General features: G+C 67.1%; 105 protein-coding genes (2 of these 105 running past the window's edge). 54 read left to right on the top strand and 51 right to left on the bottom strand.

Features of this window, described 5'->3' with window-relative positions; genetic code table 11:
* Window positions 1-1115, top strand: the 3' portion of a protein-coding gene (locus tag E8M01_RS27510) for a multicopper oxidase family protein (RefSeq protein WP_136963073.1). It extends 409 nt beyond the left edge of the window; the window shows 1115 of its 1524 coding nt (coding positions 410-1524); its start codon lies beyond the left edge, outside the window; it ends in the stop codon at window positions 1113-1115.
* A gap of 140 nt (window positions 1116-1255) precedes the next feature.
* Here the strand turns inward: E8M01_RS27510 and E8M01_RS27505 are convergent, their stop codons facing one another.
* The gene (locus tag E8M01_RS27505) at window positions 1256-1465 is read right to left on the bottom strand and encodes a heavy-metal-associated domain-containing protein (RefSeq protein WP_136963072.1); all 210 of its coding nucleotides are present in this window, start codon (window positions 1463-1465) and stop codon (window positions 1256-1258) included.
* 165 nt (window positions 1466-1630) lie between these two features.
* On the opposite strand from E8M01_RS27505, the gene E8M01_RS27500 reads away from it, so the two are divergent.
* The 3 genes from E8M01_RS27500 (at window position 1631) to E8M01_RS27490 (ending at window position 6355) form a co-directional block, all read left to right on the top strand.
* Window positions 1631-4183, top strand: a complete 2553-nt coding sequence (locus E8M01_RS27500; RefSeq protein WP_136963071.1) for a heavy metal translocating P-type ATPase — start codon at window positions 1631-1633, stop codon at window positions 4181-4183.
* Between the two features lie 191 nt (window positions 4184-4374).
* Window positions 4375-5685, top strand: coding sequence for a M20/M25/M40 family metallo-hydrolase (locus tag E8M01_RS27495; RefSeq protein ID WP_136963070.1), 1311 nt, complete (start codon window positions 4375-4377; stop codon window positions 5683-5685).
* 349 nt (window positions 5686-6034) lie between these two features.
* Window positions 6035-6355 carry an antibiotic biosynthesis monooxygenase gene (locus E8M01_RS27490; RefSeq protein WP_136963069.1) on the top strand — a complete coding sequence of 107 codons (321 nt, stop codon included), beginning with the start codon at window positions 6035-6037 and terminating at the stop codon, window positions 6353-6355.
* Window positions 6356-6371: 16 nt separating this feature from the next.
* On the opposite strand, the gene ald is transcribed toward E8M01_RS27490, so the two are convergent.
* Window positions 6372-7487: an alanine dehydrogenase gene (gene ald / locus E8M01_RS27485; RefSeq protein WP_136963068.1), complete on the bottom strand. Its 1116-nt coding sequence runs from the start codon at window positions 7485-7487 to the stop codon at window positions 6372-6374.
* Window positions 7488-7621: 134 nt separating this feature from the next.
* Here ald and E8M01_RS27480 point away from each other — a divergent pair, with 134 nt between their 5' ends.
* On the top strand, window positions 7622-8086 hold the full coding sequence (locus tag E8M01_RS27480) for an Lrp/AsnC family transcriptional regulator (RefSeq protein WP_136963067.1): 465 nt from the start codon (window positions 7622-7624) through the stop codon (window positions 8084-8086).
* 100 nt (window positions 8087-8186) lie between these two features.
* Window positions 8187-9062 (top strand): glutaminyl-peptide cyclotransferase, encoded by an 876-nt coding sequence (locus E8M01_RS27475; protein WP_136963066.1) that lies wholly within the window; start codon window positions 8187-8189, stop codon window positions 9060-9062.
* 15 nt (window positions 9063-9077) lie between these two features.
* On the opposite strand, the gene E8M01_RS27470 is transcribed toward E8M01_RS27475, so the two are convergent.
* Window positions 9078-9731 carry a MarC family protein gene (locus E8M01_RS27470; RefSeq protein ID WP_136963065.1) on the bottom strand — a complete coding sequence of 218 codons (654 nt, stop codon included), beginning with the start codon at window positions 9729-9731 and terminating at the stop codon, window positions 9078-9080.
* A gap of 415 nt (window positions 9732-10146) precedes the next feature.
* Here E8M01_RS27470 and E8M01_RS27465 point away from each other — a divergent pair, with 415 nt between their 5' ends.
* Entirely contained in the window at window positions 10147-11937 is a 1791-nt protein-coding gene (locus tag E8M01_RS27465) for a peptide ABC transporter substrate-binding protein (protein ID WP_136963064.1), read from the top strand.
* A gap of 330 nt (window positions 11938-12267) precedes the next feature.
* Here E8M01_RS27465 and E8M01_RS27460 read toward each other — a convergent pair whose 3' ends face one another.
* Both E8M01_RS27460 and E8M01_RS27455 read right to left on the bottom strand, forming a co-directional pair.
* On the bottom strand, window positions 12268-12753 hold the full coding sequence (locus E8M01_RS27460; protein ID WP_136963063.1) for a flavin reductase family protein: 486 nt from the start codon (window positions 12751-12753) through the stop codon (window positions 12268-12270).
* Between the two features lie 82 nt (window positions 12754-12835).
* On the bottom strand, window positions 12836-14806 hold the full coding sequence (locus tag E8M01_RS27455) for a helix-turn-helix domain-containing protein (protein ID WP_136963062.1): 1971 nt from the start codon (window positions 14804-14806) through the stop codon (window positions 12836-12838).
* A gap of 95 nt (window positions 14807-14901) precedes the next feature.
* Here E8M01_RS27455 and E8M01_RS27450 point away from each other — a divergent pair, with 95 nt between their 5' ends.
* From E8M01_RS27450 to E8M01_RS27430, 5 genes are all read left to right on the top strand, one after another.
* Complete coding sequence (locus tag E8M01_RS27450) at window positions 14902-16209, top strand: LLM class flavin-dependent oxidoreductase (protein WP_136963061.1); 1308 nt, start codon at window positions 14902-14904, stop codon at window positions 16207-16209.
* A 77-nt stretch (window positions 16210-16286) separates the two neighbouring features.
* Window positions 16287-17366 carry a polyamine ABC transporter substrate-binding protein gene (locus tag E8M01_RS27445; RefSeq protein WP_170182108.1) on the top strand — a complete coding sequence of 360 codons (1080 nt, stop codon included), beginning with the start codon at window positions 16287-16289 and terminating at the stop codon, window positions 17364-17366.
* A 6-nt stretch (window positions 17367-17372) separates the two neighbouring features.
* Window positions 17373-18284 (top strand): ABC transporter permease, encoded by a 912-nt coding sequence (locus E8M01_RS27440; protein ID WP_136963059.1) that lies wholly within the window; start codon window positions 17373-17375, stop codon window positions 18282-18284.
* Entirely contained in the window at window positions 18281-19084 is an 804-nt protein-coding gene (locus E8M01_RS27435; RefSeq protein WP_136963058.1) for an ABC transporter permease, read from the top strand. The genes E8M01_RS27440 and E8M01_RS27435 overlap by 4 nt, the downstream gene beginning before the upstream one ends.
* A gap of 17 nt (window positions 19085-19101) precedes the next feature.
* Window positions 19102-20190, top strand: coding sequence for an ABC transporter ATP-binding protein (locus E8M01_RS27430; RefSeq protein ID WP_246088455.1), 1089 nt, complete (start codon window positions 19102-19104; stop codon window positions 20188-20190).
* A gap of 18 nt (window positions 20191-20208) precedes the next feature.
* Here E8M01_RS27430 and E8M01_RS27425 read toward each other — a convergent pair whose 3' ends face one another.
* Genes E8M01_RS27425 through E8M01_RS27410 form a run of 4 tightly spaced genes read right to left on the bottom strand, consistent with a single transcriptional unit; the run spans window position 20209 to window position 27798 of the window.
* Window positions 20209-22077 (bottom strand): acetyl-CoA hydrolase/transferase C-terminal domain-containing protein, encoded by a 1869-nt coding sequence (locus E8M01_RS27425; RefSeq protein WP_136963056.1) that lies wholly within the window; start codon window positions 22075-22077, stop codon window positions 20209-20211.
* Window positions 22074-24188 carry a 3-hydroxyacyl-CoA dehydrogenase NAD-binding domain-containing protein gene (locus tag E8M01_RS27420; RefSeq protein ID WP_136963055.1) on the bottom strand — a complete coding sequence of 705 codons (2115 nt, stop codon included), beginning with the start codon at window positions 24186-24188 and terminating at the stop codon, window positions 22074-22076. The genes E8M01_RS27425 and E8M01_RS27420 overlap by 4 nt, the downstream gene beginning before the upstream one ends.
* A complete protein-coding gene (locus tag E8M01_RS27415) occupies window positions 24188-25510 on the bottom strand; it encodes an acetyl-CoA C-acetyltransferase (protein WP_246088454.1) in 1323 nt (440 codons plus the stop codon). Before E8M01_RS27415 ends, E8M01_RS27420 begins: the two co-directional genes overlap by 1 nt.
* Entirely contained in the window at window positions 25507-27798 is a 2292-nt protein-coding gene (locus tag E8M01_RS27410) for an acyl-CoA dehydrogenase (protein ID WP_211596747.1), read from the bottom strand. The genes E8M01_RS27415 and E8M01_RS27410 overlap by 4 nt, the downstream gene beginning before the upstream one ends.
* A 316-nt stretch (window positions 27799-28114) precedes the next feature.
* On the opposite strand from E8M01_RS27410, the gene E8M01_RS27405 reads away from it, so the two are divergent.
* Window positions 28115-30022, top strand: a complete 1908-nt coding sequence (locus tag E8M01_RS27405) for a GGDEF domain-containing protein (protein WP_136963054.1) — start codon at window positions 28115-28117, stop codon at window positions 30020-30022.
* A 48-nt stretch (window positions 30023-30070) separates the two neighbouring features.
* On the opposite strand, the gene E8M01_RS27400 is transcribed toward E8M01_RS27405, so the two are convergent.
* Window positions 30071-30607: an RrF2 family transcriptional regulator gene (locus E8M01_RS27400; protein WP_136963053.1), complete on the bottom strand. Its 537-nt coding sequence runs from the start codon at window positions 30605-30607 to the stop codon at window positions 30071-30073.
* A 126-nt stretch (window positions 30608-30733) separates the two neighbouring features.
* Entirely contained in the window at window positions 30734-31930 is a 1197-nt protein-coding gene (locus tag E8M01_RS27395) for an NAD(P)/FAD-dependent oxidoreductase (protein WP_136964862.1), read from the bottom strand.
* 329 nt (window positions 31931-32259) lie between these two features.
* Between E8M01_RS27395 and E8M01_RS27390 the strand changes: the two genes are divergently transcribed.
* Window positions 32260-32484, top strand: a complete 225-nt coding sequence (locus tag E8M01_RS27390; RefSeq protein ID WP_136963052.1) for a hypothetical protein — start codon at window positions 32260-32262, stop codon at window positions 32482-32484.
* An 89-nt stretch (window positions 32485-32573) separates the two neighbouring features.
* Complete coding sequence (locus tag E8M01_RS27385; protein ID WP_136962205.1) at window positions 32574-32795, top strand: hypothetical protein; 222 nt, start codon at window positions 32574-32576, stop codon at window positions 32793-32795.
* 207 nt (window positions 32796-33002) lie between these two features.
* Here the strand turns inward: E8M01_RS27385 and E8M01_RS27380 are convergent, their stop codons facing one another.
* Window positions 33003-33317, bottom strand: coding sequence for a hypothetical protein (locus E8M01_RS27380; RefSeq protein WP_136963051.1), 315 nt, complete (start codon window positions 33315-33317; stop codon window positions 33003-33005).
* Window positions 33318-33851: 534 nt separating this feature from the next.
* Between E8M01_RS27380 and E8M01_RS27375 the strand changes: the two genes are divergently transcribed.
* From E8M01_RS27375 to E8M01_RS27365, 3 genes are all read left to right on the top strand, one after another.
* Window positions 33852-35027, top strand: a complete 1176-nt coding sequence (locus E8M01_RS27375; RefSeq protein WP_170182107.1) for a YadA-like family protein — start codon at window positions 33852-33854, stop codon at window positions 35025-35027.
* A gap of 29 nt (window positions 35028-35056) precedes the next feature.
* Entirely contained in the window at window positions 35057-35692 is a 636-nt protein-coding gene (locus E8M01_RS35625; RefSeq protein WP_246088453.1) for a hypothetical protein, read from the top strand.
* A gap of 169 nt (window positions 35693-35861) precedes the next feature.
* Complete coding sequence (locus E8M01_RS27365; protein WP_136963049.1) at window positions 35862-36950, top strand: helix-turn-helix transcriptional regulator; 1089 nt, start codon at window positions 35862-35864, stop codon at window positions 36948-36950.
* 197 nt (window positions 36951-37147) lie between these two features.
* Here E8M01_RS27365 and E8M01_RS27360 read toward each other — a convergent pair whose 3' ends face one another.
* The 4 genes from E8M01_RS27360 to E8M01_RS27345 all read right to left on the bottom strand — a co-directional run bounded on the left by E8M01_RS27360 (window position 37148) and on the right by E8M01_RS27345 (window position 40235).
* On the bottom strand, window positions 37148-37684 hold the full coding sequence (locus E8M01_RS27360) for a class I SAM-dependent methyltransferase (protein WP_170182106.1): 537 nt from the start codon (window positions 37682-37684) through the stop codon (window positions 37148-37150).
* A gap of 113 nt (window positions 37685-37797) precedes the next feature.
* Window positions 37798-38304, bottom strand: a complete 507-nt coding sequence (locus tag E8M01_RS27355; RefSeq protein ID WP_136963047.1) for a peptide deformylase — start codon at window positions 38302-38304, stop codon at window positions 37798-37800.
* Between the two features lie 112 nt (window positions 38305-38416).
* Window positions 38417-38632 (bottom strand): dodecin family protein, encoded by a 216-nt coding sequence (locus E8M01_RS27350; RefSeq protein WP_136963046.1) that lies wholly within the window; start codon window positions 38630-38632, stop codon window positions 38417-38419.
* A 427-nt stretch (window positions 38633-39059) separates the two neighbouring features.
* Window positions 39060-40235, bottom strand: a complete 1176-nt coding sequence (locus E8M01_RS27345; RefSeq protein ID WP_136963045.1) for a fructose 1,6-bisphosphatase — start codon at window positions 40233-40235, stop codon at window positions 39060-39062.
* Window positions 40236-40661: 426 nt separating this feature from the next.
* On the opposite strand from E8M01_RS27345, the gene E8M01_RS27340 reads away from it, so the two are divergent.
* A complete protein-coding gene (locus E8M01_RS27340; RefSeq protein WP_136963044.1) occupies window positions 40662-40988 on the top strand; it encodes a hypothetical protein in 327 nt (108 codons plus the stop codon).
* A 57-nt stretch (window positions 40989-41045) separates the two neighbouring features.
* Here the strand turns inward: E8M01_RS27340 and E8M01_RS27335 are convergent, their stop codons facing one another.
* A complete protein-coding gene (locus E8M01_RS27335; protein WP_136963043.1) occupies window positions 41046-41483 on the bottom strand; it encodes a universal stress protein in 438 nt (145 codons plus the stop codon).
* A gap of 217 nt (window positions 41484-41700) precedes the next feature.
* Here E8M01_RS27335 and E8M01_RS27330 point away from each other — a divergent pair, with 217 nt between their 5' ends.
* From E8M01_RS27330 to E8M01_RS27300, 7 genes are all read left to right on the top strand, one after another.
* Entirely contained in the window at window positions 41701-42618 is a 918-nt protein-coding gene (locus E8M01_RS27330; RefSeq protein WP_136963042.1) for a helix-turn-helix domain-containing protein, read from the top strand.
* A 275-nt stretch (window positions 42619-42893) separates the two neighbouring features.
* A complete protein-coding gene (locus E8M01_RS27325; protein WP_246088452.1) occupies window positions 42894-44144 on the top strand; it encodes an MFS transporter in 1251 nt (416 codons plus the stop codon).
* 48 nt (window positions 44145-44192) lie between these two features.
* Complete coding sequence (locus E8M01_RS27320) at window positions 44193-45080, top strand: dihydroorotate dehydrogenase electron transfer subunit (protein ID WP_246088451.1); 888 nt, start codon at window positions 44193-44195, stop codon at window positions 45078-45080.
* Window positions 45077-46027 (top strand): dihydroorotate dehydrogenase, encoded by a 951-nt coding sequence (locus tag E8M01_RS27315; protein WP_136963041.1) that lies wholly within the window; start codon window positions 45077-45079, stop codon window positions 46025-46027. The genes E8M01_RS27320 and E8M01_RS27315 overlap by 4 nt, the downstream gene beginning before the upstream one ends.
* Window positions 46024-47325 carry a Zn-dependent hydrolase gene (locus E8M01_RS27310; RefSeq protein ID WP_136963040.1) on the top strand — a complete coding sequence of 434 codons (1302 nt, stop codon included), beginning with the start codon at window positions 46024-46026 and terminating at the stop codon, window positions 47323-47325. Before E8M01_RS27315 ends, E8M01_RS27310 begins: the two co-directional genes overlap by 4 nt.
* Before the next feature lie 61 nt (window positions 47326-47386).
* Window positions 47387-48103: an orotate phosphoribosyltransferase gene (locus E8M01_RS27305; RefSeq protein ID WP_136963039.1), complete on the top strand. Its 717-nt coding sequence runs from the start codon at window positions 47387-47389 to the stop codon at window positions 48101-48103.
* A 118-nt stretch (window positions 48104-48221) separates the two neighbouring features.
* Complete coding sequence (locus E8M01_RS27300) at window positions 48222-48557, top strand: hypothetical protein (RefSeq protein ID WP_136963038.1); 336 nt, start codon at window positions 48222-48224, stop codon at window positions 48555-48557.
* Window positions 48558-48602: 45 nt separating this feature from the next.
* On the opposite strand, the gene E8M01_RS27295 is transcribed toward E8M01_RS27300, so the two are convergent.
* Window positions 48603-49421 carry a hypothetical protein gene (locus E8M01_RS27295; protein WP_136963037.1) on the bottom strand — a complete coding sequence of 273 codons (819 nt, stop codon included), beginning with the start codon at window positions 49419-49421 and terminating at the stop codon, window positions 48603-48605.
* A gap of 622 nt (window positions 49422-50043) precedes the next feature.
* Here E8M01_RS27295 and E8M01_RS27290 point away from each other — a divergent pair.
* Both E8M01_RS27290 and E8M01_RS27285 read left to right on the top strand, forming a co-directional pair.
* The gene (locus tag E8M01_RS27290; protein WP_170182105.1) at window positions 50044-51819 is read left to right on the top strand and encodes a peroxidase family protein; all 1776 of its coding nucleotides are present in this window, start codon (window positions 50044-50046) and stop codon (window positions 51817-51819) included.
* Window positions 51820-51876: 57 nt separating this feature from the next.
* On the top strand, window positions 51877-52314 hold the full coding sequence (locus E8M01_RS27285; protein WP_136963035.1) for a hypothetical protein: 438 nt from the start codon (window positions 51877-51879) through the stop codon (window positions 52312-52314).
* A gap of 75 nt (window positions 52315-52389) precedes the next feature.
* Here the strand turns inward: E8M01_RS27285 and E8M01_RS27280 are convergent, their stop codons facing one another.
* The 4 genes from E8M01_RS27280 to E8M01_RS27270 form a co-directional block, all read right to left on the bottom strand.
* Complete coding sequence (locus E8M01_RS27280) at window positions 52390-54435, bottom strand: AfsR/SARP family transcriptional regulator (protein ID WP_170182104.1); 2046 nt, start codon at window positions 54433-54435, stop codon at window positions 52390-52392.
* A gap of 437 nt (window positions 54436-54872) precedes the next feature.
* On the bottom strand, window positions 54873-56096 hold the full coding sequence (locus tag E8M01_RS35165) for a YcaO-like family protein (protein ID WP_170182103.1): 1224 nt from the start codon (window positions 56094-56096) through the stop codon (window positions 54873-54875).
* A 143-nt stretch (window positions 56097-56239) separates the two neighbouring features.
* Window positions 56240-56761: a hypothetical protein gene (locus E8M01_RS35160; protein ID WP_170182102.1), complete on the bottom strand. Its 522-nt coding sequence runs from the start codon at window positions 56759-56761 to the stop codon at window positions 56240-56242.
* A 222-nt stretch (window positions 56762-56983) separates the two neighbouring features.
* Entirely contained in the window at window positions 56984-57874 is an 891-nt protein-coding gene (locus tag E8M01_RS27270) for a D-Ala-D-Ala carboxypeptidase family metallohydrolase (protein ID WP_170182101.1), read from the bottom strand.
* A gap of 585 nt (window positions 57875-58459) precedes the next feature.
* On the opposite strand from E8M01_RS27270, the gene E8M01_RS27265 reads away from it, so the two are divergent.
* Complete coding sequence (locus tag E8M01_RS27265; protein WP_136963031.1) at window positions 58460-59242, top strand: hypothetical protein; 783 nt, start codon at window positions 58460-58462, stop codon at window positions 59240-59242.
* Window positions 59243-59275: 33 nt separating this feature from the next.
* On the opposite strand, the gene E8M01_RS27260 is transcribed toward E8M01_RS27265, so the two are convergent.
* Window positions 59276-62740 carry an indolepyruvate ferredoxin oxidoreductase family protein gene (locus tag E8M01_RS27260; RefSeq protein WP_136963030.1) on the bottom strand — a complete coding sequence of 1155 codons (3465 nt, stop codon included), beginning with the start codon at window positions 62738-62740 and terminating at the stop codon, window positions 59276-59278.
* Between the two features lie 169 nt (window positions 62741-62909).
* Between E8M01_RS27260 and E8M01_RS27255 the strand changes: the two genes are divergently transcribed.
* The 7 genes from E8M01_RS27255 (at window position 62910) to E8M01_RS27225 (ending at window position 68817) form a co-directional block, all read left to right on the top strand.
* Window positions 62910-63365 carry an Lrp/AsnC family transcriptional regulator gene (locus tag E8M01_RS27255; protein WP_136963029.1) on the top strand — a complete coding sequence of 152 codons (456 nt, stop codon included), beginning with the start codon at window positions 62910-62912 and terminating at the stop codon, window positions 63363-63365.
* A 445-nt stretch (window positions 63366-63810) separates the two neighbouring features.
* Complete coding sequence (locus tag E8M01_RS27250) at window positions 63811-64125, top strand: cupin domain-containing protein (RefSeq protein ID WP_136963028.1); 315 nt, start codon at window positions 63811-63813, stop codon at window positions 64123-64125.
* Window positions 64125-65108 carry a Bug family tripartite tricarboxylate transporter substrate binding protein gene (locus E8M01_RS27245; protein ID WP_136963027.1) on the top strand — a complete coding sequence of 328 codons (984 nt, stop codon included), beginning with the start codon at window positions 64125-64127 and terminating at the stop codon, window positions 65106-65108. The genes E8M01_RS27250 and E8M01_RS27245 overlap by 1 nt, the downstream gene beginning before the upstream one ends.
* Window positions 65109-65243: 135 nt before the next feature.
* Window positions 65244-66257 (top strand): ABC transporter substrate-binding protein, encoded by a 1014-nt coding sequence (locus E8M01_RS27240; protein WP_136963026.1) that lies wholly within the window; start codon window positions 65244-65246, stop codon window positions 66255-66257.
* Between the two features lie 11 nt (window positions 66258-66268).
* On the top strand, window positions 66269-67078 hold the full coding sequence (locus E8M01_RS27235; protein WP_215908809.1) for an ABC transporter ATP-binding protein: 810 nt from the start codon (window positions 66269-66271) through the stop codon (window positions 67076-67078).
* Window positions 67071-67832: an ABC transporter permease gene (locus E8M01_RS27230; RefSeq protein ID WP_136963025.1), complete on the top strand. Its 762-nt coding sequence runs from the start codon at window positions 67071-67073 to the stop codon at window positions 67830-67832. The genes E8M01_RS27235 and E8M01_RS27230 overlap by 8 nt, the downstream gene beginning before the upstream one ends.
* A gap of 25 nt (window positions 67833-67857) precedes the next feature.
* A complete protein-coding gene (locus E8M01_RS27225) occupies window positions 67858-68817 on the top strand; it encodes an amidohydrolase family protein (protein ID WP_170182100.1) in 960 nt (319 codons plus the stop codon).
* Between the two features lie 238 nt (window positions 68818-69055).
* Here the strand turns inward: E8M01_RS27225 and E8M01_RS27220 are convergent, their stop codons facing one another.
* The 4 genes from E8M01_RS27220 to E8M01_RS27205 form a co-directional block, all read right to left on the bottom strand.
* Window positions 69056-69958, bottom strand: coding sequence for a fumarylacetoacetate hydrolase family protein (locus tag E8M01_RS27220; RefSeq protein WP_136963023.1), 903 nt, complete (start codon window positions 69956-69958; stop codon window positions 69056-69058).
* Between the two features lie 19 nt (window positions 69959-69977).
* Window positions 69978-70379, bottom strand: a complete 402-nt coding sequence (locus tag E8M01_RS27215; RefSeq protein WP_136963022.1) for a RidA family protein — start codon at window positions 70377-70379, stop codon at window positions 69978-69980.
* A 14-nt stretch (window positions 70380-70393) separates the two neighbouring features.
* Entirely contained in the window at window positions 70394-71452 is a 1059-nt protein-coding gene (locus E8M01_RS27210; protein WP_136963021.1) for an Ldh family oxidoreductase, read from the bottom strand.
* 73 nt (window positions 71453-71525) lie between these two features.
* Window positions 71526-71924 carry a cupin domain-containing protein gene (locus tag E8M01_RS27205; protein WP_136963020.1) on the bottom strand — a complete coding sequence of 133 codons (399 nt, stop codon included), beginning with the start codon at window positions 71922-71924 and terminating at the stop codon, window positions 71526-71528.
* A gap of 280 nt (window positions 71925-72204) precedes the next feature.
* Here E8M01_RS27205 and E8M01_RS27200 point away from each other — a divergent pair, with 280 nt between their 5' ends.
* From E8M01_RS27200 to nadC, 4 genes are read left to right on the top strand one after another with little or no spacing between them, the layout of a single operon-like run.
* Window positions 72205-73239 carry an NUDIX hydrolase gene (locus E8M01_RS27200; RefSeq protein ID WP_136963019.1) on the top strand — a complete coding sequence of 345 codons (1035 nt, stop codon included), beginning with the start codon at window positions 72205-72207 and terminating at the stop codon, window positions 73237-73239.
* A gap of 58 nt (window positions 73240-73297) precedes the next feature.
* Entirely contained in the window at window positions 73298-74281 is a 984-nt protein-coding gene (nadA, locus tag E8M01_RS27195; RefSeq protein WP_136963018.1) for a quinolinate synthase NadA, read from the top strand.
* Entirely contained in the window at window positions 74278-75816 is a 1539-nt protein-coding gene (locus E8M01_RS27190) for an L-aspartate oxidase (RefSeq protein WP_136963017.1), read from the top strand. Before nadA ends, E8M01_RS27190 begins: the two co-directional genes overlap by 4 nt.
* On the top strand, window positions 75816-76721 hold the full coding sequence (nadC, locus tag E8M01_RS27185; RefSeq protein ID WP_136963016.1) for a carboxylating nicotinate-nucleotide diphosphorylase: 906 nt from the start codon (window positions 75816-75818) through the stop codon (window positions 76719-76721). The genes E8M01_RS27190 and nadC overlap by 1 nt, the downstream gene beginning before the upstream one ends.
* Before the next feature lie 10 nt (window positions 76722-76731).
* On the opposite strand, the gene E8M01_RS27180 is transcribed toward nadC, so the two are convergent.
* Together E8M01_RS27180 and E8M01_RS27175 are read right to left on the bottom strand one after the other, a co-directional pair.
* Entirely contained in the window at window positions 76732-77190 is a 459-nt protein-coding gene (locus tag E8M01_RS27180) for a YbhB/YbcL family Raf kinase inhibitor-like protein (protein WP_136963015.1), read from the bottom strand.
* A 129-nt stretch (window positions 77191-77319) separates the two neighbouring features.
* Window positions 77320-78183, bottom strand: a complete 864-nt coding sequence (locus E8M01_RS27175; protein WP_136963014.1) for a GntR family transcriptional regulator — start codon at window positions 78181-78183, stop codon at window positions 77320-77322.
* 277 nt (window positions 78184-78460) lie between these two features.
* On the opposite strand from E8M01_RS27175, the gene E8M01_RS27170 reads away from it, so the two are divergent.
* Window positions 78461-78847: a hypothetical protein gene (locus tag E8M01_RS27170; protein WP_136963013.1), complete on the top strand. Its 387-nt coding sequence runs from the start codon at window positions 78461-78463 to the stop codon at window positions 78845-78847.
* Complete coding sequence (locus tag E8M01_RS27165; RefSeq protein WP_136963012.1) at window positions 78844-79455, top strand: DUF6036 family nucleotidyltransferase; 612 nt, start codon at window positions 78844-78846, stop codon at window positions 79453-79455. Before E8M01_RS27170 ends, E8M01_RS27165 begins: the two co-directional genes overlap by 4 nt.
* 50 nt (window positions 79456-79505) lie before the next feature.
* On the opposite strand, the gene E8M01_RS27160 is transcribed toward E8M01_RS27165, so the two are convergent.
* The 11 genes from E8M01_RS27160 to E8M01_RS27110 form a co-directional block, all read right to left on the bottom strand.
* A complete protein-coding gene (locus E8M01_RS27160; protein ID WP_170182099.1) occupies window positions 79506-80597 on the bottom strand; it encodes a helix-turn-helix transcriptional regulator in 1092 nt (363 codons plus the stop codon).
* Between the two features lie 188 nt (window positions 80598-80785).
* A complete protein-coding gene (thiL, locus tag E8M01_RS27155) occupies window positions 80786-81799 on the bottom strand; it encodes a thiamine-phosphate kinase (RefSeq protein ID WP_136963010.1) in 1014 nt (337 codons plus the stop codon).
* Window positions 81800-82122: 323 nt separating this feature from the next.
* Window positions 82123-82605, bottom strand: a complete 483-nt coding sequence (nusB, locus tag E8M01_RS27150; protein WP_136963009.1) for a transcription antitermination factor NusB — start codon at window positions 82603-82605, stop codon at window positions 82123-82125.
* Complete coding sequence (ribH, locus tag E8M01_RS27145; RefSeq protein ID WP_136963008.1) at window positions 82605-83090, bottom strand: 6,7-dimethyl-8-ribityllumazine synthase; 486 nt, start codon at window positions 83088-83090, stop codon at window positions 82605-82607. The genes nusB and ribH overlap by 1 nt, the downstream gene beginning before the upstream one ends.
* Window positions 83091-83115: 25 nt before the next feature.
* Window positions 83116-83730, bottom strand: a complete 615-nt coding sequence (locus tag E8M01_RS27140) for a riboflavin synthase (protein WP_136963007.1) — start codon at window positions 83728-83730, stop codon at window positions 83116-83118.
* An 8-nt stretch (window positions 83731-83738) separates the two neighbouring features.
* Window positions 83739-84860, bottom strand: a complete 1122-nt coding sequence (gene ribD, locus E8M01_RS27135; RefSeq protein WP_136963006.1) for a bifunctional diaminohydroxyphosphoribosylaminopyrimidine deaminase/5-amino-6-(5-phosphoribosylamino)uracil reductase RibD — start codon at window positions 84858-84860, stop codon at window positions 83739-83741.
* 47 nt (window positions 84861-84907) lie between these two features.
* A complete protein-coding gene (nrdR, locus tag E8M01_RS27130; protein ID WP_136963005.1) occupies window positions 84908-85390 on the bottom strand; it encodes a transcriptional regulator NrdR in 483 nt (160 codons plus the stop codon).
* A gap of 15 nt (window positions 85391-85405) precedes the next feature.
* Window positions 85406-86713, bottom strand: coding sequence for a serine hydroxymethyltransferase (gene glyA / locus E8M01_RS27125; protein ID WP_136963004.1), 1308 nt, complete (start codon window positions 86711-86713; stop codon window positions 85406-85408).
* Window positions 86714-86852: 139 nt separating this feature from the next.
* A complete protein-coding gene (locus tag E8M01_RS27120; RefSeq protein WP_170182098.1) occupies window positions 86853-88124 on the bottom strand; it encodes a glycosyltransferase family 4 protein in 1272 nt (423 codons plus the stop codon).
* A gap of 223 nt (window positions 88125-88347) precedes the next feature.
* The gene (locus E8M01_RS27115; RefSeq protein ID WP_136963002.1) at window positions 88348-88560 is read right to left on the bottom strand and encodes a DUF6898 family protein; all 213 of its coding nucleotides are present in this window, start codon (window positions 88558-88560) and stop codon (window positions 88348-88350) included.
* A gap of 101 nt (window positions 88561-88661) precedes the next feature.
* A complete protein-coding gene (locus tag E8M01_RS27110; protein WP_246088450.1) occupies window positions 88662-89945 on the bottom strand; it encodes a L,D-transpeptidase family protein in 1284 nt (427 codons plus the stop codon).
* A 514-nt stretch (window positions 89946-90459) separates the two neighbouring features.
* Here E8M01_RS27110 and E8M01_RS27105 point away from each other — a divergent pair.
* From E8M01_RS27105 to E8M01_RS36015, 3 genes are all read left to right on the top strand, one after another.
* The gene (locus tag E8M01_RS27105) at window positions 90460-91299 is read left to right on the top strand and encodes an NAD(P)H-binding protein (protein WP_136963000.1); all 840 of its coding nucleotides are present in this window, start codon (window positions 90460-90462) and stop codon (window positions 91297-91299) included.
* 188 nt (window positions 91300-91487) lie between these two features.
* Window positions 91488-91889 carry a hypothetical protein gene (locus E8M01_RS27100; protein WP_136962999.1) on the top strand — a complete coding sequence of 134 codons (402 nt, stop codon included), beginning with the start codon at window positions 91488-91490 and terminating at the stop codon, window positions 91887-91889.
* 326 nt (window positions 91890-92215) lie between these two features.
* Window positions 92216-92602, top strand: a complete 387-nt coding sequence (locus tag E8M01_RS36015) for a DUF6894 family protein (protein ID WP_425467684.1) — start codon at window positions 92216-92218, stop codon at window positions 92600-92602.
* An 85-nt stretch (window positions 92603-92687) separates the two neighbouring features.
* Here the strand turns inward: E8M01_RS36015 and E8M01_RS35790 are convergent, their stop codons facing one another.
* Window positions 92688-92813, bottom strand: a complete 126-nt coding sequence (locus tag E8M01_RS35790; protein WP_281287807.1) for a hypothetical protein — start codon at window positions 92811-92813, stop codon at window positions 92688-92690.
* Window positions 92814-92831: 18 nt separating this feature from the next.
* Window positions 92832-93362, bottom strand: coding sequence for a transcriptional regulator LdtR (gene ldtR, locus E8M01_RS27095; protein WP_136962998.1), 531 nt, complete (start codon window positions 93360-93362; stop codon window positions 92832-92834).
* 501 nt (window positions 93363-93863) lie between these two features.
* On the opposite strand from ldtR, the gene E8M01_RS27090 reads away from it, so the two are divergent.
* Window positions 93864-94469, top strand: coding sequence for a hypothetical protein (locus E8M01_RS27090; protein ID WP_136962997.1), 606 nt, complete (start codon window positions 93864-93866; stop codon window positions 94467-94469).
* A 285-nt stretch (window positions 94470-94754) separates the two neighbouring features.
* Here E8M01_RS27090 and mmsB read toward each other — a convergent pair whose 3' ends face one another.
* The 5 genes from mmsB to E8M01_RS27065 form a co-directional block, all read right to left on the bottom strand.
* On the bottom strand, window positions 94755-95642 hold the full coding sequence (gene mmsB / locus E8M01_RS27085; RefSeq protein WP_136962996.1) for a 3-hydroxyisobutyrate dehydrogenase: 888 nt from the start codon (window positions 95640-95642) through the stop codon (window positions 94755-94757).
* 37 nt (window positions 95643-95679) lie between these two features.
* Window positions 95680-96150, bottom strand: coding sequence for a DUF6163 family protein (locus E8M01_RS27080; RefSeq protein ID WP_136962995.1), 471 nt, complete (start codon window positions 96148-96150; stop codon window positions 95680-95682).
* Window positions 96147-97250, bottom strand: a complete 1104-nt coding sequence (locus tag E8M01_RS27075; RefSeq protein WP_136962994.1) for an enoyl-CoA hydratase/isomerase family protein — start codon at window positions 97248-97250, stop codon at window positions 96147-96149. The genes E8M01_RS27080 and E8M01_RS27075 overlap by 4 nt, the downstream gene beginning before the upstream one ends.
* A gap of 13 nt (window positions 97251-97263) precedes the next feature.
* Window positions 97264-98403 carry an acyl-CoA dehydrogenase family protein gene (locus E8M01_RS27070; protein ID WP_136962993.1) on the bottom strand — a complete coding sequence of 380 codons (1140 nt, stop codon included), beginning with the start codon at window positions 98401-98403 and terminating at the stop codon, window positions 97264-97266.
* A gap of 100 nt (window positions 98404-98503) precedes the next feature.
* Window positions 98504-98794 carry a hypothetical protein gene (locus E8M01_RS27065; protein WP_136962992.1) on the bottom strand — a complete coding sequence of 97 codons (291 nt, stop codon included), beginning with the start codon at window positions 98792-98794 and terminating at the stop codon, window positions 98504-98506.
* A gap of 202 nt (window positions 98795-98996) precedes the next feature.
* Between E8M01_RS27065 and hemB the strand changes: the two genes are divergently transcribed.
* The 3 genes from hemB (at window position 98997) to E8M01_RS27050 (ending at window position 102821) form a co-directional block, all read left to right on the top strand.
* Window positions 98997-100043 (top strand): porphobilinogen synthase, encoded by a 1047-nt coding sequence (gene hemB, locus E8M01_RS27060; protein ID WP_136962991.1) that lies wholly within the window; start codon window positions 98997-98999, stop codon window positions 100041-100043.
* A gap of 124 nt (window positions 100044-100167) precedes the next feature.
* Complete coding sequence (locus tag E8M01_RS27055) at window positions 100168-101598, top strand: branched-chain amino acid ABC transporter permease (protein WP_170182097.1); 1431 nt, start codon at window positions 100168-100170, stop codon at window positions 101596-101598.
* The gene (locus tag E8M01_RS27050) at window positions 101595-102821 is read left to right on the top strand and encodes a threonine ammonia-lyase (protein ID WP_136962989.1); all 1227 of its coding nucleotides are present in this window, start codon (window positions 101595-101597) and stop codon (window positions 102819-102821) included. Before E8M01_RS27055 ends, E8M01_RS27050 begins: the two co-directional genes overlap by 4 nt.
* On the opposite strand, the gene E8M01_RS27045 is transcribed toward E8M01_RS27050, so the two are convergent.
* Window positions 102822-103085 carry a hypothetical protein gene (locus E8M01_RS27045; protein ID WP_136962988.1) on the bottom strand — a complete coding sequence of 88 codons (264 nt, stop codon included), beginning with the start codon at window positions 103083-103085 and terminating at the stop codon, window positions 102822-102824.
* Window positions 103086-103302: 217 nt separating this feature from the next.
* Between E8M01_RS27045 and E8M01_RS27040 the strand changes: the two genes are divergently transcribed.
* A complete protein-coding gene (locus tag E8M01_RS27040; protein ID WP_136962987.1) occupies window positions 103303-104073 on the top strand; it encodes an arginyltransferase in 771 nt (256 codons plus the stop codon).
* Between the two features lie 303 nt (window positions 104074-104376).
* On the opposite strand, the gene E8M01_RS27035 is transcribed toward E8M01_RS27040, so the two are convergent.
* Both E8M01_RS27035 and parC read right to left on the bottom strand, forming a co-directional pair.
* Window positions 104377-105411, bottom strand: a complete 1035-nt coding sequence (locus tag E8M01_RS27035) for an amino acid ABC transporter substrate-binding protein (RefSeq protein WP_136962986.1) — start codon at window positions 105409-105411, stop codon at window positions 104377-104379.
* A gap of 53 nt (window positions 105412-105464) precedes the next feature.
* Window positions 105465-107714, bottom strand: coding sequence for a DNA topoisomerase IV subunit A (gene parC / locus E8M01_RS27030; RefSeq protein WP_136962985.1), 2250 nt, complete (start codon window positions 107712-107714; stop codon window positions 105465-105467).
* Between the two features lie 264 nt (window positions 107715-107978).
* Between parC and E8M01_RS27025 the strand changes: the two genes are divergently transcribed.
* Both E8M01_RS27025 and E8M01_RS27020 read left to right on the top strand, forming a co-directional pair.
* Window positions 107979-109064: a hypothetical protein gene (locus E8M01_RS27025; RefSeq protein ID WP_136962984.1), complete on the top strand. Its 1086-nt coding sequence runs from the start codon at window positions 107979-107981 to the stop codon at window positions 109062-109064.
* A 165-nt stretch (window positions 109065-109229) separates the two neighbouring features.
* Window positions 109230-109763, top strand: a complete 534-nt coding sequence (locus tag E8M01_RS27020; protein WP_136962983.1) for a CreA family protein — start codon at window positions 109230-109232, stop codon at window positions 109761-109763.
* A gap of 72 nt (window positions 109764-109835) precedes the next feature.
* On the opposite strand, the gene E8M01_RS27015 is transcribed toward E8M01_RS27020, so the two are convergent.
* The gene (locus E8M01_RS27015) at window positions 109836-110681 is read right to left on the bottom strand and encodes a hypothetical protein (RefSeq protein WP_136962982.1); all 846 of its coding nucleotides are present in this window, start codon (window positions 110679-110681) and stop codon (window positions 109836-109838) included.
* A 361-nt stretch (window positions 110682-111042) separates the two neighbouring features.
* Between E8M01_RS27015 and cysS the strand changes: the two genes are divergently transcribed.
* Together cysS and cimA are read left to right on the top strand one after the other, a co-directional pair.
* Window positions 111043-112428 carry a cysteine--tRNA ligase gene (cysS, locus tag E8M01_RS27010; protein ID WP_136962981.1) on the top strand — a complete coding sequence of 462 codons (1386 nt, stop codon included), beginning with the start codon at window positions 111043-111045 and terminating at the stop codon, window positions 112426-112428.
* 122 nt (window positions 112429-112550) lie between these two features.
* On the top strand, window positions 112551-113303 hold the 5' portion of the coding sequence (cimA, locus tag E8M01_RS27005) for a citramalate synthase (protein ID WP_136962980.1). The gene runs 840 nt beyond the window's last position; 753 of the gene's 1593 nt are visible here — the first part of the coding sequence; its start codon is at window positions 112551-112553; the stop codon falls past the right edge of the window.

The following is a 113303-nucleotide window of genomic DNA, read 5'->3' as shown; positions in this document are numbered from 1 at the left end:
GGCATGGCATGCCGGTGCCTGCCGATCAGGACGGCAATCCGATGGACCCGGTGGCATCAGGGGCGGAACGGACCTACCGCTTCAGCCTTCCGGAAGGCAGTGCCGGGTCCTACTGGTACCACCCGCATCCCCATGGCCGGACGGCCAGCCAGGTCTATCGCGGGCTCGCCGGCATTTTCCTGGTCAAGCCGAAGGTCGATCCGATCCCCGTCGCATATGGCGACACTCCGCTCGTGTTCACCGACCTGCGCCTCGCAGCCGACGGGACCATGCCTGACAGCACGATGGTCGATCTGATGAACGGCCGTGTCGGCGACCATGTCCTGGTCAATGGCCAGAAGAACCCGTCCCTGTCGGTTTTGCGCGGCACGAAACGCCGCTTCCGCCTGTTCAACGCCACCAACGCGCGCTTCCTGCGGATGTCGTTCGAGGACGCGGCGATCACGGTCATCGGAACCGATGGCGGCCTGCTGGAGAAGCCCGTCCCGGCGGACGAGATTTTCCTTGCACCGGCGGAGCGGCTCGATGTGATCGTCGCGTTCGGCAAGGCCGGAAAGGCGACCCTGCGCACGCTCGACTACGACCGGGGCTGGATGGGGCCTCACCGGCCGGCCGATGCCTCGATGTCGCTACTCTCCGTCAATGTCGCGCAGGCGGCAGCCGAGCCGGCTCCGCCCTTGCCGGACAGGCTGCGCACGATCGAGGATCTCGGCGCCCCCGCGCAGACGCGCCGCTTCGTGCTCACCGAGACGATGGGGATGGACGCAAGCGGCATGACGATGGCGTTTCTGATCAATGGCGCGGCCTTCGACATGAAGCGCGTCGACATTGTCGCCAAGGCCGGCGAGGTCGAACTCTGGGAAATCGTCAACCAGGCCGACATGGACCACCCGTTCCATGTTCACGGCACACAGTTCCAATGGGTCGAACGGGAGCGCAACGGCAGGGTCACCAAACCCGCTTACCGGGCCTGGAAAGATACGGTCAACGTGGCGCATGGCGAAACGGTGCGACTGCTGATCCGGCAGGACCTGCCGGGGCAGCGCATGTATCACTGCCACATTCTCGAACATGAGGAGCTTGGCATGATGGGGATCGTCGACGTCAAGGCGTGACCCCCTTGGCGGAATCGATCCAGCGCGGGGCGGGCGATTGTTCCGCCCAGGGCCGGCCTCGAAGCGATTGAACCTTGACCGCCGCCGCAACCGTGAACCCGGTCGCGGCGGCGCTCCGTTTTTTATCGGCCGCGAGGCCTTCAGGCTGCGCCGCCGGCGATTTCGACGGCGGCATAACCGGCCGTCGCCAGCCTCTGGACAAAGGCTTCGGCGGATTTCGGCGAATGGATCTCGACGGTCCGGCTGACGACATCAGCGACCACCTCGGCCTTCGCATCAACCGACTGGATGGCCTTTGTGACGCTGCGCGCGCAGCCGCCACAGGTCATGTTCTCGATACGCAATTTCATCTGCGACCTCCTTTTTGCTGTCTGGTCGCTTCGGGATGTGGGGCGTCCAACCATGGCAAGGTCAAGGGCTGAAAAAAGCCGACTGCGCGCCCTTGACCTTCCCATGATTGGAAGGTCCATCTGGTATGGCGAGCCCCAAGAAGTCATTAAATCCAGGAGCATTCCATGAACCCGTCGCACGCCGCTCGCGCCGACCAAACAACCATCAGCCTGCCCATCGAAGGCATGACCTGCGCGTCCTGCGTCGGACGCGTCGAGCGCGCCATCAAGGCCGTGCCGGGCGTGATCAGGGCCAATGTCAACCTGGCGACCGAACGCGCCGAGATCGGTCTCGCGGGGCTGGTCGACCACAGCGCCCTGGTCAAGGCGATCGCGGATGCCGGCTACACCGTCGCGGCGGCAGCTCCCGTCGAGCTCGCCATTCAGGGCATGACCTGCGCGTCCTGTGTCGGACGCGTCGAACGCGCGCTCAAGGCTGTCCCCGGCGTCGTGTCGGCCGCCGTCAACCTGGCAACCGAGCGGGCCCGTATCGAGCGTGGCGCCGGCGTCGACACGGCCGCGCTCATCCAAGCCGTGAAGGACAGCGGCTACGAGGCCACGGTGGTCGACCCCGGCGCAACGGCTGATGACAGCGCCGCCGAGCGGCGCGACGCCGAAACGACGGAGCTACGCCGCGATCTCGCGATCGCCGCGGTGCTGTCCGCGCCGGTGTTCGCGCTCGAGATGGGCTCGCACCTCATTCCCGGCATCCACCACCTGGTCGCCGGCACGATCGGCATGCAGGCAAGCTGGTGGCTCCAATTCGCCCTGACGACCGTCGTGCTGTTCGGCCCCGGCCTGCGCTTCTTCAAAAAGGGCCTGCCCGCGCTCTGGCGCCTCGGTCCCGACATGAACTCGCTGGTCGCGGTCGGCACGCTCGCGGCTTATGGCTATTCGCTGGTCGCGACATCAGCCCCCGGCCTGCTGCCGGACGGCACCGTCAACGTCTATTACGAGGCGGCAGCGGTGATCGTCACGCTGATCCTGCTCGGCCGCACCCTCGAGGCCAAGGCCAAGGGCCGCACATCCCAGGCGATCAAGCGGCTCGTCGGCCTGCAGGCCAAGACGGCGCGTGTCCGGCGTGACGGCAAGGTCCTCGAAATTCCCGTCGGTGCCGTCGTCCAAGGCGATATCGTCGAAATCCGCCCCGGCGAGCGCGTGCCGGTCGATGGCGAGGTCGTCGACGGAACCAGCTTCATCGACGAATCCATGATCACCGGCGAGCCGGTCCCGGTCGAGAAGACCGCGGGGACCGAAGTCGTCGGCGGCACCGTCAACCAGACCGGCGCGCTTGGCATCAGAGCCACTGCCGTCGGCGGCGCGACCGTACTTGCCCAGATCATTCGCATGGTCGAACAGGCGCAAGGCTCCAAGCTGCCGATCCAGGCCGTGGTCGACAAGGTGACGATGTGGTTCGTGCCGGCCGTCATGGGCCTGGCCGCCCTCACCTTCCTGGTCTGGCTGTTCGTCGGGCCCGAGCCGGCGCTCACCTTCGGCCTGGTCAATGCGGTCGCGGTGCTGATCATTGCCTGCCCCTGCGCCATGGGCCTGGCCACGCCGACGTCGATCATGGTCGGCACGGGCCGGGGCGCCGAACTCGGCATTCTGTTCCGCAAGGGCGAGGCGCTTCAGCTGCTCAAGGAAGCCAAGGTCGTCGCCGTCGACAAGACCGGCACGCTGACCGAAGGCAAGCCGGCGCTGACCGATCTCGACCTGGCCATTGGCTTCGATCGGGCTCAGGTGCTGGCCAGGATCGCGGCCGTCGAAGCGAAATCCGAACACCCGATCGCACGGGCGATTGTCGCGGCCGCCGAAGCCGAGAAGCTCCATCTTCCCGCTGTCGAGACCTTCTCATCGGTGACCGGCTATGGTGTCCGGGCACAGGTCATGGGGTCACGGGTCGAGATCGGCTCCGATCACTACATGGTGCTGCTCGGCCTGGATCCGGCGGCCTTCGCAAGGACCGCGCAACGGCTGGGCGATGAGGGCAAGACGCCGCTCTATGCCGCCATCGACGGCAAGCTGGCCGCCGTCATCGCCGTCGCCGATCCGATCAAGGCGACGACGCCGGAGGCGATCAAGGCGCTGCACGATCTCGGCCTGAAGGTGGCGATGATCACCGGCGACAACCGGCGCACGGCTGAGGCGATCGCCCGGCGGCTCGGCATCGACGAGGTGGTGGCCGAGGTCCTGCCGGAGGGCAAGGTCGAGGCGGTCAAGCGCCTGAAGCGGGAGCACGGACGGCTTGCCTATGTCGGCGACGGCATCAACGACGCGCCCGCGCTCGCCGAAGCCGATGTCGGACTTGCCATCGGCACCGGCACGGATGTCGCCATCGAAGCAGCCGACGTCGTCCTGATGTCGGGGAGCCTCAACGGTGTTGCCACCGCCATCGCCTTGTCGAAGGCAACGATCGGCAACATCGGGCAGAACCTGTTCTGGGCCTTCGTCTACAACGCAGCCCTGATCCCGGTGGCGGCCGGCGCGCTCTACCCGGCCTATGGCCTGTTGCTGTCGCCGGTGTTCGCCGCGGGTGCGATGGCGCTGTCCTCGGTGTTCGTGCTCGGCAACGCGCTGCGCTTGAAGCGCTTCCGCCCGCCGCTTGCAGGCGAAGGCGCGTCGGCGGCAGCCGGGCGCAGCGCCGGCCGCGCACACAAGCCGCTGACGCCGGCGGCGTAAGCGAACGCGGGCCCGCGGAGACGCCAGGCGTGCGCGTTTGAGACCATTCGACCGCCGCCGGCCGCCGCCGGCGGCGGTTCTCGTCTGGCGATCGGGCCGAACCGAGCTGGCAGTCTTAAAAAACGCGACGAATAGCGGTTGAACCGAATGTCGGGCGTGCTCCACTGGCCGGACCATCAACGGAGCATCCCATGCCGGAAGCACAAGCGAACCTGAAGGCGGAACTGGCCGGTCTGATCGACGGCAACCGCCAGGAGATCATCGAGCTGCTTCGCCGCTTCCTGAGGATCCGCAGCGTCAATCCGCCGGGCGACACCCGCGAAGCCGCCGATTTTGTCCGCGCCATCCTCGACCGCTTCGGCGTGCCGCATCGTACCGTCGCGCTCGACCAGACCATGCCGAACATCGTCGGGCGCTGGGACGCTGCCGGCGCCGGGCGCCATCTGGTGCTCAACGGCCATCTGGACGTGTTTCCGGTGACCAATGAAGCGTTGTGGTCAGCCGAGATCCGCGACGGCAAGATCTATGGGCGCGGCGCCTCGGACATGAAGACCGGCACCCTCGCCTCGGTTCTCGCCTATTGTTACCTGCATCAGAAACGGCAACGCCTCGCCGGCGCCCTGACATTGACCGTGGTTTCCGACGAGCAGTCCGGCGGGCGCTTTGGCACCCGCTATCTGTTCGAGCAGATCCCTGAGGAGATCAGCGGCGATTGCTGCCTGAACGGCGAACCGGGCGGGCTCGGCAATATCCGCTTCACCGAGAAGGCGACGCTGCGCTTTTCGCTCGCCTCGCGCAGTGAAGGCGGCCATGGCGGCTATCCCCACCGCGCGCCCAATCCGATCGAGCGGATCTGCAAGCTGACCGCCCGGATCTACGCGCTCTATCACCTCAGGCTCGCCGAACTGCCGGCCGAGATCGATGCGATCCTGACCTCCAAGGCGTCGATCGCGGCGGCCGACGCCAATCTGGGGGTTGGCGCCGGCGACATCGCGCGGCGCATCACGGTCAATATCGGCATCATCAAGGGCGGACAGAAGGCAACGCAGATCCCGACCGACTGCGTCGCCCATCTCGACATCCGCATCCCCATCGGATCCGATCGCGATGCGATCCGCGCCGAGATTGCCCGCCTTGCGACGGACCATGGCTGTCAGATGCTGGTAAACGAGGACCACAGCTATCCCGCCAGCATGACCGATCCCTATGGCGAGATGGCCGGCATCCTGAGGGCCAATATCCGGGGCTTGCTCGGATCGGAGGCTCCGCCGGTTGCGAGCCTTGGTGGCACCGACACACGCTATTGGCGGTGGCGCGGCATTCCCGCCGTCATCTGCGGTCCCTCGCCGATCAGCATGGGCACCGATGACGAGCATGTCCTGGTCGAGGAGGCGATCGCGGTGGTCAAGCTTCATGCGTTGTGTGCCGCCGACTATCTCGACCCGGCGAGATCGGGGATTCACACAAGTCGCGAAGGCCAACCTCATCGGGATGTCACCTGACCTCCCCCTGCGGGCTACTGAGTTCACACATCTCGGCAATCTGTGGCTTGGCGCGGCGTTCCTCGCTTCGTCATGGCCGTGCTTGTCACGGCCATCCACGTCTTCCGCGGTCAAGGCAATCCGTGGATGGCCGGCACAAGGCCGGCCATGACGGATGGAGCGGCGCCAGGCTTGCCGCCGAAGCTGGCCGATGACGCGCACAATCCTCTGCCAACCCGGACACCGGGCTGATGACCGCGCCAAAATCAGCTGGCACTATCACGACGTCCCGACCCGACATGGCGACCCGACGAGGGCGCCTTCGCCATGTCGGCTCCCGCCCGGCCTTTCAGAGCGACAAGGGTTCCCGATGCCGACGATCACAGCCGAGAACGACATCGTCACGCATATCAATGTCTTCACCACCGCGCCCGAGCGGCAGCAAATGCTGGTCGATTCCCTGATCGAAACGGTCAACGCGGCGCGCGAGGTGCCCGGCTGGCTGTCCGCCAGCATTCACCGGAGTTTCGACGGCACCAAGGTGACCAATTACGTCCAGTTCGCCAATCACGCGGCGGCGGACGCGGTGCTGCGGCATCTGGCCAAAGGCGGCTTCCTGCAGCGCAATGCTGCGCTCGGCCAGGTCGCGCCCGGCCAATATGAAGTGGCCTATACGATCAGCGCGGCCTGACGACGCCGGGCTCGCGTCAGGCCGCGAGCGCTTCGCTCGCCGGCTGGAAGTTGAAGGCCAGGCTTTCGGCGACGGGCTTGCTGGTGACCCGGCCGCGATGGATGTTGAGCCCGTTGCGCAGATGCGGATCGTTGACCAGGGCTTTCAGCCCCAGGGTCGCCAGGGCGAGCCCGAAAGGCAGCGTCGCGTGGTTCAGGGCATGGCTCGAGGTCAGCGGCACGGCGCCCGGCATGTTGGCGACACAGTAGTGGATGACACCGTCGACCTCATAGGTCGGGGCATCATGGGTGGTTGGCCGCGACGTCTCGAAACAGCCGCCCTGGTCGATGGCGACGTCGATGATGACAGCGCCGCGCTTCATGCGCGGCAGCATGTCCCGGCGCACCAGCTTCGGCGCGCTGGCGCCGGGGATCAGCACCGCACCGACGATCACATCCGCCGCCAGGGCCTCCTCCTCGATCGCGTCAATGGTCGAGTAGCGCGTCTGGACCCGACCGCCGAACAGATCGTCCAGCTCGCGCAGGCGCTGGAGCGAGCGGTCGATGATGGTCACCTGGGTGCCGAGGCCAACGGCCATCCGCGCCGCATGGGTGCCGACCACGCCGCCGCCGATGATCATCACCCGCGCCGGCAGGACGCCGGGCACGCCGCCGAGCAGCAGGCCACGGCCGCCGGCATGGCGGCGCAGGCTGAAGGCCGCCGCCTCGATGGCGAGCCGGCCGGCAACCTCGCTCATCGGCGCCAGCAAGGGCAGGCCGCCGCGCGCGTCGGTCACCGTCTCATAGGCGATGGCCGAGCAGCCGGATTTCAGCAGCGCCTCGGCCTGCGGCCGGTCGGCGGCCAGATGAAGATAGGTGAACAGGATCTGGCCGGGCCTGAGCTGCGCGCATTCCTGCGGCTGCGGCTCCTTCACCTTGACCACCATGTCGGCCTGGGAGAACACGTCGGCCGCCCTGGCGACGATCCGCGCGCCGGCCTTTTCGTAATCGCCGTCGGTCGCGCCGATACCGGCGCCGGCGCCGGTCTCGACGATCACCTCCTGGCGGGCGGCGACATATTCGCGGACCGCGGCGGGCGTCAGTCCGACCCGATATTCGTGGGTTTTGATTTCCTTGGGGACACCGACCAACATGGCACCATTCCTCGACGGGGGACGGGCTGAAGGTAAGCGCGGATCCGCGCCGCTTCCCATCGTTCTTGGCCGGCGCTAAAGATATTGGCGCAGGATTCAAGCGCCTTTGTCGGCCATTGCGCAGGAAACCATCGATGACCCTCGACAAGTTCGATCTGGCGATCCTTCGCGCCCTGTCCACCAATGGCCGCATCAGCCATGTCGAACTCGGCCGGCAGGTCGGCCTGTCGCCCACCGCTTGCGCGCGCCGCCAGCAAGCCCTGGAAGAAGCCGGCGTGATCGCCGGCTATCAGGCCGAGATCGCGCCCGCCAAGCTCGGCCTGACGACCACGGTCGTGGTCCGCATCACCCTGGAGAAGCAGAGCGAGGAGGCGCTTGCCCGTTTCGAGGAGGCTGTCCGCAAATGCCCCTCCATCGTACGCTGCCTGCTGATGTCGGGCAGCGACGACTACACGGTGACCGTGCTCGCCCGCGACATCGCCGACTATGAGCGCATCCACAAGATGCAGCTCTCGCGGCTGCCGGGCGTCGCGCGGCTGCAATCGAGCTTTGCCATGCGCGCGGTGATCAATCGCGCCATTCCGATCGAGGCCTTGTGATCGAGGCCTTGTGATCGAGGCCTTGTGATGACTTGGGAGGTTCCGATGGGCTTTGCCGGTGTGGATAGTGTCGGCCATCCGCAGGGAGTAGGTTTCGATCATGCCTGAGACCGGCAACACCGCCGCTATCACCCATGCCGCACGGCGTGGCGCGCAAGCGATTTCGCGCCGCCGCCGGCTGGTTCTGGCCGGTGCCGCGCTGATCGCCGCCCTTGGCCTTGCCGCCTTCACGCTTGCGCCGCAGAACGACACCATTCCGGTCTACTCCTACGAGGTCGTGCGCGTCTTCCCGCATGATCCGGAGGCCTTCACCCAGGGGCTGTTCTACCGCGACGGCTATTTCTACGAGAGCACCGGCCTTTATGGCCGCTCGACCATCCGCAAGGTCGAACCCGAGACCGGCAAGGTCGTCCAGATGCAGCGCCTGCCCGCGCAATCCTTCGGCGAAGGCATCAGCGACTGGGGCGACCGGCTGATCGGCCTGACCTGGCAGGAGCAGCGCGGCTTCGTCTGGGACCTCGAGAGCTTCTCGCTCAGGCAGGAATTCCGCTATTCCGGCGAAGGCTGGGGCCTGACCCGCAGCGCCGATGCGCTGGTCATGAGCGACGGCACCGCGACGATCCGCTTCCTCGACCCCGCGACGTTGAGCGAGCGCAGCCGGATCACGGTGACCGCCAATGGCCGGCCCGTGGACCAGTTGAACGAGCTCGAATGGATCGATGGCGAGATCTTCGCCAATATCTGGCAGACCGACCGGATCGCGCGGATCAATCCCGCAACCGGTCATGTCACCGGCTGGATCGACCTGCAGGGATTGCTGACCTCGCAGGGCCCGGTCCGCGGCCGGCCCGACGTGCTGAACGGCATCGCCCATGACGGCAACGGCCGCCTGTTCGTCACCGGCAAGCTTTGGCCCAAGCTGTTCGAGATCAGGCTGGTCCGGCGCGGCAGCCCGCTGCGGCTGCCGCCGCGCTAGTGCCGACAGCGACCGCTAAAGCGCTTTAACAAAATCACTGATCCCGTTGAGCGTGATCTGGGTCCCGATGCACAACAGCAGGAAGGCTGCGATCCGGGCGAGAACCCGGGCACGCGAATGGCCGAGGAGCGCGACCAGCCGGTCCGCGAAGGCATAGGACAGCCAGACCGCGGCGGCGACGGCCAAGGCCGCCGCCGAGGCCCCGACGATGATCGGCGCATAGCCCGGCTGGTTCAGCGGCAGATTGGAGCCGAGCGCGATGGCGACCGAAATGGTGCCGGGCCCGGTGGTGAACGGCATGGTCAGCGGAAAGAAGGCGACGTCGTTGATGCCCTCGGCCTCGGAGGCCTGCTGCTGCTTGCGCTCCTCGTTGCGTTCGGGCGTCTGAAGCAGGCTCCAGGCGCTCGCCGCGACGACAAGCCCGCCGGCGATGCGCAAGGCCGACAGGCTGATGCCGAAGAAGCTCAGAACATAGGCGCCGCCCCAGAGAGCGCCGAGCATCACCAGGGCTGAATAGAAGGCAATCTTGCGGGCGAGTTCGCTGCGTTCCGCCGGCGATCGACCAGCTGCCACCTGGCTGAAGATCAGCGCCGCGCCGATCGGATTGACGATCGAGATCAGGCCGGAGAAGGCCAGGAGAAATGTTTGAACGGCGCCGTCCATCGGCATTTCCACTTTCAGGGATCACGACAGCTCGGGAACCATGCGCCCCCGCGCTCGTCAGTCGGAGCGGCTTGCCCGGCCCGCACCGCGTGGCGAGACCTGAAGCACTATGGACGGTGAATCACCGACCGGAAAGGCCGGGCGCGGACGGTGCCGGGACCGCGAGGCGGCACGGGATCGGGGCGCCCTGGCTGCCCGCCTCCCACGCCATAGTTGGAACCACAGGACATCGGCGACGCCCGCTCCTGCGAAGCCAAGGATGCGCGCGCGCCGGGCGCCACCGACAATCGGCCTCGGCCGGCGAGGTTTTGCCCGGGAATGTCTTGGCTATGTGCGCGCGACGAATACTCTCATCCGAGACGACGCCGACGGCGCCCGGCATGGCTGTTGCTTTCGACATCACAGACCTTCGGAGGGACCAATGAACGAGCATGCACTGCGCGGGCTGATCGGTCAGGTAAAGGGCGGGACCTTGTCGCGCCGCGCCTTCATTCAACGGATGGCGGCTGTCGGCCTCACCGCCCCGATGGCAACCCAATTGCTGGCCTTTTCCGGCGTCGCCCAGGCGCAGGTGGCGCGGCCTTATGCCCCGGCCAAGGCGGGCGGCGGCGGCCCCTTGAAACTGTTGTTCTGGCAAGCCGCGACGCTGATCAACCCGCATTTCGCCGTCGGCACCAAGGACCAGGAAGGCTCGCGCATCTTCTACGAACCGCTCGCCGGCTGGGACCAGCAGGGCAACCTCGTGCCGTTCCTGGCGCAGGAGATTCCAAGCCGCGACAATGGCGGGCTCGCGGCCGACGGCCTGTCGGTGACCTGGCGGCTGAAGCCCGGCGTCACATGGCATGACGGCCGGCCGTTCACCGCCGACGACGTCGTCTTCACCTGGGAATACGCGTCGAACCCGGCGACCGCCGCCACGACCATCGGCAGCTACAAGGACGTCAAGGCCGAAAAGCTCGACGATCTCACCGTCAAGCTGATCTTCCCGAGCCCGACCCCGTTCTGGGCCGATGCTTTCGTCGGTGCCGCGGGCATGATCATCCCCAGGCACCATTTTGCCGACTATAGAGGCGCCGCCTCGCGCGATGCGCCCGCCAACCTCAAGCCGGTCGGCACCGGTCCCTTCCGGTTCGTCGAATTCAAACCCGGCGACCTGCTGCGCGGCGAGCGCAATCCGGACTACCACATGGCCAACCGGCCCCATTTCGACAGCGTCGAAATGAAAGGCGGAGGCGATGCCGTCTCGGCGGCGCGCGCGGTGATCCAGACCGGCGAATATGACTATGCCTGGAACGTGCTGGTGGAGGACGAGATCCTGCAGCGCATGGAGAACGGCGGGCGCGGCAGGACCCAGATCGTGCCCGGCGGCAATATCGAATTCATCATGCTGAACACCACGGACCCGTGGACCGAAGTCGACGGCGAGCGGGCGAGCGCCAAGACCCGGCATCCGATCCTCGGCGACCCGGGCGTGCGCAAGGCGATCGGCCTGCTGGTCGACAAGGATTCGATCCAGAAGTTCATCTATGGCCGGACCGGCACGACGACGCCCAATTTCGTCGCGGCGCCTCCGCGGTTCAGTTCGCCCAATACGACATATGAATTCAGCATCGACAAGGCCAACCAGCTGCTCGACGCGGCCGGCTGGAAACGCGGCGCCGACGGCATCCGCGTCAAGGACGGCAAGCGATTGAAGCTGGTTTTCCAGACCTCGATCAATGCGCCGCGCCAGAAGAGCCAGGCGATCATCAAGCAGGCCTGTCAGCGCGCCGGCATCGACCTGGAGCTGAAATCGGTCACCGCGTCAGTGTTCTTCTCCTCCGACGTCGCCAATCCCGACACCTATTCCAAGTTCTATTGCGACATGCAGATGTACACGGTGACCATGCTGCAGCCCGATCCCGAGCGCTTCCTGCTGCAGTTCGTCTCCTGGGAAATCGCCAGCAAGGACAATAAATGGCAGGGCCGCAACATCACCCGCTTCAATGATCCCGAGATCGACCGGGCCCACACGCTGGCCAAGAGCGAGCTGGATCCGATCAAGCGCGCCGCCGCGCTGATCAGGATCAACGATATCGCGATCAACCAATCGATCGTCCTGCCGGTGGTCTCGCGCCCGAACGTCGCCGCCGTCAACAACCGGATGACGGTCAACCTGAGCAGTTGGGACAATGCGATGTTCCTGCTCTGCGACTGGCATCGCCCGGCGTGAGCGCCAGCGACCACCTCGGCAGGTCCGGTTGGCTCGGGGCATCTCGGGCCGATGCGACGGCGGATGGCCGGCGCCCGGGGGACACCCGGGGCGGGCCCGCCTCCCCCGATCGTCCTGCCGGATGCACACATCTCAAGACCGGCGGTGATGGGCCTTGCGTCCTTCGAAGGGCGCGCCGCAACCACCACCTTCACCTCGCCCCGGCGGGGAGAGGTGAAGGTGGTGGTTCTCGTGCGAGGCCTCGACGCACGACCGAGTGCTCCGCAAGCCACTGAAACAGCGTATATTTTCGAGCTGCATGAATCCGGCGCGCCCTCGCCCCGAAGCCTTCTACTGGCTGAGGCTGATGAAACTGCCGCGGCAGAAGCCGAGCGGCTCGGAGAAATTGACGCCGAAATCCTGCACCTCGCCGATCAGGATCAGATGATCGCCGGCATCGACCCGCTGGTGCAGGAGACAATCGAACCAGCTCAGGCAGTCATCCAGGATGGGCGCGCCGGTGGCCGCTTGCCGACAATCCACGCCGGCAAACCGGTCGGCACCGCGTGACGCGAACAGGGTCGCGACCCCGGTCTGCTCGCGGCCGAGAATGTTGACGGCGAACGAGCCCGCCTCCTGAAACGAGCCGATATTGGAAGAGCGCTTGCCGATGCAGACGAGAACCAGCGGCGGATCGAGCGACACGGAGGTGAAGGAATTCGCCGTCATGCCGCGCGGCGCCCCGGTGTCGTCACGGGTCGTGACGACGGTCACCCCGGTCAGAAACGTGCCAAATGCGCGGCGCAGATCGTCTTGGCTGAAATGCGCAGGGTCCATGTCTCGAGCGCTCCGACGTGACCGGCGCAGACTGGCCGAGAACGGCGCCGCCTCCTTCCTCCTGTGAAGGGGAACCGGTCGCTCATGTTTCCTCCGGTTCCTCTGAAACCGCGTGCGCCTCTCCCGGCACGATGATTTTCTGGAACTGCAGCGCCAGTTGCAGGGCGAAACGCTGTTCGGGCGTGTCGGTCTCCAGCCCGAACAGGTCCCTGAGCCGCGCCAGCCGGTAGCGCAGCGTCGTCACGTGCAGACCAAGCGCGTCGGCGCAAGGCTGGCTCCGGCAGCCGTGATCGAGGAAGGTGGAGAGCGTCTGGATATAGGCGGTGCCGTGGGTCTTGTCGTGTCTTGCCGCGGCGCCGATGAGGTCGTCGACGAAGGCCCGCATCTCGGTTCCGTCGACCGCCGACATCAACACGAAGAATGGCCCGAAATCCCGCGCGGTGACGACACCGCTGCGGTTGAAGCGGCGGGCGAGTTCACGCACCCGGCCGCAGTCGCGCCAGGCGCCAGCATAATCCGCCGGCTGGCGGCAGATATCGCTCTCGACGACGACCGGGGTCTCGCCAGCGGCGGTCCTGACCTCGTCGATCAGGCGCCGCGTCAGCGCCGCCATGTCCGTGCTCTTGCCGCGATCGGCCGGGTACCTGACGACGATCGCACCGGCCCGGGCGACGGCGGTGGCGAGCCGATCGAAGCGCTGCACGGCAGGTTCGATCGCGCGCCGGATTTCGGCGGCTGCCGCTGGTGCAAGCCTGTCGTCCCGCGCCAGGCTGACGACCAGCAGCCGCGCCGGCATGTCGAGGTCGATGCCGAGCCGGCGGGCCCGGTCGGCAATGTCGTGAAGCGCCCGGACCTTGCCGTCGAGCAGGTCGGCGAACAGATCTTCCAGGCTGCGGGCGGCGGCCGCGTGGGCGACATAGGACCGCATCATCTGGACACTCAGGCCGAAACGGGCGCTGTCGAGCAGCAGATGGTCGAGGTCGTTGAAGTCGGAGGTCCTCGAGAACAGGATCAAGGCCCCGACCCGCTCGCCGTCGACATTGAGCGGGCAGACGATGGCCGGCACCCGCAGCTTGCGGCCGCCGATCGAAACCTCCAGGTCGCGCGCGTCCAGCCGCCCGCCCGGAAAGGTCCGCCGGGCCAGATCGAGAAATTGCTGGCCGCCCTCGCCCGCCGTCATGGCTTGCCAGGTGATGTCGTCGATCTCCAAGGGCAGCGGCGAATGTTGCGTCAGGACCCGCCGCGACGTCAGGTCGACGATGACAAGCGGATTGGGCAGCATCGACGCCACCTTGGCGGCGGCGGCCTCGACCGAACCGTCGGCCAGCGCCTGATCGAGCAGCAGCCCATGGGCCGTCAGCGCGCTGCGCAAACGCTCACCGAAAGCCTGTTCCTCGGCCAGGGACCGCGCCTTGTTCATCGCGATCTCGCCGAGATGAACGACGAACTGGAGCAACGCGATTTCGGCCTGGGTGACCGCCACGATCGCGCGGGAACGCACCGACAGGACGGTGCGATGACCAGCGAGGTTGCGGTATTGCATGGGCAGGACGACCACGGTGCGATAGCCGTGCTCGATCGCCTCGCGGCGGTAGCCTGGAAACTGCCTCGACTTCTGCGCGTCGCGGATGATCACCGGCTCGTTGCCGGCGAGCGCCAGCCGGCTTGGGCTTTCGGCCAGCGACCAGCGGTCGCTCAGGCTGGCGCCGAGATGGCTCGGATCGTGTCGCGCGACGACCCGGGCATAACCCTCGTCGGTGTCGACGCTCATGATGCCGCCGGCGGCCCAGGGCGTGTCCTTGCAGACCGCCTCCAGCAAATGGCGCAAGGTCGTGTCGAGATCGCCGCTGGCATTGATGTGGCTGGCCGCCGCTCCGAGCGAGCGGAACAGCGAGGCCTGATCCGACGATGGAAGGCGCTGCTCGCTTGAGGGTTCCATCGCCGGATTCGTAGCACACACCGACGCAGAGCTGAAAGATCGCTTCCTACGAAAAGGAGGATGCACCCGTTGGACGCGCCGGGGATCATCCTTCACGAGACCAGGGGCCAGCATGCGAACCCCGGGGTTCGGCGACGCCAGGCGCGGTCGGTCGGCGTCCTCGCCGGCCGGTCGATCCGGCCGCCTGATGCATCGGGAGTGCTTTTGCTATGCAACGACGTCAGATGCATCTGATCGCCTACCTGAAGACCGGCCCAACCGCGATGCATGTCGGCGGCTGGCGGCATCCGGAATCGACGCTCAACGACATCCTGGATCCAAGCCGCTACGAACATATCGCGCGGGTGCTGGAAGCGGCCCGTTTCGACGGCTGTTTCTTCGCCGACCTGTTCGGCCTCTACGACATCCATGGCGGCAGCTTCGACGCCTATGTCCGGCGCGGTGGCCAGATCAGCTTCCTCGACCCGACCGTGGTCCTGCCGGTCATGGCCGCAGCGACCCGGCATCTCGGCCTCGGCGCGACCCTGTCGAGCAGCTTTCACACGCCCTATCACCTGGCCCGCTGGCTCGGCTCGCTCGACGTCATGAGCAAGGGCCGGGTCGCCTGGAACGTCGTCACCTCGGCGACCGACCTCGAGGCCCGCAATGCCGGCATGGACGAATTGCCGCCGCGCGACGAGCGCTACGATCGGGCGGACGAGGCCTTGGAAGCCTGTTTCGCGCTGTGGAACAGCTGGGACGCGGATGCCTTCGTGCTCGACAAGCAGGCCGGCGTCCTGGCCGACCCGGCCAAGGTTCACTACGCCAATTATCAGGGCCGCTGGGTCAAGACGCGCGGTCCGCTGTCGATCCCGCGCAGCCCCCAGGGCCGCCCCGTCATCATGCAGGCCGGCAGCTCGGACCGCGGGCGCGAGTTCGCCGCCCGCTGGGCCGAGGTCATCTTCACCATTCAGCGCGGCCGCGACGAGATGCGCGAATTCTATCAGGACGTGAAATCGCGCATGGAGAAGCGCGGCCGCCCGCCGTCGGAATGCGCGATCCTGCCGGCGGTTTCGGTCGTGCTCGGAGAAACCGAATCGATTGCACGCGAGCGGGCCGACTATCTCAACAGCCTGATCGATCCGGAGCTGAGCGTCGCCGCCTCGTCGAGCGGGCTCGGCGCGGACCTGACCAAGCTGAAATCCGATGTTTCGCTGGCCGGCCTGCAGGGCAACCAGGGCATGAAGGGAACCGAGGACATCCTGCGCCAGACCATGAAGGCCGATGGGCTGACGCTCGCCCAGGCGGCGGTCAAGCGCGGCACCGGACGCGAACTGGTGGGCACCGCGACAACCGTCGCCGATTGGCTCGAGGAGACGTTCGAGACCGGCTTCTGCGACGGCTTCGTGCTGGCGCCGACCATGTTTCCCGGAATGTTCGAGCAGTTCTGCCGCAGCGTGGTGCCTGAACTGCAAAAGCGCGGCCTGTTCCGGACCGAATATGCCGGCCGCACGCTTCGAGAAAATCTGCAGAACTGACAATGCGCCTTGCCGGTCGGCAGCCAAACCAAAAAGCCAAGCTGCCGGTCTCGTCAACACACAAGGGGAACAGGACGATGGCGACTTCTCATGGACGGCTGACGCGCCGCAAGGTCTTGCAGGCCTCGCTCGGATGGGGCGGCGCCATGGCGCTCGGCGGCGGCCTGCCCGTGCAGGCGCAGACCTCGGGCGAATTCCGGGGCAAGACGCTGGTCTTCGCCAGTTGGGGCGGCGCTTACCAGGACGCCCAGAAGGTCAGCTATTGCGATCCCTTCGCACAACTGACCGGCGCCCGCGTGGTCCAGGACGGCCCGATGAACGCGGCCAAGTTTCGCGCCATGATCGAGGGCGGCGCACCCGACTGGGACGTCGCCGACGTCACCATCGACTTCCTCTATGCCGGGGTCGGCGACCGCCTGTTCGAAAAGATCGACCGCGGCATCGTCGACACCAGCCGGATCGATCCGCGCTTCGTCCACGACTATGGCATCGGCTGCATCGCCTGGTCCTACAATATCGGCTACAGCACCAAGGCTTTCGCCGGGCGGGAAACGCCCAAGACCTGGGCCGATGTCTTCGACCTCAGGCGCTTTCCGGGCAAGCGGACGCTCGGCGACAATGTCGTGGCGACCGTCGAGGCAGCCCTGATGGCCGATGGCGTCGCGCCGGACCAGCTCTATCCGCTGGATGTCGAGCGCGCGCTGCGCAAGCTCGACACGATCAAGTCGCAGACCATCTTCTGGAGCACGAACTCGCAGTCGCAGCAGCTGTTCGTCGACGGCGAGGTCAATCTCGGCCTGATCCTCAACGGCCGAGCCTATGACGCGGCCAAAAAGGGCGCGCCGATCGCGATTTCCTGGGAGCAGAACATCCAGTCGATCGACTATCTCGTCGTGCCCCGCGGCAGCCGCAACCGCGACGCGGCGATGCGCCTGATCGACGTGATGACCTTGCCGGAGAACCAGGCGAAGCTCGCCAATATGATCGCCTATGCGCCGACCAATCCGGCGGCCTTCGGCGCGGTCGATCCACAGATCACACCCTGGCTGTCGACCGCACCCGACAACCTCAAGCGCGGCTTCGTCATCAATGCCGAATATTGGCGCGACAATCTGAAAAAGCTGCAGGAGCGCTGGGCCGCCTGGAAGCTGGCCTGATCCGCCGTGAGCACCTCGGGCGCCCTGATGCCGCACCAAGGCGAGGCTCCGCCGGCACGTCCGGCGGGCCGCGAACGGGCGGCGACCGGCCCGGCCGGCCGCTTCGACCGGCGGGTTTTCCTGCTCGCGCCGGCCGTCCTGCTGTTGATCGTTGCCTTCGTCAGCCCGGTCGGGCTCTTGCTGTCACGGGCCTTCACCCAGCCGCAGGTGGGGCTGCAGAACTTCGCCGACCTGTGGGAGCGGCGCGGCTTCCTGCAGGTCCTGTGGAACACGGTCATGATCAGCGCCACGGCAACGCCGATCTGCGTCCTGCTCGGCTTTCCCGTGGCCCACGCCATGACCCATGGCTCGGCGCGGCTGCGGCGCTGGCTGATCTTCATCGTGCTGGTGCCGTTCTGGACCAGCCTGCTGGTGCGCACCTTCGCCAATGTCATTCTGTTGCAGCGGAACGGCCCGCTGAACACCATGCTGGTCGGCCTTGGCCTCAGCGCCGAACCGCTGCCCTTGCTCTACAACATGACGGGCCTGCTGGTCGGTGCCGTCCAGGTGCTGCTGCCCTTCGTCATCTTCCCCCTGCATGCCGCCATGCTCCGGATCGATCCGGCCTATATGCAGGCCGCGCTGACGCTGGGCGCCGGGCCGATCCGGGCGTTCTGGCGGGTCTATCTGCCGCTGACCATGCCGGGGCTATTGACCGGGGCAACCCTCGTGTTCATCTCGACGCTTGGTTATTACGTCACACCGGCCATGCTCGGCGGGCCGCGCCAGACCATGATCGCCCAGCTGATCCAGGATCAGATCGCGCAATTCGGCAATTGGGGCATGGCCGGCGCCCTGTCGCTGCTGCTGCTCGCCGTGTCGGGCGTGATGCTCCTGCTGCTCCAGCTGACCGTCGGGCTGAAGGCGGTGGCGCGATGAAGGGCGATGGCCTCGACCGTTGGCGCACCCTGCGCGGCGCGATCTGCGTCGCCGTCGCGCTCTACCTGATCGCGCCGCTGGTGATCGTGGTGATCATCTCGTTCAGCGCCGCGTCGTTCCTGCAGTTCCCGCCGCCCGGGCTGTCGCTGCGCTGGTACCGCAACCTGTTCAACGATCCGGCCTGGACCGACGCCCTGACCGTCAGCATCCAGATCCTGATCCCGTCGGCGACCCTCGCGACCCTGCTCGGCACCGCCGCCGCCTATGCGCTGGTGCGCGGCCGGATCCCCGGCGCGTCGGTCATCGGCGCGGCGCTGATGCTGCCGATCATCGTGCCCGGCATCATCACGGCCGCCGCGCTGTTCGGCGCCTATCGCGGGCTCGGGCTGAACGGCACGCTGACCGGCCTGATCATCGGCCATGTCATCATCACCATGCCCTATGTCGTGGCCACCGTCAGTTCGGCCTTGCGGACGCTCGACCCCAGGCTCGAGGACGCGGCCGCGACGCTCGGCGCACCGCCGTTCCAGGCGTTCCGACGCGTGACCTTGCCGCTGCTGCTGCCGGCGATCCTGTCCGGCCTGCTGTTCGCCGCGGTCGCCTCGTTCGACGAACTGATCGTCTCGCTGTTCGTCAGCTCGGCCCGGGTCCGGCCGGTCGCGGTGCAGATGTGGTCGAACATCCGGGGCGACATGGATCCGACCATCGCGGCGATCGCCTCGCTCTGCTTCGCCTTCGCGCTGGTGGCGCTGCTTGTCGAATCGATCCTCAGGCGACGGACGGGAGTCGAACGAACGTGATGGCTGTTGGCAATGGCGTGGGGCAACCGGTCCTCGAACTGAGCGGCGTCAAGAAGAGTTACGGCGGCTATGTCGCGGTCGAGAGCGTCGACCTCGCGCTGCGCCGGGACGAGTTCCTGACCTTTCTCGGGCCCTCCGGCTCGGGCAAGACGACAACCCTGATGATGGTCGCCGGACTGCAGCAGCCGGATGCCGGATCGATCCGGCTCGGCGGCCAGCCGGTCGACCGGCTGCCGCCCTATCGGCGCGACATCGGCATGGTGTTTCAGAACTACGCGCTGTTTCCGCACATGACCGTGCGCCGGAACGTCGCTTTCCCCTTGGAAATGCGCCAGGTCGGGCGCGCCGAACGCGAGCGGCAGGTTGCCGATGCGCTCCAGCTGGTCGGACTTGCCGATTATGGTGACCGGCTGCCGCGCCAGCTCTCGGGCGGCCAGCAGCAGCGCGTCGCGCTGGCCCGGGCCATGGTCTATCACCCGACCTTGCTGTTGATGGACGAGCCGCTCGGCGCGCTCGACAAGAAGCTGCGCGAGCAGATGCAGCGCGAAATCAAGCGCATCCACCGCGAGCGGCGGATCTCGGTGCTCTATGTCACGCATGACCAGGAAGAGGCCCTGACGATGAGCGACCGCATCGCGGTGTTCAACAAGGGGCGGGTCGAGCAGATCGGCACGCCGGAAGAGCTCTATGAGCGCCCGGCGACACGCTTCGTCGCCGATTTCATCGGTGAGACCAATTTCCTGCCCGGACGCGTCACCGGCGCCGATGGCGCGCATTGCCGTGTCGACATTGCCGGCAGTCCGGTCGCGGCGATGTCGCCGGAACCGGCCCGGTCGGGCACGTCGGTGGTCGTCGCCATCAGGCCCGAGCGCCTCAGGCTGCAGCCGGCCACGCAGCATGACGGCGGCGTGACCGGCACCCTGACCGACGTGGTCTATCTCGGCAACGCCCGCCGGTCGGTGATCCGCCTGGCTGACGGCAAGGACTGTTTCGCGCTTCACCATGCCAATGAGGCGGAGGCCGCGAGCCTGACGCGCGGACAAGCGGTCAGCCTGTCCTGGGACGGCCGCCACGCCACCGTCTTCCCGAACGATCCGCCGGGGTGAACGGCGAGACGGTGCGTCTCAGCCGGCCTGCTGGTCCAGCGCCCAGGTCAGGACCCGCCGGTACAGGCGTTCCGACATTGTCTTGGGAACATCCAGGGCCATGCGCCGGAGCTCGGGACCATGCCGGTCCGGCGCCCCGCCGGCCATGAGCGAGGCGAGCAGGACCCAGGCCTGCGACCAGGAGCCGGCCATGCGGTCGCGCAGCAGCGCCAAAGCCGGCAGGAGCTTGCGCTCTTCGTCGGTGAAAGCCGTGCCGAACGGAAACGGCTGGCAGAACCCGCGCGCCTTGGCGGCCCGCAAAGCCCCGGCGATGCGCTCGCGCGTATTGTCCCGGTGCGCGTCCGGCAAACGGAAGCCGGCCTCCAGCTTGCGGCTCTTGCGGGCCTGCGCGGCAAGCTCGCCCTGGAATTTCTGGTCGGCGATCGCCAGCATCGCGACGATGCAGTCGCGGTCGGATCGGCCGCGAAGATCCGCCACGCCATATTCGGTGATCACGATATCGCGCAAATGCCGGGGAATGGTCGTGTGGTCGGAATTCCACAGGAGCCGCGAGTGGCGCTCGCCATGGAACCGGCGCCAGGCGTTCAAGGTGATGATCGAGCGGGCCCCGTCGAGCGCGAAGGCCTGGGCGACGAAATTATACTGGCCGCCGACACCCGACACCACGCGGCCGCCGCCGAGGCCGTCGGACACCACGTCGCCGAGCAATGTCACCATCATGGCGCTGTTGACGAAACGGGCGTCGACCCGGTCGCGACGCTTGGCCGCCTCATCGCCGAAGATCTCGTTGACGAAGGAGATCGGGCGCATCTGGAACAGGTCGCGCTCGGCGTCGGGCAGGTCGCGCAGGAAGCGATAGAAATCCTCGGAGCCGACGAAGAAGCCGGCATGCAGCAAGGCGCCGTCGGCGGCCCGGCGTTTCAGGATGCGCTCACGATAGAGCTCGGCGAAACCATCGACGAACATCTCGCTGGTCGCATAGAGGCCGAGGTCGAACCGCCCGGTCTCGCGCTCGCCGATGGTATCGCGGCCGTCGAGGCCCCGCAGCGTCTCGGCGAACAGCTCAGGGTCGCGATGGCGCATGATCAGCGCCGCCGTCACCGCGTCGCCGAGCGAGCCGATGCCGATCTGCAGCGTGCCGCCATCCTTGACCAGGCTTGCCGCGTGAATGCCGATGGCATGGTCGGCATCCGAGACCGGCTCCTTGGGCGGCGCGAACAGGCGCGGCTCCGCTCCCGGTGTCTCCAGCACGAGCTTGAACGCGCTTGCCGGCAAGGCCGCCTCGCCGGCCATGAAGGGCAAGGCTGAATTGACCTCGCCGACCAGCAGGAACTTGCGGCCGCTCGCCTTGAGCCGCGGCAGGAGATCGAGCGTGGTGTCGCTGTTGCAGGACAGGCTGTAGCGGGCCGCCTCGCCTTCGCCGCGCCGGGCGACCAATTGGGCGATGACATTGAGGCCGCGGTCGAAAATATAACGCGCGGCATGGGTGTAATTGGCGCTGATATAGGCCTGCTGCATCGCCGGCACCTCGAGCCAGCGGCCGGCCTGCAGGAAGAACTCGCTGACCGTCACATTGTCCGGCAGCGTGCCGTCGCGTAGCGCCCTGGCATAGGCCGGCACCTGGTAGCCAGCGAACAGCCGCTGGTTCAACGGCTCGACGAAGCGGCGCTCCATGTCGGAGGACCAGCGCGGCGGCTCCAGCGTCAAGGCGGTGAAGATATCGAGACGAATGGCCCGGTCGGCGGCGGCGCGGGCAAACAGCGCATCGGCGATCCGGACCGATTTGCCGAGACCGAGCGGCAGGCCGAGCACGATCCGGCCGTCCAGCTCATCGATGATGCGGTCGGCAATGGCAGCGGCATCGCTGTGGACGGCCGGCCCGCTCATGCCAAGGCCGGCCCCGGCTTTGCCAGATCGCGCCAGCCCTCGTCGGGCCGGAACCTGGCGCCGTGGACCGCTTCGAGACGGCTCAAGGCCGCGACGACCTCCTCGATGCCGCGCTCGCGGGCATAATGGATCGGCCCGCCCCGGAACGGCGCAAAGCCGGTGGCGAAGATCATCGCGCCATCCAGCGTATCGGCATCGGCGACGACGCCTTCGCGCAACAGCCTGACGCAGGTGTTGAGCATGGGCATGACCAGGCGGTCGGCCAGGTCGGCGTCGGGTGCCGGGGCTTCCGCCTTTACCGGTTTGCCGTCCTTGTCGTAGGCGTAGAGCCCCTTGCCGGTCTTGCGGCCGAGCTCACCCTTGGCGACCTTCTGGCGCAGCCAGTCGGGAATGTCGGGCAGCGGGTCGGCCAGCGACCGCTTCAGCATCTCGGCAACATGCAGGCCAATGTCGAGCCCAACCTGGTCGGCAAGCTCGATCGGCCCCATGGGCATGCCGAAATCCCTGGCCGCCTGGTCGATGGTTTCCTTCCGCATGCCCTCGTCGAGCATGACGAAAGCTTCGCTCAGATAGGGCGTCAGGGCGCGGTTGACCAAAAAACCGGGCGAGCTCCGGACCGGCGCCGGCAGCCGGTCGATCCGGCCGCAGAAGGCGCGCGCCCGGGCCAGCGTCTCCGGGCTGGCCTGATCGTGCGCAACGATCTCGACCAGTTCCATGCGGGTGACCGGATTGAAGAAATGCACGCCGACCAGCCGGTCCGGCAAGGCCAGGCCCTCGCGCAGGGTCTCCAAGGGGATGCTCGACGTATTGGTCGCCAGGATCGCGTCCGGTTTCATGACCGTGGCGAGGCTCGCAAAGACCTTTTTCTTGATCTCCGCATCCTCGGCGATCGCCTCGATGACGATATCGGCACGCGCTGCGCCGTCGCCGCCGAGGTCAGGCATCAGCCGATCGAGCGCATCCCGGCGCGCGATGCCGGAATGAAGCCGTTTGTCGTAGAAGGACGAGGCCCGTCCGATCGCCTTGCCGAGCGCCTTGCGGTCGAGGTCGGCCAGCGTGACGGTGAGGCCACGCGCCGCGCACCAGGCCGCGATATCGCCGCCCATGGTGCCGGCGCCAATGACATGGACGTGGTCGATCCGGCTGTCGCCCTTGCCCAGGGCCTTGAGCCCTTCACGCAGGAAGAAGACGCGGATCAGGTTCTGCGCGGTCTTGCCGGCGAGCAGTTCCGCGAAGGAGCGGATTTCCGCCGGCTGCATGGCCTTCTTGTCGCTGCCATGCTCCTCCCACAGCGAGATCAGCCGATAGGGCGCGGGATAATGCTCCGCCGGCGCCTGTTTCTCGGCTTCCGCGCGCATGCGCTTGCCGGCGAGGCGCCGGGCCGCGCCGAGAGCGAAGGCCGGGCTCATCCAGCCCCGGCCGGCGCGCTTCAGCCCACCTGATATCGCGGCACCCACGGCATGGGCGACGTGGCGCTCCTCGACCACGGCATCGACCAGCCCGAGACGCCTCGCCTTGGCGGCATGGACCGACCTGCCGGTCAGCATCATGGTCATCGCTTCGATGGGGTCGATCAGCGTGGGCAGGCGGAAGGTTCCGCCGAGCCCCGGATGCAGGCCGAGCAAGACTTCGGGGAAGCCGAAACTCGCGCCGTCGACCGCGATGCGGTGGCGGCAGGCAAGCGCCAGTTCCAGGCCGCCGCCGAGGCAATGGCCGTGGACGACGGCAACGGTCGGAATGCGCAAGGCGGCCAGCCGGTCGACGATGTCGTGGGCGCCGCGCATCCGCGCCTCGATCTCGGCGACATCGGCGACGCCGCGAAAGTCGCGGATATCGGCGCCGGCCGCGAAGCCGCCGGTTTTGGCCGAGCGCAGGACCAGCCCTTTCACGCCGAGACCGGCGATCTCGGCGAGCATGGTGTCGAGTTCCCGCATCACCTCTTCGGACAGGGTATTGGCGTTCTCGCCGGCCCGGTCGAGGATCAGCCAGGCGATGCCGTCGTCATCCTTCTTCAGGTGCCAATGGCGCAGGCGGGTCAGCGTCGCCGCCGGCCCCATCGCCATTTCACGAGCGGCGAGCACGCCGCGGACCGGCACGGATCTGTCGCGCATCACGCCACCTCCAGCAGCATGGCGCCGCCCTGCCCGCCGCCGATGCACTCGGTGGCAACGCCACGCTTCATGCCGCGCCGCCTGAGCGTATTGGCCAGATGCAGCACGATGCGGTTGCCGCTCGTGCCGACGGGATGGCCGAGACTGATCGCGCCGCCGTCGACATTGAGCCGGTCGTGATCGATCAGGCCGAAGGGCGTGTCGCGGCCGAGCACGGCGCGGCAGAAGCGCTCGTCGTTCCAGGCCGCGAGACAGCCAAGCACCTGGGCGGCGAAGGCCTCGTTGATCTCCCAGATGTCGATGTCGTCACGGCCAAGGCCGCGCCGCTCCAGGATCGGGGTCGAGGCCAGCACCGGCCCGAGCCCCATGATCGCGGGATCGAGGGCTGCCCATTCGCTGTCGACGATGCGCGCCAGCGGCGTCAGCCGATGTTTTTCGACCGCGGCTTCGGAGGCCAGGATCACCCAGGACGCGCCGTCGGTGATCTGCGAGGAATTGCCGGCGGTGACCTTGCCGTAGGGGCGCTCGAACACCGGCTTCAGCGCACCGAGCTTGTCCATCGTGCTATCCGGCCTGACGCCGTCGTCCTTCTCGAAGAGAGTACCGTCGCTGGCGATCGCCGGTATCACCTCATTGTCGAGGTCGCCGGCCTCCTGGGCACGGGCCAGCCTGCGGTGGCTTTCCAGCGCATAGGCATCGGCCGCCGCGCGCGAAATGGCGAAGAGGTGGCCAACCACTTCGGCGGTCTGTCCCATGTTCAGTTCGGTGATCGGATCGGTCAGGCCGCGCTCGAGGCCAATGACCGGCTGGAAGAAATCGGGCCGCAGGCCGCCGAGAGCCGCGGCCTTCTGCAAGGCCGACTTGGCTCCGGCAAAGCGGCCGAACCATTCCACCGCCTCGCGCCGCAGCACCAGCGGCGCATGGCTGAGGGCTTCGGCGCCGCCGGCCAGGATCAGATCGGCCTTGCCCGCCTCGATCGTCCGGAACGCCGTGTCGATCGACTGCATGCCCGAGCCGCAATTGATCTGCACGGTGAAAGCCGTCATCGCCTCGCCCAGGCCGAGGCGAAGGGCTGCCACCCGTGCCGGGTTCATTTCGTCGGCAATGACGTTGACGCAGCCGAGGATGACCGTGTCGAAAGCGGCGCGCGGAAACGGCTGGCGCAGCAGTAAAGGCCGGCCGCACTGGACCGCCAGATCGACCGGCGTGAACGGACCGGGCTTGCCGCGCGCCCTGAGGAACGGCGTTCGTGCGCCGTCGACCAGATAGACCGGCCGGCCGCCGTCGCGCGCCGCTGGCCCCGCATCCTCCGACATCGTCATTCCGCAGCCTCGCGCCCACCCGCCGCGAAGGCCTTGGCCCCCTCGGCCTTGGCATGATCGTGCTGCGCTGCAAGTGGCGCGACATCGTCCATGGGAAATGCGTCGACCGCAACCACCCGATCGACCGCCTGTTTCAGCCGGGCGAGCTGATCGAACTCGCCATCGTCGATGACGCCCTGGCGGCGCGCCTCCGCGGCATCGCGGATTTTCGCCTCGCGCAGCTTCCGGTCGATCGGTTCGGCCGCCACGACGAGCTGGAAGGCGTGCTCCAGATCGGCGAGCGGGTGATCCGCCCGTCCCTCGCCCCAATAGAGACCAGGCGTCAGGCGGTCGCGTTGCGCCGAGGGTTTCAGCAGGACCTCGGCGACCTGGTTGGCGAGGTCATCCGACGGTTCGCGGCGCGGTACGCCAAGGGGAAAGGCGATGAAACCGACGAGATGGGCAGCCCAGCGCGCCGGCAGATTGGCCAAAACGCCTTCGAAGGCCAGCGCGAGCCGGCCGGCGCCCTGCGCCATGATGTAGTCGACGATCGGCTGATCCTCGGCGATCCGTCCCTCGTCCTCGTAACGCTTCAGCACGGCGCCGAGCAGGTAGAGCTCCGAGAGGATGTCGCCGAGCCGCGCCGACAGCATTTCCTTGCGCTTCAGGGCGCCGCCCAGCGTCAGCAGCGCCAGGTCCGAGACCAGCGCGAAGGCCGCCGCATGGCGCGACAGCATCCGCCAATGATGCGCGAGCCCGACGCCGGCGGGCGCCGGCGCGAAACGACCGCCCGACCAGCCACGGCCCAAGGCCCGGAACGTGTTCGTGACGGCGTGGCCGGCATGGCCCCAGAAACTGCGGTCGAACTGATCCAGGCCCTTGGCCTTGTCGGGCTCCGACAGCGCCAGCATTTCCTTCAGCATGAAGGGATGCGAACGGATCGCCCCCTGGCCGAAAATCATCAGATTGCGGGTGAGAATATTGGCGCCCTCGACCGTGATGCCGATGGGCACCGAGCGATAGAGACCGCCGAGATAGTTTTTCGGGCCATCGATGATCGCCTTGCCGCCATGGATATCCATGGCCTTTTCGACCGATCGCCGCATGCGTTCGGTGGCATGATATTTCATGATCGCCGAGATGACCGAGGGCTTGTGGCCCTGGTCGAGTGCTGCGACCGTCAGCCGGCGCGCCGCGTCGAGCTGATAGGCATTGGCGGCAAGGTCGGCCAGGTGCAGCCGGATGCCCTCGAACTGGCCGATCGGCACGTGGAACTGGCTGCGCACCCGGGCATAGGCGCCGGTCGCCCGCGCGCACATCGCCGCGCCCGCGGCCGACTGGGACGGCAGTGAAATGCCGCGGCCGGCGGCCAGCGCCGTCATCAGCATCTTCCAGCCCTCGCCGATCTGCTTCTCGCCGCCGAGAACCCAGGACAAGGGGATGAAAACGTCCTCGCCGTGCAGCGGGCCGTTCTGGAAATGGGTCATTTGCGGAATGTGCCGCTCGCCATGGTGGACGCCCGGCGTCGCGGTCGGCAGCAGCGCCACGGTGATGCCGAGATCATTGCCGCGACCAAGGAGGTTGTTCGGATCCTGCAGCTTGAAGGCAAGCCCCATGACGGTGGCGACCGGGCCAAGCGTGATATAGCGCTTGTGGAAATTCAGCCGGATGCCGAGCACCTCCCGGCCCTCGTGCTGGCCGTGCTCGACGATGCCGATATCGGTCATGGCCGCGGCGTCCGAACCGGCATCCGCCGAGGTCAGGCCGAAGCAGGGAATTTCCGCACCTTCGGCGAGGCGTGGCAGCCAATAGTCGCGCTGCTCGTCGGTGCCGAAATGCACGAGCAATTCGCCCGGCCCGAGCGAGTTCGGCACCATGACCGTGACGCCGGCGACCACGCTTGCCGACGACACCGTGCGCACCACCTCCGAATGCATGGTGTTGGAAAAACCCAGGCCGCCGTAACGTTTCGGGATGATCATGCCGAAGAAGCGCTGCTCGCGCATGTAGCGCCAGACCTCGGGCGGCAGATCGCGGTCGTGCCAGGTGATGGTCCAGTCATCGACCATCCCGCAGAGTTCGCGGACCGGGCCGTCCATGAAAGCCTGCTCTTCGTCGGTCAGCCGCGCCGGCGCCATGGCAACAAGCTGCTGCCAGTCGGGATTGCCGGTGAACAGCTCGCCGTCCCACCAGACCGTGCCGGCTTCGATGGCGTCCCGTTCGGTCTCCGAGATCGGCGGCATGGCGCGCTTGGCCCAGTTGAAGATGGGCCGGGACAGGACGTTCATTCGGATCGAGCGCAGGATCATGGCCACCATCGTCGCATTTCGCCTGAACCTAGAATGCGGCAGGCCGCCGTTGGGTTCCCTCGGCGCCGATCGCCCGGCGCCGAACCCTTGAGGAAGCGTCATGATGATCGCGACCACGCGCCGGCCACCGCGACCTTGCCCGCGATGAACGGCCGCGCAATCGCAACAATCTTAACCAAGCGATTTCACCAAAACTTAGGGTCAGCACGGTAAAAAGATACCTGAAATTGCACTTCAATATTTAGTTGAACGCAGCGCAACGAAGACAATAAGAAGAACAATCATTGCTCGAGATACTAAATATCAAGGGACTATGATGACTCGAAAACCCGGCGATCTTCTTGTCAAATCGATCGCCTGCCTGAGGCGAAAGCCCGGTCGATCCACCGACCCCGGTCTTGGCCAATCCGGACTTGGCCAATCCGGTCTTGGCCAATCCGATCACAGCCTGCATCGCAAGCTCTGGATCGGCACCGGCATCGTGACGGTCTGCACGATCGTTCTGGCGATGAGCCTGCTGGTCCGGAGCTATGACGATTTCGTCACCGCACGCCGGAACCTGCACGACGTTTCGGACTATGGGCAGCTCCTGGAAACCGCCAACCTGCTCTCCGCCGAGCGCGGTCCGACCAATGGCGTGCTGGGAGAAGAAGCCTCCGTCGACAGCGCGTCGCGCCAGCGTCTCGCCCAGTTCCGCAGGGCCAGCGATGCCGCGCTCGCCCAGCTGACCGGCCACGCCAGAACGCCCGCGGCGTCGGACCATCTTCATGTCCCGCCGGCCATCCTGGACCGGGTGCTGCAGCAATTGACCCGCGCCCGCGCCGAGGTCGACCGGCTCGGCGCCATGCCGCTGCAGGATCGTCGCCTGGCCGAGATCCAGCATGCCATCGAGAGCATGTTCGCGGTGGTCGACCTGCTGCAGCCGGCCATAGGCTGGAAGGTCCAGCGGCTGATCGAACGCGACGCAAGCCTGGCCGGGCCGGTCCTCATCGGCCAGATGCTCGGCGATCTGCGTGAATATGGCGGCCGGATCGCGTCGCAGATCATGGCCCCGATCGCCGCGCGCCAGCCGCTGGCGCTCGCCAACCTGATCGACTTCAGCCGGACTCGCGGCCGCCTGCTCGAGCTTTGGCAATTGGTCGGCCGGCAGACCAATTCCGCCGCCGATCCGCGCCTCGCCGATGTCAGGCACACTGCCGAACAGCAGTTCTTCGGCCAGGGACTGACCATGCTCGACGATCTCGTCCAGGAAGGCCGCCGGTCCGGCGACTATTCGATGACACCGGCCGAACTGACCGCGCGTTTCGTGCCGACGCTACGGCCGCTCGAGCAGTTGCGCCGCGGTTTTCTCGACCAGACGATCGAACAGGTTTCGGCCGATCGCGACCGGGCGCTGCGCACCCTTGCGGCGACGGCCGGCCTGACCACGGCCATTCTGGCGATCCTGGCCGGCCTGATCGTCTCGGCGCAACGCTTCGTGTTCAGGCCGCTGCTGCTGGCCCGCAACATGGTGATCGCGCTGGCCGAGGATCGCGATGTCACCCCATCCGCCGATCCCTCGCGCGCCAGGGAAATGAACCGCCTGTTCGATGCGATCGAGGTGCTGCGCGGCAAGCTCAGGGAACGCGCGGTGCTGACCGGCCAATTGAAGCTGCTGGCCGAGACGGACGGCCTGACCGGCCTGTTGAACCGCGGCGCACTCGAACGGATCGGCGAGACCGACGCCGCCTATCAGGGGCTCGGCGGGGACATCTGCCTGATCCTCATGGACATCGACCATTTCAAGCAGGTCAACGACCGGCACGGCCATCTGGTCGGCGATCAGGTGCTCACCGATGTCGCCGGCCTGGTGCGGTCTGTGCTCAGGCCAGGCGATATCGTCGCCCGTTTCGGCGGCGAGGAGATCGCCATCCTGGTTGCGGGTGACGACATCGATGCCGCGGCCGGTCTGGCGAAGCGGATGCGGCTCGCGCTGCAGCAGCACGACATCGTGGTTGCGAGCGGCGGACGCCTGGCGGTGACGGCCAGTTTCGGCGTCGCCCGCGGCCGCCGCGGCAAGCAGGCCTGGCATCATCTGATCGAGGCTGCCGACGCCGCTCTCTATCGGGCCAAATCGGACGGGCGCAATCGCGTCCGCTGCGCGCCGCGGTCGTTGGCGGTCGTCCCGCAGGCGATCGACGCGCCGCTGCCGGAACAGCCGCGCCCCCGCGAGATCAGGCGCTGAACCGCGTCCGCAGACCGTCCCCGGGTGGCGCCTCCCCTCCCCATCGGCTCACGGTGATGCCGGGCGGCCGCGGCGGCGCGGCGGCGCCCGGTCGGCCAGCCATTTCGTCACCGCTTCGGCGAATTCAGGCGGTGTCTTGGCGGTGACGCTCGCCGCGATATCGGCCAGCGTGCGCTCGGCAAGCACGGCGCGCATGCGCGCCTCGGCCTCCAGCATGATGGCGTGGATCGAGCAGACGCCACGCGTCGCCCAGGTCTTCGGCTTGCCGCCAAACACCGCGCAGCGGCCGCGGATATCGCGGCATTCGAACAGCGACTTGTCGCCGTCGATCGCCGTGATGACATCCAGCACGCTGATCGCGCCGGCGCCCCGGGCAAGCCGGAACCCGCCGCGCGCGCCCTCGGTCGCGGCCACCAGGCCGGCCTTCTGCAGCTTGGTGAACAGCTTGGCGACATATTCGGCCGGCACGCCCTGCAGTTCCGCGAGGTCGCGGGTGCTCAGCGGCGGCGCCTCTTCATCGTCGCTGCCGACCAGGTAAAGCAGGCTGTGCAGGCCGTATTCGACCCCCGTCGTAATGTGCGCCATGACAACTCCGACATCTCCTGTCGTAGCCATAGAAGCAATCGCCGCAGGATCAAGCGCGGCGACCACGAGCGCAACCCTTGCAGACCCGACGCCGGCAAGCAGGACGGCGGCGAATGCGACGGCGGTTCAGCCGGGATCGGCCGCCGCCAGGGCCACCTTCCGATCGGCGGCCGGCGGGTAGATCCGCTGCGTGTTGATCATCCGCTTGATCGCCTTCGCCTCGGCGCCGACCAGCGTCACCCGGCGATCCCAGCCTTCCGAAAAGACCGCCCCCCAGGCGCCGAGATCGAGACAGGTGACATAGCGCAGCTGCCGGTAAGGCCTGGTCGGCAGGCCGATCAGGTCCGCCGCGACATTGTGCCCGGCGATCCGGCCCATGGTGGTTGCATGCTGGCACGACATCAGGGCGTGGTGGCCCTGGTCGTCGGTCAGGGCGAACGCGACGTCGCCGGTCGCAAAAACCGTGTCGTGGCCGGGAACGCGCAGATCGGCTGCGACATGCAGGCGGCCGAGGTGATCCTTTTGGCCGTCGATCTCGGAGGTCAGCGGGCTCGCCCGCAACCCCGCCGTCCAGATCACCGTCCGGGCGGCGATGTGGTCGCCGGTCGAGGTCGTCAGGCCCTCAGCGTCGATCGCGGTCACCGTCGTGCCGACACGCCTGACGATGCCGAGAGCGTCGAGCGCCTCGACGATCGCCGGGCGCGGCCCCGGACCGAGATCGGGGCCAATATCGGCGGCCTGTTCGACCACGATGACATTGATGCCGGTGGTGGCGCCCAAGGCCGCGCGCAGACGCGCGGGAAGCTCGGCGGCGATTTCGATGCCGGTGAAGCCGCCGCCGACCACCACCACGGTGTTGCGGGCCGGCGTGTCCGGCAATTCGGCCAGGCGGGTGAGATGGGCATCCAGCGCGCTGGCCTCGTGCAATTGATCGATGCTGTGGGCGAATTCGTGCAATCCCGGCAGATCCGGGCGATGCAGCCGGCTTCCGGCGGCGAGCACGAGCCGGTCGTAGGCGACCGTGAACCGGCCTCCCCCGGCATCGACGGCCTCGACGCTGGATGTCTCCGGATAGAGGCGCTCGACACGGCCCTGGATGTAGCGGATGCCGGCCGCTTCGAAGAGAGCCGCGAGCGGCGCGGTCATGCCGGCCGGCCCGGCCTCGTGCAGCCTCGGCCTGACATGCAGGACCGGCTCGGGCGCAATCAGGGCGATTTCGATCGCGCCGTCGGCCTTGCCTTGACTGTCGAGCAGCCGTGCCGCGCCCAGCGCCGACCACATGCCGGCAAAGCCAGCGCCCACGATGAGAATTCTCTGCGTCATGGCCGGCTCGTCTCCATCTTGCTCGGTCGCCACGGGGCTATAACTACGACTCGATGAGTCGTAGTTATAATGCATCGCCACGGCCGATCAAGCCGGTGAACGGGACTACCCCGCCTCTCCTGGGGTCTTCGCCTAAAATTGCATCAATGCACAAATGAAATGACTGATGTGCGACTTTGCATGCGTTTTCTCAATTTCGTGATTGGCACGTGATCGGCCGGGCTCCTATCTCCGGGATGTCGACGGCGGACACCTCCCGACGACAGCGAAACAAACATCCCGGATCTGGCGTGTCCCTCCCACCACCGGGTTTTCCAATGGAGACTGTCATGAAGAAGCTGATCCTTGCCGCCACCCTTTTCGCCCCGCTCGCCCTGGCCGCTCCGGCTCTTGCCGACGACAGCGCCGGGTTCGTCGAGACCCCTGCCGTTTCGACCTACGCCCCGAACCAGCCGCGCGAGTTCACCGCCCGCCACGGCCAGGTCTCGAACGCCGATCAGAGCCTGATCAGCCGCGAAGTCGTGCCGTCCTCGGCTTTCTCGTCCACGAACTGAGCACCGGCGCCGCTTGGCGCCTCGGCACACTCGAACCGTCCCGGCCTGAGGCGTTCACCGCCAGCCGGACAACACACATGGAGACCATCATGAAGAAGTTCATCCTTGCCGCGACCCTGGTCGCCCCGCTCGCCCTGGCCGCCCCGGCTTTCGCCGACGATACGGCCGGCTTCATCGCAACGCCGTCGGCCTCGGCCACTGCGCCGAGCCAGCCGCGCGAGTTCACCGCTCGCCACGGCCAGGTCTCGAATGCCGGCCAGAGCCTGATCAACCGCGAGGTGCCGTCTTCGGCCTTCTCGTCGGCGAACTGAACCTGGTCCAGCCGACCGCGCCTGCAGGCCGGCACCAAGCCGGTCCTTCCCAACACCAACGCCGGGGCGCAAACCCCGGCGTTTTCTGTTGTTCCGGCGCGGAAGCCGTATGATGGCTTCCATGCATGCCCGGCGTAACGCCGAGCGGCATTCGTTGCACCCGCGCAAGGCCCGTTCCGCGCAACCGATTTCAATCCGCCCACCCGCTCAGAAATAGCGGCAGACGCGGCCATAGCCATTCCACCAGCACCGCACGGCCAGACGGCGGGGCCGGACGTAATAGCGGCGAACGTAGTAGCGCCGGCGCACGATGTAATATTGCATCTCACGTGGCCCGTTGCCCGAGCGCGCCCCGGCAAGGCCCCGGCGCAGGTCGGCGACGTTGCGCGCCGGATCGGCCGCCGGGCCATCGGCGACGGGCGTGGCACCGGCGAATGCCGGGCCGGCATTGGCATGCGACGTCATGGCGGCGGCAACCAGGCCGCCACCAATGATGGCCAGCAGTGAACGACGAGCGATCATGTCAGCATCTCCAAGGGTTGGCCGGCAGCGGCCGGCTGATCGGGCATTGACGCCCGCCTTGGTAGGAGCGCTGGACATGGCCCGGAATTGATGCGGCTTGCTGGCGGTTGCGACAGGTTCCGCATCGGCGGGAACCGGCCGCCGGGCCGCTCGAAGGGCGTCCAGCCGCCGCCTCGCGCCCGATGAGGAGGCCCCGCCATCGCTGTATCGGCTTGTGGCAAACCGGCAACAGACCCCGCCGCAACACACCAACAGTCAGCATATGCTGACTGTTCATCGGCCTCCCCCTCCGCGCAGACTGCCCTATGGAAACCGATCACGTCGCCAGACCAGCGGCGACGTCGGGGCGGTTGCCAGGGGATGCGGGGGCCTGCTCGAATGACGGCAGAATGGCATCGGCCTGGATCCGGCCTCAGAGCCAGGGAATGCAGCGGCCCGCGACCGCCGCTTCCCTGGCTCGTCGTCCTGGCGGCCGTGATGGCGCTATCGGCTGTGATGGCTCCGACATCGGCCAGGGCAGGAAGTGTTTGCGGCGTGAGCGCCGACGGGTCCGCCCCGCTCACCGGACAAGGAGCCACAGCCGCGGGCGCGGTCGCCTTCGCATGTGGACCCGGCGCACAGGCTGACGGATTCATCGGAGAGAATACGGCTGTCGGCCGCGACGCGAACGCCCGGGGCGACCAGGCCGGCAATACCGCTCTGGGCTCCGACGCCTTCGCTCAGGGCAACCAAGCCAACAATACCGCTATAGGCACCGATTCTCGCGCCGGGGGCGATGCGGGCCACAATACCGCGGTCGGCTTCGGCGCGAACGCTGCGGGCATCGCCAGCAACAATACCGCGATCGGCGAATTCGCAAACGCTGGGGGCAGCCAGGCCAACAATGTCGCGATCGGCGGCGCGGCGACCGCTTCGGGCGCCAACCGCTCGAGCACCGCGGTCGGCTTTGACGCCAGGGCGACCGGCGTCGACACCGCGGCTTTCGGCGCCACCTCGCGGGCCACCGGCGTCAACGCTTCGGCCTTCGGCAGGGGCGCCCAGGCAACCGCCGACAATGCCGTCGCCGCCGGTTCCGGCGCGACGGCGAGCGGCACCGGCAGCGCGTCCTACGGCAATGCCAGCGTGGCCTCGGGCCTCACCGCGTCGGCCTTCGGCGCGGGCGCCCAGGCAACCGCCGACAATGCCTCCGCCATCGGCAGCGGCGCCGTGGCGGCGCACAGCAACGCCAGCGCCATCGGCCGGGGCGCGACGACGACACGCGCCAATCAGGTGATGGTCGGCAGCGCGAGCAACACCTATACGCTGGCCGGCATCGGTTCGGCCGCCAGCCGGGCGGCGCAGACCGGCCCGACCCAATTCGTCACCTCGGATGCCAGCGGCAATCTCGCGCTCAGCCCGATCAGCCCGGCGAGCCTGTCGGCGCTCGACGGCCGGATCGGCGCGCTCGAATCGGCGGTCGCCGGCCTGCAGGGCGATATTCGCCGGTCCTACGAAGGCACGGCGATCGCGCTCGCCATGGCGGGGGCGAACCTGCCGGACAGCAAGCGCTTCGCCGTCTCGGCCAATTGGGGCACGTTCCGCGGCGAACACGGCCTCGCGGCGACTGCCGCGGTGCGCTTGACCGACAATGCCTTCGTCCATGGCGGCATCGGCATCGGCACCAGCCGCGGCGGCATCGGTGGCCGCGCCGGCATCACCTTCGCCTGGTAGATGGGATGCCCGCGCGGCGCCAGAGCCCGATGAGGTCGCCCATCATCCTGCTGCTGGTCTGGCTTCTGCTGCCCAATGCCGCATTCGGCCAGCAGGCCCCGGCGGCATCACGGCCGGCCGGCGCGCCGCCCATTGCCGCCGCACCGACGGTGCCGAGGCCAGCACAGATCGACCGCAACGGCGTGCTGATCCTGATCCGCTCGACCATTCTCGCCGTGCATCATGCCAACCAGACCGGCAATTACACGGTGTTGCGCGACATGGGCGCACCTGGTTTCCAGAGCGTCAACACGGCCGCGCGGCTCGGCGAGATCTTCGCCAATCTGCGCGGCCAGAATTTCGACCTCTCCGGCGTCACCGTGCTGGAACCGCAGCTCACCGTCATGCCGCAGATCGAGGCGAACGGCATGATGCGCATGGCCGGCGTCTTCCCGTCCGTGCCCTTGCAGGTCAATTTCGAACTCCTGTTCGCGCCGGTCGAGGGCCGCTGGAAACTGTTCGGCATCGCGCTCAATCTCGGCCAGGCGACACCCGTGCCGCCGGCCGGCCCGGCGGACCCGGCGAGCAGTTCGCCGGCCGGTCCCCAGGCCGCGGCCGGCGCGGCGCCGGCGGCACAACGCCCGGCCCCGGTGCCGCTGCGGCCACCGCAAAGGCCGCCGCAATAGCCTGACCCGGCTCGAAAGACGCCCCTCGGCGTTCGAAACCGGCATGTGCAGTCGTGACATCCGGCGAAACCCGTGATCTTGTCACGGTGGGTCGCCAGCCTCGGTCTCTTCAGAGGATCGCGTCTCGTCGGTTCGAGGTTTGGCGCAGCAACCACCGCGGCGGCCCGGCATGACGTTCGACGACATTGCCGATCAGATCTATGAAGCGGCCTTCGTCCCGGAGCTCTGGCCTGCTGTGCTCGGAGCGCTGGGCGGGCTGACCGGCTCGGCATCCGGCGCGCTGATGGTGTTCGATGAAATCAAGCCGGTGCGCTTTCAGGCGACCGAGGTTTCCCACGACGAGATCGAGCGGTTTTGTACCAGCGACCTGTGGCGGCGCAGCGAACGCATCCAGCATTTCCAGGCCAATCCCTTCACCGGTTTCGTATCGGCCGAAGACTATTTCCCGCCGGGCCTGCTCGCGCGCGACGAGCCCCACATCAATCTGCAAGCGCTCGGCCTCGGCCAGCAGGTCGGAACGATCATTCCCATGCCGAGCGGCGAGCTTGTCGTCGTCGTGCTCGAACGATGGGCGAGAGACGGCCGCTATGATCCAACCGCCATCCCGGCGCTCGATCGCCTCTACCCGCATCTGGCGCGGGCCGGCCTGCTTGCCGCCCGGCTGGGGCTGGAGCGCGCGCGGGCAACGGTCGCAGCCCTCGATGCCATTGGCCTGCCCGCCGCCGTGATCAGGGCGTCCGGCCGGGTCCTGGCCGTCAACGGCCTTCTGCAGGCCATGCCGACGGTCTTTCTGTCGGTTGCCCATGGCGGCATGGCCATCACCGATGCCGCCGCCAACAGCCTCTTCCGGCACGCCGTCGCGGCCGCACGCGACGAGCACGATCCGGTGGTGCGGTCGATTCCCATTGCCGCGAAGGGCGGGCAGCCGGCGCTGATCGTTCACCTGCTGCCGCTCCGCCGCGCCGCGCGCGATATTTTCACCGACGGAGATGTACTGGTCGCCGTGACCGCGGTGAATGCCAGCGCCATCGTGCCCGAGCCGAGCATTCTCACGGGACTGTTCGATCTGACGCCGGCCGAGGCGAAGCTCGCCGCGGCGCTCGCGTCGGGACAGGCGCTCAGGGAAGCCGGTGCCGCGATGAGCCTGCGGTTCAGCACGACGCGCACCTACCTGGACCGGATCTTCCGGAAGACCGGCACCCATCATCAGAGCCAGCTCGTCGCCTTGCTGAAGGGCGCCGGGCCATTGCGGCGCTGAAGCGCGCCAGGGCGCGCGGTACTCGACAAGGCGACTGAATGGGCGTCGGCAGGCAGCCACTCCTGCGGCAGCGTCCGAGCGGCCATGGCGCCGTCGGAATTAGAAACGGCACGTGTCGTCACGAAAAGAGCAGGACAGACGCTCCCCCTCACCTGCCGACACGACAACATCTGCCGGCACTGCCGATCAAGATCAGATCATCGGTGGCTGGCGACCCCTTCGGGTGACAAAACGGCACGTGCCGTCACGCCGATCAAAGGCATGCCCGCCTTGCCTTCTGATGCCTGCAGTGCGAAGCCGTTGCTTTCGAGACTGGCTGTCAGCTTGTCCACGATGGCGGAGAGCTGCGCGGCCGAGGGTGGCTCATAGACCAGGTGCAGACGGCCGCCCGGCGCGAGAATGCGCCTGACGATCGCGAGCGCGCGCGCGGCCTCGATCCAGAACAGGTTGACGTTGACGGCAAAGACCGTGTCGAAACGCGCGCCGGCGAAGGCCGCGTCCGCCAGGCTCACCGCCTGGAAACGCGCCTTGCCGGACGCGACATGCCCGCGGTTTCTGAGCCGGGCGGCTTCGATCATGGCCGCCGAGCGATCGATCGCCAGGATGGATCCCGCCTCGCCCAGCCGCTCGCAGGCAAGGGCTACGGCCAGGCCGCGGCCGCAGCCGATCTCGAGCAGGCGATCGGCCGGCTGGATGGCGAGGCGTTCGACCGCAAAGGTCAGCCTTTGCGGCACGCCAGGATGTGAGGGGGTGATCGCAGCCTCCCATCGCAATGGCCGGTCGAGCGAACGGCCCGAGGCCGAGCATGCCGCGGCAAGGTGCCGAAAGAAACCGGGTCGCGCCGGTATCAGGCCCGGTCCCGGCGCTGCAGCTTGTCGAAGCGCTTGATGACCCGGTCCCGTTTCAGCCGCGACAGCCGGTCGATCCAGAAGATGCCGTCGAGCTGGTCGATCTCATGCTGCAGGCAGGCCGCGAGGAAACCATCCGCCTCGTCCTCTCGGGGGCTGCCGGCGAGATCGAGATAACCGACCTTGACCCGTGCCGGCCGCTCGATCGCCTCGGTCACCCCGGGCATGGAGACGCTGCCTTCGGTTTGCACAGCGGTCTCGGGCGAGGCCCAGGTGATTTCGGGGTTCACGTAGATCAGCGGCTCGGCTGCCGGATCCAGCCGGATGACCACCAGACGGATGAGATCGCCGACATGGGGTGCCGTCAGCCCGATGGCCGAGACTGCGGTCATCGTGTCCAGGATATCGTGCGCCAGGGCCCGCAAGGCCTCATCGCAAGCCGCGGCCGGCAGCGCCTTCAACCGCAAGCGCGGATCCGGATAGGCAATGACAGGTCGCGCCGGCACGGATCTCTCCCATGAACCGGCAAGGGTTAGCCCATCCGCGCGATCGCCGGAAGCGGCGGCTTCCACCGCCGCCGCCAGCCAGGCGCGCTCCGCTTTGGACAATCAATCAGCTTTAGCTGTTGGCTTCGTATTTGAAGGACACCTTGACCTTGGCCCGGTAGGCTTCGACCTTGCCCGCATTGATCTGCATGTCGAGCTGGACCACCTCGGCGATGCGCAGATCCCGCAGGCTCTCGCCGGCACGCTCGACGGCCGCACTCGCGGCCTTTTCCCAGGATTCGGTGCTGGTACCCACCAGCTCGATGACCTTGTAGACGCTCTCAGCCATGGTCGTTCTCCCTTGCCGATTGTTGTCATGCGCCGTGTTGTCATGCGCCGTGTTGTCATGCGCCGTGTTGTCATGCGTCTTGGCGGCAGGCCATGGAGAAAGATCCTGAGCGTTCCGGATCACGCTGAATTCCGGAGCGTCGCGAGCCTCCCGTCACAACCGGCCATTTCTGCGTTAGGGCATCACCGGTCCTGAACGGAATGCCCATCGACGATATCACGCGGCCGGCCGGCAGGCGACCGGACGCCCGGCCACGGCGCGGCACCGCATCCATGGGGGAGACAAAGGGTCCGGCCGCCGCGCGAAGTTTGGAGCAAGGTCCCGTTGACCCGCGCGGCTGGCCGGTTTGACGAGTCCAGCCAATGGCTTGCCCTGGCCTGTTGCGGTTTCGATTCAAGCCAGGGCCGCCTTGGTATCGGCTGACCTGTCAGCGCGCGGCGTGGACCACCGCCGAGCCTGGCTCGGCCCCACCGCCGTCGGGCCCGGTCTCGATCTGAAAACGCTTGACCAGATTGCCGACGGTGTCGCGGAAGCCGCCATATTCAAGCTCGGAATAGGGCAGCATGGCCGCACCCGACCAGCCCTGGCTGCGCATCTCGATGGCCTTCTGTTGCGCCCTGCGGCGCACTTCGTCCCAGGCCGGATTGGCGAAGAAGTCGGTATGGGCGTCGGTGAAGCGCCCGCTGCCCTCCATCGAGAAGCCGATGCAGGAGACGATCGGCAGGCAATAGGCGCCGGTCACCGCGGTGTTGAGCGGCACCGGCATCAGCGGCATGACATGCGAGCCGCGGGCGTCGCCGCCGACATAATGCGCCTTGACGAAGGGCGACAGCAGTTCCTCCGGGGCGGGGAAAATGCCCTGATTGCGGATCAGCGCGACCGGGTCGTCCTTGCCGGTATATTTGCCGGCGATCGAATGCAGCCGCTGCGCCGAGACAGCGGCGGCCTGCTCGCCATAGCTGCGCGAGATGATCGCATCGATGCCGAACCGCTCATTGTCGCGCAGCAGGGCGGCGATGTGATAGGCGTCCTCGGGCGCGTCGAGTTCGATGATGCTGTCGCCGGCGGTATTGTCCATGTCGATGATGCGGAAGCGGAAGCCCTCGATCATCTGCGGCAGCATCAGGCCGGCGCAATACATCGGATCGGCGAAAGCCAGGAACAGCGGCAGGTTGTAAGCGCCGGGCCCGCATTTGTCGGCCGCCAGCACCATGAAGGATTCCGCCGGCCGGTGCTTCGCCTGCAGGAGATCGAACTCGATCTCGGCGACACCCGGCCCGGCGCCGCGCAGATTGCCCGATGGCGCATCGACCAGCAGGTCCTGGCCCGCGCCATAGAGGCCGTACATTTTGGCGATCCCCGTCGCGCCCAGGAAGGCGTCCCAGGCGAAACCATGGATATCGGGATGGCCCTTGCCGTGGCGGTGGCTCATGACGATGGCGATGTCGTCGCCGGTATGACAGACGAACCCGTCGACCATGAGATCCCTGGCGATGGCTTCCGACACGGCGCTGCGCACACTGTCGAGCATCCTCGCCGATGGCATGGTGTGACCGCCGATCGATCCGACGTCGGCCTTGATGACGGAAATGGTGGTCCGCATGGCCTGTCTCCCTGGTGCCGGTCGCCGCGATCCCGCTCAGCCTCTCATGTCGGCGCGGCAAGCTTGTCGTTCTGCGCGTTCTGCTTCCGTGACCGGACGCAGCTGAACCCGCTCTCGAACTTACGAGCCTAACGGGCTTTCGGACCTCACGTTCCGCCAAGTCACCAATATCGTCGGTCATCGTCGCATGAGCGGCGTGCCGCGATCCTGGCGCTCCCGGCGCATCCGGGATAAGTTTGGACACCGGACAGAGGCAGTCCAACATCTGCGACACGGATGACGGCATCGTCACCGCCTGCCGATCGGGATCGCAAGCGATGCGATCGCGCGTTCGAACGCCGACCGGCCGCGCGCGCGGATGACATCCTGCTGCCGCGCCATCCCATGCCGGAGGCGAAGCTCGGCTGCTCGACCAAGGAGGACGCCATGAGCAGATCGATCATCAAGAAGCTGATCCTGGCCTTGGCTTTCAGCCTTGCCGCGGTGGTCGCCCTGGCATGGCCTTCGGCCGGCAACGCCCAGCGTGTCATCCTCGGCTTCGAGGCTGGCCCAGGCCCCTATTATGATGACGGCGACGATAACGCCTGGGGACCGCCGCCGGTCTATCGTCCCTATCGGCCCTATCGCTTCGTCGACGAGAGCTTCCCGTCGCGGCCCTATACCGCCTATCCCGCGACAACCTGCTGGGCGGAGCGGCTGTGGATCGAGACGCCCTGGGGGCCTCAACTGCGCCATGTTCGCATCTGTCGCTGAGGCGATGCCGGGTTCGTATCGCCGAGCCCGGCGCTGCTGCAAGGCCTCCGTGTCCGGTCACCGATAGACCAGCACCGGCGTCTTCGAATGGGTCAGCACCTTGACGGTTTCGCTGCCCAGCACCAGCGCGGAGACCCCGCGCCGGCCATGCGAGGCCATGGCGATCAGGTCGCAGCCCTTTTCGGCGGCGGTATCGATGATCGCCTGATAGGGATGGTCGTGCTCGACCTGGATGGCGCTGCAGGGAACGCCGCGTTCGCGGGCCTTCAGTTCGGCATCGGCCAGCCGATTGGCTGCGGCCTCCCGGGCGTGGCGCCGATATTCGGCGCGGCTGCTGGCGAGTTGCTCGGCTTCAGCCGAGAAGATGTGGAACGGCTCGACCACGGTCAGCACTGTGACCCCGGCGCCGGTCTCCTGTGCGAAGGCGATGCTTTTGTCGACGGCCATTGCCGAGAGCGGCGATCCGTCGGTTGGGATGAGAATGTGGTGGTACATGACACCCTCCCAAAGCCCCGCCTTGAAACATATCACCGACGGCGGCAAAAAACTTGAGGAAAATCAATAACAAGGCCTGGACCGCCCGCGCCTTTTGGCCGCAGGTTCGGCGATTCCGGCGGCCTCGTCCGGAGGCGTTTCGCCAGAGCCTCATCGCCGATTGCATCGGCAGGCTGCTCCGACCGACAATCGGGCCTTCGCAGAATCGGACCCGCCCATGGCCATCGACTATGTTCAGATCGGGCAGCGATTGCGGGCCCACCGCATGGGGCTCAATCTCAGCCCCGAAGAAGCCGCCGAAAGGCTCGGCGTGTCACGTGCGGCGCTGTACAATTACGAGAAGGGCGCGAGCCCGGTCAAAGTCGAGACGCTGGAGCGCATGGCCGTGGTTCTGGGCGTGTCGCTGCCCTCGCTGCTCGGCGTCGGCACCGAATATTTCTCCAGCGCCATCGCCTATTTCGAGCGACTGCGACAGATCGAGACCGCCTCCGAACGGGTGCTGGTCTATTACGAGCCGGTGACCTTCCTGATCACCTCGCAGGACTATCCGGCGAGCCTCAGGCGCATGCTGACGGAGGGCTTGCCCGAGGAACTTCCCGGCCGGGCCGCGGCACTCGCCGAGATCGACCGCCTGCTCGGCGTGCTCGCCGAACGGCGTGCCCTGTTCGCGCCGCCCGGCCCGAATGTCGCGAGCATTGTCGGCGCCACCCAGGTCCGCCGGCTGCTGCGCACCGGGCTGATCGGCAGCTACAACCTGTCCGACGCGGATCGCGACGAACGGCGCGCGCTGGCGGCCCGCGAGGTCGAGCTGGTCGCAGCGCTGATGGAGAACGAGCCGGTGGGCGTGCAGATCGGCGTGGTCGACGACACCCTGCCGAACCAGACCTTCGAAATCTGCCGGCTGAAGGATGGCGGTTCGCTGGTCGCCGTCAGCCCGTTCCGGCTCGGCGAATTGCCCAATGTCCGGCTGGGCGTCGCCTCGATCACCGGCGCGCCCGAGGCGGTCGCGCTCTATGAGCGGCTCGCCGCGCAACTGTGGCAGCGCGCCGCCAAGGGCGTGACCGGCGCGGCGCTGCTCCGGCGCTGCATCGCCGAGGCGCAAATGGATGAGTCTAAAAAAATGGAATCGTATTGATTTTTAGATTTTGCTGTGCAAAAGATCGTTGCTCAGCCGTGGCGACTGGGCTCCCCACTCCCTCGTTTCCGACTGATCTCTTGCCGCGCCGGCGTCATGTCCGGCCTGGCAAGCGGCGCAGATAAAGCGTCCCGAGGAGAGGGTGCGATACCCGAACTGACTGGACCAGCATGACCGGCGGCCGTGCGCGGCACTGCGTCGGTCCTCTTGTCATTGATCCCGCAGCTCTCGCCTTGCGCGCTCCAAAAAAAGTCTCGACGGAGGAAATTCAGGCCATGACCGCCACCCAGAACATCAGCCAAGCAGGACCTGCCCCAGCAGGCGTGGACAGCGTCGATTCCAAGGCCATGAAGGCACTCTGGGGCTCGGCCCTCGGCTATGCCATGGACGGCTTCGACCTGTTGATCCTCGGCTTCATGCTGCGCCCCATTTCAGCCGATCTCGGCCTGAGCGGCGCCCAGGCCGCATCGCTCGTCACGGCGACGCTGGTCGGCGCGGTCGCCGGCGGCCTGTTGTTCGGCATGCTGTCAGACCGGCTCGGCCGGGTGCGCGTGCTGACCTGGACCATCGTCCTGTTCGCGGTGTTCACCGGCCTCTGCGCCTTCGCGCAAGGCTATTGGGACCTGCTGGTCTACCGCACCATCGCCGGCCTCGGGCTCGGCGGCGAATTCGGCATTGGCATGGCGCTGGTGGCGGAAGCCTGGCCCGCCTCCAAGCGCGCCCGCGCCTCGTCCTATGTCGGGCTCGGCTGGCAGCTCGGCGTGCTGGCGGCGGCCCTTCTCACCCCCTTGCTGCTGCCGAGCATCGGCTGGCGCGGCATGTTCGCCCTTGGCGTCCTGCCGGCGATCGCCGCCTATTTCATCCGCAAGTCGTTGCATGAGCCCGAGGTCTTCGTGCGCCGCACCGCCGAGCAGCCGCGCGCCGGCTCGCCGCTCCGCCTGCTGGTCAAGGATCGCGACACCGCCAAGCTCAGCCTCGGCATGGTCATCCTCTGCTCGGTGCAGAACTTCGGCTATTACGGCGTGATGATCTGGCTGCCGAACTACCTGTCGTCCAGGTTCGGCTACGGCCTCACCCAGTCGGCCTTGTGGACCGCGGTGACCATTGGCGGCATGGCCATCGGCATCTGCGTGTTCGGCCATGTCGCCGACCGGATCGGCCGGCGCCCGGCCTTCCTCGCCTATATGCTGGGCGCGGCCATCATGGTCGTCGCCTATTCCAGGCTGACCGACCCGATGGTGCTGCTGGTTGCCGGCGCGGTCATGGGCTTCTTCGTCAACGGCATGCTCGGCGGTTATGGCGCGCTGATCAGCGAGCTCTATCCGACGGCGGCCCGCGCCACGGCGCAGAACGTCCTGTTCAATATCGGTCGCGCCGTCGGCGGTTTCGGTCCCTTGGCGGTCGGGGCGGTGGCGGTTGCCTATGGCTTCGAAACGGCCATCGCCTTGCTGGCGGTGCTTTATGTCATCGACATCGTGGCGCTCTGGTTGCTGATCCCGGAGCGACGCGGCGCCGAGCTCGCCTGACACCCCAGGGGCCGCGCTTCAGATCCTTTCATCTTCCAGGAGGCCATCATGGCCATCGAGCAATCCGTCTCGATGGCAACGGCGAAGGATTCGTTTTTCATCGCCGCTGCCGATGACGCGAGACCACCCAGGGACTGGACCGAGACCGTTGTCGCCGAACGCGGCGAGGTCCTCCTCAACCAGGCCGTCAATGCCGAATACCGGCACCTGGTCGTGCGCTGCGGACCGGTCGCCGCCAAGGCCGTCGCCGGGCAGTTCTTCCAGCTGCTCTGCCCACATCCCGAGGGCGAACAGCCGTTCCTCCGGCGGCCGATGAGCCTCTACGGCGTCGACCCGGCCAAAAGCGAGGTCGAGTTCCTCTACAAGGTGACCGGCGCCGGCACGCGCGGCCTCGCCCTGATCGCGCCGGGCGACCGGCTCGACATCATGGGGCCGCTCGGCAAGGGTTTCGATCTCGACCCGGGCCTGCGCCATATCGTGGCGGTCGGCCGCGGCGCCGGCCTCGCCACGCTCGCCCCGCTCGCCAAGGCGGCGCGGGCCAACGGCACCAGGGTCACCGCCATCTTCAGCGCGCGCCGGCCCGACCTGCTGGTCTCGGTCGACCTGTTCCGCGGCCACGGCGCCGAGGTGATCACCGTCACCGACAGCCAGGGCACCAGTGGTCCGGCCCATGTCGAACGCATCCTGCGCGGATTGATCGCCGATGGCAGGGCCGAGGCCTTCTTCACCTGCGGCTCCAGCCGGCTGATGCGGGTGCAGCAGCGGCTCGCCCGCGAATTCGCCATTGCCGGCCAGGTCGCCATGGAGCAGCAGATGGCCTGCGGCCTCGGCCTGTGCTTCTGCTGCGTGCGCGACTTCCATGTCGGCGGCGAGATCGTCCATCGCCGGGTCTGCTGGGACGGCCCGGTCTTCGACCTGATGGAGGCCTTGCCATGACGGTTGACCTCGCGGTCGGCATCGGCGGGCTCAGGCTCGCCAATCCGGTCATGCCGGCCTCCGGCACCTTCGCCGAAGGCCTGGACAAGGCGGTCGATTTCGACCGGCTCGGTGCCTTCGTGACCAAGACGATCACCCGCGAGCTGCGCACCGGCAATCCCCTGCCGCGCGTGGTCGAGCGGCCCGGCGGACTGATCAATTCGATCGGCATTCCCTCCAAGGGCGTGCCCTATTTTCTCGCGCACACCCTGCCCTATTACGGGCGTTTCCGGCCGCCGCTGGTGGTCAGCATTTCGGCGCCGACGGCGGAAGGCTTCGCCAGCCTCGCGGCCGAGCTGACGCGCCCCGGCATCGCCGCGATCGAGGCCAATATTTCCTGTCCGAATATCGAGGAGGACGGCAAGGCTTTCGCCATGCGCGCCGCCTCGACCGAAGCGGTGGTCCGGCAATTGCGCGCAGCGACCTCGTTGCCGCTCTGGGTCAAGCTCACGCCCAATACCGGCGACCTGCCCGAGGTGGCGCGCGCGGCCGAGGCCGCCGGCGCCGACGCGCTGGTCGTCGCCAACACCATTCTCGCCATGGCGATCGATCTTCAAACCTTCAGGCCGAGCCTCGGCAGCGTCATGGGCGGGCTCTCCGGCCCCGCCGTCAAGCCGATCGTGCTGCGCCAGGTGTTTCAATGCGCCCAGGCGGTCGATATTCCCGTCATCGGCTGCGGCGGCATTTCGACCGCCGAAGACGCCATCGAATATCTGCTCGCCGGCGCCAGCGCCGTGCAGGTCGGCACCGCGACCTTCGTCCAGCCGGCGGCGATGACCACGATCATCGACGGCATCGGGCGCTTCTGCGAAAAGCGCGACATCGCCCGCGTCGCCGATCTGATCGGCGCAGTGGTGACCGAGGAAGCCGACCAGCCCGATCTCGCGTGGGTGGCGCCGGCCGAATGACGTCAGTCCTCGCCAAGACGACCGAGACGCCGCGCGCGCTTGCCGGGGAGCGCGACCGGCGCCTCGCGGAACAGCTCTTCGCCGAGCTCGCCGCCGCCACCGGCGACGGCGTCGGTATCAGCAGGGAGAGCTTCGGAGCGGGCGAAAGCCTGGCGCTCGACATCATCGAGGCGAAAGCCCGTGCCCTTGGCCTCGCGACCGAACGCGACGCCGGCGCCAATCTGGTCGTGACGCTCGAAGGCCGCGAACCGGACCTGCCCTTTCTCGCCTGCGGGTCGCATCTCGATTCCGTGCCCCAGGGCGGCAATTTCGACGGCGCCGCCGGCTGTGTCGCCGGCCTCGCCGTGCTGGCCGGCTGGCGCGCCGATGGCATCCGGCCGCGCCGCACGCTGAAGCTGTTCTGCCTGCGCGGCGAGGAGAGCGCCTGGTTCGGCCGGGCCTATATGGGCTCGAGCGCATTGTTCGGCCGGTTGACGCCCGAAGACCTGAAGGCGCCGCATGCGGTCAACGGCCGGCCGCTCGCCGACGCGATGCGCGATGTCGGCGCCGACATGGCGAGGATCGCGCGCGGCGAGCCGCTGATCGACGCCGCACGTATCGCCGGCTGGCTCGAACTTCACATCGAACAGGGGCCGGTGCTGGTGGCGCGCGGCCTGCCGGTCGGCATCGTTACCGGCATTCGCGGCAATCTGCGCCATCGGGTGGTGGAATGTGTCGGCGAAGCCGGCCATTCCGGTGCGGTGCCGCGCTGGCTGCGCCGCGACGCGGTCTTTGCCTGCGCCGAGCTGATCACCCATCTCGATCGGCACTGGCGCACATTGCTGGAACGCGGCCGCGATCTGGTGGTGACCTCGGGCATTGTCGGCACCGATGCCGCCGAACATGCCATTGCCCGCATTCCGGGCCTGGTCCGGTTCAGTTTCGAGATCCGCAGCCAGAACCGCGAAACGCTGGACGCCTTCTACGACCTGTTCGTCTCGGAATGCCGAGGCATCGGCGAGGAACGCGGTGTCGAATTCCGCCTCGATCGCCTGATGGAATCGGCGCCGGCCGCCATGGACGAAGGCTGGATCGAACGGCTGCGCGCCGCGGCCCGGGCGCTCGGCCTGCCGGATGAGCCGATCCCGAGCGGGGCCGGCCATGACGCAGCCGTCTTCGCCAATGCCGGCGTGCCGAGCGCCATGATCTTCGTGCGCAACGAGCACGGCTCGCACAACCCGCATGAAGCCATGGCGATCGACGATTTCCTGGCCGGCGTCGCGGTGATGCGGCATGCGCTCACCGAGGCCATGTCATGACCCCGGCCATCGTTTTGCCGCGGGGCGGACGGCAGTTTCCGCACGGAGGCGAGGACAGGTCATGAGTGCCGGCAAAACAGCGCCTGATGCTATTGGCGAAGCGACCGCCCGGCTGCTGCTGGAAGCCGGCGCCGTGCAGGTGAGCCGCGGCCAGCCCTTCGTGCTGGCGGCCGGCTGGGCAAGCCCGGTCTATGTCGACTGCCGGCTGCTGATCGGCCAGCCGTCATGGCGCCAGACCGCAACCGCGCTCGCCGCGGCGGCGATCGCGCAGCGCCTGGCGCCTGGCCGGATCGAGGCGATTGCCGGCGCCGAGACCGCCGGCATCGCCTTTGCCGCCTGGCTCGCCGACCGGCTGGAGCTGCCGCTGCGCTATGTCCGCAAGCGGCCGCTCGGCATCGGCCACAACGCCCAGGTCGAGGGCGGCCCGGTCGACGGTCTCGAGGTGCTGCTGATGGACGACCTGACCACCGATGCCGCGAGCAAGGTCGCCTTTGCCCGGGGCTTGCGGGCGGCAGGTGCCACGGTCACGCAGGTCCTGACCATTTTTTACCATCAGGTCTTTCCGGGCGCCGCCGAACGGCTCGCCCAGGACGGACTGACGCTGCACGCCCTGGCAGGCTGGGACGACGTCCTGCGCGCCGACCGGGGCGAGTGGCTGGCCGCCGAGGACCGGCGAGAAATCGAACGGTTCCTGGCCGATCCGATCGCCTGGTCGACCCGCCATGGCGGCCGCTCCGCGCCGGGCGCGCGCCAGCCGGTCCGACGAGAAAGCTCCTGACCTCGAGCCCGGCAACGGCCGCGCATGTTGCGAAAGCCATCGCCCACCCCATTTTCATCGCCCTGCAACGTCAGCGGAACAGGGTTCCCGGCCATTTTTCCACTCAGGACACGGCATCATGAATGACCTGCTCGCCTGGCTGAAGCTCCAGAACACCGGCATCGGCACCTATATCGAATTCCAGAAGAGGACCCTGCGGCTCGCCGCTGCCTGCGCCGACCAGGCCGCGCTGTTCCAGCTCTTCGCCCAGCTTTCGGCCCGTTTCGTCATGACCTATGAGGACATGCCGATGGATGTCGCGATCGCCGACCATGCGCTGGTGCGCCTGACCCGGCTGGTCGAGGCCGCCGCCAAGAGCCCCGGCCTTTCGGCCGCCGAACAGCTTCGCCTGCTGAACGAGATCGCATCCGCCGATCTCGGTCGCGTGGAAGCGCTTGCCGGCGCAGGCGGCTGAGCACCACCAGAGGGCCTCAGCGGCCGCCACTGGCGCTGCGAAACGTCAGGGCGCGAGCATGACGAACTGCGCCGCTACCGGCCGCGGGATGCCGACGGCCACCAGCGCATCGATCATCTTCGCCTTGTCGGTCAGCCCGCCAATCGTCGACAGGAGCTCGCAGAGTTTCGGATAGCGGTAGAAGTCGGCGATCGGATTGTATTCGACATCCGCCAGCTTATCGCTGAGCGCCTTGGTGAAGATCGGATTGTCCGCGCAGAACTGCTTGACCAGGCCGAAGGCAGCCTTGGACGAGGTGAACAGCCCGAAGCGCCGGGCGTCCTGGGGCGTCATGGCGCCAAAGCCCTGGTGACCCGCGCGCAGCCCGCTCTTGATCTTGTTGGTGCGGTCCGAGACATAGATATTGGTGCAAAGGACGGCGATGAACTCCTCGTTGTCGTCATATTGCCGCATGCCGAATGTCAGCTGCGGCGCCTGGTTCCAGCTGCCCGTCGCGGCCCGGAACACATGCACCAGTTCATGGAACAGGATCTCGTCCCAGAGCCGGCCGGCCTTCTCCATGGCATGGTCGACCGCGCATGAGCCATGGCTCGAAAAGGTGAAAGGCGTGTAGGTGATGACGCCGGTCAGCGACGCCGCGCCTGGCTTGCGCTCCGAGCCGCCGACGGCGTTGCACACCGCCGTCGGATGAGGCCGGATTTCGATCGGAAAATTCGGCCGGCGAATACTGTTCAGCAGGATCCGGCCGGACGTGGTGCGATGGACCCACTTCAAGTGTTCATGGACGTCGCGGACATATTTTTCGCGCGCCGGAGACACCAGCCCGACCGGATTGATGGTGGTGTTGTAATAGCGCAGGTCCATGGGTCCCTCGCGATGCCGGGCCGGTCTGAAGCGGTCGGATCGGCGACGCCGCCAGCCCTGACGGTCCGGACGATGCCATGCCGCATTGACCATGCCTGTGCCGGCTCGCACATGGCGAGAAGACGCGCCGAAGCCTAGGCCGATACAACCATTGCCAGCAAGGACAATGATCCTATGCCGCCCGCTATCTGGAGGCCTGCTGACGCATCGCCAAAGGAGGACACGATGTCTTGCGCGCCGGCTTGCGGTGGTTCCCGGTCGAGCCCTGCCCCCGGAGCGTGCCGGGACCCGCATCACGAGGGGCCCAAAGCGGCTTCCGACGGCTCGTGCCGTCCGGCCGGCCCGTGCGGGTTGCATTCCGCCTCTTCGAGCCGAGCGCGCGAGGCCGGCAGCCACTTTCACGGTGGTTTCACGGGCGCCTTGCTGCATTCTCTCCCAAGGTGGCGTCTGACCAGCGGAGAGCGCGTCGATGGCGGGGCATGGTGGCTATCGTGGGGGCCGTTCGGCTCCGAAGCTTCGGCTCGATCTCGATACGGGAGGCAACACGGCGAACCAGTTCCCCGGATCTGGCGTATCCGTCAGAGCCCCATTTCGAGCCGCCCACGACGCCGAGGACGCGACATTGGCGCCGGTCGACGACCTCTGCCCGCCGGTGCCGCGGCTCGGCGGCGTGGCGGGATTTCGCCATTTCCTGGCGAGCACCAGGCGGGCCCCCTTCGTTCCACGCAATACCGACCTGACCATGATCGATGGTGAACTGCCGCAGCAATCGCACGACAGCGAGCAACGCTTCCGACAGCGGATGGCCCATCTGGCGCGTCGCCTGAACTCCGAAGCGGACTGGACCAGGCCACTCGCCGCCGGCCTGAAGATGTGGGAAAACCCTGGTATTCCCGCAGGTTACACCTATTTTCTGCAGCTTATCGCCCACGATCTGATCGAATCGGGCGTGCCCGTCTCCGAGTCGGGCGATCCGCTCACGACCAACGGCAATCTGCGGCGCGCGCCCCTGGTGCTCGAGACGCTCTATGGCGGCGGCCCGATGCAGAGCCCGCTCGCCTATCGCGCGGAGCCGGACCGGTCGCCGCGCCGCTACCTCCGGCTCGGCCCGATGATGATGCGCGGCGACGGCGTCGCGCCCTATCGCGACATCGCCCGCGTTTCGGCCTTCCCGGATTTCGCCGGCGCTCCGATGTTCAAGCCGGAAGGCGCCGGCAGTGGCTGCCCGTTCGGCCGCACCGAGGCGCTGATCGCCGACCCGCGCAACGACGAGAATGCCAATCTCTCGCAGCTTCTGGTCGCCTTTTCGCTGCTCCATAACTGCATTGTCGCACGGCTCGAGAAAACCGACCTGAAGGATCACGCCGACAGCGCCGACGAGGCCGATTTCGACCGGTTCCTCTGTGCCCGCACCATCGTCTCACTGATCTATCGGCATGTCATTCGCAACGATGTGTTGCCGCGCATCCTCCATCCCGAGGTTCTCCGAGCCTATCAGGGGCCCAATCCGACCTTCATCGACAAGGACATGGCGGCAGGCGACCTTCGACCGACGCTCGAATTCGCCCATGCGGCGTTTCGCTTCGGCCATAGCATGGTGCGGGACGCCTATTCGTTCAGCCACGGCCGTGTCGCCGAGAACACCGAGGGTTTCGAACTCGCCCATATCATGCGCCAGAGCTCCGGCGGCAATGCCCCGCACCTGCCAGCGGATGACCGCTGGATCGCAAGCTGGAGCCGCTTCTTCGAGTTCAAGGATCTTGCCCGCCCCGATTTCAGCCGACGCATCGGCCCGTGCTCGGCAACGGCGCTCGCCGACGCGGTGGCGTTTGGCAAACCGCATCCGAAGGGTGAACACGGCGTCGACTATCGCGACCTGATCAGCGCCGGACTGGTGCGGCTCTGGCGCCTCGATCCACTGATCGAAAGACTCGGCGGCGCGACACCTGGCCTGATGGCGCGATCGGAGCTCCTATCCGACAGGAGGCTCCGCCATGACGCGGTCAGGACCTGGCTGAGCCGGAACAATTCCGATCCGGACAGCCCGGATATCGGCGCGCTTGCCGCCGATCCCCCCTTGCCCTTCTTCATCCGTTTCGAGGCCGCCTGGGGCGGACGCGGCGGCGGCGGTGAAGGCCGGCATCTCGGTCTTCTCGGCTCCATCATCGTCGCGGAGACCATCTACGGCGCTCTGGTCCATGCCACGCTGCCCGCCGAGGATTCGGCGAAGAGACTGTCCGAGATGATCAAGGACACGATCTGCGCCCAACTCGGCCCGAAGGCCCTGGCGGTGCTGCCGGAGCTGACCGGCGAGACAGAAATCGACACGATGCCGAAGCTCCTGGCGACGATCCCGAAGCTCTATGGCGGCCGCCTGCCGGGACCGGCGTTTCTGTAAGCTCACGTCTGATGGCCAGGCGGCGGGGCCAAGATCGCCGGGAAGGGGATATTGGCCGTGCCGATCAAACGATTGAAGATCACCAATTACGAAGCGCTGGGCCTTCTGGTGAAGACCTGGGCGACCGGCGAGAACCGGCTCGACAAGCCGGGCAGGTTCTTGCCGATTCCCAAGACCATCGCCGAGTTCACCGGCATGCTGGTCCATTCCGGAGCGACCACGCAGCTCGCCGTCGACGAATGGCTGGCCTCCTTCGACGGCTCGATGAAGCGGATCACATTCGTGCAGTCGACGCCCGAGGAACTGGTGATCCGTCTGCCCATGCGCAAAATGCTCGAGGACACGGAAAAGCAGATCGACATGCCGGGCTTCTACTATCCTTTGCCGGCCTTCTACTCCGTCGATTTTTTTGCCGGCGCGCCAGAATCGATCAACGACTACTGGCGGACCCATGCCGAGCGGATCGGCGACTATACGATCGCTCAATGCGGGTGAGCATTGGCGGGTGAGCATTGGCGGGTGAGCATTGGCGGGTGAGCATTGCTCCGTGGTGCGAGGGCACCTCCACCCTCAACCGAGGGCAATGTGAACGGGGCGACGCTCTTCGTGATGAACGAAGGGCGCGCCTGCCCCATGGACGCCGTCGCGCAGGCGCTCCCAATCGCTCCGGCGGTGGATGGGAAAATTGTGCAGGAACCAGCGGATAATCGCTTCGTCGCCGGATGCTTCCGTGCCGTGCCAGTTGTTCCGGATCAGCGTCAGAAAGCGCCGCATTTCGGCCCTGGCCTCATCGTGCCGGCCAAGATGATGGAGCGTCGCGGCCTTCCATCCCGGCAGGTTCGAGATGATGTCCTGCGCGGCCCCGGCGGCTTCCAGGCTGCCGGCATAGTCGCCGTGCAGGAAGCGCGTGCCGACCAGGTAGGCCCATTGGGTTCGCGACGGCATCTGAACGAGGCCGAGCATCTGCCGCTCCAGGAGTTGCGCCTGGTCCATGTCGCCGAGAAAGGCCAGGCCATGGGCGGCCGAGGTCAGTGTCCAGGGATCGCCGTCATTGAGCGCCACCGCCGAATGGAAGCTCGGATGGGCCGCGTCATACATGCCGGCCATGGCCTGCGACCAGGCGAGGCACAATTGCGCACGGGAATCGATCGGGTCGATCTGCGCGGCCCGCTGGGCAAAGACGAGCGATTCCGCTTCCGTGTCGGACGAGCGCCATTTGCCGGGCGCGGCAAGATGCCGGCTGTTCTTCAGTTGCGCCAGGCTCGAGAAGGCCGGCGAGAAGCCGTCGTCGCGCTCGGTTATGCTGCGGAAGATCGCCTCGGCCTGACCGAACTCGTCGGCTCGATAGCCGTTGAACAGGGCCTGGCCCTGCACCCACCGGTCATGCAGCGCCACCGTCAGGTTGGGGCGGCGAGCGAGCCGGGTGATGCGCTCGGCGGAGATGTTGATCCTGAGCGCCGCCGCGATCCGGCGCGCGATCTCGCGCTGGACGTCGAACCAATTGGCGACCGAAAGGTCGAAGCGCTCACTCCAGACATAGCTCGAGTTGACGAAATCCCGCAGCGTCAGCACCAGATGGGTACCGGTCTGGCTGCCATAGGCCGAGGATTCCACAATATAGCAGCCGCTGTCGCCGCGCCTGTCCGCGCCGGGTGCGGGGGCCACGCGTTGCATCTCGCCGTGATCGACGATCTGCCATTCCCTGAATCGCACCAGGCAGGCCAGCAATTCATGGCGGAAGCACAGGAGCCGGTCGGTCTGCAACTCGGCGAGTTCGATCATGCGCACCTGCGGCACCGCGATCTGCGGCCGCTCGGCCGTCGTCGGCGGGTTGGCCGGCTCAGCTGGCGCGTGGACGGGAGCCAAGTCGTCGCCGAGCTTGATGCTGACCACCAGCGCCTGGGTCTCGGCCGCCGGCTCGGTGTCGTAGTCGGTCTCCAGGAGATCCCACAGCGTCTTGTAGATCTTCAGCGCGCCGGCAGTGTCGCCGGCATCAGCCTTGGCGCGGATCAGATGACGGCAGGCGACTTCATGGGTCGGATCGAGGTTCAACAGGGCCTGCGCGGCGTCCCGCGCCATTCGGGGCGGGACAGCGCCGTCCATCATGGCTTCGAGATTGCGGATAAGCCGGTCGGTGCTGGTCTGCCGATAGGCCAGGAGCCAGATGCGGAAGCTCGGATCGAGCTCCTCATAGCCGGCGAGCACGGATTCTGCCAATCTTTGCTGCTCGAGCAGGGAACCCGGGATAACGCCCGCCTCGAGGCTCCGAAACAGATCGACGGTATCGACCTTGACCTCGGCCCCCTGGATCTCCAGCCCCAGTCTCTCGGCATTAAAGCCCTTGAAGCCGACCGCCTCGAAGGCGTCGCGCAATTCCCGGATGGTCTGCCTTAGCGAGGCACGGGCCTTCTCCTCGCCGGATTCGCTCCAGAACAGCCCGACGAGGCGTTCCCGCGACATCGACTGGCCGTGATGCAGGGCCAGATAGGCCATGCAGGCCTTGGCTTTCCGCCCGCGCACGTCGACCGGTCGATCGCCGAACGTGAGCGAGCAACCGCCGAGCAAGTTGACCGACAATGGCGCCCCGCCCGCCTGTCGTGCGAACTGTTCCGCCACGCTTTCCGCCTGCCCGAGCCCCATAGGCTAACCCCGGTTCGCCGTCGGCTGGCTTCTTGTACCGTTATCCCGATACCGATGCACAGTTTCAGCAAGCAGAATTTGCCACGGTGGCGCGAAATGCAATCCGAATCTGGGGCGCCAAGGCCGCAATGACGTTGCGAAATGGATGTTGGCCCCGAGCCAGCCGATTCACACATTTCGATAAGCTCTGTCTTTTGAGCGCGATACCTAAGTTTGCTTTCTTTCGAGCCCTCGCAAGAGAACCACGACCTTCACCTCGCGCCGGCGGGGAAAGGTCGACCGCGAGCGAGCGGTCGGGAGAGGCGGCGAAGCGCTTGACGACAATGCACCATGCGAAACGCGCAAAGCCTTGTTCTGAACGCTCAATTTCCCCTCTCCCGGCGCAGCGCGACCGAGTTCGCGCCGCGCAGCGGTCATCCGAGAAGTGGCCCGTCGGGCCGCGATTCCGGCGTCACGGGCCAGGCCTCGAGGCGCGGTGTGACCACGGCGGACGGTTCGGGTTGCAGGGCCGGCGCAATAATCCGGACGGCCGGGATTAAAAAGCGCGGTCGCGTCAGATCGACGGAGAAGGTCTCGATCTGCCTGGCCGCGAGCCGCGTCGCGAGCGTTCGGACCGCCTCTGCCGCGGATCGATCCGCTATCAAGGGCGCCCCGCCGTCGACAGCGGAGACCGTTGCCCGCTTGACCGCCCCCAGCGCCGAAGCGGACGGGCCGCTCCGCTTCGCCAGATGGGCACGATCGATCGCGTTGAGGCCAGCTTGGCCGCCGCGCGCCTGCTTCGCTTCGGCGAGGTCCTGGGCGAGTTCCATCTGCAGCATTTCGAGGACCGCTGAGCGGATCGCCTGATCGAGCGTCGGCCGCGCCGCGAGGCCGCAGGCGAAGCCGCGCCCAGCCAAGCCGGTGGAGAGCGCCGCCACCACGGGCACGCCGAATTCGCGGGAGATCTCGATCAAGGTCACCGGGCGCGGTATCACGCCCTGCCGGGCGGCGAGAAGCAGAGGCGCGATGGCGAGCGCCGCTTCATCTCCAGCCGAGATCAGACGACCGGCGCGACCGCCGCGCCACCACAGGGCCGCGGCGTCGCGCTCGATCAGTTCCAGGAGACCGTGCAGGGCAGCGTCTTCGGCGGTCGCGCCGGCGCCACCGCCCAAGCCCAGCGGAAAGGCCGGTCGGCCATAGGCGCCGGGGGTGGCCGGCCTGACGCAGAGCCCGAGCGGAAGCCGGCAAGACGCGCCGTCCCGCAGGCGCCGGCCGGCGATGCAGACGCCGGCGGTATCGCCTGTCAGAAAATCGCCGACGGCAACCAGGCCGCAGGTCCGGCGCTCGACTGCTTCGGTCCCGGTTTCGAACTGCGAGATCAGTTCGACGGCCTCGCCGAGACATTTGACCAGCGCCTCGGCCGGCGAAAAGCCCATGCCGGACAGGCTGACGCGCGGGTGCGGAGGCGATGTCCAAAGCCGTCCGTCAGGCCCGCCCTCGGCGCCAAAGAAACAGGCGCCCGGGGCAGCCGGCGGCCGTATCAGGAAGATCCGGTTCAGGCCGCCGGCGACACCAAGAAGCCGGTCGGCCATGGCCTGGGGCAGGGCAGCGTGCGCCAGCCCAAGCGCCACGTCGTCGAGCGAGACCGGTTCGAGCACGTCGCGGAGCCCTCGTCCGAATTGCCGAAGGTGAAGTGCTGCACAGCCGGCCTTCACGGAGGATCGGAGAATTGCGGGATCGGCGCAAGCGCGATCGGGCGCCCCCCGCCCCCGGCATCGTGCGCGCCGGACCGCGGGTCGCGTCAGTCGATGGCGGAAAACAGCAACCGCGCGTTGGCCCTCGCCTGCTCTTCGTCGGGCGCACATGAGGTCAGGGTGTAGTTGATCCGGTGCGTCATGATGATCAGAATCACCGGCGTGCATCGGCCGACCCTGTCCGAGGACTTTTCCAGGCCGACGATTTCGAGCGCCGCATGGCCATCCAGAAACAGCTCGACCGGTTGCCGGATCGGATTGATGATCCGACGAACAACGTAGAGCTGGGCGGCGAAGAAGGCATTGAACTGCGCATCCGCCATCGGCTGATCGCTCGGATAGCGCCGCGACCGGGAATTGTCCTGGATCATCAGATCCAGCACGGCCGGGCCGCCGCAGCGCGGCTCGGCGCAAGTCAAGCCTGCACCCTCGGCCGTTTCCCGCGTCAGGACCCAGCCGCCACGCACGAGACCATCGAGCCGAACGGCCTCGGCGGCGGCGCCATAACCCGCTGCCACCACCGCTGCCACGGCCAGGAACAGGACGATCGTTGAAAGCCGACGCATCACATTTCGCTCCTCTGGATCGCACGCGACGCCAGCCGATATGGTTCAGCCAAGGCCTCGAATGACGGCTTCGGCGAGCCGGCGCCCCCTGCGCCGGATCCATTGCGGGATCGTCTTTCCGAGAGCGCCGATCCGCCCCCGCCCGCGACGTCTCCGCCTCATCTAAGGGCCTGGCCCGGCTTGATGTTCGGCGCCGACCGAGCCGAAGCCGGTTCGTGCCGGCCATCACCAGTCGGCCTCGACGCCGCGCGTATCGATATGCAGAAAATCCCGATGGCAGCCGATGCTGCCCTTGAAGCGTGGATTGCCGGCGCGCACCGCCGCTGCGACACGGCGCCAATCGGCGACCACCCCCTTCGCGCAGCGGAAGTCGATGGCGTTGAACCACAGATGCGGACTTGATTTGCCGCCGCCGACGCGCGCGTTGTAGGGACCATTGCGATAGGCCGAAAGGATCGTGCAGCGCGCAGCCAGGCGGTGACTGATCTGGTCCAGCATGCGGGCGGTCTCGGCGATGTTGGGCCAAAGCGAGACAGGCGGCGGATGGCCAAGGCCAGCGCGGATGGCGGCCGATGCGTCGCCGGGGCCGAGGCACAGCAGATCCTCGGCGGTGAAATAGCGCAGATCGAGGCCGAGCGCGAAGCTGCGAAAAAGCCTGAGGTCGAACCTGCCCGTTTCATCGTCGGCGAGATCTGAGACCGGTCGGGGCACCGCGTAGCCGAACGCCCGCTCAATCGGGATCTTGGCGAATTCATCGATGTCCGTCGCCAGCACGGCGGCCCGCTTCGCCCGCGGTCTGTTGGCTGGCCCCTGGTACCTCGTCTCCAAGGTTCGGGTCGTCACGGCCGGCGCCCTTGCGACCCACACCGTCAAGAGTGGCACGACATTGGGTGAACTCCGGTCCGAAACCCGGGGCACACCGAACGACCGCAGGCGCGGACGCAAGGGAAGCAATACGACATTGGTCATTTCCGCCTCCTCGTTCAGCTCACACCCGCACGAAGCGTGCCGGGCCCTGCTCCATGAAAAGCCCAGTTGGCGTCCCGGTCCTGGCCATGATGGCGCCGGCAGACAAACCCGAGTGTCTCGGCCGGAGACGAAATCCTCGGTGCGCAACAGGCGAATCCCGCGATGGCCAAGCCGGGGCGCCGCGATGCCGCCGGTCGGCATCACGGCCGAAAGGCAGGCCCGCCAGCGCGCAACGGTGCCTGGACCGAGCCATGAACGCGACGATGATCCGGCGGATGCGTGACATCGGCGCGCCTCGCACCCTCATCGGGAGAGCTGCTGAAGCAGGGCTGACAACGTCGCGTGGTGACATGATCATCGTCTCTCGGTCGCCTCATCCGCCACACCAAATCGCGGGAGCGCCGAGGCTTCGTGGCCGGAGACGCGCCGTACCATTCGTGCAGTGACGAGAGCCTCGGCGGGACGGCGTGAACTCACCGTGAAACGCTCGAAAGCCCTGATGGCGGGATGCGACCGGCTTTCGCCGACGCCATCTCGGGCCAGGCCAGAGCGCCGACGTGCAGAGCCATCGAACGCCCCTCATGGTTGCGTTTGACGGCGACCTGCGGTGCGTTGGGTGGCGGACACCGCAAGCGCGCAGAACCGCCGCCGAAAGCGCGGTTGCAAGCCGATACGGCGCTCCTACACTGCCTCGTCCGGAGGCCTGCTGTCGCATCGCCAAAGGAGGCAACGATGTTCTGCGCGCCGACGGGCAGGCCAGTCGATCCGATCACCGAGAGTGGCTGCGGCAGGCCGAGGCTCGTCCGTGGCGGTTCGGCCCGGCGTGCCGGCGGCCTTCTAAGGCTGCTGCTGGCGCTTCTGGCAGTCGTCGGCCTGCCGGCTCGACCGGCGCAGGCGCTGGACGGCGCCAGCCCTGCCGTGCGCATGGCGCGGATCGACGCGACAATCGAGACCATCAAGAGCCAGCCTCTCATCGGCGCGATCATCCGCGACGAGGCGGAGGCCGAGACGGCGCTGCGGCTGGCCTTGGCGATGGACCGGCCGCCCTATTACATCCGCAGCCAGGATGTGCTCAGGGCGCTGCGCAAGGACTATGCGATCCCGGCGCTGAAGGCCGCCGACGACGAGGTGCTGCTCATTGTCTGGGCCAGGACCTCCGACCTCGTCGGGCATCTCGCGGCGACCGACCCGTCCCTTTGCAAGGATGTCGCCTTCGGCGCCGTGACCAGCCGCGGTGTCCAGGATCCGCGCACCCGGCACCTGTACGAGGCGATGATGCGGGCGAGCGAGGCCGCCTATCACAACGGCAAGGGGCGGCCGCCCAGGCCCGGGCCAAGCCCTGACGACCTCGCCGCCATGGCCGACCGGCTGGCCATCTCGCCAGCCGTGCTCGCCGATCTCGCCGCGGCCGGCCCGGCCGAGGCCTGCGCCGTCAGCCGGACCTTGCTCGACGGCCTGTCGGCCCTGCCGATGCCGACCCGCGCCGTCATCATGCGCTGGTTCCTGACCCTATGACCCCGGGCACCGGCAAGCCGAACGGCCCGCGCCTCATGGCCGGATCGCCGGTTCGAGTTGCGCCGCCGTCGCGGGGGCTGGGCCGGCGAGCGCCGCCAGGCGTGCGGCCACCTCGGCCCGCACCCGCGCGACGGCCTCGTCCTTGACCGGGCCGTAACCGCGGATCTCCATCGGCTGCTTGGCGATGGCGACGGCCTGATCCAGCGTCTGGCGGCTGAGGCCGTCAGCCAGCCGGTCGATGATCGCCTCGTACCAGGCGACCAGGGCGCGCTCCATGCGCCGTTCGGCAAGGTAGCCGAAGGGATCGAACCGCGTGCCGCGCAGGGATTTGAGCCTGGCGAGCGCGCGCAGGGGATATTCGATCCACTGCCCGAATTGATGCTTGCGCGGCCGGCCGCGGGCATCATGCCCGAGCGGCAGCAGCGGCGGCGCGAGATGGTAGTTGATCTTGAAGTCGCCGTCGAAATCGCGGCGCAGCTTTTCGCGGAAACCGGTCGCCATATGCAGCCGCGCCACCTCATATTCGTCCTTGTATGCCATCAGCTTGAACAGCGAACGGGCGACCGCCTCGGTCAGCAGCTCGGAGCCGAGCGGTGCTTCGGCCCGACGCATCGCGTCGACACGCGCCCGGTAGCGCTCGGCATAAGCCTGGTCCTGGTAATCGACGAGGAAGGCGACGCGGCGCGCGATCATCTGGTCGAGCGTCTCGGCCGGCGGCGGTTCGCCGCCAAGCGCGCGCGCCACATGCTCGGGCCTGCCGCTCGCCAGCCGGCCCCAGGCAAAGGCCTGATGGTTGCGCTCGACCGCAACCGCGTTGAGGTCGATGGCGCGCGTCAGGGCCTCGAGCGAAACCGGCACCAGGCCTTGCTGAAAGGCAAAGCCGAGCATGATCATATTGGCGTAGACGCTGTCGCCCATCAGCGTCTCGGCGGCCTTGTTGGCGTCGAGCCGCGCGACATTCTCCGCGCCCAGCCGCTGGTCGATGGCGCCGAGCCTGAGCGCCGCGCTCAGATCCGCGTCGCGCCGGCGGACGACGTCGCCGGTCGGCATTTCCGCGGTGTTGATCACCGCCCGGGTGCCGTGCCGATAACAGCCCGATGCCTTGGGCGAGGAACTGACCACCATGTCGCAGCCGATCAAGGCGTCGGCCGCGCCCTGATCGATGCGCACCTGGTTGATCGCGCCGGGGGTTTCGGCGAGCCGGATGAAACTCAGGACCGGTCCGAATTTCTGGGCGAAGCCGGTGAAATCGAGCACCGATGCGCCCTTGCCCTCGAGATGGCCGGCCATGGCGATGAGCGCGCCGACGGTAATGACGCCGGTGCCACCGACGCCGGTGACCAGGAGGTCATAGGGTCGCTCCAGGGTGACAGGCTCCGGGCGCACAAGGCTCCGCGCTTCGGCAACCGCATCGATGCCGGTGCCGGTCTTGCTGGCGCGGCGCGCGCCCTCCACCGTGACGAAGCTCGGGCAGAAGCCGTTCAGGCAGGAAAAGTCCTTGTTGCAGGTGGACAGGTTGATCTGCCGCTTGCGGCCGAAGGGCGTCTCCTTCGGCTCGACGCTGAGGCAGTTGGATTCGACCGAGCAATCGCCGCAGCCTTCGCAGACGAGGTCGTTGATGACGGCGAAACGCGGGGGATCGACGACTTCGCCGCGCTTGCGCCGGCGCCGGGTCTCGGTGGCGCAGGCCTGGTCATAGATCAGGACCGAAACCCCGGGCACGTCGCGCAAGTCCCGCTGGACCGGATCGAGATCACGGCGGTGGTGCAGCGTCACGCCGGCCGGCAGGTCGACAGCCCGGAATTTCGTGGGGTCGTCGGCAACCAGCGCAATGCGCGCGATGCCCTCGGCCCTCACCCCGTGGGCAATGGCGGGAACGCTGATCGGCCCGTCGACCGGCTGGCCGCCGGTCATCGCCACCGCGTCGTTATAGAGGATCTTGTAGGTGATGTTGGCGCCCGCCGCGATCGCCTGGCGGATCGCCATGGAACCGGAATGGTAATAGGTGCCCTCGCCCAGGTTCTGGAAGACGTGGCCCTTGCCGGTGAAGCGCGAGGAGGCGACCCAATTGACCCCCTCGCCGCCCATCTGGATCAGCGAGGTCGTCTCGCGGTCCATCCAGCTCGCCATGAAATGGCAGCCGATGCCGGCGAGCGCCTTGGACCCGTCCGGCACCTTGGTCGAGGTGTTGTGCGGGCAACCCGAACAGAAATAGGGCGTGCGGCTGGCGCCCGAGACCGTGATGATCCGATCGGCCTGCGGCAGCAGCGCCGGCGCGCGCGACATCAGGTCGAGGCCCGGGAAAACAGCGTCGAGGCGCCTGGCGACGATCGGCGCCAGCATGCGCGGCGACAATTCGCCGATCCAGGAGACCAGGCGCTCGCCGGTCTCGTCATGCTTGCCCACCATGCGGTCCGGCTTGTGGCCGGGATAGTCGTAGAAATATTCCTTGAACTGGCTCTCGATGATGCCGCGCTTTTCCTCGATGACAAGGATCTCGCGCTTGTCCCGCAGAAATTCGCGGGCATCGTGGAGCGCCAGCGGCCAGACCATGCCGACCTTGTAGATGTCGATGCCGATACGCCGGCATTCGGCCTCGTTCAGGCCAAGCAGCCGCAGCGCCTCCATCAGGTCGAGATGGCCCTTGCCGGTCGTCACGATGCCAAACCGGGCTCCCGGGCTCTCATAGATATGCCGGTCGATCGGATTGGCGCGGGCGAAAGCATAGACCGCATGCTTCTTCGCCTCCATCCGCTCCTCGATCTGCGGTCCCGGCAGATCCGGCCAGCGATAGTGCAGGCCGCCCGGCGGGGCGACGAAGTCGGGCGTGGCGAAGCGGCGCGGCGGGACAAGCTCGACCGAAGCACCTGACTCCACCGTCTCGGAAATCGCCTTGAAGCCAACCCACATGCCGGAAAAGCGGCTCAGCGCGTAGCCATAGGCGCCGAACGCGCCATATTCGGCGACACTTGCCGGATTGAGCGTCGGCATGAACCAGCTCATGAAGGCGACGTCGGACTGGTGCGGCATGGACGACGAGACGCAGCCATGGTCGTCGCCGGCGACGACAAGCACGCCGCCATGGGGCGACGAGCCATAGGCGTTGCCGTGCTTCAGTGCGTCGCCGGCGCGGTCGACGCCCGGCCCCTTGCCGTACCAGAGCCCGAACACGCCCTCGACCTCGCGGCCAGGATGACCTTCGACCTGCTGCGACCCGAGCACGGCGGTGGCGGCGAGGTCCTCGTTGACCGCCGGCAGAAACTCGATCCGGTGTGCGGCGATGAGCGACTTGGCGCGCCAGAGTTCGAGGTCGAGGCCGCCCAAGGGCGAGCCGCGATAACCGGACACGAAGCCGGCGGTGTTGAGCCCGGCGGCCCGGTCGCGCCGCGCCTGGTCGATGACCAGGCGCACCAGCGCCTGGGTTCCGGTGAGAAAGACCCGGCCTTCGCCGCTGCGGTAGCGGTCGGCCAGTTGGTAACTGTCGAGCCTGACGGCCATGGCGAAGCCTCCGATCGGTGCGGCCCACGGTCATGGCGCCATCATCTGCCGGATCCGCCGGAAATTTCGTTCAATCCTGCGGTAATTTAGCTTTCAATCGGAAATTCCTTTCATTTTTTGAACCAGGATGGATAATCCGACCGGACCGTTGCCGGGGAGATCATGACCGATGCTCGAGCCTCAGGACGAAAAGATTCTGCTGCACCTGCAGAAAGATGCGCGCGCCACCAACCAGCAGCTGGCCGATGCGGTGGGCATGTCGGCCTCGGCCTGCTGGCGCCGGGTCCGCAGCCTGGAGGAAACCGGCGTGGTGCAGCGCTATGCGGCGCTGGCGGATCGCCAGAAAGCCGGCTTCGCCATGTCGGCGATCATCCATGTCTCGCTGGAGCGCCACGACACGACTTTCGTCGAGCAATTCGTCTCGCGGGTGAAGGCGAGACCCGACGTGCTCGAATGTTTCGCGACCACCGGCGACGCCGACTATCACCTGCGGGTCGTTGCCCGCGACATGGAGGCCTATAACCGCTTCCTCGACGAGTTCATGTTCCGCCTGCCCGGCATCCGCCATGTCCGAAGCAATGTGATCCTGAAAGAGATCAAGACCGAGGTGGCCCTGCCGTTTTGACGGGGGCCACGCTGCGACCAACCCTCTCGCTTTGGGCTACCGGATTCACACATCTCGACAATCCATGTCTTGGCGCGGTGTTTCTCGCTTCGTCATGGCCGTGCTTGTCACGGCCATCCACGTCCTCCGCGGTCAAGGCAATGCGTGGATGGCCGGCACAAGGCCGGCCATGACGAAAAAGGACGGCGCACGCGCTATCCGTGGTTCTCGTGCGAAGCCTTGAGAGGGGCGAATTCAGGCCCCTTTGAGAGATGTGTGAATGTCGTAGCGCTGTGGGAGAGGATTGCTTCGTCCGACTTTTCCTTAGCGCCGCGCCGCCATGATCGAACCGCCGGACCCTGGTTTCAACGGTGGCATGCAGCCCCGGCCTCTTTACTTTGATGAGCCTCGCTGTAAGATTTTTTGTGAAATATCAGACCATCTCACAACACCGGGCAGACAGCAGATGACCGACGAGACCCTGGGCCAGATCGGCGACGAGATCATCTTCGAGAACGAGTTCGTGCGGGTCTGGGGGCTCAGGCTGGAACCAGGCGAGCGCCAGTCCTGGCATGTCCATCAATTGCCCTATCTCGTGATACCACTGACCGACGGCCGGAACGAAATGCACTGGAAGGATGGGCGTGTGGTCAACACCGCCGAGGTGCCGGGCCAGGCCTTGTGGCGCATGCCGGGCGCGGCCCATGAGCTGGTCAACACAAGCGACTGGACCTATCGCAACATCCTGGTGGAAGTGAAGACCGCCGGCGGAGCCGCCTGATGCCCGCGATCTCCCGCCGCCGCATCGTCCAGGGACTGGCACTCGGCGGCCTCGCGACGTCGGCGCGACCGGGCGCGGCGCAAGGCTTTCCGTCGCGCACCGTCACCATCGTCTCGCCCTACCAGGCCGGCGGCACCAGCGACATCATTGCCCGCATGATCGCCCAGAAGCTCGGCGAGGCCTGGCGCCAGCCGGTCATCGTCGAGAACCGCCCGGGCGCCAATGGCGGGGTCGGCGCGACCGCGGTGGCGCGCGCAGCCGCCGATGGCCACACGCTGCTCGCCACCGCGTCCAGCGCCTTGACGCTCAACCCCCTGCTCTACCGGTCGCTCGGCTACGACGTGGCGCGCGACTTCGCACCCGTCACCCGCACCGGCAGCGTGCCCAATGTGGTGGTGGTCAATCCGGCAGTGCCGGCGACGACGCTCGCCGAACTGATCGCGCTCGCCAAGGCCAGGCCCGACAGCATCAGCTATGGGTCGCAGGGCAATGGCTCCAACGGCCATCTGAACGGCGAATTGTTCAAGCAGATGACCGGCGTGACCCTGGTGCACGTGCCCTATCGCGGCTCGGCGCCGGCGGTGTCCGACCTGATCGGCGGCCAGATCCAGCTGATGTTCGACAACCTGCCCTCGGTCATCGAACAGATCCGCGCCGGCAAGCTCAGGGCGCTGGCGGTCACCACGGCCGGCCGCTCGCCGTTCCTGCCCGATGTGCCCGGCATGGCGGAAGCCGGCCTTGCAGGTTTCGACACCAGCGCCTGGTTCGCCGTCATGCTGCCGAAGGAAACGCCGGCCGAGATCCGCGGCGCGATCGAACGCGGCGTGATCGCGGCGCTGACCGATGCGGACGCCCGGCAGAAGCTCGCCCATGTCGGCGTCACCGTGATGGCCGATGGCGCCGCGGCGCTCGGCCAGCAGATCGAGGCGGAGACGGCGCTCTGGCGCGCGGTGATCGCCAAGGCCCGGATCAGCATCGAATGACTGGGGTTCCGAGCCTTCGGGAGGCGCCTTGCGAGGCGCCTCTTTTTTGTCGAACGCGCAAAGATATCTCTTGAGAAATATCACTGATCGCAGCACAGTTCGGCAGCGACACATCAGACCCACAGAGGGGCACGCATGACGCTCTCAAAGATCAGGACCTTCGCGCTTCTGGGCGCACTCCTGGCGCCGGCACTGCCGGCTCCGGCCGCCGCCCAGGCTCCGGCACTCACGCCGGTCACCTTCTCGCTCGACTTCCGGGCGCTCGGCCGCCACGCCGCCTGGTATGTCGCGCTCGACAAGGGCTATTACCGCGAGGCCGGCCTGAACGTGACGATCATTGCCGGCCAGGGCACCGCCCAGGCGATCCAGGCCTTGGAATCCGGCATTGTCCAGTTCGCCTTTTCCGACGTCGCCGGCCTGGTCGCGGCCCGCGCCAACAGCAATGCCACGGCCAAGATGGTGGCGGTGATCTACCAGAAGGCGCCCTATGCCGTCTTCTCCTGGCGCAGCGGCGTCAACGTCACCCGTCCCGAGCAGCTCCAGGGCCTGGAGATCGGCAGCGGCGCCGGCAGCTTCACCCAGAAGGTCATCGAGGCCTTCATGACCGAGCGCGGCCTCAGCCGCCCGGCGACCTATACCAATGTCGATCCGTCGGCACGGATCGGCATGCTGGCGGCCAAGCGCATTCCGGCGATCGAAACCTTCGTCATGTCGCAACCGGGCATCCATCGCGCCATCGGCGCCGGCGAGACCAGCACCTTCCTGCTCGCCGACCATGGCCTGATGCTCTATTCCAACGGCATCCTGGTTCGCGAAGACTATCTGAAGGCCAATCCGGCGCTGGTGCGCGGCTTCATCGCCGCCTCGCTGCGCGGCTGGCGCGACACCATCGCCAACCCGGGCGAGGCTGCCGACATCGTGGTCAGGCTCAATCGCGGCCTGGAGCGCGAGGTGGCGCTGGAAGAGATCGCCATCGTCAACAACCTGGTGGTGACGCCCTTGTCCAGGCGTGGCGGCATCGGGGTCATCGATGCCGACCAGATGCAGCACAGCGTCGATCTCATCCTCAAGACCACAGGCGGCGCCAGGGTCACCGCAGCCCAGGTCTATGACGCGAGCTTCCTCCCCCAGCCGCCCGTGACCCCGTGACAGTGCAGGGCATGATCGATCACGCCCGCGCCCTGCCCGTCGATGCGCCGTTCGGCCTGATCACCGACGCGGGCAAGAGCTTTGGTGCCGACAAGCGCGGCCAGGGCGGCATGGTGGCGCTGGAACAGGTCAATTACCGCCTGGAGCAAGGCTCGCTCGTCGCCCTGCTCGGCCCGTCCGGCTGCGGCAAGACCACCTTGCTGCGCATGGTCGCCGGCATGACCAAGGCCTCGACGGGCAAGATCGAGATCCGCGGCCGCGAGGTCGACGGCCCCCAGGACGATTTCGGCTTCGTGTTCCAGACGCCGAACCTGTTGCCCTGGCGCAGCGTGCTCAACAATGTGCTGTTCCCGATGGAGATCAAGCACCGCCTGGATCGGGCGGCCCGCGCCCGCGCCATGGAGCTGCTCACGCTGGTCGGCCTCGACGGTTTCGCCAGGAGCCGGCCGCACGAACTTTCGGGCGGCATGAAGCAGCGCGTGGCGCTCTGCCGCGCGCTGATCCACCAGCCGTCGCTCCTGTTGATGGACGAGCCGTTCGGCGCGCTCGACGAACTGACGCGCATGGAGATGCACGACCTCCTGCTCAACATCCGCAAGGTGACCGGGGCGACCGTCATGTTCGTCACCCACAGCGTTTCCGAAGCGGTCTATCTCGCCGACGACATCCTGGTGTTCAGCCGCCGGCCCGGCCGGGTGATCGATCAGATCAAGATCGACATGGCCTATCCGCGCAACCACGAGATCCGCTTCTCGCGCGAATTCAACGACTATGAGCGGCGTGCCAGCGCCGGGCTCGGGGTGCTGCACGGCCATGGATAAGATCACCCGCATCGTCTATCCGCTGGTCGGCATTGTCGGGCTCATCGCCGTCTGGCACTTTTATGTGGTCTGGTTCAACGTGCCCATGGCGGTGCTGCCGAAACCGCTGGCGGTCTGGGACGCCATCGTCAAGAACTGGCCGCTGCTGCTCGACGAAGGCAAGGTGACGCTCATGGAGAGCGTCTACGGCTTCCTGCTCGCCTTCGCTTTCGGTGTGCCGCTGGCGGTGGCGATCTCCTCGTCGCGCGTGCTCAACCTGATGTTCTACCCGCTGTTGATCGCCACCCAGTCGCTGCCGAAAGTGGCGCTGGCGCCGCTGCTGCTGATCTGGCTCGGCACCGGCATCGAATCGAAGCTTGCCATTGCCTGGCTGGTCGCCTTCTTCCCGATCGTCGTCGATACCGCCACGGGCCTGCGCGGCACGCCGGCCGAGTTCCTCGATCTCGCCACCTCGGTGCGCGCCAATGGCTGGCAGACCTTCTGGAAGATCCGCTTCCCGGCGGCGCTGCCCTTCGTCATTTCCGGCTCGAAGGTGGCCATCACGCTCGCCGTCATCGGCGCGGTGATCGGCGAATTCATCGGCTCCAACGAGGGCCTCGGCAATCTCCTGCTGGTGGCCAATTCGCAGGTCAATACGGCGCTCGCCTTCGCCGCCCTGTTCGGCCTCGCCGTGCTCGGCATGGCGCTTTATGCTGCGGTCGCCGGCGTCGAGCTGGCGCTGAAGCCCTGGTTCGGCGACATGCGCCATGGCTGAGCCGAGCCCCCGACAGGATGGGCCAATGCAAACCATCGCGCTCGACGTGCATGCTCATCTGATCCCGGCGCGCGACGGCCGGCTCGACGGCTTTGCCGGCGTCAGCTGGGACGCAGGCACTGAAAAGCTCACCGTCGACGGCCACGGCATCGGGCTGAAGAACCTGTTCCGGCCGGAGGCGCTGACCTTGTGGATGGCCGACAACGCGGTCGCCCATGCCTGGATCTCGGCACCGCCGCCGGTTTACCGCCCCGAGCTCGGGCCTGATGAGACGCGGCGCTGGAGCGAAGCACTGAACGCCGGGCTGCAGGCCATCGCGGCAGCCCATGCCGACCGGCTCTCGGCTCTGTTCCACCTGCCGGTCGAGCATCCGGCGGTGGCCGTCGAGATCGCCAGGGACCGGATCGCCCGCGGCCACAGCCGCTTCGCCATGCCGGCGGGCGGCGCGGGCGTCATGCTTTCCGACCCGGTCTTCGCGCCGCTCTGGCAGGTGCTGGACGAGGCCTCGGCCTTCCTGTTCCTGCATCCCGGCGAGAGCTGCGACGCCCGGCTCGATCCGTTCTATCTCGCCAATCTTCTGGGCAATCCGACCGAGACGGCGATCGCCAGCGCCCACCTCGTTTTTGGCGGCATCCTGGAACGCCATCCCCGGCTGACCGTCTGCCTCGCCCATGCCGGCGGCACCACGGCGGCGCTCGCCGGGCGCTTCGAGCGGGGTTATGCGACCGACCGGCCCGGTCTCGACCAGGGCCTGGAACCGCCGCGCCGGACGCTCAGGCGCCTGTGCGTCGACTGCATTGCCCATGACAGGGCGGGGCTGGCTCTGGCGGCCGAGGTGTTCGGCGCCGACCGCATCCTGTTCGGCTCGGACTGGCCGTTCCCGATGGGACTGCCGAAGCCGCACGAGCAGATGGCCGGGATCGAGCCGGGCTTCCGGCGCGCCATCTTCTGCGACAATGCGGGGACGGTGCTGGGCGAAGGTTGACCGAAAAAGCGCAGCATAATCAACCCTCTCCCGGAGGGAGAGGGTGCCGGCGCAGCCGGCGGGTGAGGGGCGCAAGCTTCGAGAACGATCGATCGTGCTCGTCGAGCATGCCGCCCTCTCCTGACAGGGACGTCCCCTCATCCGGCGGCTCATAGCATCGAGCGAACGCGAGATGCCTTCGCACTCGCCATGCGCCGCCACCTTCTCCCCACGGGAGAAGGTTGGTTGGACGTAGCCCTCACCCGATCCTGATCTCGGAGGCTCCGACCAGATCCTGCGCCTGCATGCGGTTGCGCAATTCGCCGATGCCGTCGCCGCGCACCACCACCTCGTCGCCATCGTTCAGGAAGATCTGCGGCTCGCGGGCATTGCCGACGCCGCTCGGCGTTCCCGTCAGGATGACGTCGCCCGGATGCAGCGTCATGCCGAAGGAGAGTTCGGCGATGAGTTCGGCGATCGGAAAGGCCATCTGCGCCACCAGGGCGTCCTGCAGCAGCTCGCCGTTGACCGCGCATTGCAGCCGGATGTTCGGCACGTCGAGTTCGTCGGGCGTGACGACGACCGGCCCGAGCGGCATGGTGGCGTCGATGCTCTTGCCCTTCAGCCACTGGCCGCCGTGGCGGCGCTGCAGGTCGCGCTGGGAAATGTCGTTGGCCAGGCAATAGCCGAAGACATGGTCGAGCGCCCGGCCCTGCGGAATGCTGCGGCCGCCGCGCCCGATAATGACCACCAGCTCGGCCTCGTAGTCCCATTTCTGCGACAGCCGCGCGTCGAAGGCGATCGGGTCGTTCGGGCCGATCACCACATCCGGCGACTTGGTGAAGAAGGTCGGCGCTTTCGGGCGCTCGACATCCTGGCCGTCGCGCCTGCCCCGGCCCTCTTCGAAATGGTCCCAATAGTTCCAGCCGGTGCACAAGACGTCGCGGCCGAACCGGGCGATCGGACTGGCGAGATCGGCACCGGCGAACGGCAGGCGCTCGCCGGTGGCACGCGCCGCGGCAATGGCCGCCTCACGGATGTCACGTCCGGCGCCGATCAGGCTGACGAGATCGCCGGCCTCGGGCGGCAGCAAGGCAATCTCGTCGCCGGCCAGAATGCCGGCGCGTTCGGCGCCGCGATGGCGCACGCTCAAGAAGCGCATGACAACGGATCCTTTGCCGTTACGCGTCGGGCAGCACGGCGATGGCGTTGATCTCGATGAGATAATCCGGCGAGGTCATCTTGGTGATCTCGACCATGGTGGAGGCCGGCGCGATGCCGGTGAAATATTCGCGGCGAACCTTATGGATCGCGTCGAAATGCTCCATGTTGCGGACATAGACATCGACGCGGCAGATGTCGTCGAGCGTGCCGCCGGCCTCTTCGATCGCCGCCTTCAGGTTCTCGCAGACCTGGCGGGTCTGTTCCGAGACGTCGCCGACGCCGGCGATCGAACCGTCGGCGCGCCGCGCGGTCATGCCGGACAGGAAGACGAGCTTGCCGCGCGCCGCGATGGTGGTGGCCTGGGAAAAGTGACCGTTCGGCTGGGCCAGCTTGGCGCTGGTGATCTTCTGCTTGGCCATGGGGAAACTCCGGATTATCGGGACAGGGATGGGGGAAGCGCGACGCCGAGCTTGGCGGCGGCGGCGGCAAGGGCCGAGGCGGTTGCCGGCGCGAGCGCGCAGGCGCCGGTGAAGCTGCGATGGGCCTTGATGGCGCGATCGCCCGGCATGCGGACCGGGCTGGCGCCCGGCGCGAGACGCGAGCCGCGCACCGTCCCGGCAAAGGCCGAGGCATCGGCGGCAAAATCGGCAACCGGCCGGAACCCGGCAATATCGATGGCCAGGAACAGGTTGGACGAGCCATAGGGTTTTGAGAGATCGCCATAGAGCGGCTGCACCGCCTGGCCGATGGCGCCGGAGGCAAGCCCGCCGGTCATCAGATCGATCATCACGGCAAGTCCGAAACCCTTGGCGCCGGCCGCCGGCAGCAGCATGCCCTTGATCGCCTCGGCAGCATCGGTGGTCGGCACGCCCGCGGCATCGGTCGCCCAACTCGGCGGGATCGTGTCGCCGCGGCTCTCGGCGAGCCGGATCTTGCCCATGGCGCCGGCGCTCAGCGCCAGGTCCAGCACCACCGGCTCGGTCGCCGTCGGCACGGCAATGGCGATCGGATTGTTGCCGACCACCCGCTCCGCGCCGCCCGGCGCCGGCATCAGCGGCCGGGTATTGGCCATGACCATGCCAATGCAGCCGCTCTCGGCCATGGTGCGGGCGAAGCGGCCGGCCGCGCCGAAATGGAAGGCGTTGCGCACGGCGACCGCCGCCAGGCCATGCAGACGCGCCCGTTCGACGGCAAGCGCCGCCGCCCGTTCGGCGCTGACATGGCCAAGGCCGTTCTCGGCGTCGATGACCACCTGGGCGCCGGTATCGGAAACGATCCGGCCTTCGGCCGCGGGCACAACCGAGCCGGCGGCGATCCGGTCGAGATACATCGGCAGCAGCATCAGGCCGTGCGAACCGAGACCTTCGATATCGGCATCGACAAGAGCCTCGGCGACATTTGCCGCATGGGCCTCGGGCGTGCCGGCGGCGATGAGCAGGCGTCTGGCGAGATCGGCGAGATCGACGGCGGGCAACAAAATCTGGCCGCTCATGCCATGAGACCCTGAAGAGCCAGACCTTGAAGAGCCAGGCCTTGAAGAGCCAGAGCTTGAAGAGCCGGTGCCATCAGTGCGCGTCCCGTTCGTCGGTGTACCAGGCCGGCTTCTCCGGATAGTGCGGCCCGTCATACATCTCGACGACGACGGTCTCCTCATGCGCCAGCGTCGGACCGTGCACATTGCCCTTGGGATTGCAGTAGAAGCTGCCGGGCTTCAGCGTCACGCCGGTCGCGGTATATTCATAGTGGCCGGACAGGCAGAACATGAACTGGTTCGAGGCATGCAGGTGCGGCAGCGGAATGCTCGCGCCCTTGTCGAACTTGATCAGCGCAATGGTCGCGCCGGTCGCCTCGTCGCGCCACAACATCTTTTCGTGCACGCCTTTCAGCGACTTCTCGCGCCACGGCATGGCCGCGGTCTGGAGCAGAATCTCGTCCAGTTTGGGGGCGCCTTCGGGGAGCTGCATTGGTAGCCTTTCTGCTGCGGAAATCCGCCGTATCAGTCGTCATGAACCACATGATATTTCACGTGATGTGTTTTGCAAGACGCATTCGCCGGCGGCCGGCACGGCGCGCACAGAAATGACCGCTCGCGGCCGCCCCGACACGGCGCCGTCCGAGCGCAATCGTTTGAAAACTCAGGCTGAAGACAAAACAGCGCTTGCCTGCATGCCGGCTTTGCGGCGACATCGCGGAGCGCCCGTCGCCGTGCCGCGAACCCCTGAAACGGAGCCCATGGATTCGACAATGCCCGGACCCGCCAAGCGATCGCCGAGCGCCGCCGCCGGCGGCTCGGTCGCAGCCGACCTGATCGCGGTTCTGGTGGCGGTCACCGGCGCCGAGCCGCGGGTGATGACCATCCGGGAGGCCTCGGCCCTGCCCTCCGGTCCGTTCGAGCTCAGCCACCGCTCGCTGCAGTCGGGCCTGCGCGCCTGGGTCGAGCAGCAGACCGCCCATCCGCTCGGCTATGTCGAGCAGCTCTATACCTTCGCCGACCGGGACCGGACCGGCGACGATCCGGAGCAAAGGGTGATCTCGATCAGCTATCTCGGCCTGACGCGCGAGGAACAGGCCGCGGGCGCGGCCGAAGCCGGCTGGCGCAGCTGGTATGATTATTTCCCCTGGGAGGATCTCCGCGGCGGCCCGCCGCCTTTGTTCGACGCCGTGCTGGCCCCCCGCCTGAAGGCCTGGGCCGAGGCGGCCGGAGAGCCCGGCGCCAGCCGGGAACGCTGGCAGCGCGCGGCGATCACCTTCGGTTTCGACGGCCGCGGCTGGAACGAGGAACTGGTGCTGCAGCGCTACGAATTGCTGTTCGAGGCCGGCCTCGTCCCGGAGGCGGGCCGCGACCGGCCTGCGGCCAAGATTTCGTCCGGCAAGATTTCGTCCGGCAAGATTTCGTCCGCCAAGATTTCGTCCGGCAAGATTTCGCCTTCCAAGATCCAGCCCCTGCCCGGCCGGGCGATGTTGCAGGACCATCGGCGGATCCTGGCGACCGGCATCGCGCGGCTGCGCGCCAAGATCAAATACCGGCCTGTCGTCTTCGAGCTGATGCCGCCGACCTTCACGCTCCTGCAACTGCAACGCAGCGTCGAGGCGCTGGCCGGGCATCTCCTGCACAAGCAGAATTTTCGCCGGCTGATCGAGCAGCAGGACCTGGTCGAGGAGACCGGCGCGATATCAGCCGACACCGGCGGCCGGCCGGCCAAGCTGTTCCGCTTCCGCCACGCCGTGCGCGCCGAACGCGCGGTCGCCGGCACGAAACTGCCACTCTCCAGGCCTTGACATTCTTTATGCTCAGGATCAGCATAAGCCATCATATGCTCACTTGGAGTATAAATCGATGGCGACCGCCTCCTCCGTTCTGCAACGCACGGCACCCCTCTATGACCGGGTCAAGCGGGTCATTCCGCCGATCGAATGGCCGGCCTTTGCCGGCGACGTCGATGCCATCCTGGAGCTGAAACGGCGGCGCAACGCGGTCATCCTGGCGCATAACTACCAGACGCCGGAAATCTTCCATTGCGTCGCCGATCTGGTCGGCGACAGCCTGGCGCTGGCGCGCAAGGCGATGGCGGTCGAAGCGCAAGTGATCGTGCTGGCCGGCGTGCATTTCATGGCCGAGACGGCCAAGCTCTTGAACCCTGGCAAGACCGTGCTGATCCCGGATCTCGCCGCCGGCTGTTCGCTGGCCGATTCGATCACGCCGCAGGACGTCCGCCTGATGCGCCAGCGCTATCCCGGCGTGCCGATCGTCACCTATGTCAACACGTCAGCCGCGGTGAAGGCGGAATCGGACATTTGCTGCACCTCGGGCAATGCCAGGGCGATCGTCGAATCGCTCGGCGTCCGGCGCGTCATCATGCTGCCCGACGAATATCTGGCGCAGAACATCGCGGCCGAAACCGATGTCGAGATCATTGCCTGGAAGGGCCATTGCGAGGTGCATGAGCGCTTCACGCCCGAAGACATCAGGCAATTGCGCGAGGACAATCCCGGCGTCACCGTGCTCGCCCATCCGGAATGCCCGCCCGAGGTGGTGGCGGTCGCGGATTTCTCCGGTTCGACCGCGGCCATGTCCGACTATGTCGAGACCAGGAAACCACCGCGCGTCGTGCTGATGACCGAATGCTCGATGAGCGACAATGTCGCGGTCCAGCACCCCGAGGTCGAGTTCATCCGGCCGTGCAATCTCTGCCCGCATATGAAGCGGATCACGCTCGGCAATATCCGGCAGGCGCTGGAGTTGAACCGCCATGAGGTGACCATCGATCCGGCGCTCGCCGGCCGGGCCCGCCTCGCGGTCGAAAGGATGCTGGCGATATGAGCGCGGAGATCAGCCCGCTTCACGGCCGGCCGGTGATCATTGGCGGCGGCATGGCCGGATTGATGACGGCGCTGGCTTTGGCGCCCGAACCGGTCGTCGTCATCACCAAGGCACCGCTCGGCCAGGAGGCATCGAGCGCCTGGGCGCAAGGCGGCCTGGCCGCCAGCCTCGGGCCCGACGACAGCCCTGCCCTGCATGCCGCCGATACGATCGCCGCCGGCGACGGGCTGTGCGACGCCCATGTCGTCGAGCGGATCGCGCAAGGCGCGCCGCAGGCGATCGCGACGCTCGCCCGGCTCGGCACCGGTTTCGATCGAGGCGCCGACGGCACGGTCAGCCTGGGGCTGGAGGCAGCCCATGGCCGCAACCGCATCGTCCATGCCGCCGGCGACGGAACCGGGCGCGAGATCATGCGCGCGCTGGTCGCCGCCGTCGGCCGGACGCCGTCGATCACCGTCGTGGCCGGGCTGGAGGCGCGCCGTCTCTTGGTCGAGGACAACACGGTTTGCGGCGTCCTGGCCGTCGGCCCGTCGGGGCCGATAGCCTTCGGCAGCGGGCGGGTCATTGTCGCCACCGGCGGCATTGGCGGCCTGTTCCTCGACAGCACCAATCCGCCGGGCTGTTTCGGCCAGGGCCTGGCGCTGGCGGCACGCGCCGGCGCCGTGCTGGCCGATCTCGAGTTCATCCAGTTCCATCCGACCGCCTTCGACGGGCCGAACCGTCCGATGCCGCTGATCAGCGAAGCGGTGCGCGGCGAAGGCGCCATCGTGATCGACGAGACCGGCCGGCGTTTCATGGCCGACCAGCCGGGCGCGGAACTCGCGCCGCGCGACGTCGTGGCGCGCGCGGTCTGGCGCCATCTCGGCGAAGGCCATCAGGTGTTCCTCGACGCCCGGCAGAGGCCCGGAGCCGACTTCGCCCGGCGTTTCCCGGCGATTGCGGCCTTCTGCCGGAGCGCCGGCATCGATCCGGCGCTCCAGCCGATCCCGATCCGCCCGGCCGAGCACTATCATATGGGCGGCATCGCGGTGGATGGTGCCGGCCGCACCTCGGTTGGCGGGTTGTGGGCGCTCGGCGAGGCCGCCGCCACCGGGCTGCACGGCGCCAACCGGCTCGCCAGCAATTCCCTGACCGAGGCCGCCGTCACCGCCGGCTGGGTCGCGGAGAGCGTGGCGTCGACGCCGGCGCGGCGTCTGCCGCCGCCCCGGCCGGTGGCGGTTCCGCCGCCGCCCGACCCTTCGGCCATCAGGCCGATCCTGTCACGCGGCGCCGGCGTGCTGCGCGACCGGCAAAGCCTGGAAGCGGCGATCCGTGCGCTTCTGCCGCTCGCCTCGAGCTCCGGTCCGGCCGGCGACCCCGCCAGTGTCGGCCTGATGATCGCGGTTGCGGCGCTGGCCAGGGAGGAAAGCCGCGGCGGCCATTACCGGACCGATTTTCCACAAGCGCACGCGATCGCGCGCCGCTCGATGCTGACCCTCGATCAGGCCTTCACGGCCGCATGGGACCATAAACCCTCGGCCAGGAGGGTCGGCTGATGAGCCTTTCGCCCCATCTCGCTCCGCTTGCCACCGTCCTGTTCGAACCGCTGGTGCGCGCCGCTCTCCTGGAGGATCTCGGCCGGGCCGGCGACATCACCACCGACGCGGTGGTCCCGCCTGATCTCATCGCGACCCTGACATTGACCGCCCGCCAGCCCGGCGTGGTGGCCGGGCTCGACCCGGCGCGCCTCGCCTTCCAATTGATCGAGCCCGGCAGCGCAATGGCGGTGGAACGGCCCGACGGCAGCCCGGTGGCCGCCGGCCAGGTGATCGCCAGCGTCAGCGGGCCGGCGCGCGGCTTGCTCACCGCCGAACGCACCGCGCTCAATCTCATCTGCCACCTCAGCGGCGTCGCGACCGCCACCGCGTCGGTGGTCGCGGCGATAGCAGGCCACAAGGCGCAGGTCGTCTGCACGCGCAAGACCATGCCGGGGCTGCGCGCGCTGCAGAAATATGCGGTCCGGGCCGGCGGCGGCGCCAACCATCGCTTCGGCCTCGACGACGCCGTGCTGATCAAGGACAACCACGTGGCGCTGGCCGGCGGCATCCGCCCGGCGATCGAACGGGCCCGGGCCGGCGTCGGCCACCTCGTCAAGATCGAGATCGAAGTCGATACGCTCGCCCAGCTCGACGAGGTGCTGGCGCTCGGCGTCGACGCCGTGCTGCTCGACAATATGGGTGTCGAGGACCTGACGCGGGCGGTCGCCATGGTCGGCGGCCGGGCCATCACCGAGGCCTCGGGCCGCGTCACGCCCGCCTCGGGACCCGCGATCGCCGCGACCGGGGTGGACCTGATCTCGATCGGCTGGCTGACCCACAGCGCGCCGGTGCTCGATATCGGGCTGGACTATGCCGGCCCGCACACCGTCACGCAGCAGCCGGCGCGGTCACGCGGCTCATGAGCCGCGATCGTCAGCGCCCATAGAGACCGACGAGATCAGCCTCGGCGATCGCATATTTGCGCGCCTCCCGCTCGACCTCCCGGCATCCGGCAGTCTCGGGCAAGGTCAGGTGGTCGGTCGAGAGTGCCAGCAGCCGGAAATGATAGTGGTGCGTGGTGCCGCCCTTCGGCGGACAGGCGCCACCATAGCCCGGCCGATGGAAATCGTTCATCGCCTGCTTGAAGCTGGCCTTGTCGGCCGGCCGGCCGGCGCCCTCGGCAAGCCCGGCGCGTTCAGCCGGGATGTCATAGGCCGCCCAATGGTGCCAGGTGCCCATCGGGGCGTCGGGATCGTCGCAAAGAAGCACAAGGCTTAGGGCCTCTGCCGGGACGTCGCTCCATTCGAGCTCCGGAGAAAGGTCTTCGCCGTCGCAAGTGAAGCGCGTCGGGATGGTCGCGCCATCCGAAAATGCGCTTGAGTGAAGTTCCATGGATCGCCTCCATCGCGTTGACGGCGCCGCCCGAAGGCAGGAGGGATGCTCGCGGGCTGACGCGCGATCTCGCGCCACAATACGCCCCGAAGCGCCATCGCGCGAGTGGTCCGGGAACACCCCGGTGCATTAGTGGCCGTGGCCGAGCCCGCGGCGCGGCGCGGTCTGCTGGAGATGGGCGACCCGCTCGCGCAGGCTCATCAGATGTTCGCGCATGGCGCCGGCGGCCGCTTCGCCGTCGCGCGCCCGGATCGCCGCCAGCACGTGGCGGTGCTGGCGGTCGGACGCCGCGGTGTCGAGCGTCTGCCAGAGGTGCAGATACCAGGACCGGGTCGAGCGTTCATGCAGCACCTTGGCGAAATCGCCGAGCACATGGTTGCGCGACATCTCGCTGATCTTGACGTGAAAGGCGCGGTCGCATTCGACAAAGGCATCGATCGCGCCGCCGCCATGCTGGCCGCTCGAATGATGGTCGAGGATCACCTGGAGCGCCTCGACATCGGGATCTTCGGCCTTCTCGGCGGCCTTGCGGGCGATCTCGGTCTCGACCACCAGGCGCGCGTCGAGGATCTCGATGATCTGGCCGATCGAATCCGGCTGGATGATCACGCCCTTGCGCGGCACGATGTCGACCAGCCCCTCGACCTGCAGCCGCTGGAGGGCCTGATGAACCGGCGTGCGGCCGAGATTCAGCAATTCGCAGATCGCCTGCTCGTTGAGATATTGGCCCGGCAGGAAATAGAGCGTGATGACCTTTTCCTTGATCGCTTCATAGGCCTGTTCGGTGAGCGAGCCGGTGGCGGCCGTCCGCCCGCGCGCGGTCCTGCCGGCCGGCGCCTTGGACGCACCCACCTTGGCCCCACCCGCCTTGGTCGCACTCGTCTTGGTCGCACTCGTCTTGGACGCGCTGGTCTTGGTCGCGCTGGTCTTGGTCGCGCTGGTCTTGGTCGCGCTGGTCTTGGTCGCGCTGGTCTTGGTCGATTTTCTGGCCATGATCCCGAGGCTGCCGCGCCGCCCCGCTCCATCAGCGGGAACCCGATAAGGCTCGGTTCTATCAGACCTTATTGTCGCTGGTCGAGGATGAAGCGGGTGAGCGGAGAATGCCCGCACTCGCAAGCAACGGGCCGTTCCGCGCGGTGACATCCTGATGCGCGGCCAATGAAACGGCCGTCATCGGACCTGACAATTTCTGTCGCACACCGCTATAATCCCGCGGGATCCGATGGATTTTGCAATCATGCAATTTGCCCCGTGAGTTGGACAGCTGACGATGACCAGGGGTGAGCGGTTCGTCGCCCAGCTACCCGAGAAGACATACTTCCACGACCGCAACGAGCGGCGCGGGTATGAGGTGACGCGCCTCGTGGCCGCACGCCTTATCGACCACCCCGAGCTGGTTCAGCATGGCCGCGCCTACATGGAGCGGCATATGAAGACGGATCCATCACAACGCGCCTATTACCGGATGTGGCAGCATCTGCTGCGGCACGACATCGGGAAGGTCGTGCGCGATCTCCTGGAAGACAGTGACAAGGGATCGTTGCTGCGTGACACGCAGCCGGTCTTTTACGTGCCCTCAGCCGAGGAGCGGCAAGCGATCTCCACCCGGCCGAAGGTTTCCCTCATTGCCCCCGTCGCGATCGGCCGCGACCCATGATCATGCGACGCAGCCGTATTGACCACCTGTTGCGCGCGGCTGCCGATGTCACCGGACAAAGGCGCTTTGTCCTCATCGGGTCCGGCGCTGTCATTGCCCGGAGCCAAAACCTTCCCGGAAATATGATGGCTACTCCGGAAATCGATATCTACGCAGCCGATGCGGAAGACGTCGAGGCGATGTCGGAGCAAATCGACGGCAGCATTGGGCAGAATTCCGCCTTCCATAACGAGTACGGCTATTACGGCGATGGTGTATCGCCCGAGACGGCCAAGATGCCGCGTGACTGGCAAGATCGCGCCATCGAGTATCATGGCCCGGACTGCCCAGGTGTCATCGCCATTGTTCCGGAGGAAAACGATATTGCGCTGGCGAAGCTCGTTGCATGGCGCGAAAAAGATCAAGTCTGGCTCATCCATGGCCTGAACGCCGGGATATTGCATCTTCAGACAATGGCGGACCGCTTGAACCAACTGCCGGACACCGACCCCGATCGCGGCGTTCCGCCTCGTGGCGAGCTGGAGCGCCGGCTGAGGCAGCTTGGAGCGACCTGCAAGATCGATTTCGCGATCGTCGCACCTTCCGAACCGGGGCGGCGTCCGAAATAGCGACGCCCCTGCTCTCCGCAAGGTAGCGGCCGACAAAGTTGGTCCAGTCACTACCGGAGCGAGCCGAACGGCACGGACAGAAGCCGCATCAGGTCGGCCTGCCGGTGCGCGCCGGTCTTCTGCATCAAGGCCTTCAGATGCGAGCGGATGGTCTCGCGCGACAGGTTCGACGCGGTGGCGAGGCCGGCGACCGTCTTGCCGGCGAGCAGCGCCCTGGCAACCCGCGCTTCGGCCGGCGTCAGGTCGAACAGGCCCTCGATCAGCGCGCAACTGGCCGGCTCGTTCCGCGCGACGGGAACCGCGACCAGGATCCAGCCGATGCCGGAAAAGACGTCGTGACCGGCGCCACTGATCGGCAGCAAATGGGCGATGAAGGGCGAATGGCCATCACTGGCGGCGACCGGGAACGATGCGCCGATATTGTCGGCCGGGCGGCTGCCGAACGGCACGCTCAATGCCGCCTCCAGCAGGCTGTCGGCCTTGCGATGCACAAATTTCAGCCGTTGGCGCCAGTCGAGCACGACCTCGGGGATCAGCGCCTGGAACGAGGCATTGGCAACCCGAACCGCGCCGGCGCTGCCAAGCGCTGCGGCCGGCAGGCCGAGCGCATCCAGCGCCTGGACCGCGGCGCGCGCCTGTTCGAGCTTCAGCCGCGCCGAAATGAAGGCCGCGCGGGCGATATGCGGGCGCAGCGCCGTCAGCCGGTCGACCGCCTCGCGCGTTACCGGGCCGAGCTCGTAGGCCCGATGGATGGAGACGATGATCTGGGTCTCGATCGGCCCTGTGATCAGCGTGCCGGTGCCCCAGGACATGCCCTGCGGCCGCAGGAATTCCAGGTAATAGGGGTCCGTCTCGATCTCCTCCAGGGTGAAGATGTCGAGATCATTGGTGAAGCGCGGCTCCCGGCGCGCCAGCGTGCGGGCGCCCTGCGGATTGCGCGCCATCCAGCCGTCCTCGACGAAGACGCGCAGCGGCTCCTGGATCGCCTGATTGCCAATGGCGCCGGTGACATTGGCACCATCGGTGGTGAACAGAAGGGCCGGCCGGCAGCCGGCCAGGCCGGCGAGTTCATCCAGCACGCTCGCCCAGAGTTCCGGCAGCGCCGCGGCTTCATAGATCCGTTCGAGCAGTTGCTCGTTCATATCCCCCAAGCTGCCAACCCGAACCCGAGACATGTGTCCCGTCAAGAAGACTGCTTTCTCCGATGCCGTTCAATAGCCGCGCAGTTGAATCCAGCCGGGCCGATCGACAGAGGGCGGCACATCCCGTCGCTGTCGATTATCTTCATTACAAAGATATATTGAGCAACAGGAAGCCGCCCATCCCGCGCTCAGAAATGCTCGAAGCGGCCGGCTCCGAGCGACAGCGGCTGGCCCGCCGCATCGATGATGGCAAGCCCGTCGCCCGCCGTCACCTGACCGATCACCGCAACCGCGACGCCGGCTGCCCGGCCGGCCGCTTCGAAGGCGGCGAGCGCTCCGGGCGGAACCGTCGCCAGGATCTCGTAATCGTCACCGCCGGTCAGCATGGTCGTCACCAAGGACGTGTCGAGGTCGCGCGCGGCTCGCACCGCCGCCGACACCGGAATATCCGCCAGCCTCACCTGCCCTGCCACGCCGGAGACCTTCATGAGCTTGGCGAGATCGCCGGCCAGCCCGTCGGAAATGTCCATGGCGGCCGATGCATGGGCCGAGACCGCATCGGCCAGACCGGTGCGCGGCTCCGGCAGCAGATAGCGGCCGGCGAGCGCCGCCCGGTGCTCGGGCGCCAGCAGTTTGAGCCAATCGGGCTGAAGGCTGGGCTCACGCTCGGCCAGACGCGCCTTCAGCCCCAGCGCGCCGTCGCCAATGGTGCCGCTCACCACGATCAGGTCGCCGGGCTCGGCGCCGTTGCGCCGCACCGTCCGGCCGGTGCGGCCGAAGGCGGTGACCGAAAGCGTCAAGGGACCCGGCCTTGTCACGGGACCCGGCATTTTTACGGTGTCGCCGCCATAGAGCGGGCAGCCGAAGCGCTCGATGTCGGTGGCAAGACCGCGGGTGAAGGCCTCGAGAAAGGCTTCGGTCCAGTCCGCGGGCAGGCCGAGCGCCAGCAGGAAACCGGCCGGCCGCGCCCCCTTGGCGGCGAGATCCGACAGGTTTACGCGCAGCGCCTTCCGGGCCACCAGATCAGGCGGGTCGTCCGGGAAAAAATGCACGCCGGCGACCAGCATGTCCTTGGTGACGACCAGATCGCCCGCCCCCGCCGGCAGTACCGCCGCGTCATCGGTCAGCCCGTCGGCGCCCGGAGCCGTGGCGAGCGGCGCGAAATAGCGGGCGATCAGCTCGTCTTCGGAGGGGCGGCTCATGATGGATGAATCCGGCGGGGCTTCGGGCCTATCTTGTCACGATGGGGGGAGATGGCGAATGGCGAATAGCGAATGGGGATGAAGCGAAACGCCCCGCGCGCGTAAACCCTCGCCCGCTTGCGGGAGAGGCTGGGTCCGGACGACCCGGGTGAGGGTTTGAACAGGCGCCCCGCCTATCACTTGCACCCGAAATGCACGGCAAGGGCCGACGCAACCACCCTCACCCGGCCGCTCCGCGGCCACCCTCTCCCGCGACGGCGCGGGCGAGGGTTCATGCGCGGCGATGTCTCAGCATTCCCCACTCGCCATTCGCCACTCGCCGCTCAGGCCTTCGGGGCCTCACCCATTTCGGCCGGCCGCACGCGTTTGGCGATGCGGTCGAGCACCGCATTGGCCATGCCGACCTCTTCGCGGTCGACAAAGGCATCAGCGACATCGACATATTCGGCGATGATCACCTTGGCCGGAATGTCGGGACGCTCGAACAGCTCGTAACAGCCGGCGCGCAACACCGCGCGCAGCACCGCCTCGATGCGCTTCAGCGGCCAGTCGTCGGCGAGGATCGTGTCGACCGCCACGTCGACACGCTGCTGCTCGCGCATGACGCCCTGGACGATGTCGCGGAAGAACTGATGATCGGCCGGCAGGTAGGTCTCGCCCTCCACCTCGCGGCCCATCCAGAACACCTGGAAGGCGCCGATCACCTCGTTGATGTCGGTATGGGCGACATCCATCTGATAGAGCGCCTGGACCGCCGCGAGCCTCGCCGTGCCGCGTTTGTTCGCCTGTTTGGCCGGGGTGGTCATCAGCGCGTCTCCGCCGCGCGCTTCAGGCGGATCATGGCGAGGCAGGCCTCCGCCGCGCCGCCGCCCTTGTCCATTTCCGACCGGCGCGCGCGCGCCCAGGCCTGTTCGTCGTTCTCGACGGTGAGGATGCCGTTGCCGAGCGGCAGCTTGCGGGCGACCGCGAGCTCCATCAGCGCCCGCGAACTTTCGTTCGAGACGATCTCGTAATGGGTGGTCTCGCCGCGGATGACGGTGCCGAGCGCCACCGCGCCGTCGAAGGGAACGCCCTTGGCGGCCGCGCCGTCGATCAGGATGGCGATCGCCGCCGGGATTTCCAAGGCGCCGGGCACCGTGTGCACCTCGCAGGTCGCGCCGGCCGCTTCGATCGCGCCCCTGGCGCCGTCGAGCAGCGCATCGGCGAGATCATCGTAGAAACGGGCTTCGACAACAAGCACCCGGGCATGGGTCTTGAGCGTCTCGGCGGGCGCGGAGCGTGGGGCGGCCATGGAGGATCCTTTGGTATGGACCGGCTTAGTAGCCCTCGGCCTTCGCCTCCGCAAGGCGCGCGGAATAACGAGCCATCATGTCGACTTCGAGATTGACCCGGTCGCCGACCTTGGCGCCCCCCCAGGTGGTCACCGACAGCGTGTGCGGAATCAGCGTGACGGTGAAGGTGTCGTCCTTGACGCCATTGACCGTCAGCGAGGTGCCGTCGAGACCGACCGAGCCCTTTTCGGCAATGAACTTGGCCAGTTCGCGCGGCGCGCGGAACACGAACCAGGCGGTGCCGTCCTTGTCCTCACGCGAGACGATCTCGGCGACGCCGTCGACATGGCCGGTGACGATATGGCCGCCGAGCTCGTCGCCAATGCGCAGCGAGCGCTCCAGATTGATCTTGGTACCGGCCTGCCAGGCGCCGATGGTGGTGCGCGCCAGGGTCTCGCCCGAGGCATCGACGGTGATCAGCGTATGGTTGGAGCCGGATTTGAGCGAGGTGACGGTGAGGCAAACCCCCATATGGCAGATCGAGGCGCCGAGCGGGATGGTCTCGGCCGGATAGGCGCAGGCGACCGTCAGGTGGCGGGCCGAGCCCTCGTCCTTGACGGCGACGACTTCGCCCACGTCGGTGATGATGCCGGTGAACATGGGCGCTCCTAACGATCCTGACGATACGTCTCGATGATGTCTCGCCCGGATGGCAAGGCTTCCGCAAGGCGGTAGCGGCCGGGCATGGGTTGGGTGAAAGCCGGAATGCCCGATCCGAGCACGGCCGGTGCGCGGATCAGGGTGATCTCGTCCGCGAGATCGGTGTCGACAAGGGCTTTCGCAAGGGTCGGCCCGCCCTCGGCGAGCACCCGGGTGATGCCGCGGGTGGCGATCAGGCGCAGCGCCTCGCTCAGGTCCAGCGCGCCGGCGGCGGTGCGCCCGACCCGCATGACCTCGGCGCCGGCCGAACGCAGCCAGCGCTCGGCCTCGGGTGCGGCATCGACCGCCCCGATGATCCAGGTCGGCACCTCGCGGGCGGTGGCCACCAGCCGGGCATCGACCGGCGTGCGCAGGCGCGGATCCATGACGACGCGGATCGGCGAGCGGTCGGCCATGCCCGGCAGCCGGCAGGTGAGCAGCGGATCGTCCGACAGCACGGTGCCGATGCCGACCATGATCGCGTCCGCCATGGCGCGCATCAGATGCACCGCCTCGCTCGCCCGCTCACCCGAGATCTGCACCTGGCGGCCGCCCTCGCCGGCGACGAAACCATCCGAGGTCAGCGCCATCTTGAGCTGGACGAAAGGCCGGCCGAGACGAATGCGGGTGAAATGGCCGCGGTGATCGAGCGCCGCCCGGGCCTTGCCCAGGCCGGTCTCGACCGCGATGCCATAGGCCCGCAACATGTTGAAGCCGCGGCCATGGACCCGCGGGTCCGGGTCGCCAATGGCACAGACGACGCGGATCACGCCGGCCCGCGCCAGGGCGTCCGAACAGGGGGCGGTGCGGCCGTAATGCGAGCACGGCTCGAGCGTCACATAGGCGGTGGCGCCGCGCGCGGCCGCGCCGGCATGGGCGATGGCCGTCGTCTCGCCATGGGGCCGGCCGCCCGGCTGGGTGGCGCCGCGGCCGACGACGATGCCGTCCTTGGCCAGGATGCAGCCGACCGCCGGATTGGGAAAGGTCAGCCCGAGCTGGCGCCGGCCGAGCCGCAGGGCATGGTCCATGAAGGCGTGATCGGCGGCCGAGAATGCCGGGTCATTGATCGGGTCATTGATCGGCTCAGTCATGGCGGGCCATTCTCGGCGGATCGTCTCGACGGACCATCGACGCCAGCCTATGGGCGTTTCGGCTCGACGGACGGCTCTTCATCCTCGGCCATCTCGCCGATCAGCTGCTCGAAATCCTTGGGCTCGCGGAAATTGCGATAGACCGAGGCGAAACGAACATAGGCGACGTCGTCGAGCGCCTTCAGCGCCTCCATGACGATGCGGCCGATATTCTCCGCCGGGATCTCGCTTTCACCCGAGGCTTCCAATTGCCGGACAATGCCGGAGACCAGCCGCTCGACCCGGTCCGGGTCGACCGGCCGCTTCCGCAGCGCGATCTGGATCGAACGCATCAGCTTGTCGCGGTCGAACGGCACCCGCCGGTTGTTGCGCTTGATCACGGTGAGCTCGCGCAATTGCACGCGCTCGAAAGTGGTGAAGCGGCCATTGCATTCCGTGCAGACGCGCCGGCGCCGGATGGCGGAGCCATCCTCGGTCGGACGTGAGTCCTTCACCTGGGTATCGGCGAAACCACAAAAGGGACAGCGCACGGCCTGCCCCGCCGGTCAGGAATAGATCGGGAAGCGCGCGACCAGGTCTTTCACCTTGTCACGCACGGCGGCCTCGACAGTGGCATTGCCCTCGTCCGAATTGGCCCTCGACAGGCCGTCCAGCGTCTCGACGATCAGATCGCCGATGCGCTTGAACTCGGTGACACCGAAGCCCCGGGTGGTGCCGGCCGGCGTGCCGAGCCGGATGCCCGAGGTGACGAAGGGCTTTTGCGGATCGAACGGGATGCCGTTCTTGTTGCAGGTGATGAAGGCGCGGCCAAGCGCGATCTCGGAGGCCTTGCCGGTCAGGTTCTTCGGCCGAAGATCGACCAGCATCAGGTGGTTGTCGGTGCCATCGGTGACCAGGTCGTAGCCGGCTGCCTTGAGGGTCTCGGCCAGCGCCTTGGCATTGGTCACCACGGCATGGGCATAGGTCTTGAAGTCCGGGCGCAGCGCCTCGCCGAAGGCCACCGCCTTGGCGGCGATGACATGCATCAGCGGGCCGCCCTGGATGCCCGGAAAGATCGCCGAATTGATCTTCTTGGCGATCGCCTCGTCGTCGGTGAGGATCAGGCCGCCGCGCGGACCGCGCAGGGTCTTGTGGGTGGTGGTGGTCACCACATGGGCGTGCGGGAACGGCGAGGGATGCGCGCCGCCGGCGACCAGGCCGGCGAAATGCGCCATGTCGACGAACAGATAGGCGCCAACCTCGTCGGCGATCGCCCGGAACCGGGCGAAATCCCAGAAGCGCGCATAGGCCGAGCCGCCGGCAATGATGATCTTCGGCTTGGCTTCGCGCGCGAGGCGGGCGACCTCGTCCATGTCGATGCGCTGGTCGTCCTGACGCACCGTATAGGGCGCAACCTTGAACCACTTGCCCGAGACGTTGACCGGCGAACCATGGGTGAGATGGCCGCCGGCGGCGAGATCGAGCCCCATGAAGGTCTCGCCCGGCTGCATCAGCGCCATGAACACGGCCTGGTTGGCCTGGCTGCCGGAGTTCGGCTGGACATTGGCGAACTTGCAGCCGAACAGCTTGGTCGCCCGCTCGATCGCGACCTCTTCGGCAATGTCGACGAACTGGCAGCCGCCATAATAGCGCTTGCCCGGATAACCCTCGGCATATTTGTTGGTCATCACCGAGCCCTGCGCTTCCATGACGGCGCGCGAGACGATGTTTTCCGAGGCGATCAGCTCGATCTCGTGCTGCTGACGACCGAGTTCCTTCTGAATGGCGTCGAAAATGACCGGGTCGGAATCGGCGAGCGGGGCCGAGAAGAAGCCGTCAAAGGGCTGATAGGAGCGAGAGGTCGAGGCTGACATCCGGCTGTCTCCATCGGATCGCGGCGCGTCGAAGGCGCGGTTTCATGGGCTGCCTTGCCGGTAGCACGGAAGGCCCGTGAGTCCAAGCCGGCCGAGCGATGGTCAAAGGGCCGGACAGGTACGGTTCAGGTCATTCCGACTAGAAGGCGGCGAGTGCTGCTCCAAGCCGCTCCCGATAGGCCGCCGTCGAGAAAAACTGGGCGCGCACCGAGCCCTTCTCGACCAAAGCGCGACAGAACATGGGGTCGCCGGTCATGCGCTCGATCCCCCGGGCAATCGCCGTCTCGTCGAACGGATCGACCAATAGCGCGGCGTCTCCGGCAATTTCACGGGTGGCGGTCCGGTCTGCGGTCAGGACCGGCGTCCGCTGCTGCATCGATTCCAGGATCGGAATTCCGAAGCCTTCATGAATCGACGGGAAGAGGGTCGCCGCCGCGCCCTGCACGAGGCGCATGACCTCGTCATAGGGCAGGTAGGGCAAACGAATGATGGATTTGCCTTGCTCGGCTCCGCGCGCGCATTGCCTTGCCGCCGCGCCGAGAGCCGCCAGGGTAACGCGGTTCGACCACCCCGAACTCGATATGATGACAAGCGGCATCGCGACATCGGCGCGGAGATAGGCGGCGATCAGCCGGTCGATATTCTTCTTCGGTTCGATGGCGCCATAATAAATGAGATAGCGCCGTGCATCGAGCCCATGGCGAGCACGAAGCCAGAGGGCGAGGTCTTCCGGATCGTCGCCGGCAGTCTCCGGCGCGAAAGGTGCGGCCTGAAAGGTCGTCATGACGCGTGCCGGATCGGCTGGATAAAGCCGCAAGAGATCTGCCCGAGCGTTTTCCGAGACCGTGAAAATCCGATCGGCATGTTTCACGACGCCGGCAAACAGCCGATCATATTTCACGCACCGTCCTTTGACGGCGTAGGGCATCATGATCGGGACGAGGTCGTGCACCGTGTAGATATTGCGCGCGCCGACGGCATAGACGGGTTTGGGATGGGCCCAGTGAACGAACTCGACGCCTGCGGGTGCACGGACCGGGAGAAAGCGGCGGGTCAAGGCGAAATGGAGGTGAGCGAGCTCGGTCAAAGAGTCGAGATTGGCGATCCCATCAAAGGGGGAAAACTGATCCGCGATCGGCTCGAGATCGACCGTTCCGGTCGGTTCGATCGGCGTCACCGCGATGGGCCAGGGACGCATCGCGCAGACGGCGCGCGGGATCGACCACCGCCGGCGGCGCGCTTGAAAGCCAAAAAAAGCCATTTCTTGCGCTCGTGCCGTCAAAAACGGGTTCAGCTCGCGTCCGAAGAGGCCGATAACCCGATGGCCGAGACCGCGATAGGTTTGCGCGAGCACCCGCGAATAGGTTGCAATGCCCGTCCCGAATGACCGATCGAAATGGTCGGCGTCCAACAATATGTTCATGCGTCGCTATTGGCGCCGGACTATTGCTATGGTGCGTTGCTTCGACATGCCGCGTATTTCCGGGCATGACCCTACGTCGCATTAGCCGCGTATGACAAAGCAAGTCGATTTGCGTCGTCGATGATCCGAGCGCTGGCAACCGGACTTGTTGGCGCGACCACGTCTGGCGCCAGCGCGCCGGAGCGCAAGGTCGGCCCGCCGATCAATCGACCTATCGGCCGGCCCGCGCCTGATCCTCGCCAGCCTGGGCCAGGCGCCATTCGAGCTTGCGCAGAGCCAGTTGCTCAAGGTCGCGCCGCGTCGCCGAGGCTGGCCCCATGACGATCACCTCGACGCCGGTCTCGGCGCAAACCGCGGCCACCCGCACCACCTGACCGATGGGCGTGAATTCGAAATAGACCTCGCGCGGGTTCGATTCGGCCATGGCGGCAGTCTGCCACAGACCGGCCGGCAGCAAGCCTGCAAAAGAAAAAGCCCGGCGCGACGGCCGGGCTTGGAGCAACGCCTGGAAGGTGTCGCTGCCGATTATTCCGGCTGGGCCTGCTGGCCGAGCGCAACCTGGGCGCCGGCGCCGTCACGCAGGTAGATGTCGTTGCGGAACTGGACCATGCCGTCGGGATCGGCCCAGGCGGTGACATAGACCCAATAGACCGGCACCGGCTGCAGCGGACGGGCATCGACCCGGTCGACGGTGCGGAAGATGCGGTCGATCTCGGAACGGGTCCAGGGCGTGCCCTGGAGGATCCAGGCGATCAGCTCCCGGACGTTCTGGATCCGCGCGCAGCCGGACGAGTGGAAACGCTGATCTTCGCCGAACAGGCCCTTGGACGGCGTGTCATGCATATAGACCTGATGGGCGTTCGGAATGTTGATGCGCACATTGCCCATCGAATTGCCCTCGAACGGGTCCTGGCGGAAGCGATAGTTCATCGCATCCATCGAGTTCCAGTTGATCGAGGTCGCCGCGACTTCCTGGCCCTGGCCGTTGAAGATGCGAATGCGGTTCTTGGTGAGATAGTCCGGTTCGGCCTGCATTTTCGGGATCAGGTCCTTGCGGATGATCGAGGCCGGCACGGTCCAGTAGGGATTAAAATTGATGTCGGCGACGCGGGTCGAAATGACCGGCGACTGACGGTCGGCCTTGCCGACGACCGCGACATGGCGCGACACGACGGCGCCGTTCTCGACCGCCTCGGCCTGGGCGGCCGGGATGTTCAGGACGATGTAGCGATTGCCGAGGAAGCCCGAATGGGCGCGCACGCGGACCAGGTTGGTCTCGAGCTGGCGCAGCCGCAGCTCGGCCGGAACGTTCAGCGCCTGGAAGGTCGATTCGCGCACCTGTCCGTCCGGCGAAATGCCGTGGCGGACCTGGAAGCGCCTGACCGCGGTGTCGACGAAGCTGTCGAACACGTCGGACCGACCGACATTGCTGTCGAGATCGCCGGTCGCCATCAGCCGGTCGCGCAACAGCACGACGGCCGGGCGGCGCGTGCCGATGCGCAGCCGCTCGCCGGCGGGAATCGGCCGCCAGCCGCCACGGGAGACGATCGTCTGATATTGGCCGATCGCCTGTTCCAGGCCCTGCACCGTATGCGGGCCGAGGACCGGGAAGGTATTGCGGGTGGCGCGCGAACGCGATCCGGCGTCGAAGCTGTCGCCCCATTCGGCCGTGCTGGCCCCGCCACGCACGCCCTGGGCGAGCGCGGAGGCGCCGCCGGCGGCAAGCGCATAGGCCGAAACCATCGAGCCGAGCAGGACGCGGCGGCTGACTGTCACGGTTCCGGCGGATGAGGTTTTGTTTCGCGACACAAGGACTCTCCGGCTGCTCGGCGAAGGCCTTGGCCCCCACCGTCGGCTTGGACTGAACACCATTATCGTTAAGGAAAACGATACGGCGACCCTAAGGCAGCTAGTAGTGCAACCATTGTGACCAACTCAAGGCGATTGGCACAAAGCTGCCCCGCAAAGCCGCGGGAACAGGCAATACTGTCTCCGATCGGCCACGCAAAAACCACGAGGCCGCAGGCCGCCGCGAACGCTCCCCGCGCCCCTCACCCCAAGCAAATGACGGCCCCAGGCGCCATCGTCGCGCGATCGTGATGACGCCGTCGTCGTCAGGCGACGCCGCCTCGCCGCTCCGGCTCACCGCGCGATGGAGCGGTATCCGCCCGGCTGCCGCTCCGGCCCACCACGCGACGGAGCGGTATCCGCGCGGTGACCATGTGACCGAAAGGTGCCTTCTTTCCAGCCGTCGCCGGTCCGCTTAAGTGGTTCCCGATGGGGAGATAGTCTCCAACGGAAACTATGGACAAGCGAGGCTGACATGGCAGGCACTATTCTGGTTCTCGGCGCGACCGGCAATGTCGGCGCACCGCTGGTCGAAACCCTGGTGGCCAGCGGCGAACGGGTGAAAGCGGCCTCGCGTTCGGCAAGCCCGGTCGCAGGCGCCGAGGCGGTGCGCTTCGATATCAGCGCAACAGACGGCTTCGCTGCCGCGCTCGATGGCGTCGACCGGGCCTATGTGCTCGTGCCGGCGGGCCACCTGAACGTCGTCGAGCTGCTGGCGCCGGTGATCGAGGCGGCGGCCGGTCGCCGGATCAAAGTAGTGCTGCAGACCGCGCTCGGCGTCGATGCCGACGAGACCATCCCCTATCGACAGGCGGAACGGCTGCTGGAGCGCTCGGGCACGCCCTTCGTGATCCTCAGGCCCAATTGGTTCGCCGACAATTTCCACACCTATTGGCTGGAGGGCGTTCGGCATGGCGTGATCGCGGTCCCGGCGGCGCAGGCGAAAACCAGCTTCATCGACGCGCGCGACATCGCCGCCAGCGCGGCGGCGGTCCTGACCAGCAGCCGCTTCGATGGCCAGGCGTTCAACCTGACGGGTCCGGCAGCCCTCGGTTATGCCGACGCCGCGGCAATCCTGTCGGAGACGGCGAACCGGCCGATCGCCTATCAGGCCGTCGACGACGCGGCTTTTGTCGGCCTCCTGACCGGTGCCGGCGTTCCAGCCGATTATGCGCGCTTCCTGGCCGTACTTTTCCATCCCGTGCGCGAAGGCTGGACCACCGGCGTGACCGATGCGGTCGAAGTGCTGACCGGCAAGGCGCCGCGCCGGCTCGAAACCTATGCCCGGGACCACGCCGCCCGCTTCGCCGTCTGAGCATGCCGGACGGATCGATCGCCGCGCCGGCGCGGTCCGGAGGGCTCGCAATTGCGCGACCTTGGGCCCCCGGACGATGAAATTGGCAATATCAACGTTTTAACATCCAGGCATATGGTCTCTAGTGCGACCGGCGGGAGCGACCAAGCTGCCGCCGGACCGCTGCCTCGAGGGCACAGGAGACGATCATGAGCCAGGCCGCCAGCAATCCGACGCCGCTCAGCCCGGCACAGGCGCAGGCCTTGGCCGAGCGCTACGTCGCCGTCTGGAACGAAAAGAACCCGGCGGCGCGGCGCCGGCAGATCGCCGAACTCTGGGCGCCCAAGGGCGAACATTTCGTCAAGACCCGCGAGGTCCGGGGTTACGAGGCGCTGGAGGCCCGCGTCACCGGCTCGCACGAGACCAATGTCGTCTCAAAGAACCAGCATTTCCGCGTGGTGGCCAATGCCCAGGCGCTGCAGGACACGATCACCTTCAACTGGGAAATGGTCGCGAACGGCACTGGCGAGGTGACCGCCGTCGGGCTCGAATTCCTCCACCTCGACGGCGCCGGCCGCATCCTGGTCGACTACCAGTTCATGGTCGCCTGAGCCGAGGCCAACCTTGCCCCCAGCGCTCGCCCGTGCAGCGCCGGGGCCTATCTGGTCGATGTGCTGTTCGCCCTCACCGGCTTCCCGTTCTTTGTCGCCTTGACCGCGACCGGCCGATCGGCCGAGGCCGCCCACCGCCTGATCCAGGCGCTGGCCGACGATGCCCTCACACGCGTCGTTAAGCACGCCAACCGATCGGAACGGTGGCGGTCGAGCTGTCGACAGATCCCGGGTGGAAGTGCCCCTGCAAATCGCGCATCAGTCGCGCCGAGGCGAAGCCGAATGTCATGCGTTGCCCCATGGTCGTCCTTTGACCGGAGATCGCAGTGCAGCAGTTCATTTTCGACGTGATGAATGGCCCGGTTGTCGAGTTCAGCGAAAGACAGGCATTTCCCGACCTTGCCGCCGCGCGCGTCTATGCCGGCCAGCTTGCCGACAGCGCCCATGCGATGGGCTGCGATGTCGAGGGTTGGCGTGTCGAGCTTTGCAATGCGGAAGACCGGGTAATCGACACCGTGCAGGTCATGGATTGCCGCACCCGCCCCCTGTCGAAGGCGCGGTCTCGACCAGCGCCGCCGATTGGCCGGGGCCGGCAGGGCCAGACCCGGAAGACGACAGCCAGCTCAAGCGGGCATCATGACCAGCCATCATTGGTGGCCAGGCGGCCGGGACCGCTGAATAGCTGCGCCGTGGAGCGCCGGTCATTGCGGTGATGCTGTCGTCCGGCAACGCCTGATGTCTCGAATAAGAAAAAGGCCCGGCTCACGAGCCGGGCCTTTTGAAGTTTGCCAGGGGCAATCAGTCGCCGCCGCCATTGTCGCCGAACCAGAGGCCGGCACCGACAATGGCGAGGGCGTTTTCGGCCAGTATCAGGACCAGCGCGACGCCGGCCAGGGCCATGGGCCAGTCAGGCAAAGCCGTCATGATGGATCTCGTCGCCTGTCAGAGCCGATAGAGAATCTGGTCGGTCCAGAAGCGCTCGAGCCGGAGCAGCGCCTTGTTCAGACCCTTGAAGTCGTCGAGCGAAATTCCGCCGACCTGTTCGACCGTGCGCACATGCTTGGCATAGAGCGCGCCGACCACATCGGCGACCTCATGGCCCTTGTCGGTCAGGCTGATGCGCACCGAACGACGATCGATGCGCGAGCGCTGGTGCGACAGGTAACCCATCTCGACCAGCTTCTTCAGATTGTAGGAAACGTTGGAGCCAAGATAATAGCCCTTGGTGCGCAGCTCGCCGGCGGTCAGCTCGCGGTCGCCGATATTGAACAGCAGCAGAGCCTGCACCGCGTTGATATCGGAGCGGTTGCGCCGGTCGAACTCGTCCTTGATCACGTCGAGCAGGCGGCGATGCAGCCGCTCGATCAGCGTGAGCGCCTCCAGATAGGCCGGGCTGATCGCCTCGAAGCGCTCCTGGCGCTCCGGCGAGATCGGGGGAGCCGCGATGTCGCGGGTCTTGGCAGCCGTAGTCATGTGACGCCTCTTGTCCTGTTGCGGGTGCCGGAGCGTTTTTGCCCTCGGCCGGACGGCCCTGTTTTCCGTCCGTGTCGACACCCAAGCTAGACCCACGAGTTTTAAGAGCCGCCAAAAAAACAAGATGAAGACGGTTTAACCCTCGCAGGCTAAACAAGATCTTGAATTGATCTTTTGAAAATCTCTTGTTGTCTCTTCATAAACCTCATGCAATCGCGGCAAGAAATGATTCACGATCCAAACCCTGGTCTTGCCACGCTTGGACCGAATTGGCTCCCGATTGATCGCTATCGCGGCAAGAGACCATCAACCATTGGCCCCGGAGGAAAGGGTCCAATCGTCGCCATGGCATTTATACTTCCTTGAGCATGCCCAAAGGGCAGCATTTTAGCGGCCACCTTCCCATGGGGAAGATGTGACGCTAAAAGCTACCGCAAGGTCAGACGGTATCGCGGTGCGCCCTGATGGCGGCAGCGATCCAGCGCTTTCGAAGGGATGCCCATGTTCTTACCGAAATTTGCCCGCGCGCTTCGGGCCCTGGCGGCGGCCATCGTGCTGATCGTCGCGGGCACCGGTTCGGCGGTGGCGCAATCGGCCGGCGCGACCGACAGGCTGGGGCTGCCGGGGCCGATCCGTTTTGCCGGCGTCGACCACGCGCTGGCCTGGACCAGCAGGCCGACGCCGAATTATTTCAAGCAGGAATATCTGCCGGCCGGCCAGCGGCTGGAGACCTATCAGCAGATGTTCATCGTCGAGGTGTCGGCTTCGGGCGCGACGCCGGAGACCGCGGTTGCCGCGCAGATCGCGATGCTGGACCGGCGCAAGGGCACCGATCCCGTGGTCAATTACCAGGTGATCCGCAATCCGGGCAGCGGCGAGATCATTCTCGATTTTCTGATGAGCGCGCCCCAGGGCGACGGCATCGTCGTCGAGTGGAATGCCTATCGATACGTCGCGCGCGCCGACGGCGTCGCGCTGTTTGCCATCAGCCGGCGCGGTTATGGCGCGGCGGCGCGCGACTTCCTCACCGCTCTCAGGGGTTCGCGCATGGAGGCGATCAACGCGCTCGCCCGGCTGGACCTGCCCGCGTTGAGGCCGCGGCAGTAGCGAATGGTGAGTGGCGAGTGGCGAGTGGCGAGTGGCGAGTGGGGATGAAGCGAAACGCGTAGCGCGCGTAAACCCTCGCCCGCTTGCGGGAGAGGGTGGCCGAAGGCCGGGTGAGGGTGTGAAGAGGGCCGGCCCATCAATTCGACCCGGAATGCACGGCGCGCATCGACGCAACCACCCTCACCCGGCGGCTCCGCCGCCACCCTCTCCCGCGAAGGCGCGGGCGAGGGTTGAAGCGCGGCTGGCGCGGCATCATCCCTATTCGCTATTCGCCACTCGCTCCGGTCACTTGCCGCGCAGGAAGCGGACGATGCCGGAAAAGTCGGTCGCCGAACCGCCCTGGGCGGCGAACAGGCCGTAGAGCGAGGTCGCCTCGGCGCCAAGAGGAGTGACCGCGTTGGCCGAGCGCGCCGCGTCCTGGGCGAGCTTCAGGTCCTTCAGCATCATCGCCGCGGTGAAACCCGGCTGATAGTCGCGATTGGCCGGGCTGGTCGGCACCGGGCCGGGCACCGGGCAATAGGTGGTCAGCGACCAGGACTGGCCCGACGACTTGGAGGCGATGTCGAACAGCTTCTGGGCATCGAGGCCAAGCTTCTCGGCCAGCACGAAGGCCTCCGAGGTGGCGATCATGGTGATGCCGAGGATCATGTTGTTGCAGATCTTCGCGGCCTGGCCGTTGCCCGGTCCGCCGGCATGGACGATGGTCTTGCCCATGGCCTCGAGCAGCGGCTTGGCGCGCGCGAAGGTGTCGTCCTCGCCGCCGCACATGAAGGTCAGCGTGCCGCCGGCCGCGCCGCCGACGCCGCCGGATACCGGCCCGTCGAGCATGGCGAAGCCCTTGTCCGCCGCAGCCTTGGCGACCGCACGGGCGGTATCGACGTCGATGGTCGAGGAATCGATCAGCAGCGCGCCGGCCTTGGCCTTGGCGATGATGCCCGATGGCCCGAGATAGAGCGCGCTCACCTCGCGCCCCGAGGGCAGCATGGTGACCACCACGTCGGCACCGGCCACGGCATCGGCGATCGAGGCCGCCCGCTCGCCGCCCGCCTCGACATGGTGGGCGATCGCGGCTTCGGTGACGTCGACGCCGACAACCCTGTGGCCGGCCTTGACGAGATTGGCCGCCATCGGCCCGCCCATATTGCCAAGACCGATAAACGCGATCGTGCTCATGATGTCCTCCTCTCAGGTTCTTATGGATGCGCGCTGGTCAGTCGCCGCTGCCGTGATCGATCTGGCGGGCGGCCATGGTGGCGATGACGACATAGAAGAGAATGAGCAGGATATCGGCGGCCGAGGCGAAGAGCGGCCGGCCGGCGGTCTCGACCCAGCCCTGGACGCCGATCGGCGCGGAGGCGTCGATCACCAGCGCCACCAGCGTCGCGATGATCCAGACGACGCCGCCCCAGGCGGCGGTGAGCCAGAGGCCGACGCCGGCGACCAGCTGGATCACGGCAAAAAAGATGGTGGCGGTCTGCAGCCCCGGCGCCAGTTGCTCGAAATCGAGGCCGTCGAGGCTGTGGAAGCCGCAAATGATCGCCCATTGCACCAGGCCGCGGCCAAGCGCCAGCAGCGCCAGCGCGCGCAGGAACCAGGTCAGGATGCGCACCCAGTCGAGCCGCACCTCGACATGGGCCTGGATCGGCGCGTCGCCGCTGAGCCGCGGTTTGGTCGTGCTCACGACGAAAGCCCCGGCGGCGGATCGAGCTCGCCGCTGTCGAGCGGGGCAAAATGCGCGTCGACCATGGCCGGCGTCACCGCCTCGAGGCTTGCCGGCCGCCAGCGCGGCTGGTTGTCCTTGTCGATGATGACGGCGCGCACGCCCTCATAGAAGTCGTGGCCCCGGCAGACGCGCGAGACGATGCGGAATTCGGTGATCATGGCTTGCTCGAAGCTCATGGTCTTGCCGGCGCGCACCTGGGCGAGCGCGATCTTCAGCGCGGTCGGCGATTTCGAGCGGATGGTGGCCGCGGTCTCGGCGGCCCAGGAATCCCCGGCAGATCCATCCTGGGTCGCGGCGTCCTGGTCGAGCGCCTGGAGCACCTGTTCCACCGTATCGAAACGGAAACAGCGGTCGACCGCGGCGCGACGGCCGGTGATCGACTGCGGCACCGTGGATCGGCGGGCAAAGGCCTCCAGCGCCGAATCGACCGGGTCGGCCTGGCCGAGCGCGTCGATCAGGTCGGGGAAATCGGCGGAGGCCACCGCATGGGTGGCGAGCCCGGTGGACAGCGCATCGCCCTGCTTCATGCGGGCACCGGTCAAGGCGAAATAGCTGCCGATCTCGCCGGGGATGCGCGGCAGGAAATAGGTGGCGCCGACATCGGGGAAGAAGCCGATGCCGACCTCCGGCATGGCGAAGGCGAATTTCTCGCCGGCCACGACATGGCTGCCATGGACCGAGACGCCGACGCCGCCGCCCATGACGATGCCGTCGATGAGCGCGATGAAGGGCTTGGGATAGCGCTTGATCAGGATGTTGAGTTCATATTCCTCGCGCCAGAACTGCAGCGCCTCGTCCTGGCGGCCAGCCTTGCCGAGGTCGTGCAGCACGCGGATGTCGCCGCCGGCGCAGAAGGCCTTCTCGCCGGCAGCCTTGATCACCACGCGGGTGACGGCCGGGTCGACCGCCCAGGCTTCGAGCGCCGGCCTGATGGCGCGCACCATGGCGAGCGTCAGGGCGTTCAGCGCCTGCGGCCGGTTCAAGGTGATCAATCCGGCCTTGCCGCGCCGTTCGATCAGCACTTCGGTGGTGTTCGGATCGGATTCGGATCTGGTCATGAGCCGGTTGTTATCACGTGCCGAGGATATCGCGCGAGACGATGACGCGCATGATCTCGTTGGTGCCCTCCAGGATCTGGTGGACCCGGACGTCGCGCAGGATGCGCTCGATCGGATGGTCGTTCAGATAGCCATAGCCGCCATGCAGCTGCAGGCAGCCATTGACCACCTCGAAACCGACATCGGTGGCGAAGCGTTTGGCCATGGCGGCGAGCGTGGTGGCGCGCGGTTCCTTGGCCCCGACGGCCACCGCGGCGCGGCGGACCATCAGCCGGGCCGCCTCGAGCTCGGTGGCGTAATCGGCGACGCGGAAGCGCAGCGCCTGGAAGTCCGCGAGCGGCGAGCCGAACTGCTGGCGGTCCTTCATGTAGTCGACCGTGCGGTCGAGGCAGAACTGCGCGCCGCCGAGCGAACAGGCGGCGATGTTCAGCCGGCCGCCATCGAGGCCGGCCATGGCGATCTTGAAGCCCTGGCCCTCCTCGCCGACCAGGTTCTCGGCCGGCACCCGGACATTGTCGAAATCGACCACCGCGGTCGGCTGGCTCTTCCAGCCGAGCTTCTTCTCCTGGGCGCCGAAGCTCAGGCCCGGCGTGTCCTTGTCGACCACGAAGCAGGAAATGCCCCTTGGACCGTCGCCGCCGGTGCGCGCCATCACGACATAGACGTCGGAGCGGCCGCCGCCGGAAATGAACGCCTTGGCGCCGTTGATCACGTAGGAATTGCCGTCCTTCACCGCCCGCGTGCGCAGCGAAGCCGCATCCGAGCCGGCGCCGGCTTCGGTGAGGCAATAGCTGGCGAAGCTGGTCATGGTGCAGAGATCCGGCAGATAACGCCGGCGCAGGTCCTGGTGACCGTAGCTGTCGATCATCCAGGCCGCCATGTTGTGGATCGAAATATAGGCGGTGGTCGAGACGCAGCCGCGGGCCAGTTCCTCGAAGATCAGCGCGGCGTCGAGCCGGCTCAAGCCGGTTCCGCCAACGTCGTCCCGGACATAGATGCCGGCGAAACCGAGCGCCGCCGCATTGCGCAGCGTGGCCTCGGGAAAGATCGAGCCGGCGTCCCAGTCACGCGCATGGGGCTCCAGTTCGTCCCGCGCGAAATCGCGCGCGACACCCTGGAAGGCCAGCTGTTCCTCGGAAAGAGCGAAATCCATTGGCGGTCACCTCCGCCAATGGCTTAGGAGGCCGAGGCCGGTGCGGTCAATTCGGCCGCCCGGCAGAGGCCCCGGAAATTTGGCTCGGCGCGGATCGGGATCAGCGGCTGCCCATGGCGTTCTTCACCGCCCCGATGATGGCGAGCAGCAGGCCGCCGCCGACACCGCCCGACACCAGGCTCGACAGGATACCGCTGACCGACAGGCCGCCACCGGCAAGAAGCCCCGGCAGAACGGCTGAGATGATCTGGCCACCGATGCCGCCGCCAAGCAGGCCACCGATGGAATTGATCAATGTGCCCTGATCCAGGCTGGGGACCGACTTGCCGGCGACATTGCCGCCGACGGCACCCGAGATAAGTTGGATCAGGATAGGAAGAAGAGTTTCCATTGCTGTGCTCCCGTTCGCTTCGCGCGACTCGGCACCCCGGCCAAAGCCGCAGGTTGAATGAGACACAGAAACAGACAAAGTGGCCACCCCTCGCCGAATACGTATCGCAGAACAGCATTCGCGGGGCTGTTCCTGCCGATACCGGAGTGATAGGGCTCTCTGATCTTGGAGCGGGATGCGCCCCGCCGCGAGGAAGAAAACGATGTCGATCCGTGCGCTTCGTGGTCATCTGCCGCTGCCGGCCGCTGCCACCGCCGAAAAGCTTTCGCTCAGCACGCGCCTCCGGCGCAACCGCAAGGCCGACTGGACGCGCCGCCTGGTGCGCGAACATGTGCTGACGACCGACGACCTGATCTGGCCCTTGTTCCTGATCGACAGCCAGGACGCCCGCACGCCGATCGCGAGCATGCCCGGCATCGACCGGATCACCATCGACGAAGCGGTGCGCGAGGCCGAGCTTGCGGCACGGCTCGGTATTCCGGCGCTGGCCCCCTTCCCCTATGTCGATCCCGCCTTGCGCGACGAGACCGGTTCGGAAGCCGAGAACCACCACAACCTGATGTGCCGCGCCGTGCGCGCCATCAAGCAGGCCGTGCCGGAGATCGGGCTGATCACCGATGCGGCGCTCGACCCCTATACCTCGCACGGCCATGACGGCGTGATGACCGATGACGGCCGGATCCTCAACGACCAGACGGTGGCGATCCTGTGCCGCCAGTCGCTGGCGCTGGCCGAAGCCGGGGCCGACTGCATCGCGCCCTCCGACATGATGGACGGGCGGATCGGCGCGATCCGCCAGGCGCTCGATGCCGCGGGTTTCGAAGACACCCAGATCATGAGCTATGCGGCGAAATATGCCTCCGGCTTCTATGCGCCGTTCCGCGACGCGATCGGCACCAAGACGACGCTGATCGGCGACAAGCGCACCTATCAGATGGACCCGGCCAATACCGACGAGGCGCTGCGCGAGGTCGAGCTCGACATCGCCGAGGGCGCCGACATGGTGATGGTGAAGCCCGGCATGCCCTATCTCGACATCTGCCGGCGGGTGAAGGACGCCTTCGGCGTGCCGACCTTCGCCTACCAGGTGTCGGGCGAATACGCGATGATCGAGGGCGCGGCGCGCGCCGGCTATATCGACGGCGAGCGCGCCATGATGGAGAGCCTGATCGGCTTCAAGCGTGCCGGCTGCGACGGGATCTTGACCTATTTCGCGCCGCGCGCGGCGAAGATCCTGAACGGCGGGTGAGCATGATCAACGGTCGCGAAAAACCGCGGTGAACCACCCCTCTCCCAGAGGGAGAGGGTGGCAGCGTCAGCTGCCGGGTGAGGGGTCGTCCGCTTCCGAACGAACGACAATGCTCGTCGAGCACATGGCCTTACCCGGAGATGGACATCCCCTCACCCGGCAGCTGACGCTGCCACCCTCTCCCTCTGGGAGAGGGTCATTTTCGACGCGCGGCGCCTTCAATGCCCTCCGGCTCGCCGCCGCCCTCCTCTTCTGCCTCCTGCTCGGCGCCTGCGCCAGCATCATCGAGCCCGACCACCTGCGGGTCTGCCGCGACGTGCTGCCGGCGCTGCATGGCGAGGGCAGCCATATCCGCGAGATCCGCTACGGCCCGGTGACGGCCCGGAAGAACACCGTCCGCATCGACTATCTGGCGCGCGAGCCGGGCCAGCCCAACCTCGCCCATTACGCCACCTGCGGTTTTGCCGGCGGCGGCACCGACGCGGCGCGCTTCGAACTCATCAGGCTGGAGACCGAACGGGGGCCGCTCAGCGCCGTCCGGCTGATGATCCTGCAGCGCTGGTGGCTCGGCGACGCCCGGATGACCGCCGACGCGGCGGCGCGGCGCCGGGCCCAGGCGGCGGTGCCCGAGATCCCCATGGTCTTCGCTTATGCCCTGCAGCAGGGCGCCAATGGCCTGGCGCCGGCGGCCCTCTACGGCCTGCTGGCCTCGGCCTATGCGCTGGTCTATGGCCTGATCGGCCGGATCAACCTGGCCTTCGGCGAGATCGCGGTGGCCGGCGCCTATGCCGCGGTCGGCATCGTGGCCGTCGCGGCGGCCGCCTTCGGACTGGTGCCGGCGCTCATCCTGGCGCTCTGTGCCGGCGCGGTCACCGCGGCCGCGACCAATCTCGCCATCGGCCGCGCGGTGGTCGCGCCGATCGTCGGCCGGCGGCGGAGCGGCCAGGCCGTGCTGGTGGCGACCGTTGGCCTGGCGGTGGCGCTCAGCGAAGCGCTCCGGCTGCTGCACGGATCGAGCGCCCGCTGGTCGCCGCCGATCGCCTCCGACCCGATTGCCCTGGTGCGATCGGGCGATTTCGTCACGACGGTGACATTCAACCAGATCGGCGTGGTCGGCTTCGCGCTGATCATCGCCCTCGGGCTGATCTGGCTGCTGCGGCGTTCGGCCTTCGGCCGGTCCTGGCGCGCCTTCGCCGACGATCCCGGCATGGCCGCCCTGTTCGGGGTCGATCCCGGCCGGCTGGTGGCGCTGACCTTCGCGCTGGCCGGCGGCGTCGCCGGGCTTGCGGGCTTCGCCCATGCGGTGCATTTCGGCTCGGCGCATTTCGCGCTCGGCACGGTGTTCGGGCTGAAGGCCCTGGTCGCGGCCATTCTGGGCGGCGTCGGCTCGGTGCCCGGCGCCTTTCTCGGCGGACTGGCGCTCGGGCTCGCCGAAACCGCCTGGTCGGGCTATCTGCCTATCGAGTGGCGCGACCCGGCGGTCTATATCGCGCTGGTGCTATTGATCGTCGTCAGGCCGAACGGCCTGTTCGACACGAATGGGAGGCCCGCGTGACGCTGTCCTTTGCCGATATCGAAGCCGCCCGCGCGACCATCAAGGGCCGCGTCATGCGCACGCCCATGCTGCCGGCGCCACCGCTTTCAGCCATGACCGGCGCTCAGGTCTTCATCAAATACGAGAACCTGCAGGTCACCAACTCGTTCAAGGAGCGCGGCGCGCTGGTCAAGCTCGCCAGCCTCACCGAAGCCGAACGCCAGCGCGGCGTCATTGCCATGTCGGCCGGCAACCATGCCCAGGCGGTGGCCCTTCATGCCAACCGGCTGGGCATTCCAGCCACCATCGTCATGCCGGTCACCACGCCCTTCGTGAAGGTGGCGGCAACCCGCAGCCACGGCGCCCGCGTGGTGCTTGATGGCGAGACCCTGGTGGAGGCGCAGGCCCGGGCCGAAGCGATCCAGGCGGCCGAAGGCCTGGTCTGGGTGCATCCCTACGACGACCCGCATGTGGTGGCCGGCCAGGGCACCATTGCCTGCGAAATGCTGGAGGACGAACCCGATCTCGACGTGCTGGTCATTCCGATCGGCGGCGGCGGACTGATCGGCGGCAATGCGCTGGCCGCCAAGGCGATCAAGCCTGACATCGAGGTGGTCGGGGTCGAGGCCTCGCTCTACCCCTCCATGTGGAACGCCATGCATGGCGAGGACCGGCCCTGCGGCGGGCCGACACTGGCCGAAGGCATCGCGGTCAAATTTGCCGGCCAGACCACCTTGCAGATCGTCCGCGACCAGGTGTCCCGCATCGTCCTGGTCAGCGAAACCCAGCTGGAGCGCGCGGTCAATCTCTGCCTCACCCGCCAGAAGACCATTGCCGAGGGCGCCGGCGCCGCCGGCATCGCCGCCTTGCTGGCCGAGCCTGGCCGGTTCCGCGACAAGCGCGTCGGGCTGATCCTCACCGGCGGCAATATCGATCCGCGCATCCTCGCCTCGATCATGGTGCGCGAGCTCGAGCGCGAGGACCGCATCGTCGCCATTCGCATGACCATTCCGGACCGCCCCGGCGTGCTTGGCGCCATCGCCACCCTGCTCGGCCGCATGGGCGCCAATATCCTGGAGGTCGAGCACCGCCGGCATTTCCTCGACACGCCGGCCAAGGGCACCAAGCTCGACATCACGCTGGAGACGCGCGACCACAGCCATGCCCAGGAGATCATGGAGGCGCTGGCGGCCGAGGGCCTGCCGGCAACCCGGATCAGCTCGGGCAGCGACGACGTGACCTGATCAGCGGCCGAGCTTCTGCCGAACGCATCGCTCGACCTGCGGCTGCAGGGTGGCCGGATAGTTCCGACGCGGCGTGCTGGGGCCGAAGCCGGCCTCCTGCCAGCACGCCGTGCGCGCCTGCTGCGGCGTCATCGCGGCGCTGCGTTGGCGCTGCGCCTGCATCTCGCTCGGCTGCGAAGCGCTGGCGGTGGCGGTGGCGGTGGTGGCGGCGACGAGGGTGATGGCGGCGACGAGGCCGGTTGCAAGCAATGCGAGGCGAGCCATGGGAGACCTCCCCTAACGTTGGAGGTATTATTGTGCCGCCAGCAACCCCTCACGTCATCCGGTGAACTCCGTGGGTTGTTCAACGAGAACCCGTCGGCGCCGGGCGACAGCCCCGGTTCTCCGGATTATCCTGCTCTTGTGATCGAACAGGCGGTTGCTATCGTATGAAAAGGGGCCGGATGGGTGGTATGGCCCTGATTCCTGTGCGAGCCAGACCGTGACCCAGCAACCGCGCGACACACCCCAGTTCTACCTGACGGCCCCGACCAATTGCCCCTATCTGCCGGGCCAGTTCGAACGCAAGGTCTTCACCCACCTGGTCGGGCCGCGCGCGCCGGGCCTGAACGATATCCTGACCCAGGGCGGCTTCCGCCGCTCGCAGTCGATCGCCTACCGGCCGGCCTGCGAGAATTGCCGGGCCTGCGTCTCGGTGCGCGTGCCGGTCAAGGATTTCCGCCTGACCCGCTCGTTCCGCCGGGTGATGAAAGGCAATGCCGACCTGGTCGGCGAGATGCGCGCCGCAGTGCCGACATCGGAGCAATATTCGGTGTTCCGGGCCTATCTCGACTGGCGCCACCGCTCCGGCGGCATGGCCGACATGACGGTGCTCGACTATGCCCTGATGGTCGAGGACAGCCACGTCACCACGCGGCTGGTCGAATATCGCCGGCGCGACATCGACACCAGCGTCACCGGCCGCTCCAAGGGCGACCTGGTCGCCTGCGTGCTGACCGATATCCTCGCCGACGGCCTGTCGCTGGTCTATTCGTTCTTCGAACCCGAGTTTCAGGCGCGCTCGCTCGGCACCCTGGTCATTCTCGACCATATCGCGCGCGCCAAGGCGATGGGCCTGCCCTATGTCTATCTCGGCTATTGGGTCGAAGGCTCGCGCAAGATGGACTACAAGGCGCGCTTCCTGCCGCAGGAAAGGCTGCATCCGGAAGGCTGGCTGCGTTTCGACGGGCCGACCGGGTCGGCGAGTGGCTGATAGCGAGTGGCTGATAGCGAGTGGCGAATGGCGAATGGCGAATGGCGAATGGGGATGAAGCGAAACGCCCCGCGCGCGTAAACCCTCGCCCGCTTGCGGGAGAGGGTGCCGGCGGAGCCGGCGGGTGAGGGCCTGAACAGGCGCTCCCCCGTGATTTCACCCGGAATGCACCTCACCGGCCGACGCAACCACCCTCACCCGGCCGCTGACGCGGCCACCCTCTCCCGCGACGGCGCGGGCGAGGGTTCATGCGCGCCGCCGCTTCCCCACTCCCTATTCGCTACTCGCTATTCGCCCCTCACCTCACCGGAACGGCGGCGAATATTGCAGGCCGCCGCGGTTCCAGAGCTGGTTGGCGCCGCGTGGCAGGCCAATGCGGCTGCCCGCACCGAGATTGCGCTCGAAACTCTCGCCGTAATTGCCGACATGGCGGATGATCCGGGCCGCCCAGTCGCGTGACAGGCCGAGCGTCTCGCCGAAATTACCGTCGAGGCCCAGCAGGCGCCGGACCTCGGGATTGGTGCTGGCCAGATGCTCCGGCAGATTGGCCTTGGTGATGCCGAGCTCCTCGGCCGCCAGCAGCACGAACAGGCTCCAGCGGACGATGTCGAACCATTGCGGGTCGCCCTTTCGCACCCAGGGCCCGAGCGGCTCCTTGGAGATGATCTCCGGCAGGACCATGTGGTCATCCGGCACCTGCATCAGGAAACGGTTGGTGGCGAGCTGCGACATGTCCGTGGTGTAGGCATCGCAGCGGCCGGTCTCATAGGCCTTGGAGACCTCGTCCAGGCTGCCGAAGGTGACCACCTTGTAGGTCAGGTTGTTGGCGCGGAAATAGTCGGCGAGGTTGAGCTCGTTGGTGGTGCCCTGCGACACGCAGATGGTGGCGCCGTTCAGGTCGCGCACCGACTTCAGGCCGGCCGATTTGCGCACCAGGAAACCCTGGCCGTCGTAATAGCTGATGGCGGTGAAGGCGAGGCCCTGGCTGATTTCGCGGCCGATCGACCAGGTGGTGGTGCGGGCCAGCACGTCGATATTGCCGCCCTGCAGCGAGATCAGCCGGTCCTTGGAGGCCAGCGGCAGATAGCGCGCCTTGTCGGGGTCGTCGAAAATGGTGGCGGCCAGGGCCCGGCAGAAATCGGTGTCGAAGCCGCGCCAGATGCCCTTGTCGTCGGGCTGGGAAAAACCCGGCACGCCCTGGCTCGCGCCGCACAGGATGTAGCCGCGCTCGCGGATCTTCTGGAGCGTCGCCGCCGGGCCGGAATTCTGGGCGAGCGCCGGCACGAGCCCGAATGCGACGGCGGCTGTCGCCGCCATCAAGGTCTTCACGATGGTCATCTGGTTTCGGTTCCCGCTGGTCGCGCGGCTTAAGCTGCCGCTTCGCCAGCCATTCAACCGAACTTGTTGTTCTTGGGGAAGCCCTTTGGCGGCAGGCGGCCGGCATCGGCCCGGTTGCCGATCCATTCGCTGAGGTCCTTTTCGCCGACCGTCCAGGTGCGGTCGGAGGAATCCTTCCAGGTCAGCCCTTCGGCGAGCGCGAAGGTCTTCACGTCGGCGAGGCCGCCGCCCTTGTATTTCTGCAGGCGCACGCCCTTGCCGCGGGTCATTTCCGGCACCTGGTTCAAGGGGAAGACCAGCAGCTTGCGGTTCTCGCCGATGACGGCGACATGTTCGCCCTCGACGAAGCGGATGGCTGTGAGCTCATCGGGCGTATCGACGCCCATGACGCCCTTGCCCTTGCGGGTATTGGCGACCAGTTCGTCCTCGGGCACCACGAAGCCGCGGCCGTCCTTGGAGGCGACCAGCACCTTGCGGCCGCCCTTGAACTGCACGACCTCGACGATGTCGTGCTCCTGTTCGAGATCGATCATCAGGCGGATCGGCTCGCCGGCGCCGCGGCCGCCGGGCAGTTTCGAGCCCTCGAGCGTGAACACCTTGCCGTTGGTGGCGAAGACCAGGAGCTTGGACGTGGTCTCGGCGGTAAACGAGATCTTCAGCCGGTCGTCGGTCTTGAAGGTCAGGGTCGACAGGTCCTGGACATGGCCCTTCAGCGCCCGGATCCAGCCCTTTTCGGAGACCACGACGGTGATCGGCTCGCGCTCGACCAGCGCCTCGGCCATGGCGCCTTCGTCATGCTCGGTCGCCTCGCCGAAGGTGGTGCGGCGCTTGCCGAGCGGGGTGTCCTTGCTGAACTGGTTTTTGACCTTGCTGATTTCCCAGGCAATGGTCTTCCACTGCAGCGCTTCCGAGCCGATCAGCTTGACGATGCCGTCCTTCTCCTTGGACAGCTCGTCATGCTCCTTGCGCAGCTCGATCTCCTCGAGCTTGGCCAGGGACCGCAAGCGCATGTTGAGAATGGCTTCGACCTGGACTTCGGTCAGCTCGAAACGAACGACCAGCGCCTTCTTGGGCTCATCCGCGGTGCGGATGATGTGGATCACCTCGTCGATATTGAGATAGGCGATGATCAGGCCGGCGAGCACTTCCAGCCGCCGCTCGATCTCGGCGAGCCGGTGGCGCGAGCGGCGCAGCAGGACGTCGCGGCGATGGTCGACCCATTCGCGCAGCACTTCCTTCAGGCCGACCACCCTGGGGATCCGGCCCTGCATCAGCACGTTCATGTTGAGCGGGATGCGGCTTTCCAGCTCGGTCAGCCTGAACAGGCTTTCCATCATCAGCCCGCCGTCGACATTGCGCGACTTCGGCTCGAAGACGAGCCGGATGTCCTCGGCGCTCTCGTCGCGGAAATCGGCGATCAGCGGCAGCTTCTTGTCGATGATCAGCTCGGCGATCTTCTCGATCAGCCGGCCCTTGGCGACGCCATAGGGGATCTGGGTGACCACGATCAGGTAGGTGCCGCGGCCGGTATCCTCCTGGTGCCAGCGCGCCCGCGTGCGGAAGCCGCCGCGGCCGGTCTCATAGGCCTCCTGGATCGACGCCCGGCCCTCGATGATGATGCCGCCGGTGGGGAAATCCGGCCCGGGCACATGGGCGACCAGGTCGCGCGTGGTGCAATCGGGATTGGCGATCAGGTGCAGCGCCGCGTCGCAGATCTCGGCGGCATTGTGCGGCGGGATCGAGGTGGCCATGCCGACCGCGATGCCCTGGGAGCCGTTGGCGAGCAGGTTCGGGAAGGCGCCCGGCAGGACGACCGGCTCGTCGTCCTCCTCGTTATAGGTCTTGCGGAAATCGACCGCGTCCTCGCCGATGCCCTCGAGCAGCAGCGCCGCGACCTCGGTCATGCGCGCTTCGGTATAACGGTAGGCGGCCGCGTTATCGCCGTCGATATTGCCGAAATTGCCCTGGCCGTCGACCAGCGGGTAGCGCTGGGCGAAGTCCTGGGCGAGCCTCACCAGCGCGTCATAGACCGACTGGTCGCCATGCGGATGGTACTTACCGATGACGTCGCCGACGATGCGGGCGCATTTCTTGAACGCCGTGCCCGGATCGAGCTTCAACAGGCGCATGGCGTGCAGGATGCGCCGGTGGACCGGCTTCAGGCCGTCACGGGCATCCGGCAGCGCGCGGCCCATGATGGTCGACAGCGCATAGGCGAGATAGCGCTCTTCGAGCGCCTCGCGCAGATTGATGTTCTCGACGCCGTCTTCGCCACCACCGGGCGGCAAGATACGTTCGCCCATGTTCGTGCCTCGCGAATCGGGGGATGCTCAGATCCACTGATTAGGCGGAGGAAGCAAGGGGAACAAGCGGCGAACCTCGGACCGTCGCGAATGGCCGGTGGATTTCGTGGCCGGTCCGATCGCGACGAGAGGCCGCACCCGGCTCGCGGATCGAGGCCCCGACAATCATATCATTTCGGCCCGCGGACCTCTTTCCGCCGTCTCTCCGATGCTTAATTGTCCTGGGATCGGCGCAGCTAGACCGACTAAGACCCCGGAGGCCCCTTGAACAGCGGTGACACCAGTTCCACCACGCCCTCCGCGCCGGCCGCGTTCGGCCCGGGGTTGGACGACATCGTTCTGCTGCCGGTGGTGCTCGTGGCGGTCGCCGCCCGGAGGCTGGTACGCGCAGCGCTTTCGCTGCTGATGCATCTTCTCGACTATCTGTTCCCGCTGCTGCTCCAATTGATGCGTTTTCCCCTGTTCACCCTGCGGATCGTCGGTGACGGGCTGGCGCGGCTGGCGCAGGCCATCGTCGGACTGCTGCCCTTGCCCGGGGACAGGAGCCAGGCCTGGCGCGAGGCCCTGAAGCAAGGCTGGGCCTGGCTCAGGCAGCGGATCAGCTACCACGCCTTCGAAGAATCGGTGCATCATGCGTTCGAAGCCGGGATGGCCTGGGTCTTCAGGAACTGCAAGACCCTGACGCCGCGCACGGCCCTTTTGGTGATCGTCGCCGCGGTGCTCTGGATACCGATTTCGTTTGGTGCCGCCACCGCGGCCCATGCGGTGCTGATCGCCAAGGCAGCCACCCTGCCGTCCTGGATGCAGCTGCTGCACGGTGTCGCCACCATCCTTGCCAAGAGCAAGCTGCTGGTCCTGCCGGTCTACCCGGCGGCCTGGCCGCAAGCCCGGCAGCACCCTTTTGTCGGAGCGCTCTCGCGCCTCTGCCGACAGATCGCCGATCTGCCGATGATGCAGAAGCTCGGGCTGCGCTATCGGCAGACCGACAGCGCCATGATCAAGGCGTTTCAGACCGTCCGGCGAACCGCCCGGTCGACCGGTCTCGCCGGCCTGTGCCGGTCCGCGTCGCAGGTTCTCAGGGCCTCGGCCGCAACCGTCGGCGCAGCGCTCGGCAAGGCGGCTGCCGGCCTGGTGCACATCTTGTCGCGGGCGCCGCTCGTCGGCCCGGTCGTCACGCGTTATGCCGAGCATTACCGGAGCACCCACACCGCGCATCCGGAAACCATCAGCCAGCGCACGAAGTCGTTCTTCGACCACTGGTCGGTCAAATTCACCGCCGAATATTACGAGGCGCGGGAAGCGGCCGAGGCCGCCGCCGCCGGCGCGAGCCCTGGCGGCAAGGCGCACTGATCCAGGCACGACCGGGCGTGCTGGCTTGCCAAGGCTTGGCGGCGAAGGCTTGGCGGCGAAAGCCTGGCGGTGAAGGCCTGGCGGCGAAGACAGCTATCGGAACGTTGCACCAGGAGGCTAAGTTGCAGCCTTCAGAGACAACGACGACCCGATGAGAGCCCTCCGATGATCCACCGCCTTGTCGCCGCCCTGCTCGCCCCCGCCGTTCTCGCGCTCGCCCTGGCGCTTCCCGCGCTCGAGGCCCGGGCCGCCGGCGACCGGCCGGACCTGATCTTCCGCCGCTCGACCGTGTTCCGGCTCCTGTCGCCCAACGACAAGCTCGCCACCTATGGCATCGACGACCCCGATGTGGAGGGGGTGGCCTGCCATTTCACCGTGCCGGAAAAGGGCGGCTGGGCCGGCACCTTCGGCTTCGCCGAACAGCTGTCGGACGTGTCTCTCGCCTGCCGGCAGATCGCGCCGATCCGCTTCCGCAGTCGCTCCGGCCAGGGCGACGTGGTGTTTTCCGAGGGACGGTCGTTCTTCTTCAAGCGCGTGCAGATCGTGCGGGGCTGCGACGCCGCCCGCAACGTGCTGGTCTATATGATCTATTCCGACAAGCTGATCGACGGCTCGCCGCAGAACTCGACCTCCACCGTGCCGATCATGCCCTGGGGCGCCAATGCCGAGATCCAGCGTTGCAGCGAGTGGATCCGCTAGGCCGGCGCGCCTGCAACGGATAGGCCGGCACGCCCTGGCTCGCTCAGGTCCTGTGCCGGCAGATCGGCTCGCTCAGGTCCTGTGCCGGCAGATCGCGCGGTTGAAGTTCGCCCGCACGGGCAGCCGCTTGCTGGTACAGGCCTGCTCGCACAATTTTTCGAACTCGTCGTCCTGGAACCGCTGATACAGCCCGCGCAAGCCGTTGACGAGCCGCTGGTTCGCCATCGACAGGCCGGAGACCCCCTGCGCGCATGCGGCATCCATGCGGCTGCACTCCCGCAGGGCCTGTCGATATAGACTTTCGCAATGCGCGCCGGTCAGCCGCAGCGGCCCCACCGCCGGACGCGCCTCGAAGGTGAACTCGCCGTTGACGAAGGTCATCGAGCGGATCTTGCCGTCGAAATAGGGCAAGGCGATCGAAAAGGAATCCGGACCGGTCCTTCGCGGCGTGCCGTTCGACCAGCTCGCCTCGAACGGCCCGGCCTGATAGCGCACATTGTTTGCCGACTGCACGATGAAGCGGGTGGAGGGAATTCCGCAGGCCGACCCGCCGCAATCCTCATCCAGGAAGACCACCGTGTAGTTCTGCAGCAGGATCGGTCGCCCCGGGAAAGTCAGCTGCTCTTCTTCGGTGCAATAGAGCTGCCGTCCGCCTGAAACGGCACATTTCTTGTCGTTCGTGCTGTCGATCGTCAGCGTTCCAAACGCCGTGGTGACCCTCATGTCATCGGCACGGGCCAGGTTCATCCCAAGAAACCCGAGGGTCGTCAGCACAAGAACCGGCAAACGCATCGGCGGAGACCTTCTTCGCTGCTCGCAGGCGGCAATCGAACGACGCCCCGAGATGTTCTTTTTATGTTCCGGGCGCCCCCTGCACGTCAAGAGGGTCCTGAGGCCCTCTGCAAATATCGCGAGCACAAGGGCTCGTGCCGGCCAGACGCGGCCGCCGTGGCGCGCGGATCGGGTCGCCTGTAGCCTCAATGCCGAAATCCAGCGCCGCAGCGAGTGGATCCGGTGACGAGTGGGGCATGATGCCGCGCGCGCCACACATCAACCCTCGCCCACGTCTTCGTGGCAGAGGGTTGATGCGCACGCGATCCCTTGTCCCGCTTGACGACGTCGGTGCAATCTGCGCTATCTCGGCGCCATGAACGGTTTCTCGATCATTTCCGGGATTATTTGCGGCTGAGCGTTAGCGCTGGCCGGTAGACGTTCTTTGCCTCGTCCCTTGAAGCAAAAGATCACTCCCCGGCCAGCGGAGTGCTTGAGCTTTGCGAGGATGGCCATGACGATCAGGCTCTACAACACGCTGACACGCGCGAAGGACGTCTTCCGTCCGATCGATGAGACGAACGTGCGCATGTATGTCTGCGGCCCGACGGTCTATGACGACGCCCATATCGGCAATGCCCGGCCGGTGATCATCTTCGATCTGTTGTTCCGGCTGCTCCGCCACACCTATGGCGCGGATCACGTCACCTATGCCCGCAACATCACCGACCTCGACGACAAGATCAACAAGCGCGCCTATGAGCGCGGCATTACCATTGGTGAGCTGACCCAGGGCACCACGGCGCGCTTTCATCGGGCGATCGACGCGCTCGGCGCGCTTCGGCCCACCGTCGAGCCGCGCGCCACCGATCATATCGACGAGATGAAGGTGATTTGCGAGAAGCTGGTCGCCTCGGGCCATGCCTATGTCGCCGAGGACCATGTGCTGTTCTCGGTGCCTTCAATGCCCGATTACGGCAAGCTGTCACGCCGGCCGCTCGACGACATGATCGCCGGCGCCCGGGTCGACGTCGCGCCCTACAAGCGCTCGGAAATGGATTTCGTGCTGTGGAAACCATCGCGCGAACCGCACGAGCCGGGCTGGCCGAGCCCCTGCGGCATCACGCAAGCGGGCCGCCCCGGCTGGCATATCGAATGCTCGGCGATGAGCTGGAAACACCTCGGCGAGGTGTTCGACATCCATGGCGGCGGCATCGACCTGGTCTTCCCCCACCACGAGAACGAGGTGGCGCAGACCACCTGCGCCTTCGGCCACGGCGTCATGGCCAATGTCTGGATGCATAACGGCTTCCTGCAGGTGGAAGGCGACAAGATGTCGAAAAGCCTCGGCAATTTCGTCACCATCCAGGAGTTGCTCGACGGCTGGGAGGGCGAGGCCTGGCCGGGCGAAGTGCTGCGGCTGACCATGATGAAGGGCCATTACCGCCAGCCGATCGACTGGACGGTGCGCGCCATGGAGGAAAGCTGGAAGACGCTGGAGCACTGGTACCGGGTGACGGCCGGCATCGTGGCCGGCGCCGTGCCGACGCCGGTGCTCGACGCGCTGTCGGATGACCTCAACACGGCCAAGACCATTGCCGAGCTGCATGGCCTCGAAAAGCACGGCGATCTTGCCGGCCTCAAGGCGGCGCTGTCGCTGATGGGCTTCGACGGCGCCCGGGCGGCCGAGCTGACCAGCGCCGAGGGCGAGGACGAGAAGGACGTGGCGCGGATCGAGGACATGGTCGCGGCCCGGCTGACCGCTCGCAAGGCCAAGGATTTCGCCGAATCCGACCGGATCCGCGACGATCTCGCCGCCATGGGCATCCAGCTGAAGGACGGCAAGGACAAGGTCACGGGCGAGCCGATTACCACCTGGGAGGTGGCGCGTTGAGCGCCCCTCCCGCCGGTGGTCGCGCCTCAGCGTCGCCCAAGCGGTTCAGCCTCCGTCCCTGCCAATTCCGGGTTCGACCATCAACGCCACGGGCGGGTCGAGCGTTTTTCTAAGGCCGCGTCATGACCGAACGCCTCTATCTCTTCGACACCACCTTGCGCGACGGCGCGCAGACCACCGGCGTCGATTTCACCCTGGACGACAAGCTGAAGATCGCAGCCCTGCTCGACGATCTCGGCCTCGACTATATCGAGGGCGGCTATCCCGGCGCCAATCCGACCGACACCGCCCTGTTCGCCGAGAAGCGGTCCTATCGCGCCGGCTTTACCGCCTTCGGCATGACCAAGCGCGCCGGCCGCTCGGCCGCCAATGATCCCGGCGTCGCGGCCCTCCTGGAAGCCGAGGCCGATGCCATCTGTTTCGTCGCCAAGGCCTGGGACTATCACGTCCATGTCGCGCTCGGCGCGACGCTGGACGAGAACCTCGAAGGCATCCGCGACTCGGTTGCAGCAGCCAAGGCCCGCGGCTTCGAGGTGATGCTCGACTGCGAGCATTTCTTCGACGGCTTCAAGGCCAATCCCGCCTATGCGCTGACCTGCGCCCGCACGGCCTTCGAGGCCGGCGCCCGCTGGGTGGTGCTGTGCGACACCAATGGCGGCACGCTGCCCGAAGAGGTCTTCGAGATCGTCGGCGAGGTGGCCCGCCACGTGCCCGGCGACCATCTCGGCATCCACGCGCACAACGACACCGAACAGGCGGTGGCCAATTCGCTGGCCGCCGTGCGCGCCGGCTGCCGGCAGATCCAGGGCACGATGAACGGGCTCGGCGAGCGCTGCGGCAATGCCAATCTCGCCTCCATCATCCCGACGCTCCTG

It is taken from the genome of Phreatobacter stygius (assembly GCF_005144885.1).
Classification (GTDB): domain Bacteria; phylum Pseudomonadota; class Alphaproteobacteria; order Rhizobiales; family Phreatobacteraceae; genus Phreatobacter; species Phreatobacter stygius.
This window is presented reverse-complemented; position numbering and strand designations above follow the sequence as displayed.

What these genes read in the sequence shown, in the direction of transcription:
- hemB (WP_136962991.1), top strand. Translation starts at nt 98,997, where the DNA reads ATGTCGATCCGTGCGCTTCGTGGTCATCTGCCGCTGCCGGCCGCTGCC.
- E8M01_RS27400 (WP_136963053.1), bottom strand. Translation starts at nt 30,607, where the DNA reads ATGGCGCACATTACGACGGGGGTCGAATACGGCCTGCACAGCCTGCTT.
- ldtR (WP_136962998.1), bottom strand. Translation starts at nt 93,362, where the DNA reads ATGACTACGGCTGCCAAGACCCGCGACATCGCGGCTCCCCCGATCTCG.
- E8M01_RS27460 (WP_136963063.1), bottom strand. Translation starts at nt 12,753, where the DNA reads ATGGACCCTGCGCATTTCAGCCAAGACGATCTGCGCCGCGCATTTGGC.
- E8M01_RS27035 (WP_136962986.1), bottom strand. Translation starts at nt 105,411, where the DNA reads ATGACCATCGTGAAGACCTTGATGGCGGCGACAGCCGCCGTCGCATTC.
- E8M01_RS27165 (WP_136963012.1), top strand. Translation starts at nt 78,844, where the DNA reads ATGATCATGCGACGCAGCCGTATTGACCACCTGTTGCGCGCGGCTGCC.
- E8M01_RS27330 (WP_136963042.1), top strand. Translation starts at nt 41,701, where the DNA reads ATGGCCATCGACTATGTTCAGATCGGGCAGCGATTGCGGGCCCACCGC.
- E8M01_RS27215 (WP_136963022.1), bottom strand. Translation starts at nt 70,379, where the DNA reads ATGGCCAAGCAGAAGATCACCAGCGCCAAGCTGGCCCAGCCGAACGGT.
- E8M01_RS27480 (WP_136963067.1), top strand. Translation starts at nt 7,622, where the DNA reads ATGACCCTCGACAAGTTCGATCTGGCGATCCTTCGCGCCCTGTCCACC.
- E8M01_RS27235 (WP_215908809.1), top strand. Translation starts at nt 66,269, where the DNA reads ATGATCGATCACGCCCGCGCCCTGCCCGTCGATGCGCCGTTCGGCCTG.
- thiL (WP_136963010.1), bottom strand. Translation starts at nt 81,799, where the DNA reads ATGAGCCGCCCCTCCGAAGACGAGCTGATCGCCCGCTATTTCGCGCCG.
- mmsB (WP_136962996.1), bottom strand. Translation starts at nt 95,642, where the DNA reads ATGAGCACGATCGCGTTTATCGGTCTTGGCAATATGGGCGGGCCGATG.
- E8M01_RS27365 (WP_136963049.1), top strand. Translation starts at nt 35,862, where the DNA reads ATGACGTTCGACGACATTGCCGATCAGATCTATGAAGCGGCCTTCGTC.
- ribH (WP_136963008.1), bottom strand. Translation starts at nt 83,090, where the DNA reads ATGGCCGCCCCACGCTCCGCGCCCGCCGAGACGCTCAAGACCCATGCC.
- E8M01_RS27335 (WP_136963043.1), bottom strand. Translation starts at nt 41,483, where the DNA reads ATGTACCACCACATTCTCATCCCAACCGACGGATCGCCGCTCTCGGCA.
- E8M01_RS27410 (WP_211596747.1), bottom strand. Translation starts at nt 27,798, where the DNA reads ATGATCCTGCGCTCGATCCGAATGAACGTCCTGTCCCGGCCCATCTTC.
- E8M01_RS27310 (WP_136963040.1), top strand. Translation starts at nt 46,024, where the DNA reads ATGACGTCAGTCCTCGCCAAGACGACCGAGACGCCGCGCGCGCTTGCC.
- E8M01_RS27075 (WP_136962994.1), bottom strand. Translation starts at nt 97,250, where the DNA reads ATGACCAGATCCGAATCCGATCCGAACACCACCGAAGTGCTGATCGAA.
- E8M01_RS27295 (WP_136963037.1), bottom strand. Translation starts at nt 49,421, where the DNA reads ATGGACCTGCGCTATTACAACACCACCATCAATCCGGTCGGGCTGGTG.
- E8M01_RS27105 (WP_136963000.1), top strand. Translation starts at nt 90,460, where the DNA reads ATGGCAGGCACTATTCTGGTTCTCGGCGCGACCGGCAATGTCGGCGCA.
- E8M01_RS27300 (WP_136963038.1), top strand. Translation starts at nt 48,222, where the DNA reads ATGAATGACCTGCTCGCCTGGCTGAAGCTCCAGAACACCGGCATCGGC.
- parC (WP_136962985.1), bottom strand. Translation starts at nt 107,714, where the DNA reads ATGGGCGAACGTATCTTGCCGCCCGGTGGTGGCGAAGACGGCGTCGAG.
- E8M01_RS27455 (WP_136963062.1), bottom strand. Translation starts at nt 14,806, where the DNA reads ATGCTGGCCCCTGGTCTCGTGAAGGATGATCCCCGGCGCGTCCAACGG.
- E8M01_RS27450 (WP_136963061.1), top strand. Translation starts at nt 14,902, where the DNA reads ATGCAACGACGTCAGATGCATCTGATCGCCTACCTGAAGACCGGCCCA.
- E8M01_RS27420 (WP_136963055.1), bottom strand. Translation starts at nt 24,188, where the DNA reads ATGCGCGACAGATCCGTGCCGGTCCGCGGCGTGCTCGCCGCTCGTGAA.
- E8M01_RS27115 (WP_136963002.1), bottom strand. Translation starts at nt 88,560, where the DNA reads ATGGCCGAATCGAACCCGCGCGAGGTCTATTTCGAATTCACGCCCATC.
- glyA (WP_136963004.1), bottom strand. Translation starts at nt 86,713, where the DNA reads ATGTCAGCCTCGACCTCTCGCTCCTATCAGCCCTTTGACGGCTTCTTC.
- E8M01_RS27180 (WP_136963015.1), bottom strand. Translation starts at nt 77,190, where the DNA reads ATGGAACTTCACTCAAGCGCATTTTCGGATGGCGCGACCATCCCGACG.
- E8M01_RS27230 (WP_136963025.1), top strand. Translation starts at nt 67,071, where the DNA reads ATGGATAAGATCACCCGCATCGTCTATCCGCTGGTCGGCATTGTCGGG.
- E8M01_RS27245 (WP_136963027.1), top strand. Translation starts at nt 64,125, where the DNA reads ATGCCCGCGATCTCCCGCCGCCGCATCGTCCAGGGACTGGCACTCGGC.
- E8M01_RS27225 (WP_170182100.1), top strand. Translation starts at nt 67,858, where the DNA reads ATGCAAACCATCGCGCTCGACGTGCATGCTCATCTGATCCCGGCGCGC.
- E8M01_RS35790 (WP_281287807.1), bottom strand. Translation starts at nt 92,813, where the DNA reads ATGACGGCTTTGCCTGACTGGCCCATGGCCCTGGCCGGCGTCGCGCTG.
- E8M01_RS27305 (WP_136963039.1), top strand. Translation starts at nt 47,387, where the DNA reads ATGAGTGCCGGCAAAACAGCGCCTGATGCTATTGGCGAAGCGACCGCC.
- E8M01_RS27435 (WP_136963058.1), top strand. Translation starts at nt 18,281, where the DNA reads ATGAAGGGCGATGGCCTCGACCGTTGGCGCACCCTGCGCGGCGCGATC.
- E8M01_RS27415 (WP_246088454.1), bottom strand. Translation starts at nt 25,510, where the DNA reads ATGACGATGTCGGAGGATGCGGGGCCAGCGGCGCGCGACGGCGGCCGG.
- E8M01_RS27500 (WP_136963071.1), top strand. Translation starts at nt 1,631, where the DNA reads ATGAACCCGTCGCACGCCGCTCGCGCCGACCAAACAACCATCAGCCTG.
- ald (WP_136963068.1), bottom strand. Translation starts at nt 7,487, where the DNA reads ATGTTGGTCGGTGTCCCCAAGGAAATCAAAACCCACGAATATCGGGTC.
- E8M01_RS27385 (WP_136962205.1), top strand. Translation starts at nt 32,574, where the DNA reads ATGAAGAAGTTCATCCTTGCCGCGACCCTGGTCGCCCCGCTCGCCCTG.
- E8M01_RS27315 (WP_136963041.1), top strand. Translation starts at nt 45,077, where the DNA reads ATGACGGTTGACCTCGCGGTCGGCATCGGCGGGCTCAGGCTCGCCAAT.
- nadC (WP_136963016.1), top strand. Translation starts at nt 75,816, where the DNA reads ATGAGCCTTTCGCCCCATCTCGCTCCGCTTGCCACCGTCCTGTTCGAA.
- ribD (WP_136963006.1), bottom strand. Translation starts at nt 84,860, where the DNA reads ATGACTGAGCCGATCAATGACCCGATCAATGACCCGGCATTCTCGGCC.
- E8M01_RS27140 (WP_136963007.1), bottom strand. Translation starts at nt 83,730, where the DNA reads ATGTTCACCGGCATCATCACCGACGTGGGCGAAGTCGTCGCCGTCAAG.
- E8M01_RS27190 (WP_136963017.1), top strand. Translation starts at nt 74,278, where the DNA reads ATGAGCGCGGAGATCAGCCCGCTTCACGGCCGGCCGGTGATCATTGGC.
- E8M01_RS27380 (WP_136963051.1), bottom strand. Translation starts at nt 33,317, where the DNA reads ATGATCGCTCGTCGTTCACTGCTGGCCATCATTGGTGGCGGCCTGGTT.
- E8M01_RS27260 (WP_136963030.1), bottom strand. Translation starts at nt 62,740, where the DNA reads ATGGCCGTCAGGCTCGACAGTTACCAACTGGCCGACCGCTACCGCAGC.
- E8M01_RS27390 (WP_136963052.1), top strand. Translation starts at nt 32,260, where the DNA reads ATGAAGAAGCTGATCCTTGCCGCCACCCTTTTCGCCCCGCTCGCCCTG.
- E8M01_RS27020 (WP_136962983.1), top strand. Translation starts at nt 109,230, where the DNA reads ATGATCCACCGCCTTGTCGCCGCCCTGCTCGCCCCCGCCGTTCTCGCG.
- cysS (WP_136962981.1), top strand. Translation starts at nt 111,043, where the DNA reads ATGGCCATGACGATCAGGCTCTACAACACGCTGACACGCGCGAAGGAC.
- E8M01_RS27220 (WP_136963023.1), bottom strand. Translation starts at nt 69,958, where the DNA reads ATGCGCTTCTTGAGCGTGCGCCATCGCGGCGCCGAACGCGCCGGCATT.
- E8M01_RS27160 (WP_170182099.1), bottom strand. Translation starts at nt 80,597, where the DNA reads ATGAACGAGCAACTGCTCGAACGGATCTATGAAGCCGCGGCGCTGCCG.
- E8M01_RS27425 (WP_136963056.1), bottom strand. Translation starts at nt 22,077, where the DNA reads ATGAGCGGGCCGGCCGTCCACAGCGATGCCGCTGCCATTGCCGACCGC.
- E8M01_RS27240 (WP_136963026.1), top strand. Translation starts at nt 65,244, where the DNA reads ATGACGCTCTCAAAGATCAGGACCTTCGCGCTTCTGGGCGCACTCCTG.
- E8M01_RS27345 (WP_136963045.1), bottom strand. Translation starts at nt 40,235, where the DNA reads ATGCGGACCACCATTTCCGTCATCAAGGCCGACGTCGGATCGATCGGC.
- E8M01_RS27200 (WP_136963019.1), top strand. Translation starts at nt 72,205, where the DNA reads ATGCCCGGACCCGCCAAGCGATCGCCGAGCGCCGCCGCCGGCGGCTCG.
- E8M01_RS27490 (WP_136963069.1), top strand. Translation starts at nt 6,035, where the DNA reads ATGCCGACGATCACAGCCGAGAACGACATCGTCACGCATATCAATGTC.
- E8M01_RS27250 (WP_136963028.1), top strand. Translation starts at nt 63,811, where the DNA reads ATGACCGACGAGACCCTGGGCCAGATCGGCGACGAGATCATCTTCGAG.
- E8M01_RS27475 (WP_136963066.1), top strand. Translation starts at nt 8,187, where the DNA reads ATGCCTGAGACCGGCAACACCGCCGCTATCACCCATGCCGCACGGCGT.
- E8M01_RS27445 (WP_170182108.1), top strand. Translation starts at nt 16,287, where the DNA reads ATGGCGACTTCTCATGGACGGCTGACGCGCCGCAAGGTCTTGCAGGCC.
- nadA (WP_136963018.1), top strand. Translation starts at nt 73,298, where the DNA reads ATGGCGACCGCCTCCTCCGTTCTGCAACGCACGGCACCCCTCTATGAC.
- E8M01_RS27210 (WP_136963021.1), bottom strand. Translation starts at nt 71,452, where the DNA reads ATGAGCGGCCAGATTTTGTTGCCCGCCGTCGATCTCGCCGATCTCGCC.
- E8M01_RS27205 (WP_136963020.1), bottom strand. Translation starts at nt 71,924, where the DNA reads ATGCAGCTCCCCGAAGGCGCCCCCAAACTGGACGAGATTCTGCTCCAG.
- E8M01_RS27265 (WP_136963031.1), top strand. Translation starts at nt 58,460, where the DNA reads ATGTTCTGCGCGCCGACGGGCAGGCCAGTCGATCCGATCACCGAGAGT.
- E8M01_RS27255 (WP_136963029.1), top strand. Translation starts at nt 62,910, where the DNA reads ATGCTCGAGCCTCAGGACGAAAAGATTCTGCTGCACCTGCAGAAAGAT.
- E8M01_RS27470 (WP_136963065.1), bottom strand. Translation starts at nt 9,731, where the DNA reads ATGCCGATGGACGGCGCCGTTCAAACATTTCTCCTGGCCTTCTCCGGC.
- E8M01_RS27465 (WP_136963064.1), top strand. Translation starts at nt 10,147, where the DNA reads ATGAACGAGCATGCACTGCGCGGGCTGATCGGTCAGGTAAAGGGCGGG.
- E8M01_RS27405 (WP_136963054.1), top strand. Translation starts at nt 28,115, where the DNA reads ATGACTCGAAAACCCGGCGATCTTCTTGTCAAATCGATCGCCTGCCTG.
- E8M01_RS27065 (WP_136962992.1), bottom strand. Translation starts at nt 98,794, where the DNA reads ATGGAAACTCTTCTTCCTATCCTGATCCAACTTATCTCGGGTGCCGTC.
- E8M01_RS27045 (WP_136962988.1), bottom strand. Translation starts at nt 103,085, where the DNA reads ATGGCTCGCCTCGCATTGCTTGCAACCGGCCTCGTCGCCGCCATCACC.
- E8M01_RS27495 (WP_136963070.1), top strand. Translation starts at nt 4,375, where the DNA reads ATGCCGGAAGCACAAGCGAACCTGAAGGCGGAACTGGCCGGTCTGATC.
- E8M01_RS27350 (WP_136963046.1), bottom strand. Translation starts at nt 38,632, where the DNA reads ATGGCTGAGAGCGTCTACAAGGTCATCGAGCTGGTGGGTACCAGCACC.
- E8M01_RS27070 (WP_136962993.1), bottom strand. Translation starts at nt 98,403, where the DNA reads ATGGATTTCGCTCTTTCCGAGGAACAGCTGGCCTTCCAGGGTGTCGCG.
- E8M01_RS27320 (WP_246088451.1), top strand. Translation starts at nt 44,193, where the DNA reads ATGGCCATCGAGCAATCCGTCTCGATGGCAACGGCGAAGGATTCGTTT.
- E8M01_RS27340 (WP_136963044.1), top strand. Translation starts at nt 40,662, where the DNA reads ATGAGCAGATCGATCATCAAGAAGCTGATCCTGGCCTTGGCTTTCAGC.
- E8M01_RS27505 (WP_136963072.1), bottom strand. Translation starts at nt 1,465, where the DNA reads ATGAAATTGCGTATCGAGAACATGACCTGTGGCGGCTGCGCGCGCAGC.
- E8M01_RS27170 (WP_136963013.1), top strand. Translation starts at nt 78,461, where the DNA reads ATGACCAGGGGTGAGCGGTTCGTCGCCCAGCTACCCGAGAAGACATAC.
- E8M01_RS27395 (WP_136964862.1), bottom strand. Translation starts at nt 31,930, where the DNA reads ATGACGCAGAGAATTCTCATCGTGGGCGCTGGCTTTGCCGGCATGTGG.
- E8M01_RS27100 (WP_136962999.1), top strand. Translation starts at nt 91,488, where the DNA reads ATGAGCCAGGCCGCCAGCAATCCGACGCCGCTCAGCCCGGCACAGGCG.
- E8M01_RS27090 (WP_136962997.1), top strand. Translation starts at nt 93,864, where the DNA reads ATGTTCTTACCGAAATTTGCCCGCGCGCTTCGGGCCCTGGCGGCGGCC.
- E8M01_RS27055 (WP_170182097.1), top strand. Translation starts at nt 100,168, where the DNA reads ATGGCCTTACCCGGAGATGGACATCCCCTCACCCGGCAGCTGACGCTG.
- E8M01_RS35625 (WP_246088453.1), top strand. Translation starts at nt 35,057, where the DNA reads ATGAGGTCGCCCATCATCCTGCTGCTGGTCTGGCTTCTGCTGCCCAAT.
- E8M01_RS27175 (WP_136963014.1), bottom strand. Translation starts at nt 78,183, where the DNA reads ATGGCCAGAAAATCGACCAAGACCAGCGCGACCAAGACCAGCGCGACC.
- E8M01_RS27325 (WP_246088452.1), top strand. Translation starts at nt 42,894, where the DNA reads ATGACCGCCACCCAGAACATCAGCCAAGCAGGACCTGCCCCAGCAGGC.
- nusB (WP_136963009.1), bottom strand. Translation starts at nt 82,605, where the DNA reads ATGACCACCCCGGCCAAACAGGCGAACAAACGCGGCACGGCGAGGCTC.